This is a genomic window from Bifidobacterium imperatoris (genome assembly GCF_002860405.1).
Taxonomy (GTDB): Bacteria; Actinomycetota; Actinomycetes; order Actinomycetales; family Bifidobacteriaceae; genus Bifidobacterium; species Bifidobacterium imperatoris.
Genome location: NZ_NMWV01000005.1, coordinates 230,686 through 346,028, shown reverse-complemented (window position 1 = coordinate 346,028; position 115,343 = coordinate 230,686). Strand labels below are relative to the sequence as shown.

The 115,343-nt window shown below is 55.6% G+C and carries 96 protein-coding genes, 8 tRNA genes and 1 pseudogene (1 of these 105 running past the window's edge); 29 read left to right on the top strand and 76 right to left on the bottom strand.

What is annotated here, in order from left to right; all coding sequences use genetic code 11:
* The 4 genes in view from Tam1G_RS02650 to Tam1G_RS02635 are tightly spaced (at most 36 nt apart) and all read right to left on the bottom strand, a layout consistent with a single transcriptional unit that may run on beyond the window.
* Positions 1–65 carry the beginning of an ABC transporter permease gene (locus Tam1G_RS02650; RefSeq protein ID WP_101625352.1) on the bottom strand. The gene continues 1,072 nt to the left of window position 1, outside the view, so 65 of the gene's 1,137 nt are visible here — the first part of the coding sequence; it begins with the start codon at positions 63–65; the stop codon falls past the left edge of the window.
* Between the two features lie 22 nt (positions 66–87).
* Positions 88–759 carry an ATP-binding cassette domain-containing protein gene (locus Tam1G_RS02645; RefSeq protein ID WP_101625351.1) on the bottom strand — a complete coding sequence of 224 codons (672 nt, stop codon included), beginning with the start codon at positions 757–759 and terminating at the stop codon, positions 88–90.
* Position 760: 1 nt separating this feature from the next.
* A complete protein-coding gene (locus Tam1G_RS02640; RefSeq protein WP_101625350.1) occupies positions 761–1,948 on the bottom strand; it encodes a hypothetical protein in 1,188 nt (395 codons plus the stop codon).
* A gap of 36 nt (positions 1,949–1,984) precedes the next feature.
* Complete coding sequence (locus tag Tam1G_RS02635; RefSeq protein ID WP_165781873.1) at positions 1,985–2,665, bottom strand: hypothetical protein; 681 nt, start codon at positions 2,663–2,665, stop codon at positions 1,985–1,987.
* 270 nt (positions 2,666–2,935) lie between these two features.
* Here Tam1G_RS02635 and Tam1G_RS02630 point away from each other — a divergent pair, with 270 nt between their 5' ends.
* The gene (locus tag Tam1G_RS02630; RefSeq protein ID WP_101625348.1) at positions 2,936–3,613 is read left to right on the top strand and encodes a hypothetical protein; all 678 of its coding nucleotides are present in this window, start codon (positions 2,936–2,938) and stop codon (positions 3,611–3,613) included.
* 87 nt (positions 3,614–3,700) lie between these two features.
* Here Tam1G_RS02630 and Tam1G_RS02625 read toward each other — a convergent pair whose 3' ends face one another.
* The 5 genes from Tam1G_RS02625 to Tam1G_RS02610 are packed head-to-tail and all read right to left on the bottom strand — an operon-like array spanning position 3,701 to position 6,963.
* A complete protein-coding gene (locus tag Tam1G_RS02625; protein ID WP_101625347.1) occupies positions 3,701–4,375 on the bottom strand; it encodes a hypothetical protein in 675 nt (224 codons plus the stop codon).
* Positions 4,372–4,956, bottom strand: a complete 585-nt coding sequence (locus Tam1G_RS02620) for a hypothetical protein (RefSeq protein WP_101625346.1) — start codon at positions 4,954–4,956, stop codon at positions 4,372–4,374. The genes Tam1G_RS02625 and Tam1G_RS02620 overlap by 4 nt, the downstream gene beginning before the upstream one ends.
* A complete protein-coding gene (locus tag Tam1G_RS02615; protein ID WP_165781872.1) occupies positions 4,953–6,071 on the bottom strand; it encodes a sensor histidine kinase in 1,119 nt (372 codons plus the stop codon). Before Tam1G_RS02615 ends, Tam1G_RS02620 begins: the two co-directional genes overlap by 4 nt.
* 14 nt (positions 6,072–6,085) lie before the next feature.
* Positions 6,086–6,289 carry a hypothetical protein gene (locus Tam1G_RS11485; protein ID WP_133124964.1) on the bottom strand — a complete coding sequence of 68 codons (204 nt, stop codon included), beginning with the start codon at positions 6,287–6,289 and terminating at the stop codon, positions 6,086–6,088.
* Complete coding sequence (locus Tam1G_RS02610; protein ID WP_165781871.1) at positions 6,289–6,963, bottom strand: response regulator transcription factor; 675 nt, start codon at positions 6,961–6,963, stop codon at positions 6,289–6,291. The genes Tam1G_RS11485 and Tam1G_RS02610 overlap by 1 nt, the downstream gene beginning before the upstream one ends.
* 255 nt (positions 6,964–7,218) lie before the next feature.
* Here Tam1G_RS02610 and Tam1G_RS02605 point away from each other — a divergent pair, with 255 nt between their 5' ends.
* From Tam1G_RS02605 to Tam1G_RS02580, 6 genes are all read left to right on the top strand, one after another.
* On the top strand, positions 7,219–7,719 hold the full coding sequence (locus tag Tam1G_RS02605; protein WP_101625343.1) for a YraN family protein: 501 nt from the start codon (positions 7,219–7,221) through the stop codon (positions 7,717–7,719).
* Positions 7,720–7,731: 12 nt separating this feature from the next.
* The gene (locus tag Tam1G_RS02600) at positions 7,732–9,270 is read left to right on the top strand and encodes a YifB family Mg chelatase-like AAA ATPase (protein WP_101625342.1); all 1,539 of its coding nucleotides are present in this window, start codon (positions 7,732–7,734) and stop codon (positions 9,268–9,270) included.
* Entirely contained in the window at positions 9,267–10,790 is a 1,524-nt protein-coding gene (locus Tam1G_RS02595) for a DNA-processing protein DprA (protein WP_207553030.1), read from the top strand. Before Tam1G_RS02600 ends, Tam1G_RS02595 begins: the two co-directional genes overlap by 4 nt.
* A gap of 42 nt (positions 10,791–10,832) precedes the next feature.
* Positions 10,833–12,719: an FAD-binding protein gene (locus Tam1G_RS02590; protein WP_101625341.1), complete on the top strand. Its 1,887-nt coding sequence runs from the start codon at positions 10,833–10,835 to the stop codon at positions 12,717–12,719.
* A gap of 74 nt (positions 12,720–12,793) precedes the next feature.
* Complete coding sequence (locus tag Tam1G_RS02585; RefSeq protein ID WP_101625340.1) at positions 12,794–13,732, top strand: succinate dehydrogenase/fumarate reductase iron-sulfur subunit; 939 nt, start codon at positions 12,794–12,796, stop codon at positions 13,730–13,732.
* A gap of 51 nt (positions 13,733–13,783) precedes the next feature.
* Positions 13,784–14,449 carry an O-methyltransferase gene (locus tag Tam1G_RS02580; RefSeq protein WP_101625339.1) on the top strand — a complete coding sequence of 222 codons (666 nt, stop codon included), beginning with the start codon at positions 13,784–13,786 and terminating at the stop codon, positions 14,447–14,449.
* Between the two features lie 166 nt (positions 14,450–14,615).
* Here Tam1G_RS02580 and Tam1G_RS11590 read toward each other — a convergent pair whose 3' ends face one another.
* The 27 genes from Tam1G_RS11590 to Tam1G_RS02445 all read right to left on the bottom strand — a co-directional run bounded on the left by Tam1G_RS11590 (position 14,616) and on the right by Tam1G_RS02445 (position 43,935).
* On the bottom strand, positions 14,616–15,716 hold the full coding sequence (locus tag Tam1G_RS11590) for a restriction endonuclease subunit S (protein ID WP_243394837.1): 1,101 nt from the start codon (positions 15,714–15,716) through the stop codon (positions 14,616–14,618).
* Positions 15,709–17,664: an HsdM family class I SAM-dependent methyltransferase gene (locus Tam1G_RS02570; protein ID WP_101625338.1), complete on the bottom strand. Its 1,956-nt coding sequence runs from the start codon at positions 17,662–17,664 to the stop codon at positions 15,709–15,711. Before Tam1G_RS02570 ends, Tam1G_RS11590 begins: the two co-directional genes overlap by 8 nt.
* Before the next feature lie 108 nt (positions 17,665–17,772).
* A complete protein-coding gene (locus Tam1G_RS02565; protein WP_101625337.1) occupies positions 17,773–17,961 on the bottom strand; it encodes a type II toxin-antitoxin system RelB/DinJ family antitoxin in 189 nt (62 codons plus the stop codon).
* A 51-nt stretch (positions 17,962–18,012) separates the two neighbouring features.
* Positions 18,013–19,035, bottom strand: a complete 1,023-nt coding sequence (locus Tam1G_RS02560) for an IS1595 family transposase (protein WP_243394839.1) — start codon at positions 19,033–19,035, stop codon at positions 18,013–18,015.
* Between the two features lie 212 nt (positions 19,036–19,247).
* Positions 19,248–20,018, bottom strand: coding sequence for an LOG family protein (locus Tam1G_RS02555; protein WP_101625336.1), 771 nt, complete (start codon positions 20,016–20,018; stop codon positions 19,248–19,250).
* Positions 20,015–21,301 carry a Na+/H+ antiporter NhaA gene (locus tag Tam1G_RS02550; protein WP_101625335.1) on the bottom strand — a complete coding sequence of 429 codons (1,287 nt, stop codon included), beginning with the start codon at positions 21,299–21,301 and terminating at the stop codon, positions 20,015–20,017. Before Tam1G_RS02550 ends, Tam1G_RS02555 begins: the two co-directional genes overlap by 4 nt.
* Before the next feature lie 123 nt (positions 21,302–21,424).
* Positions 21,425–22,627: a MalY/PatB family protein gene (locus Tam1G_RS02545; RefSeq protein ID WP_101625334.1), complete on the bottom strand. Its 1,203-nt coding sequence runs from the start codon at positions 22,625–22,627 to the stop codon at positions 21,425–21,427.
* A gap of 62 nt (positions 22,628–22,689) precedes the next feature.
* Positions 22,690–22,763 (bottom strand) — tRNA-Arg (locus Tam1G_RS02540).
* A gap of 29 nt (positions 22,764–22,792) precedes the next feature.
* Positions 22,793–22,866, bottom strand: a tRNA-Arg gene (locus tag Tam1G_RS02535).
* A 130-nt stretch (positions 22,867–22,996) separates the two neighbouring features.
* Positions 22,997–24,388 carry an ATP-dependent Clp protease ATP-binding subunit ClpX gene (gene clpX / locus Tam1G_RS02530; protein WP_101625333.1) on the bottom strand — a complete coding sequence of 464 codons (1,392 nt, stop codon included), beginning with the start codon at positions 24,386–24,388 and terminating at the stop codon, positions 22,997–22,999.
* 85 nt (positions 24,389–24,473) lie between these two features.
* Positions 24,474–25,178 (bottom strand): ATP-dependent Clp protease proteolytic subunit, encoded by a 705-nt coding sequence (locus Tam1G_RS02525; RefSeq protein WP_101625332.1) that lies wholly within the window; start codon positions 25,176–25,178, stop codon positions 24,474–24,476.
* A gap of 5 nt (positions 25,179–25,183) precedes the next feature.
* Positions 25,184–25,801: an ATP-dependent Clp protease proteolytic subunit gene (locus Tam1G_RS02520; protein WP_101625331.1), complete on the bottom strand. Its 618-nt coding sequence runs from the start codon at positions 25,799–25,801 to the stop codon at positions 25,184–25,186.
* A 102-nt stretch (positions 25,802–25,903) separates the two neighbouring features.
* Positions 25,904–26,284 (bottom strand): transcriptional regulator, encoded by a 381-nt coding sequence (locus Tam1G_RS02515; protein WP_101625330.1) that lies wholly within the window; start codon positions 26,282–26,284, stop codon positions 25,904–25,906.
* Between the two features lie 37 nt (positions 26,285–26,321).
* A complete protein-coding gene (locus Tam1G_RS02510; RefSeq protein ID WP_101625329.1) occupies positions 26,322–27,704 on the bottom strand; it encodes a chloride channel protein in 1,383 nt (460 codons plus the stop codon).
* A 123-nt stretch (positions 27,705–27,827) separates the two neighbouring features.
* Positions 27,828–29,213 (bottom strand): trigger factor, encoded by a 1,386-nt coding sequence (gene tig, locus Tam1G_RS02505; RefSeq protein WP_101625328.1) that lies wholly within the window; start codon positions 29,211–29,213, stop codon positions 27,828–27,830.
* A 54-nt stretch (positions 29,214–29,267) separates the two neighbouring features.
* On the bottom strand, positions 29,268–30,572 hold the full coding sequence (locus tag Tam1G_RS02500) for an HRDC domain-containing protein (protein WP_101625327.1): 1,305 nt from the start codon (positions 30,570–30,572) through the stop codon (positions 29,268–29,270).
* A complete protein-coding gene (locus tag Tam1G_RS02495) occupies positions 30,569–31,198 on the bottom strand; it encodes a DUF3000 family protein (protein ID WP_101625326.1) in 630 nt (209 codons plus the stop codon). The genes Tam1G_RS02500 and Tam1G_RS02495 overlap by 4 nt, the downstream gene beginning before the upstream one ends.
* Positions 31,199–31,391: 193 nt before the next feature.
* Positions 31,392–32,273 (bottom strand): pyruvate formate-lyase-activating protein, encoded by an 882-nt coding sequence (gene pflA / locus Tam1G_RS02490; protein ID WP_101625325.1) that lies wholly within the window; start codon positions 32,271–32,273, stop codon positions 31,392–31,394.
* 190 nt (positions 32,274–32,463) lie between these two features.
* The gene (pflB, locus tag Tam1G_RS02485) at positions 32,464–34,839 is read right to left on the bottom strand and encodes a formate C-acetyltransferase (protein ID WP_101625324.1); all 2,376 of its coding nucleotides are present in this window, start codon (positions 34,837–34,839) and stop codon (positions 32,464–32,466) included.
* Positions 34,840–35,131: 292 nt separating this feature from the next.
* On the bottom strand, positions 35,132–35,332 hold the full coding sequence (locus Tam1G_RS02480) for a hypothetical protein (RefSeq protein WP_101625323.1): 201 nt from the start codon (positions 35,330–35,332) through the stop codon (positions 35,132–35,134).
* Positions 35,333–35,451: 119 nt separating this feature from the next.
* Entirely contained in the window at positions 35,452–36,702 is a 1,251-nt protein-coding gene (locus Tam1G_RS02475; RefSeq protein WP_101625322.1) for a M20 family metallopeptidase, read from the bottom strand.
* Between the two features lie 88 nt (positions 36,703–36,790).
* Entirely contained in the window at positions 36,791–37,756 is a 966-nt protein-coding gene (locus tag Tam1G_RS02470; protein WP_101625321.1) for a MetQ/NlpA family ABC transporter substrate-binding protein, read from the bottom strand.
* Between the two features lie 230 nt (positions 37,757–37,986).
* Positions 37,987–39,684: an NAD+ synthase gene (locus tag Tam1G_RS02465; protein WP_101625320.1), complete on the bottom strand. Its 1,698-nt coding sequence runs from the start codon at positions 39,682–39,684 to the stop codon at positions 37,987–37,989.
* 15 nt (positions 39,685–39,699) lie between these two features.
* Complete coding sequence (locus Tam1G_RS02460; protein WP_101625319.1) at positions 39,700–40,851, bottom strand: M20 metallopeptidase family protein; 1,152 nt, start codon at positions 40,849–40,851, stop codon at positions 39,700–39,702.
* 114 nt (positions 40,852–40,965) lie between these two features.
* Positions 40,966–41,652, bottom strand: coding sequence for a methionine ABC transporter permease (locus tag Tam1G_RS02455; RefSeq protein WP_101625318.1), 687 nt, complete (start codon positions 41,650–41,652; stop codon positions 40,966–40,968).
* Positions 41,652–42,818 (bottom strand): methionine ABC transporter ATP-binding protein, encoded by a 1,167-nt coding sequence (locus Tam1G_RS02450; protein WP_101625317.1) that lies wholly within the window; start codon positions 42,816–42,818, stop codon positions 41,652–41,654. The genes Tam1G_RS02455 and Tam1G_RS02450 overlap by 1 nt, the downstream gene beginning before the upstream one ends.
* Before the next feature lie 145 nt (positions 42,819–42,963).
* The gene (locus tag Tam1G_RS02445; RefSeq protein ID WP_101625316.1) at positions 42,964–43,935 is read right to left on the bottom strand and encodes a MetQ/NlpA family ABC transporter substrate-binding protein; all 972 of its coding nucleotides are present in this window, start codon (positions 43,933–43,935) and stop codon (positions 42,964–42,966) included.
* A 304-nt stretch (positions 43,936–44,239) separates the two neighbouring features.
* Between Tam1G_RS02445 and Tam1G_RS02440 the strand changes: the two genes are divergently transcribed.
* Positions 44,240–45,043 carry a Cof-type HAD-IIB family hydrolase gene (locus tag Tam1G_RS02440; protein ID WP_101625315.1) on the top strand — a complete coding sequence of 268 codons (804 nt, stop codon included), beginning with the start codon at positions 44,240–44,242 and terminating at the stop codon, positions 45,041–45,043.
* A gap of 107 nt (positions 45,044–45,150) precedes the next feature.
* Here the strand turns inward: Tam1G_RS02440 and Tam1G_RS02435 are convergent.
* The 9 genes from Tam1G_RS02435 to Tam1G_RS02395 all read right to left on the bottom strand — a co-directional run bounded on the left by Tam1G_RS02435 (position 45,151) and on the right by Tam1G_RS02395 (position 53,095).
* Positions 45,151–45,223: transfer RNA gene (locus Tam1G_RS02435), tRNA-Ala, on the bottom strand.
* Between the two features lie 66 nt (positions 45,224–45,289).
* Positions 45,290–45,362, bottom strand: a tRNA-Ala gene (locus Tam1G_RS02430).
* 143 nt (positions 45,363–45,505) lie between these two features.
* Positions 45,506–46,207: a histidine phosphatase family protein gene (locus Tam1G_RS02425; protein ID WP_101625314.1), complete on the bottom strand. Its 702-nt coding sequence runs from the start codon at positions 46,205–46,207 to the stop codon at positions 45,506–45,508.
* A gap of 96 nt (positions 46,208–46,303) precedes the next feature.
* A complete protein-coding gene (rsfS, locus tag Tam1G_RS02420; RefSeq protein ID WP_101625313.1) occupies positions 46,304–46,717 on the bottom strand; it encodes a ribosome silencing factor in 414 nt (137 codons plus the stop codon).
* A gap of 3 nt (positions 46,718–46,720) precedes the next feature.
* Positions 46,721–48,103 (bottom strand): bifunctional UDP-N-acetylglucosamine diphosphorylase/glucosamine-1-phosphate N-acetyltransferase GlmU, encoded by a 1,383-nt coding sequence (glmU, locus tag Tam1G_RS02415; protein WP_101625312.1) that lies wholly within the window; start codon positions 48,101–48,103, stop codon positions 46,721–46,723.
* 107 nt (positions 48,104–48,210) lie between these two features.
* A tRNA-Gln gene (locus Tam1G_RS02410) sits at positions 48,211–48,284 on the bottom strand.
* Positions 48,285–48,443: 159 nt separating this feature from the next.
* Complete coding sequence (locus tag Tam1G_RS02405; RefSeq protein WP_101625311.1) at positions 48,444–49,466, bottom strand: ribose-phosphate diphosphokinase; 1,023 nt, start codon at positions 49,464–49,466, stop codon at positions 48,444–48,446.
* A 126-nt stretch (positions 49,467–49,592) separates the two neighbouring features.
* Positions 49,593–51,476 carry an acyltransferase family protein gene (locus tag Tam1G_RS02400; RefSeq protein WP_101625310.1) on the bottom strand — a complete coding sequence of 628 codons (1,884 nt, stop codon included), beginning with the start codon at positions 51,474–51,476 and terminating at the stop codon, positions 49,593–49,595.
* 137 nt (positions 51,477–51,613) lie between these two features.
* Positions 51,614–53,095 carry a DUF1846 domain-containing protein gene (locus Tam1G_RS02395; RefSeq protein ID WP_101625309.1) on the bottom strand — a complete coding sequence of 494 codons (1,482 nt, stop codon included), beginning with the start codon at positions 53,093–53,095 and terminating at the stop codon, positions 51,614–51,616.
* Between the two features lie 1,058 nt (positions 53,096–54,153).
* On the opposite strand from Tam1G_RS02395, the pseudogene Tam1G_RS11865 reads away from it, so the two are divergent.
* Both Tam1G_RS11865 and Tam1G_RS11860 read left to right on the top strand, forming a co-directional pair.
* Positions 54,154–54,717, top strand: a pseudogene (locus Tam1G_RS11865) (DUF262 domain-containing protein); the annotation flags it as partial.
* A 9-nt stretch (positions 54,718–54,726) separates the two neighbouring features.
* Positions 54,727–56,118: an HNH endonuclease family protein gene (locus Tam1G_RS11860; protein WP_341352520.1), complete on the top strand. Its 1,392-nt coding sequence runs from the start codon at positions 54,727–54,729 to the stop codon at positions 56,116–56,118.
* 615 nt (positions 56,119–56,733) lie between these two features.
* Here the strand turns inward: Tam1G_RS11860 and guaA are convergent.
* Entirely contained in the window at positions 56,734–58,296 is a 1,563-nt protein-coding gene (gene guaA, locus Tam1G_RS02385; protein ID WP_101625307.1) for a glutamine-hydrolyzing GMP synthase, read from the bottom strand.
* A gap of 446 nt (positions 58,297–58,742) precedes the next feature.
* Between guaA and Tam1G_RS02380 the strand changes: the two genes are divergently transcribed.
* From Tam1G_RS02380 to Tam1G_RS02370, 3 genes are all read left to right on the top strand, one after another.
* The gene (locus tag Tam1G_RS02380; RefSeq protein WP_101625306.1) at positions 58,743–61,220 is read left to right on the top strand and encodes a phosphoketolase; all 2,478 of its coding nucleotides are present in this window, start codon (positions 58,743–58,745) and stop codon (positions 61,218–61,220) included.
* A gap of 217 nt (positions 61,221–61,437) precedes the next feature.
* The gene (pta, locus tag Tam1G_RS02375; RefSeq protein WP_101625305.1) at positions 61,438–63,108 is read left to right on the top strand and encodes a phosphate acetyltransferase; all 1,671 of its coding nucleotides are present in this window, start codon (positions 61,438–61,440) and stop codon (positions 63,106–63,108) included.
* Between the two features lie 125 nt (positions 63,109–63,233).
* A complete protein-coding gene (locus Tam1G_RS02370) occupies positions 63,234–64,463 on the top strand; it encodes an acetate/propionate family kinase (RefSeq protein ID WP_033890389.1) in 1,230 nt (409 codons plus the stop codon).
* Positions 64,464–64,593: 130 nt separating this feature from the next.
* Here Tam1G_RS02370 and aroA read toward each other — a convergent pair whose 3' ends face one another.
* From aroA to Tam1G_RS02355, 3 genes are all read right to left on the bottom strand, one after another.
* Positions 64,594–65,928, bottom strand: a complete 1,335-nt coding sequence (aroA, locus tag Tam1G_RS02365; protein WP_101625374.1) for a 3-phosphoshikimate 1-carboxyvinyltransferase — start codon at positions 65,926–65,928, stop codon at positions 64,594–64,596.
* Positions 65,929–66,022: 94 nt separating this feature from the next.
* On the bottom strand, positions 66,023–66,571 hold the full coding sequence (locus tag Tam1G_RS02360) for a type 1 glutamine amidotransferase domain-containing protein (protein WP_033890388.1): 549 nt from the start codon (positions 66,569–66,571) through the stop codon (positions 66,023–66,025).
* Between the two features lie 98 nt (positions 66,572–66,669).
* A complete protein-coding gene (locus Tam1G_RS02355; protein ID WP_101625304.1) occupies positions 66,670–67,842 on the bottom strand; it encodes an ABC transporter permease in 1,173 nt (390 codons plus the stop codon).
* Positions 67,843–68,065: 223 nt separating this feature from the next.
* Here Tam1G_RS02355 and Tam1G_RS02350 point away from each other — a divergent pair.
* From Tam1G_RS02350 to Tam1G_RS02340, 3 genes are all read left to right on the top strand, one after another.
* A tRNA-Pro gene (locus Tam1G_RS02350) sits at positions 68,066–68,139 on the top strand.
* Positions 68,140–68,316: 177 nt separating this feature from the next.
* Positions 68,317–68,721 (top strand): hypothetical protein, encoded by a 405-nt coding sequence (locus tag Tam1G_RS02345; protein WP_133124963.1) that lies wholly within the window; start codon positions 68,317–68,319, stop codon positions 68,719–68,721.
* A gap of 74 nt (positions 68,722–68,795) precedes the next feature.
* Positions 68,796–69,383, top strand: coding sequence for a hypothetical protein (locus tag Tam1G_RS02340; protein ID WP_242689606.1), 588 nt, complete (start codon positions 68,796–68,798; stop codon positions 69,381–69,383).
* A gap of 190 nt (positions 69,384–69,573) precedes the next feature.
* Here the strand turns inward: Tam1G_RS02340 and glgX are convergent, their stop codons facing one another.
* The 6 genes from glgX to Tam1G_RS02310 form a co-directional block, all read right to left on the bottom strand.
* Positions 69,574–71,697: a glycogen debranching protein GlgX gene (glgX, locus tag Tam1G_RS02335; protein ID WP_033890385.1), complete on the bottom strand. Its 2,124-nt coding sequence runs from the start codon at positions 71,695–71,697 to the stop codon at positions 69,574–69,576.
* 72 nt (positions 71,698–71,769) lie between these two features.
* The gene (locus Tam1G_RS02330; protein ID WP_101625300.1) at positions 71,770–72,447 is read right to left on the bottom strand and encodes an NUDIX hydrolase; all 678 of its coding nucleotides are present in this window, start codon (positions 72,445–72,447) and stop codon (positions 71,770–71,772) included.
* Positions 72,448–72,496: 49 nt separating this feature from the next.
* Positions 72,497–73,399, bottom strand: coding sequence for a Nif3-like dinuclear metal center hexameric protein (locus Tam1G_RS02325; protein ID WP_165781869.1), 903 nt, complete (start codon positions 73,397–73,399; stop codon positions 72,497–72,499).
* A 36-nt stretch (positions 73,400–73,435) separates the two neighbouring features.
* On the bottom strand, positions 73,436–76,318 hold the full coding sequence (polA, locus tag Tam1G_RS02320; RefSeq protein ID WP_101625298.1) for a DNA polymerase I: 2,883 nt from the start codon (positions 76,316–76,318) through the stop codon (positions 73,436–73,438).
* Entirely contained in the window at positions 76,308–77,096 is a 789-nt protein-coding gene (locus Tam1G_RS02315; protein WP_101625297.1) for an ANTAR domain-containing response regulator, read from the bottom strand. Before Tam1G_RS02315 ends, polA begins: the two co-directional genes overlap by 11 nt.
* A 73-nt stretch (positions 77,097–77,169) precedes the next feature.
* Positions 77,170–77,243: transfer RNA gene (locus tag Tam1G_RS02310), tRNA-Leu, on the bottom strand.
* 251 nt (positions 77,244–77,494) lie between these two features.
* Here Tam1G_RS02310 and Tam1G_RS02305 point away from each other — a divergent pair.
* The gene (locus Tam1G_RS02305; protein ID WP_101625296.1) at positions 77,495–78,091 is read left to right on the top strand and encodes an NUDIX domain-containing protein; all 597 of its coding nucleotides are present in this window, start codon (positions 77,495–77,497) and stop codon (positions 78,089–78,091) included.
* Positions 78,092–78,216: 125 nt separating this feature from the next.
* Here the strand turns inward: Tam1G_RS02305 and pyk are convergent, their stop codons facing one another.
* The 6 genes from pyk to Tam1G_RS02275 all read right to left on the bottom strand — a co-directional run bounded on the left by pyk (position 78,217) and on the right by Tam1G_RS02275 (position 86,354).
* Positions 78,217–79,659, bottom strand: coding sequence for a pyruvate kinase (gene pyk, locus Tam1G_RS02300; RefSeq protein ID WP_033890379.1), 1,443 nt, complete (start codon positions 79,657–79,659; stop codon positions 78,217–78,219).
* A gap of 166 nt (positions 79,660–79,825) precedes the next feature.
* A complete protein-coding gene (locus Tam1G_RS02295; RefSeq protein WP_033890378.1) occupies positions 79,826–80,812 on the bottom strand; it encodes a TerC family protein in 987 nt (328 codons plus the stop codon).
* Between the two features lie 39 nt (positions 80,813–80,851).
* Entirely contained in the window at positions 80,852–82,963 is a 2,112-nt protein-coding gene (uvrB, locus tag Tam1G_RS02290) for an excinuclease ABC subunit UvrB (protein ID WP_101625295.1), read from the bottom strand.
* A gap of 232 nt (positions 82,964–83,195) precedes the next feature.
* Entirely contained in the window at positions 83,196–83,855 is a 660-nt protein-coding gene (gene coaE, locus Tam1G_RS02285) for a dephospho-CoA kinase (protein WP_242689605.1), read from the bottom strand.
* A gap of 24 nt (positions 83,856–83,879) precedes the next feature.
* Positions 83,880–85,355: a 30S ribosomal protein S1 gene (rpsA, locus tag Tam1G_RS02280; protein WP_101625294.1), complete on the bottom strand. Its 1,476-nt coding sequence runs from the start codon at positions 85,353–85,355 to the stop codon at positions 83,880–83,882.
* Between the two features lie 114 nt (positions 85,356–85,469).
* Positions 85,470–86,354: a bifunctional methylenetetrahydrofolate dehydrogenase/methenyltetrahydrofolate cyclohydrolase gene (locus tag Tam1G_RS02275; RefSeq protein ID WP_101625293.1), complete on the bottom strand. Its 885-nt coding sequence runs from the start codon at positions 86,352–86,354 to the stop codon at positions 85,470–85,472.
* A 96-nt stretch (positions 86,355–86,450) separates the two neighbouring features.
* Here Tam1G_RS02275 and Tam1G_RS02270 point away from each other — a divergent pair, with 96 nt between their 5' ends.
* From Tam1G_RS02270 to Tam1G_RS02260, 3 genes are all read left to right on the top strand, one after another.
* Positions 86,451–87,746 carry a metal ABC transporter solute-binding protein, Zn/Mn family gene (locus Tam1G_RS02270; RefSeq protein WP_101625292.1) on the top strand — a complete coding sequence of 432 codons (1,296 nt, stop codon included), beginning with the start codon at positions 86,451–86,453 and terminating at the stop codon, positions 87,744–87,746.
* Positions 87,747–87,893: 147 nt separating this feature from the next.
* A complete protein-coding gene (locus Tam1G_RS02265) occupies positions 87,894–88,757 on the top strand; it encodes an ABC transporter ATP-binding protein (protein WP_101625372.1) in 864 nt (287 codons plus the stop codon).
* A gap of 29 nt (positions 88,758–88,786) precedes the next feature.
* Positions 88,787–89,623 (top strand): metal ABC transporter permease, encoded by an 837-nt coding sequence (locus tag Tam1G_RS02260; RefSeq protein WP_101625291.1) that lies wholly within the window; start codon positions 88,787–88,789, stop codon positions 89,621–89,623.
* 283 nt (positions 89,624–89,906) lie between these two features.
* On the opposite strand, the gene ispF is transcribed toward Tam1G_RS02260, so the two are convergent.
* Positions 89,907–90,419, bottom strand: a complete 513-nt coding sequence (gene ispF / locus Tam1G_RS02255; RefSeq protein ID WP_101625371.1) for a 2-C-methyl-D-erythritol 2,4-cyclodiphosphate synthase — start codon at positions 90,417–90,419, stop codon at positions 89,907–89,909.
* Between the two features lie 145 nt (positions 90,420–90,564).
* Entirely contained in the window at positions 90,565–91,158 is a 594-nt protein-coding gene (locus tag Tam1G_RS02250) for a CarD family transcriptional regulator (protein WP_033890369.1), read from the bottom strand.
* Positions 91,159–91,336: 178 nt separating this feature from the next.
* Between Tam1G_RS02250 and glgB the strand changes: the two genes are divergently transcribed.
* From glgB to Tam1G_RS02235, 3 genes are read left to right on the top strand one after another with little or no spacing between them, the layout of a single operon-like run.
* Complete coding sequence (gene glgB / locus Tam1G_RS02245; RefSeq protein WP_101625290.1) at positions 91,337–93,589, top strand: 1,4-alpha-glucan branching protein GlgB; 2,253 nt, start codon at positions 91,337–91,339, stop codon at positions 93,587–93,589.
* Between the two features lie 32 nt (positions 93,590–93,621).
* Positions 93,622–94,344 carry a response regulator transcription factor gene (locus Tam1G_RS02240; protein ID WP_101625289.1) on the top strand — a complete coding sequence of 241 codons (723 nt, stop codon included), beginning with the start codon at positions 93,622–93,624 and terminating at the stop codon, positions 94,342–94,344.
* Positions 94,344–95,414, top strand: coding sequence for a sensor histidine kinase (locus Tam1G_RS02235; RefSeq protein ID WP_101625288.1), 1,071 nt, complete (start codon positions 94,344–94,346; stop codon positions 95,412–95,414). The genes Tam1G_RS02240 and Tam1G_RS02235 overlap by 1 nt, the downstream gene beginning before the upstream one ends.
* Here the strand turns inward: Tam1G_RS02235 and Tam1G_RS02230 are convergent.
* Positions 95,396–96,136, bottom strand: a complete 741-nt coding sequence (locus Tam1G_RS02230) for a ComF family protein (RefSeq protein ID WP_242689726.1) — start codon at positions 96,134–96,136, stop codon at positions 95,396–95,398. The two genes, Tam1G_RS02235 and Tam1G_RS02230, sit on opposite strands and share 19 nt — an antisense overlap.
* A gap of 66 nt (positions 96,137–96,202) precedes the next feature.
* Complete coding sequence (locus Tam1G_RS02225; RefSeq protein ID WP_101625286.1) at positions 96,203–97,021, bottom strand: HAD-IIB family hydrolase; 819 nt, start codon at positions 97,019–97,021, stop codon at positions 96,203–96,205.
* A gap of 86 nt (positions 97,022–97,107) precedes the next feature.
* On the opposite strand from Tam1G_RS02225, the gene Tam1G_RS02220 reads away from it, so the two are divergent.
* Positions 97,108–97,536: a metallopeptidase family protein gene (locus Tam1G_RS02220; RefSeq protein ID WP_081890007.1), complete on the top strand. Its 429-nt coding sequence runs from the start codon at positions 97,108–97,110 to the stop codon at positions 97,534–97,536.
* Between the two features lie 24 nt (positions 97,537–97,560).
* On the opposite strand, the gene Tam1G_RS02215 is transcribed toward Tam1G_RS02220, so the two are convergent.
* The 3 genes from Tam1G_RS02215 to Tam1G_RS02205 all read right to left on the bottom strand — a co-directional run bounded on the left by Tam1G_RS02215 (position 97,561) and on the right by Tam1G_RS02205 (position 102,610).
* The gene (locus Tam1G_RS02215; RefSeq protein WP_033890363.1) at positions 97,561–99,102 is read right to left on the bottom strand and encodes a DUF5719 family protein; all 1,542 of its coding nucleotides are present in this window, start codon (positions 99,100–99,102) and stop codon (positions 97,561–97,563) included.
* Complete coding sequence (locus tag Tam1G_RS02210; protein WP_033890362.1) at positions 99,099–102,197, bottom strand: glycosyltransferase family 2 protein; 3,099 nt, start codon at positions 102,195–102,197, stop codon at positions 99,099–99,101. The genes Tam1G_RS02215 and Tam1G_RS02210 overlap by 4 nt, the downstream gene beginning before the upstream one ends.
* Before the next feature lie 113 nt (positions 102,198–102,310).
* The gene (locus Tam1G_RS02205; protein ID WP_033890464.1) at positions 102,311–102,610 is read right to left on the bottom strand and encodes a WhiB family transcriptional regulator; all 300 of its coding nucleotides are present in this window, start codon (positions 102,608–102,610) and stop codon (positions 102,311–102,313) included.
* Positions 102,611–102,881: 271 nt separating this feature from the next.
* Between Tam1G_RS02205 and Tam1G_RS02200 the strand changes: the two genes are divergently transcribed.
* From Tam1G_RS02200 to Tam1G_RS02190, 3 genes are all read left to right on the top strand, one after another.
* Positions 102,882–104,279 (top strand): LCP family protein, encoded by a 1,398-nt coding sequence (locus Tam1G_RS02200; RefSeq protein WP_081889996.1) that lies wholly within the window; start codon positions 102,882–102,884, stop codon positions 104,277–104,279.
* Between the two features lie 270 nt (positions 104,280–104,549).
* On the top strand, positions 104,550–106,328 hold the full coding sequence (locus tag Tam1G_RS02195; protein WP_033890359.1) for an FtsK/SpoIIIE domain-containing protein: 1,779 nt from the start codon (positions 104,550–104,552) through the stop codon (positions 106,326–106,328).
* Between the two features lie 113 nt (positions 106,329–106,441).
* Entirely contained in the window at positions 106,442–106,720 is a 279-nt protein-coding gene (locus Tam1G_RS02190; RefSeq protein WP_003835265.1) for a WhiB family transcriptional regulator, read from the top strand.
* Positions 106,721–106,852: 132 nt separating this feature from the next.
* On the opposite strand, the gene Tam1G_RS02185 is transcribed toward Tam1G_RS02190, so the two are convergent.
* Positions 106,853–108,340 carry a sensor histidine kinase gene (locus Tam1G_RS02185; protein WP_033890358.1) on the bottom strand — a complete coding sequence of 496 codons (1,488 nt, stop codon included), beginning with the start codon at positions 108,338–108,340 and terminating at the stop codon, positions 106,853–106,855.
* A 249-nt stretch (positions 108,341–108,589) separates the two neighbouring features.
* Here Tam1G_RS02185 and trhA point away from each other — a divergent pair, with 249 nt between their 5' ends.
* Positions 108,590–109,504, top strand: coding sequence for a PAQR family membrane homeostasis protein TrhA (trhA, locus tag Tam1G_RS02180; protein ID WP_101625284.1), 915 nt, complete (start codon positions 108,590–108,592; stop codon positions 109,502–109,504).
* Positions 109,505–109,600: 96 nt separating this feature from the next.
* On the opposite strand, the gene Tam1G_RS02175 is transcribed toward trhA, so the two are convergent.
* From Tam1G_RS02175 to Tam1G_RS02160, 4 genes are all read right to left on the bottom strand, one after another.
* Complete coding sequence (locus Tam1G_RS02175; protein WP_033890357.1) at positions 109,601–110,080, bottom strand: GreA/GreB family elongation factor; 480 nt, start codon at positions 110,078–110,080, stop codon at positions 109,601–109,603.
* Between the two features lie 86 nt (positions 110,081–110,166).
* Complete coding sequence (locus Tam1G_RS02170; RefSeq protein ID WP_101625283.1) at positions 110,167–110,574, bottom strand: FKBP-type peptidyl-prolyl cis-trans isomerase; 408 nt, start codon at positions 110,572–110,574, stop codon at positions 110,167–110,169.
* A gap of 83 nt (positions 110,575–110,657) precedes the next feature.
* Complete coding sequence (locus tag Tam1G_RS02165) at positions 110,658–112,118, bottom strand: L-serine ammonia-lyase (RefSeq protein WP_101625282.1); 1,461 nt, start codon at positions 112,116–112,118, stop codon at positions 110,658–110,660.
* 102 nt (positions 112,119–112,220) lie between these two features.
* Positions 112,221–112,814, bottom strand: a complete 594-nt coding sequence (locus Tam1G_RS02160; RefSeq protein ID WP_101625281.1) for a cadmium transporter — start codon at positions 112,812–112,814, stop codon at positions 112,221–112,223.
* A 267-nt stretch (positions 112,815–113,081) separates the two neighbouring features.
* Here Tam1G_RS02160 and Tam1G_RS02155 point away from each other — a divergent pair.
* A tRNA-Leu gene (locus tag Tam1G_RS02155) sits at positions 113,082–113,160 on the top strand.
* Positions 113,161–113,170: 10 nt separating this feature from the next.
* Here Tam1G_RS02155 and Tam1G_RS02150 read toward each other — a convergent pair.
* From Tam1G_RS02150 to Tam1G_RS02140, 3 genes are read right to left on the bottom strand one after another with little or no spacing between them, the layout of a single operon-like run.
* Entirely contained in the window at positions 113,171–114,172 is a 1,002-nt protein-coding gene (locus Tam1G_RS02150) for a Ppx/GppA phosphatase family protein (protein ID WP_101625280.1), read from the bottom strand.
* Between the two features lie 17 nt (positions 114,173–114,189).
* Positions 114,190–114,753: a DUF501 domain-containing protein gene (locus tag Tam1G_RS02145; RefSeq protein ID WP_101625279.1), complete on the bottom strand. Its 564-nt coding sequence runs from the start codon at positions 114,751–114,753 to the stop codon at positions 114,190–114,192.
* Positions 114,750–115,304 carry an FtsB family cell division protein gene (locus Tam1G_RS02140; RefSeq protein WP_101625278.1) on the bottom strand — a complete coding sequence of 185 codons (555 nt, stop codon included), beginning with the start codon at positions 115,302–115,304 and terminating at the stop codon, positions 114,750–114,752. The genes Tam1G_RS02145 and Tam1G_RS02140 overlap by 4 nt, the downstream gene beginning before the upstream one ends.
* Between the last annotated feature and the right edge of the window lie 39 nt (positions 115,305–115,343).

Below are 115,343 nucleotides of genomic sequence, written 5' to 3'. Positions count from 1 at the left end.
CACGCGTGACTGGTGCCGGTAATGAGATCACGCCATGCCTCCCCTAGCATCCCGGTCAATCGCATATGAGGTCGGTGATTATTTGCTTCATTCATGATGCTCACCGCCTCGCTCAATCGAATGGGCATGCGCGGGCTCGTCGCTTTGCCAGTCGCGCAAATCAATCAGATCGGTGCAGGCATCACGAGTGCGTGGATCGTGCGTGGCCACCACCACGATGGCACCGCTCATTGAAAGATTGTGCAGGTGTTCGTTGACAGTGGCGGCGGTATTGAGATCCAATTGCGCGGTCGGCTCGTCAACCAACAACAGGCCCGCATGTGAGGCGACCCCTCGGGCCAGCATCAGTCGTTGCGCCTCACCACCTGATAAATCACGAAATGGCTTGCGAGCCAAGGCTGACAGACCGAATGCCTTAAGCAGTTCCATCGCATGGGTTTCGGCGTCCTTCCGCCGCCCTCCTCGTGCGATGAACGGCAAGGCCACATGGTCGATGGCCGAGCGGCGCGCTACGCCATACGGATTCTGCAGCACCCAGCACACGCGCCCGCAATCAATACGCTCCACCGAACCGGTGACCGGCGTGACCCATCCGGCGATGATGGACAGCAACGTGGACTTGCCGGAACCCGATGGTCCGGTCAACGCATAGACATGTTTGGGCAGCAGCGTCATCGTCAAGTGTCGGAACAGCATGTCTTCGCCGGTACGGTCGAAACTGTGCCCCACATCGGTCAATATCACTTTGTAATCGACCATGTCATACACCGCCTTGGGCTGTGCAGTGTTCGCTGGTCTGCGGGGTCACATCCACATGGTCGAATGATGCCCCATCGCCGACACTGACCATCGTCTTGCCGAGCTGTGAGGCGATGATTGACACTTGCACCGGCTTCGCATCGACGCTGACACAACCCGAGCCGGCAGCCGCATCATATACGGCGGAAGGCGGCACACTGAGCGCGGTCAACGGCTGCTTCAATTTCCAGTCATAGGAGACGCTTAGGGTTCCGCCGGCGGAGGCATCTGAAGTACTTCCAGCCGCAGCCCCGCCCGCATTCATTACACCGCCAGAGTCCGAACCAAGCGAAGCCATGCGGAACGCCACGGAATTATTAATTGCAGCCAGCATCGCCGCATCCGTAAGTTCCGTGGCATCGGCCGGCACATCAAATGTCTGATCGCCGATGGTTATCACACGCTCCCCTGCCACTAGGTCCGCGGCGGTAGCCGGCAATGTGGCTTTGAGCGGGATGGCGGCCGTAGTGAATAAATCCTGCCCAGCCGTGACTTGCCGGCCGACAGCGATGGAGATTTGTTTGACGGTTGCCGAATCGGCGGGCAGCCATACGAACCAACTGGGGTCGATGGCCCAGCCGTTCTCGCGGCTCAATTGCCGTGCGCCCACGGATTGCGCGAGCGCATTGTAGGCGGTAATGGTATCCCAAGTCATCAAGTCTGAGTCTGGAGCACCATAGCCCAACCTACGCAATGCAGCATTGAGTCCGGCGGCATCCGAGCCTCGCATACCGCTTTTGAGTTCCCGATACAGCGGCACATCGGTATGCAACGCCATGACCGGCGTGGCATCGACATTGAATACCACCTGCCCGGAAGCTACTGGAGAGCCAGCTCCCACAGCAATGCCGGTGACAGTACCGGTAGTCGGCGAAGCGACCACCGAAGATTCCCCTAAGCTCACGATCAGAGCAACCGAACGCGAGTCGTCGAATTGGGTTGCCGATACCTTCACCGTGCCAGCTTCGGTACTAGAGACCAGCGAGGGTGGGATTTTGGAGCGGGTCAAAAGGAACCCTGCACTCACGCCGATGGCAAGCATCACCAGCGCCAGCAGTATCACGATGGAAATCGCCACGCCATTGCGCGCGGCCCTGCGTTCTTTACGGGATGCCCTGGTCTTGGCTGCCACCTTGCTTCCCTGAGTCATGGCACTTGATCCCTTCCTCTTCGCTTGAGGTCACTATTATTGATGCAGTGGATCGGACTGGCATTGCCAGAACTGCTGTGCCTTATCGGCGTTGTAGTCAGGGTTCCTGCTGCCGTCTCCGTTGTATTCCATATACATGCTGTAGAACTCGTTCCATGTGCGGGTCTTCTCCTCTATCTGCGTCTCGCCATCCGCACTGCTGATTTCCATCGCCAGGTATTCCTGCTCACTCAACGGCTTCGGTAGCAGGTCACGTTGTTTGAGGCATTGATATGACGCCTTGTGAAGCGCCTCGGTGTCGAGGTTGCTTGGATTGCCCTGCATTTCGTCATAGAGTGCTTCGACGGTCCACAGGTCGGTCTTTCCGGCACATTCCGTGTTCTTTTGATTCATTTCGTCATCGGTCAAAGCACTCTCCCGCAAGCGGGCGAGCTGGCCTTTCGTAACAACCAATCCGTATGGTGCCAGGCATGCGTTCTGAGCGTCCAACATCTCATTAAGCTCCGCATCGGTGATCTGACAGTCCGCTACAATTCGTTTGGCCAAGTCGGTTTTGGACTGCTCGTAGGCACTCTTGAACTCGTTGGCGTAGGAGCCGGTGAAATCCGGAGCTTTGCAGGTAGCTGCAGTGGATCGCGCAGCATTGCCGTTTGATGCGGCACCTGACGGCAAACCACAGGCTGCGCACGTCGCGAGCAAGGATGCGGATATCAGCACTGCAAGCGCATATCGAACATCGTGTTGTATATGACCTTTGCTTGTTCCCCAACCAACCATGACGACCTCCCTGTCTCAATTCAGCATAGACACGATTAGTCGGAAATCATCAGACCGATGTAGTCGCGGAGATTACAGGCAGCAATGCGCAAACGACTCACTGAACATACCGTGGAATCATCGGCAGACAATGATGCTCGTCGGATTTGAGAACCGCTGACCGGCAACGGTTCTCAAAGCCACACACAGTGGAGATAGAAGGTGTTCCCCATGAAGCACATACTGGCACATCGTATAACCGTGTTGGCACTGACTGCCGCTGTAATGTGCTCAGCTGCCGCATGCAGCGGGCCATCCTTAGGCGCTACAGAACAGCCACAAGGCGAGCCCACGTTTTCAGGCCCTTGGGCTGAGGATTTCCAGTTAAGCTACGATCAGGCCCGCGAAAACGACAACACATTCGCACAGGATGTACTGCGCGATGAGCAGATCACTGAAGCGGAGGCCACGGAAGTGGCGAGCAGGTATCAGTCCTGCATGGCGGATGCCGGGTTCGTGTATGACTATGTGAACCCGGATGGTTCAGCCCAAATGCCAACAGACAATATGAGCGACGCCGAACAGCAGCGGCTCAATGAACAGGACATCATCTGTTCCAAGCAATCAGGCCAGTATTTCATCACGGCTCTCTACAACGCACTGGTTCAGGATCCGAATGGCGAACTGCGCAACCGCACTGCCGAGGAGATACGGCAGGATTTGACGGAGTGCTTGAAACGCAAGGGTGCGGTCGGCCCGGAATTCACCGCGGAGGATATTCCAATAGTCGATGCGGATGGCGAAGAGTACACCCAGTTCAATCAACAGTTCACCAACCCCGGTGGCAAGTATTACAGCGAGCAGAATTACGAAAGTTGGATCCAATGCAATGACGATCCGCGCAAGTAGATTGCGAGGAGGCAGACGCGTTTCTTTTAGCTTCCCTTAGTGCGGGTAGGCTTTTCTACGTCAATACGTCAATCGCTTCCCCATGATTTACTCGCAAACCTCAAGCTTCTGTTGGAATCCTGCATCCGCGCGTTGCGCTTCATCGAACGGACCGGTGCCGTTTCTGCTGTCTCGTTCATAATCATCAATCGAATATGATGCGCCAACTATCCCCTGCTTGATATAGCAATCGATGATGGTCTGCCTCGCATCCTTGCCATCGTTGCTCGGATTCAATTGCGCGGCGCTGGCCAGCTGCCAGATGACATTCGCCCCATTGCGTTCGGTGCAGGTTTGCGTATCCTGATTCACGGAAGCACCCCATGATGCCGATTCCTCGTGCGTCGCCCCGCTCGGTGGATGGACACTCATCTCACCCAACTCCCCCATGCTGATGGAATCCTTGCTATAGCCGAAGTCGCTCAAACACTGTACAACGCGATGGTTCAGCTCGGCCAGTTCGCTGTCCGCAATGATGCCATCCTTTAGGATGTTTGCCGCGAAATCATTGCCGTTCTGCTCCAACTGCTCGCGGGCCTGTTTCAGCTCCGTCGAATAGTGAGTATTGAGGTTGATGCCCTCGCTGGTGTGCGGCTGGGTTTGCGCAGTGTTATCGCCGTGCAGCGGTTCGGTGCAGGCTGAGGCCGAGCATAGGATGCAGCTTGCGGCGACGACGGCAATGATGGTTTTCATGAGTCGAGATCGACGGTAGTGCTGGTTCATTGCGACTCCTTTGTCGACTGTTCGGTGGATTGAGCATTGGCCAATGATTCCAGCCACTGGTAATCGGATTCGGCTCTGCATTGGTCGATGACAGCCGATCGTTGTTGGCTATTCATCGATCCGCGAATCGGTACGACGCTCTCGCCTATGGCTTCGCCGTTGCCATCCGTGATTGTTTTAGCCTGTAGTCCATAGACGGACAGGCATTCGTTATAGGTCTTGCGTACTTTGGCAAGCTCGACTGGTGTTACCACGCCATCTTCGAGTATGCTGCGCCCGAGTTCGGTGTGTAGGTTGTTCCAGGCGGTCAGCGCTTCGTATTTGTGCGGACCGGTAAATTCGGGATGTTCGCTGGTGGTAGGCAGTGTGCGGCTGGAATCGTTGCTTGCGTTGGATGCCACGTCGCTCCACGGCTGCGGGAGCAGCGATACCAGCAGTACGGCGATGATAATGCCTATGGCAAGGATGATGGCAACCGTCAGGTTTCGGCGATGCCACTGGCTGAAGCTGGAGGCGATGCGATGCCATGCATGATGATGGCGTTGTTCATATGATTGGTTGCTGCCGCGAATCCTGGTCATGATGCACGCCTCTCAAGCTCCGACGAACCGGGATGTGCGGGGATGCGGGCATAGAGTATCCAATCACCGTCTTCTGCAGTGGTATTGAGTTCTCCGCCAAGGCTGCTGATTATGCGCCGGTGCATGGCGAGTCCGCTGCCGTGCGGCTTGAGCGCGCCGGTCGGACTGCTGTCATTGTTCTGTACGTCATTGCTTGGTATGGCCACCGGATTGGTTTCCATGATTTCGATGGCAGCTTTGCTCACAGTGATTACGCAGCAGTATTCACCGGTATCCGGGCTCATGTGGCGGGTGATATTGGCGGCGATTTCACCGATGAGATTGGCGGCCTCTGCGATTGTTTCGTCTGCGCAATCATCCGGGAGACTGCCGCGCGTTTCAATGGTTCCTGAGAACCCCAGATGCGTGAGTTTGGTGTTCGCTTCCCGCATTGCCGATTGCAAGGTATTCCATCGCCGCGATGTTGCGCTGCTAGAGGATGAGGGTTCCGGCACAGTGCTTTCAACACGCTTCACCACGAGATTGGCGTGGGTTTTCCGGGCTTTGAAATTCTCAGGATCATCCGGCTGCGATGAGTCAGATGCTTGCGGCTGTTCAAGCAGATCGATAACGTGATGGATCTCATCGAGCACGGATAATGCCTGATCATTGACAAACTGCCAATCCTGACGTTCGGCGCTGTGCGCCTCACCGTCATCGATGCGTCGCAGCTCGCGTTGTGCAGTCAGGGCGATGTATGAGAGTCCGCCGCTGGCGGAGTCGTGGATACGTGAGGCCAGGCGTGTATTGCGTTGCAGCGTATCCAACTGCCATTGTTTGCGTTCCAGAACCAGAGCCTGTTCACGAATCTCGTCGCGCTGTTTGCGCCACCGGAATGACATGCCCGCCATCGTGGCGAGCGTGAACATGCCGATGTAGTTGACCATGCCGATCCATGTTGCTGAAAGCGCGTTAAAGGTGTTCAAGGCCACCGGCACGCATTCGGCAATCGTGACTGTGAGCAACGCGGCAATCGCCACGGGGATCGCACTGTCATAGCCGATAATCGCGAGCGCCAAATATGCCGCCCAGAGCGGGTTCGGGCCGGATAGGTCAAGCACGAACAGTCTGGCCACCACAGTGACGATGATCAGCCATCGGAGATTCTGGGAATGAATGGCGAGAGCACGATGGCGATAACCGATAGTCCTGAAAACAGGAAATTCAGCGGATAGATCGGCGGTATCACCGACCATTCCACCAAAGTGGCGGTGAGCGTGAAGGCCGCAATGGCGATGCGGAACCAGTGCGTCCGAATCCAGTGGGCCGCATTCGCAGTGGGCTTGCCGTTCATTACTCCCCCTCCGATGCGCCAGTCCACAAGGCTACGGCCGCACCGCGAGAGGTAACGCCGAGCTTATGGATGGCACGGGTGAGATAGGTTTTGGCGGTGGAGGCATTGACTTGCATTTCGGCGGCGATCTGTTCGGTGGACAGCCCTCTGGAGCATAGGTTCATGGCTTCGGCTTCACGGTCGGAAAGCAGGAATTGACGGGGCATACGCTGCCCGCTCAATCGGGTGTGCGCTTGGGCTGCGGTTTCGAAGCCTTCGCCCCATGTGCCGCCGGCGGCGATGGTGCGAATCGCTTCGATGATGGGCGTCTCCACCGATTTGGGCACAATGCCTTGTGCTCCGGCTGCGGCGGCTTTGTTGGAATATACGGCGAGTGAGAATGAGGTGACCGCCAGAATCTTGACGCGTGCGGTTTTGATGCGAATGGTCTTGCACACCACGAGTCCGGAGAGTTCATCCATCGACATGTCAGTCAGGAGCACATTGGGGCTTTGGCGCGTATCGAGGCAACGGGCGACCGCATCCCTGCCTGAGGTAGTTTTCCAAATGATGCGGGCCTCAGGCATAAGTTCGCTGATGGAACGTTCGAGGAAGGCGAGCGAAAACGCGTCATTGTCCACGAGGCCGATGGTGACGATGGGTCGTACGGTCTGCCGTTGATTGTCGCCGCTCATGATGCTCATGTCCTTCCGCGGCTTCAGTGCCGCCCCTTCTACGGCTACCGTAGCATCAGCAAGTCTGATGGGTTAAGGCGTGTTGTCATCCCGCGGATTACAACTGTGCCTCTATAATTTGCGTACCGTCTTAACAATCGGTGGATAACCCGGTTTCCATCCACACGTTATCCACAACACGCCAAACCCCGTCATAGTATCCACATTTGCCGGTTGCGCTTGTGCGGCGAACCGGTCTAACCGCACAGTGGATACATGAGCACTTCCACGTCACCGCAGACTTTCGAAGCCGGCAGCCAAGCCGCACCTCATTACCAGCAGCCTATGCTGGACTCTCCCACTCATGTGGATCTTCAACCAGCGCATCAGCTGGCCATAGCCCTAGCCGACCCAACAATCACACCCAAGCAATTCGGTGCCATCGGCGAACAGTATGCCGCCATGTGGCTTGAACAGCAAGGGTGGATCACGTTGAGCCGCAACTGGCATACCCGCTATGGCGAATTGGACATTGTCATGATGACACCGGAACGCATCATCGTGTTCGTCGAGGTTAAATCACGCCGCACTACGCATTACGGCGCTCCTCAGGAAGCCGTGACACGCACCAAGCAAACGAATCTTCGACGAGCCGCATGCGAATGGCTCATTGACCAACGCAACCGTATACCGCATACGGCAATCCGCTTCGACGTGGTGACGATTGTGATGCACATGGGTTCTCCAGTGGTGCATCACATACCAGGAGCTTTCTGAGAGGAACACGTCATGCCTATAGGAAGCACTCTTTCAGTAGGACTTATCGGTTTGAAGGCCTTCATCATCCAAGTCCAGGCGTTCATCAGCCCCGGATTGCCATATTTCTCCATCATCGGTCTGCCGGACACCTCACTGTCCGAGGCTCGAGAACGGGTGAAATCAGCATGCCAAGCCAGCGGATTTTCCTGGCCTCAGACACGGGTCACCGTGAACATGAGCCCGGCTTCGGTACCCAAACGGGGATCCTCACATGACTTATCGATAGCCGCAAGCGTATTATGCGCTTCGAACGCTATTCGGCATGATTGCCTGGAAAACACGATTGTGCTTGGCGAAGTCAATCTCGATGGCTCAGTGCTACCAATTCATGGCTTACTGCCTATCATGTTGCACGCCAAAGAGCGCGGCATTCACAAACTCATCGTCCCATACCGAAATCTTGACGAAGCCGCAATGGTAGAAGGACTGGATGTCATCGGCGTGCAACATGTAGGCGAGCTCATCGAAATCATGGGAGGCAACGCCACCTATCGAATACCGGATTTGCCACACAACAGCGATGATGCCACCGTGGATTCCTCACAGACTCCGGATCCACAATCATGCGGTGACATGAGTGAGGTTTTAGGCCAGGAATACGCCAAATGGGCCTTACAAGTGGCAGCCGCCGGCGGCCATAATCTCATTATGACCGGCCCTCCCGGTGCCGGTAAAACCATGCTCGCCTCCCGACTGCCCGGCATCATGTGCCCGTTAAACGAATCCGAACAACTGGAAGTGGCTTCCATCCGATCATTGTGCGGCACTCTGCCCCATTACGGCATTACCGATGTGCCGCCGTTCGAAGCCCCGCATCATACCGCCACCACGGCGGCACTCGTGGGAGGAGGCAGTGGCATAGCCACTCCCGGCGCCATTACACGCGCCCACCGCGGCATCCTGTTTCTTGATGAAGCGCCCGAATTCAGCGCCCGCGCATTGCAAACTATGCGCGAACCTTTGGAATCCGGGTATGTGGCCCTTTCTCGTTCAAAAGGCAGCACCTATTATCCCGCCACATTCCAACTCATCATGGCTGCCAACCCATGCCCCTGCGGCTACTACTACGGCACCGGAGAACGCTGCACTTGCAAAGAGAAGGAACGCATGCGGTATTTCTCCAGATTATCCGGGCCGATTCTGGACCGTGTTGATATTCAAATATCCGTGCCACCGGTCTCTCGTATAGCCCAACAGCACGAAACTCAGGGAGAGACGAGCCAAATCATCCGCGAACGAGTGATTCAGGCTCGCCATACAGCGATGAATCGGTTCAAACAGTTTGGATGGACTTGCAATGCACAAGCATCCGGCAAATGGCTCCATGCGAACACATCGCTCAAAGCTATGGAGCTGGTGAACAAAGCGCTGTCCAATCATCAGCTCACCTTACGCGGCGCAGACCGAGCCATGCGTCTCGCGTGGACGCTTGCCGACCTAGATGGAAGAACCAGCCCCACCGAACAAGATGTCCATCAAGGCATCGAACTGAGAACGAGGATGTCATGAACGAACACAACACCATCGCAATGCCGGTACTATCACGCGACGCCCTATTCCGAGCGGCACTCACATTCTGCCTTGACGGAGCCGACGCCTCCATGTATGCCCTGCTTAAAGGCTCTCCCAACGCAGAAACCGTATGGCGAGTACTCGTTGAATCTCATCCCGCCAAACCATCCAATATCTGCGCTCCCGCATGTAACGAACTTGAACGTATGTTCGCCAATGGGCTTGTCACATGGGGGCGTAAACCCACTGCCGACAGTATGAAAGCATTCCGTCTTGCTGTAACGAATTGGCATAATCGCATGCAGGATTTGCCGGATCTTAACCCGTTAGCGCTCGCAGACTGGTTCACTGCAGATGGAACGCAATGGATCATTGCACCAGGCAATCCATGCTGGCCCAATCAGCTGGAAGATCTGGCCATTCGCTCTGATTGGGCGCCACCGTTATGCTTATGGGGCAAAGGCGATCCAAGAGCGTTAACCAGCTGCCCCAAACCGTTGGGAATCGTCGGCTCTCGCGATGTTACGGAGTATGGCAGATATGTTGCCCATACGCTTGCAGAACAGGCAGCGACTTCGGGGCATCTTGTGGTTTCAGGCGGCGCTATGGGCACTGATGCGGCGGCTCATTGGGGAGCACTGAACGCATCACATGGGTGCAATCAGCTCACTGTAGGCAAGACGGTTGCCGTATTCGCCGGAGGCCTCAATCACATGGGGCCATTACGCAATCGCACATTATTCGAACGAATCGAAGGGCAGTCCGGCGCGTTGATCAGCGAGCTCTGCCCGAACGTGGTTCCTGAAGCCAGACGGTTTCTGTTGCGCAATCGGATTATCGCCGCGCTCTCCTCTACATTGGTAGTCGCCCAGGCTCGTCTGCGATCAGGAGCATTAAACACCGCCGGCTGGGCATGTGAATTGATGCGAGAAGTGTATGCGGCTCCAGGAGATATCAATCAGCCGGTCAATGCCGGCTGCAACAAGATCATCAGTGAGCAGAAAGCCGTGCTCCTTTGCGCAGCCACATCTACCGAAGACATATGCCACGAAGCTCATCAGCCTTTCATCGTTGACGACATGCCTGAGCCGCGCACAATCAAATCAGCAGCACCCACACAAACCAGCGTGCCACACAGCACTGCAACGCATGCTGTACAACATGCGTCATCGCCCATTTCAACCGTAGAGCAAGCATCTCAAACAGCAGAACATGAGAGGAAACGAAAAACACCGGATTTACGGACCTCATCACAGGAGGAATATCATGCCAAACGCGCATGTATACGAGTAGGAGAGCTGCCGGAAACTCAACGCATGATGGTTGCATTGATCCGCGAATGCAACAAACGGCATCTCATTGCCACGCCCGACACGCTCCTGCAAGTGGCACGAACCAGCGCCCCTGATGATATTCCGGATATCGCAACCGTATTGGAACTTCTCGGCATCATGGAGCTCAACGGTATCATCGAAAGAAAGGCGGATGCTCTGGTCTTAAGCGAATATGTCACCTGACCTATGCGGCGGCTGTTCGGCGGGTGTGCGAGAATCAAACCCATGAGTCCGAAACGTTTGGAAGATATGTATGATGCAGTCATCGTCGGCGCCGGAGCAGCCGGCCTGTCTGCAGTCCTAGGGTTGCTGCGCTCCCCCGAAATCACGGAGTTGAAAGAACAAGGCATCGAGCCGAAGATTCTTGTGGTTTCCAAATTGCAGCCATTGCGTTCGCACACCGGTTCCGCGGAAGGCGGCATTGCAGCCAGCCTCGGTAACGTGGAATCCGATGATTGGCACTGGCATTACTTCGACACCATTAAAGGCGGCGATTGGCTTGTGGATCAGGACGCCGCGAAACTGCTTGCCGAATATGCGCCGGAAACCGTGATCAATCTGGAACGTCAAGGCGTGGCCTTCTCTCGCACCGAAGATGGGCATATCGCGCAGCGTCGCTTTGGCGGCCATACCCGTGATTTCGGCGGTGAGCCGGTTAAGCGCGCCGCCTATGCGGCCGACCGTATTGGTCATCAGATCTTGCATACGCTTTGGCAGCAGTGCGTGGCCCAAGGTGTGGAGTTCGCCGAAGAATGGTATGTGACCGATTTGGCGCTCACTGAGGATGGCAGCCAAGCAGCCGGCATCGTGGCATTGGATACTCATAGCGGCAAAATCCAAGCCATTCATGCGCGCAATGTACTGATTGCCACCGGCGGTGCCGGCCGTTTGTTCCACACCACGTCGAACTCCTGGGATTTGACCGGCGACGGTATGGCCCTGGCACTTGCCGCGGGCTTGCAGCTTGAGGATATCGAATTCGTGCAGTTCCACCCTACTGGGCTTGCACATACCGGTATTCTGCTATCTGAGGCGGCTCGTGCGGAGGGCGGTATTTTGAGGAATGCGAATGGCGAGGCGTTCATGGAGCGTTATGCGCCTGAGCATAAGGATCTTGCCGCGCGTGATGTGGTGTCACGTTCCATCATGGCGGAGATTGATGCAGGCCGCGGTGTGGCTGATCCGAAGGACCCAGAAGGCCCCAAGGATTGCGTCTGGCTGGATATGACCGGCATTGATCCTGAGCATATGAAGCAGGTACTCCCTCAGGTGGTGGAAACCATCGAGCAGTATGCAAATCTTAATCCGGCCAAGGATTTGGTGCCGATTAAGCCCACCGCCCACTACACGATGGGCGGTCTGCCCATCACCACGAATGGTGAAGTGTACCGTTGGGATGGCGCTCATCGCACTGTGATTGATGGCCTATTTGCCGCGGGTGAATGCTCGTGCGTTTCCGTACATGGCGCGAACCGTTTGGGCGGCAATTCACTGCTTGACGCATGCTTGTTCGGCACCCGCTCCGGTCATGCTTTGGCCGCACGCATTGCCGAAAATCCGGTTGAGTCCCCCATGAGTGACGACGAAGCGGACGAACGCATCACCCTTGCGGTCGATCAGGCCGCCGGCCAACGCACTGAGGACCTTGAAGCACTGCTTCAAGGTGCCAACGCTGCGGAACAGTCCGAATCCGATGAGGAATCCAATGAGGAATCCAATGAAAACGCTTACGGGCTCATGGCCCGACTTGGCTCAATTATGGAGCGTGCTTTGGCTGTGCGCTGCAGCGCAGACACCATCAAAGTCGCTTTCGAGCAATTGAACAACACCGTCAAACCTGCTGCCGAAGCGTTGTACGCGCATGATAAGACGGCGGCATTTAACCAGGAAGTGACGGCCATCTGGGAAGTCCGCCATCTTACGGAATTGGCTCAAGCCGTATTGCAGGCATCCGATGCACGCCATGAGTCTCGTGGATCCATGCGCAGGCTTGATTTCCCCGAGCGCGACGATGAGCATTTCCTCGCTCATTCTATGGTGGACGCACACGGAACGGTAACGTTCAAGCCGGTGGTCATTACTGATTATCCGCCGAAGAAGCGCGAATACTGAACCGCCTAGGGCTTGTGGCACAATAGGTTGGCTGATTAGTCACATAATGACGCACTGTTTCATGGAGGCAAAGCATGGTTGAGGCGAGCAAAACAACGGTTACCTTGAAAGTGCATCGTTTTACGCCGCGCCCTGAGCGCGCGGAACGTGCACGCGGAGGTAGCCCGTTCGCCCGTAAAAGCTCTCCGTTCGGCGGCGGCTCCGATTCGGCGGCACGCCGCCGCCCGCGCGGTAAGCAATGGGTGCAGGAATACACGATTGCTGCACGTCCGGAAGATACCGTGCTTGACTGCTTGTTGACGATCAAACGCACCGTTGACCCCACGCTTGCGTTCCGTTATTCCTGTGGACATGGCATGTGCGGCTCTGACGCCGTCTCCATTAATGGCACGCCGACACTGCTGTGTACTGCTTCCATTCGCGACTGGGCTCAGCAGCCGGTCGCATTGCCGCAAGTGGATGATGAGGGATTCCGTCATATTGGCGATGATGAAGCCACTGGCAATGCCGAAGCAACATCTACGGCAGAGGATAATTCGCTTGGTGTTATTGAGCTGGCTCCCCTGCCAGGCTTCCCTCCTCAGCGTGATCTCATTGCGGATATTGATCCGATGCTCAACCAGATTCGCAAACTGACTCCGTATCTTGAGGCCGATGGCGTACTGGCCACAACCGCGGAAGGCAAAGTGAACGCGTTTGAATATCTACAGCATCCTGAACAGCTGGCCAAGTATGAGATGTTGAGCAACTGCATAGCGTGTGGCGTGTGCGAAGGCTCCTGCCCTGTGTTTGCCGGCGGCGACGCGTTCATCGGCCCGGCCGCGCTTATTTGGTCTTCGCGATTCATCAATGATTCTCGCGACACCAAGGCCTTGGAGCGTATGGATGCCATTGATACCACTGACGGCGTGGCCGCTTGCCAGTCCGTGCGTGCATGCTCCCGTCACTGTCCGCGAGGCATCGACGTTGGTGAAGAAATGTGGCAAATCGTCGCTAAAGTCCGCGAACGCTAAACTTCACATCAAGAATGCTCACAGTACGAGCACGAATATAGAGGGACGATTATGGATAAAGCGCAATATACGAACCTTGCTAAAGCGTGGGAGTTCACTGAAGAGCATGCCCGCGAAAAGGAATCCGCTCTGATTGCGGCGGCTCGAGAGAGTGCCGAGCAGTCCGGCCAGCCGCAAGGATCAGCTGCGCAGGCTCAGCTCTTAAGCATGTTGGTTCATATCACCGGCGCGTCGTCGGTGATTGCCGTGGGCACTGGCTCTCTTGTGGAAACCATTCAACTGGTTCAGGCACTGCATGGTAGCGGGCAGTTGACCGCTGTGGATTCCACGGCACAAGGTATTGCCATGATTCGCAAGGTATTCGCCGAACTGCAGGATACTACAGACACTTCTTTGCGTGCGGTGAACGCCCCAGCAAACGTATTTCTGCCCCGACTGAACGCCAATGACTATGATTTGATTGTGGTGGCCGGTGATGCCGCGAATTATGCCGCTACATTCGCTCAGGCTTCTCGCCTGCTGCGTTCTCATGGCATTATCGCGTTCACCGATGTGCTTGCGCTGAGCTCCCAACAGGGTGGCGTGCTTGATGCCGCTGATCGCAGCGGCAAAGCAACCGCGATGCGTGAGCTTCTCACCACTGTGGAAGAGGATGAAACCTTTGAATCCACGCTCACCCCAGATGGCACCGGCTTGTTGCTCGCGGTAAAGAAATAGGCTCTGTTAAACCAGAATTGACATAGGAGAATCGAAGTATTGTTCAGTCTGTTAGGTCAGGGCGTTGGGGTCTTATCCTGTGGGCCTGTTAGACCAAAGTGCGCATTCCATTCCAAGCACACGAAGGCCCGATCGCCAACTGGAGTCAACGATCGGGCCTTCGTGCTCAACGGTCTGCTATTCGCTGCCGTGGATTATCACTGGGCGGCGTCTCGGCTATGTCCGTAGTGTATTTCAGGAGCCTTTTGTAATGTTTTAGCGTCACACCACGCATGTAGTTTTCCATAAGCTCGTAATCCGGTTCGCCGGTTTCCGAAGCTGGAAGCATGACCTTGAGTTGTTTCAATCTTGCCGTGCCGAGCTTGCGACTGTAACTGAACGCGTTTCGTTGGGATGCGATGCATTGCGTGAGAAACAGACTCACATATGGTGAGTCGTTCCCTTTGACTGTGAGACGTCGACAATCATTACCGTACAGGGCTTCATACGGGTGGTAGAAGGCGCGGCCCACGTTGGCGCCGTTACGGCTGACGGATATGGCTCCGGTGGTTTTGGTCTCATTGTCGTTGCCGACAAAATAGCCGATGCCGTTATTGACAGTACCCGCCGTCACATAGGGCATGTTCCCGACTATCCTTTCGGCCGCATATATGTCACGGCCGGAGTCCACGTCGCAGATATCTCCGACGACGAATGCGTCCCACTTGGCTTCCGAGACGTCAACATGCTCAGCGGTTACTCTCTCGATTCCCGCGATCCGCTTGTTCAGGAATGCTTGCAGACACCGCAACTGGATGGCATCACGCTCCCGCATGTAATCCTCCATGAATTGCCAGTCAGGATCGCCGGAATCATTGACGGGAAGCATAATCTTCTGACGAAGCATACGCTCGGCGTTGAATTTGTAACCGTAGCTGTACTTCTCACGCTGTTGAGCAAAGATAGCAACGAAGAAGAGAAGAACCTTCTCGTTATCCGGGTAATTCTTCAAATGCAATCGCTTCACGTCGTCAGTAAACAGGCACTCGTATGGATGATAAAAAGCGACGCATGGTGCTCCGTTGTAACTCACACCGAGAACGTTGCGGTCACGAGACACGTTATCATTGCCAACAAACCCCGTAATGCCGTTACCGTTGAAACTCGCCCCGACAAACGGCCTGTTACCGTCAACCTTGTTGCGAGTCTCCAATCGCTTGCCTGAAGACACTTTGAAGATATCCTCGACGGTGAACGTCTTCCACTCTCTATCGTTCAAACTAAGCATCCTCGTTCTCCGCATCATCGAATAAGTATCCGCGTCCGTGGCTCACCATGTCCAGCTGGAAGGTGATGTAGTCCGCGATGGCCTTGTCGAAGTCAGCGTCCGATGGTATTTCGTCGTTGAAGTAGAAGTACGAGTGTAGCCATTCGTCCTCTGCGGTGACGGTGGATTCCACGCAGAATGCGCTTGGTGCCTGTTCCCTTCCCCGCCAGACCTTGAGCAGATGCGCGCGCTTGTCTTTCGCGGTGCTGCCTTCCTCCAGTCCCACGTGTGCGTGCGTGAAGTATCCGTCATCGCGGAAATCAATGAACTTGGCCTTATGCTCGGGGCTGTTCGGCCGGTGCGCCGTGAAGACCGCGATCACGGGATTGGTGCCGACACCGTAGAAGGTTTCGGTATTGCAGGTGATGACACCTTCCAATGTATGGTGCTTGAGAATGCCGGCCTTGTAGTCCTTTTCGTACTTGGTCTTGCCGGTCATGGCCGACTGCGGGACGATGACGGCGACTCGGGCGTCTTCGGTCATGGAATCAAGCAATCGTTCCACGAACGACAGCTCGCATAGGGTGGGTGACTTCTTTCCCTGCGAGTACGGTGGATTCATCATGCCGACAGTGGGGGCAATCTGTGTCTGCAATTTGGCGGGGTCATTGCTATCGTTGAAGAAATCCTCGCATTTGAGATTCGATTTACCGTCACCGCGTACGATCATGTTCGTAGTCGCCACCGTGAACATGTAGTCCTGGATTTCAATGCCGTGAAGGCGGTCTCGTCTGATAGCGGTCCGTTCCGCATCTGTTGACGCCTGTGCGAGCATATGCTTCATCGCGGCGATAAGAAACCCGCCGGTACCACAGCATGGATCGAACACGATGTCGTCGGGTTTTACGTCAAGCAGGTCACAAAACAGGTCGCAAATATGCTTCGGGGTGAGGATAATGCCGAGCGTCTGCCCATCGCCGCCCGAATAGCTCATAAATTCACCATAGAATCGTCCCAGATAGTCTTCGCTGCTCTGCGCCGCCGTGATGGTCTGATACAGCCTTTGGTATAGCTGCTCCGTGAAATACCGTAACGGTGTGTTGCCGCCGAGCTCGCCTACGGGTTCATTGAGCTTCGCGGAGTTCTTGATGATGTCGAACTGGGAGAGGATCTTGTCGCGTTTGACTTCCGGACGAACATTGGAGCGCTTGAGGTTATCTCTGATAGCTTCCCAGATTTTTTCGCCGTCAGACTTCAATGGATCGTGGTTGAGTTTTTCGATATCGAAATTACCGTGTTCCTTTTCACGCAACGCGAGAAGTATGCCGGAAACCACGATGGGCTTGTCCCTGTCGCCAAGAGTGCCGTAGTTTCGCAGGTACTCGTGCAGTTCTTCGGCGTCCTTGAGGATCTGCTGAGTGGTTTTCTGCTCGTCGGTCTGCTCTCCCAGTATCGCGCTCTGGTAATACTCGTCGATGTTGTCGTCGTTGAAGGAGATGAACTCCTCGATCTCAGGCAGTATCTTATAGTCAAGTCCGCCGCCGTCCTGATAGTGCAGCGGCTGGATGATATGGTGCTTCTCGTCACCGCTTACACCAATGGCGATGGCGTGTTTATAACTGGTATTGTCGATGATATGGCGTGCGTACCACCATGCGCCGTTCATTGCGTAATCGGTGATGGCCTTCACGTCATCCGATAGCAGACCGGTGTTGGTATCCGTCAATTGTTGGTTGGCCGTGTCCACCTTGTCTTCGATAACGAGGACGAAATCGCCATATTGCTTGGAATGGGATACCGCGACGAACTCGGGTTTTCCTACTTTTCCTGTTCCTCTTTTGGATCCTGTTTTCAGGGCCTCGTCAATCTCCTTGATTCCGGTGATTCCCTGTGGGTGACGCTCAATGCCCGCATCTCGCAGCTTGTCAGATACCCACTGGTCAGTAGCAGCTTCATTGGTGCTTTTCATCGTTCGCCTCCCTTCATGGCGAACGATGCATGGTCGATCTGGGTCAGCAGGCCGTTAGCGTCTGCCCCCCCCCCGATGCAAATCAGCATAACGGTGAATCTCCTTTTATCAGTTGCTCTCGTCGGTCTTGTCCGGCTTGACGTTCATGTCGATGGGCAGCCCCTGCTCGCGGATGACGGCCTTGAGGAAGATGGTGACGGCTCCGGTCATGTTCAATCCCAGTGGTTCCAGCACCCTCATGGCCTTATCCTTGAGTTCGGGGTCGAGGCGCATGGTCGTGGTCGGTGTGCTCGCCATGCCGCTCCTCCTTTCCTTGCAAATATCGGATATGTACAGTGTACTTGCAATCTACGCGGCCATACCCCAATACTCCATATATGGCGGCGTGACGCCGTTCCAGTCGCGGGTCACGCCCGGACATGGCTGCGCGTCGACCTGACGGATGATGCTGTCGTTCCTGTCGTCGCGGAACGAGCGCCGCCACAGGAACCACGTCAGATAGCTTTGCAGATGCTTCGTGGATACACCCCTGAACCCGGCGAGGAATCCGGCGAGGTTCGAGTGGAGCGTGTTGATCCGGTTGACGCGATGCGACCTCGCATCCACCCGCTCGAACACGGCACCCAGCATCTCCATCGCTCCGGGGTAGGCGGCGGCCTCGTCCGCCATGACATGAGCGCCACGGCCGATACGTCCGGCAAGCGATTCGATGGCGCGCCGCTTGGAGATGACGCCTCGACCGCTCAACACGGCGAACGCCGTGCCTGAGTCGGCGACGCCCGTCATCACGCATATCTGTTCTCTGGATAGTCCGCGCTTGTGCAGGGAGTCGCCACGATGGCGGGCGGGACGCGGCAACACGAACTTCCCCTTCCTGTGGTTGCCTTTGAAGCTCTCGCGCAGATACGTCTCGTCCAACTGGACGGACACGCCCGCGCCGGCCGCGAACTTCGGCAGATACCGTTCGAGACATTTCAGCAGACGGCGGCGCATGAGCCATGCGGTGCGCAACGACACCCCACAACGAGCGGCGCACTCACGCAGCGCGAGACAGTCCACGAAGCACTCCACATACATCATCCACTTGGCGACCGGCAGCTTCGACCGGCCGATCAACGTATCCCGCATCTGGGAGAACGTACGTTTGCAATCCCGGCACTGCCATCGTTGGGAGCCGTTCGGATTGCGGCCCTTCTTCACGATGCCGATAGAACCGCACAGCGGACAAGCCAGAGCGTCGTCGTGGTCGGTGATGGTCTCGTAGGCGTCCTCGTAGACGACCTCACGCAGCTCGCGCACCGCGTTCTCACGCTCGATGGGATTCATGCCCTTGAGCCGGTTGCGTACTTCGTCGGCGAGCCTCATCGTCATCACCTCCAATATTGTAACCTCAGTGTAGCTACAGTATTGGACATGAACGCCTCTATGTCAAAGCTGGTTTAACAGAGCCAAGAAATAAGCCAGCATATCGCCGCCAGTGCGCGGCAAGATACTACAAATACACAATGGCCGAGGGACGGTACATATCCCTCGGCCATTACTTTACATACAACTGAATATCAGCAATCATCTTGCGACTCACATCAGTGAATCGCACTTGTCGCAATATCTACAGCCTCATCCGGATCATCAGTGACCGTGAACAAATGTGGGTCGATGGAGGAAATCATGCCGTGTTCCTTGACCGGCCCCTCCAACCAGTCGAACAGCCCTTGCCAGTAGGCCTTATCGAACAATACGACCGGCATGTCCGCCACTTTGTGGGTCTGCACCAATGTCAATAATTCGAACATCTCATCCAAGGTGCCGAAGCCTCCCGGACAGACGATGACGCCGGAGCTGTACTTGACAAACATGGTCTTCCTGACAAAGAAATACCGGAAGCTCATGCCCAAGTTCACCCATTGGTTCAGACCCTGCTCATGCGGCAGTTCGATGCCAAGACCCACGGATTTGCCACCGGCAAGCGCCGCTCCCCTATTGGCAGCCTCCATAATGCCCGGACCGCCGCCAGTAATCACCGCAATGTTCTTTTTGGCAATAAGACTGCCCATGCGTCGGGCAGCCTTATACGCCGGCTCAGTGCGCGGTGTGCGCGCCGAACCGAAAATCGCCACAGCTGGCCCGAGCTCAGCAAGCGCGCCAAAGCCATCCACGAATTCCGACTGGATTCTGAGCACTCGCCACGGATCCATGTGGAGCCAATCGGTATCCTGATCAGGCTTCAACAGGTTGGCGGTGGTGTTATCCGAAGGAATCATCTGCCCGCGGAGAATCACCGGACCGCGATGGTAGGTGTCCCCCAATGGCGAGAATTCGTCATCCGACGCCGGATTGTGCTGGTCCTGAGTCATTTGTTATCTCCTTCAAGTGCCATCGCTTGCTCATACCGTTTGGATTGCCGGCTTAATAATATGCCGGAAATCAATGCGGACACTAAAGATCCAACAAGCACGCCGAATCTGGCTTCAGCGGAAAGCTCCGCATTGCTATATGCCAAGGATGCGATGAGGAAGGACACCGTGAAGCCAATGCCGCAAGCGCACGCCGTAGGAATCATGTCTCTTACGCGCAGTCCTTTCGCCATCTTTAGTCCGCCAAGATGAGTGGCCAGCCACGCTGTAGTAATAATGCCCAATGGTTTGCCAGCGGCGAGCGCTACCACCAAAGCAATAACCAGAGGAGACAGCATCAATGCCGGGCTGAGCTCTTCGAAGTGCACACCTGTGGCGAACAGGGCGAAAATCGGCAAAGCCAGAAGCGCGGAGAACGGCTGGAGTTTTTCGGCATAACGGGCGGCACGCGGCGTGGTTTCGCCATATACTTCACGGGCTGGCGTAGACAGGCCTACCACCACGCCGGCAAGTGTTGGATGCACGCCGGCTTCGAACATCATAATCCATGCAAGAATGCCAACTATGGCAACGGCAATCCACGGAACGTGGCGCATGCGTACCAGCATGGACCAGACCACTGCGCATACGGCGATGCCAATAAACCAGTACCATGCGTTCACGGAGGAGAAGAATACTGCAATCAGAATGATTGCCAGCAGATCATCCACCGTGGCAAGCGTCATCAGAAATGCGCGAATCGAACCGGGTAAGGCTTTGGCGAACAGTGCGAGCACAGCTAGAGAGAACGCGATATCCGTAGCTGTGGGCACAGCCCAACCATGTGCCATTTCGCTAAACGGTATACTGCTGCCCGTAGTGGTGAGAATCAGGCTGCCGGTCTCTCCCGGGCCGTACTGGGAGAATACGGCGATGGTTGCCAGAAACAGGATTGGCGGGGCCAGCATGCCTCCTACTGCGCACAGCATTGGTACGGCAGCGGCCTTGGGATTGGAGAGAGAGCCTGTGGTCAGTTCCTGTTTCAGTTCAAGTCCTACAGTCAGGAAAAAGATGGTGAGCAGGCCATCCTGAGCCCAGTGACCTATCGGCAAATCAATATTGGTGTACGGAATGCCAATATGTGTTTCCGCAATGGTTTCAAACAGATGATAGGTCCACGGCAGATTGGCGCATATTAAACCGAGTAATGCGAAGCTGAGCATAATCAAACCGGAAATACGATCGGATGCGGCAATTCGTTTGATGACATCCCATGCACTCCGTTTGGCGTCCGTCCCAGCCATTATTACTCCTCGTCTTACGGCCGATGCTGACACGGCCAAACCGATTACTCATATTACGGTAAAGCCCGGGAACGATTCCGCCCCGGGCTTAGGTAATGACATTGCCTTTATTGCTGTCAGTGTTTACTGACGCTCAGCCAATGCCTGTTCGATATTATTCAGTACGCGTTCGAGCAGCACTGTGGGGCAAGCGAGGTTGACGCGCTCGAAGAAGTCACCGGAATGGCCGAACAGGGAGCCTTCATCGAACCAGACACGTGCTTTGCCACGCAGGAACGCGCATTGTGCCTCCGGAGTTGCAAAACCGAGACCACGGCAGTCCAGCCATGCCAGATATGTGCCTTCCGGTTCAATCAATCGCACGCCATCCACACGGTCAGCAAATTCGCGCACTAGGGCAACGTTACGGTCGAGGACCTTCAGCAACTCGTCCAGCCACGCTTCAGCATGGTTATAGGCCGCCTGGCATGCCACAAGACCGAAATGACTGACGGTGAGCCCGCCAATGTTTTCCGCTGCGATATCAAATCGGCGCTTCAGATCAGGATTAGTAATGATGGCGTTCGAGCACAGCAAACCAGCAAGATTGAAGGTCTTGGTAGGCGCGGTGAACTCAAAAAGAATATCCGAGTACGCATCGCCCAATGTGCCGAACATCGTAACCGTATGGCCCGAGTGAGCGAAATCAGCATGAATTTCATCGCAGAGCAGGTAAACGCCATGCTCTAGGCAGATGTCTCCAATGCAAGTCAATTCGTCAACGGTCCACACGCGGCCGACCGGATTGTGAGGATTGCAAAGCAGCATGGCCGTACAGCGCGGGTCAGAAGCCTTGGCTTCGAGATCATCGAAATCAATCTCGTAACGGCCTTCGGCCTCATTCAATACCAGTTCGTTATCGAGAATGGTCAAGCCATTGCGCTCGGCCGCGAACGTGAACGGATAGTAGACGGGACGTTGAATGATGACCTTATCTCCCGGATGGGTTACGGCACGCAACGCGGTGTTGACGGCCGGCATCACGCCATCGGACAGGCTCACCCATGCCGGATCCACCGTAAAGTTGTGACGGCGCTTCATCCAGCCAACCAGCGCAGCAAAATAATCATCCGTGGCATAGTCGTAACCGAACACGTCATTGGATGCTGCGGCAGCCAGAGCCTCGACAATTTCGGGAGCCGGCTTGAATTCCATATCCGCCACAGACAGTGGAATCACGTCCTTGGAATCCGGTCCCATTTCCTCTTCAATCATGTGCCATTTGACTGACGTGGAACCATGTCGTTCGAGAACGGTATCGAAATCGTACTGAGACTGCTGCGTCACTGCCTGTCCTTTCTGCAGAATTGGAAAAGCCTCGGAAGCATTTCGCTTTCGAGGCTTTATCGTGCGCCAGACAGGATTCGAACCTGCGACCTGCTGATCCGTAGTCAGCTGCTCTAATCCGCTGGGCTACTGGCGCATACCACTGTTGTCCCCGTGGTTCGGGAGTGCGCCAGACAGGATTCGAACCTGCGACCTGCTGATCCGTAGTCAGCTGCTCTAATCCGCTGGGCTACTGGCGCATGTTGTCGTTCAAACAACTCGATTTATAATACACACTCTATTGAGCTTCGCAACTCGGCGTGTCGCACTGTTCTACATGTTTAAAAACCGCGGAACACAGCCTTTTCTGGACCTTTTCACATCGTGTCACTACGCTTCACGCAGTTGACGAATTTTCTCTGTTTTTACGGCTGCGCGCAGCAATTTCGGACTGCTTTGCCCCAGTACACTGGCTTGGTCCACGATGACCTGATGCACGTCTTCCAAGCTTGGAATCTGGAACATCGTGTCCTGCAGCGTCTTCTCGATAATGGAGCGAAGGCCTCGTGCGCCAATCCCCTGCCCTATAGCGGTCTGAGCTATGGCTCGTATGGCTTTGTCGGTGAATTCCAAATCCACACCGTCAACGGCGAACAATTTGCGATATTGCTTGACCAACGCGTTAGCCGGCACGGTGAGTATCGCTACCAGATCTTCCACATCCAGTTCGTTAAGCACACTCGTTACCGGCAGACGGCCGATGAATTCCGGTAGCAATCCGAATTCAGCCAGATCGTCCGCATTGACTTGTTCGAGCAGCTGCGCGTCATTGAGGTCCGCATCATGCCAGTTCGTACCGAATCCTGTTTCACGGCGCCCCAAACGCTTGCGGATAATATCAGTAAGCCCCACAAAAGCGCCACCACAGATGAACAGGATGCCCCGCGTATCCATTTGTACGGTGTCCTGATCTTTGTGCTTACGTGTGCCTTCCAATGGCACAGAGGCTATGGTGCCTTCAAGAATCTTCAGCAGCGCCTGCTGCACACCCTCGCCGGATACGTCCCGGGTAATGGATGTGTTTTCACCCGACTTGCGGGCAATCTTATCGATCTCATCAATGTAGATGATGCCGTGCTGCGCGCGGCTTACATCGCCATCAGCGGCTTCAAGCAACCGCTGCAATACGGTTTCCACATCATCGCCCACATAGCCAGCCTCAGTAAGCGTGGTGGCATCGGTGATGACGAATGGCACATTCATCACTCGAGCCAAGGACTGCGCCAAATATGTTTTGCCCACGCCAGTGGGCCCTAGCAGCAGAATATTGGATTTTGCCACTTCAACATCAGACAAAGCATCAAGTCGACTCTTCCCTCGCCGTGGCGATGGCCGGCCTGCAGTGTTGTTATTTGGAATGGAATCCAAATCCGAAGCATTGTTTCGCTCGCTACCGTCCAACTGTTCCGCAGCTTCGCGCAGTTCCATATTGACACGCTTGTAATGGTTGTATACGGCAACAGATAGCGTGCGTTTGGCGTTATCCTGCCCGACCACGTACCGGTTCAGATATTCGAAGATCTGCGTTGGCTTGGGCAAGCTCAGCGAGTTGATTTCAGCGTCTTTGACTCGCTCTTCGGAAATAATGTCCACACACAGCGCGATGCACTCATCGCAAATGGAGGCATTCGGCCCGGCAACCAGCTTCTTGACTTGACGTTCGGTTTTGCCGCAAAACGTGCAACGTGGTATGTCATCGTTGTAGCTCACCACACGTCCCATGAATGCCCCTTTGCGTTGTTATCAATGGCTTAATATGCATATGACTCCCCTCATTGAGGGGAGTCATTGCTAGTGGAATAACCGATTACTGTCGGTGCTCCAGCACCTCATCTACGATGCCGTATTCCTTGGCTTCAGAAGCGGTGAGGAAGGTGTCCACCTCGATATCGCGGCGAATCTTCTCCACGTCCTGACCAGTGTGCTTAGCCAGCGTGTTCTCCAGCCATTCGCGCATGCGCAGCATTTCCTTGGCCTGAATCTCAATTTCGGTAGCCTTGCCGAAACCTTGATCGATGGCCGGCTGGTGGATGAGCACGCGAGCGTTCGGCAGCATCAGACGCTTGCCCTTGGTGCCGGAGGCCAGCAGAATGGCGGCTGCGGAAGCTGCCTGGCCAAGGCACACGGTCTGCACGTCGGGCTTGATGTACTGCATGGTGTCGTAGATGGCGGTCATGGCCGTCATGGAACCACCCGGAGAGTTGATGTACATCATCACGTCACGGTTCGGATCCTGGGATTCCAGGACCAGCAGCTGCGCCATCACATCGTCGGCGGAAGCGTCATCCACCTGTACGCCAAGGAAGATGATGCGATCCTCGAACAGACGGGAGTAAGCATCCTGAGTCTTCATGCCGTACGGGGTCTTTTCCACGAACTGCGGCATGATGTAGCGGTTCGTCGGCATCTGGGCAGCCTGAGTGCGAGCGGCTGCAGGCATGAAACCAACGACGCCCTGACGACCGGCCAGACGGTCGGCGCGGGCTGCGAACTTTGCTTCTTCACTTGCCATCAGTCTCACTCCCCCTTGTTTCCAATAGTGTCTGGCGTGGTCACGAGCTTATCCACGAAGCCGTATTCCAACGCTTCCTGAGCGGTGAACCAGTGGTCATACTCGTTATCACGGTAGATTTCCTCAACCGTGTGGCCAGTCTGCTCTGCGGTCAGCTCACTCATGGTCTTCTTCATGTCCATAATGAGTTCGGCGTTGATGCGCACGTCGGTTGCGGTACCGCCGATGCCACCGGACGGCTGGTGCATCAGCACACGGGCATGCGAAGTCAGGTAACGCTTGCCCTTGGTACCGGAGCTCAGTAGGAACTGGCCCATCGAAGCGCACATGCCCAGACCCACGGTGGCCACATCCGGTTCGATGAGCTGCATGGTGTCATAGATGGCCATGCCAGCGGTAATGGAACCACCCGGAGAGTTGATGTACAGCCAGATATCCTTCTTGGGATCCTCGGCGGCCAACATCAGCAGCTGGGCGCAGATGCGATTGGCCATATCATCCTTGACCTCTTCGCCCATCCAAATGATGCGGTCCTTCAGCAGACGGTTGAAAATCGGGTCGACAGGGCCGGCCGGTACGTCTCCGCCCGCCATAACCGGCAAGGTCGCAAAGGTATTGCTCACCTTGAAACTCCTTCTAATAACTCGAACATTGTTCAGACTACCGCCTTGAAGCGACTGAAAGTGAATATTCGCCTGTATTTTGGCGGCTAGCGTAGGAGATCTTCAATCCTCCATCGCGTCAAGCACATCATCAATCAGCAGCCGCTCATGCGAACCTTCACCCTTCAGCCTGGGGAAACGCCGTTCGGCATTCGCGGGGCTTGCTCCTGCGGCACGAGCCACATTCGATTTGCTGGTTCCGTGGGCCACCGCTTTTTCCGCAAGCCGATCAACCAGGGAATCCGAAACCCGCCGCATTTGCTCCGCAACCCACAACTGAGCCACATCCTGCGGTAAATCATAATCTTCGGAGACATCGCTGGCAGCCTCTTGAATGGCTGCCCATAACACCATAAACGGCTTGCGATAATACATGATCTGCTCATCTAACGGCTCTGCCGCCAGTGACTCAAGCGCAGCCCTGATTTCCGTATTCTCAGACATGAGTGCTTCTCTTTTCCGATTCGCCAACAGTTATGGCTCAATGGTTATGGCTTAGCACCCACTTGGAGACGATGGAGGATACGGCGACCGCCAATCCGACCGGCACGAAGAAGGTTATCGGCGCTTCAGTAAGTTCCATGACCAGGCACATAGCCATCAGCGGAGCTTGCTGCGAAGCGGCCAGCAAAGCCGCAGCCCCAATCAGGGCACAAGCGGTCACCGAATCAGCGGGGAAACCAAGAATCCACACCAAACCAAGCAATGCGCCTAATGTAGCTCCCAAGGCGATCCCAGGCTGCAGTACACCGCCTGAAGCGCCGGAGCGAATGGTCAGCAACGTTGTCGCCACTTTTGCGGCAAAGGTTACAGCCAACACACCTACTGCCATCCATAGTTGGGTAAGCGTAAGCGTCGGTTCGGTATGAATAATCGGCCCGGCTCCATTGGCCAATAACGTCCACGGAGAAGCGGCAGCAGCCGCCTGCGACTGTATGGCACCGGAAGCTTTGGCCGTATCTGGAACGAACGTGCTGAATCCCAATTGTGCGGCAGCACGGCCATTGCCCATAATCTGCGGTATTGCCGTCGCCACCAGCCCGGTAAACACACCGGCAAGCGGCATTTGCCACAGTATGGCCTTGCCGGCTGGCTTATGCGATTCAGCCCATGAGGAGCCTTTGCGGAACAATGCGCCGGCAACGCCGCAAGCCACACCACAAAGAAGGGCAAACAGCATCAGACTTGGCGTTGACTCGGGCTGCATGGCGGTGATGTCATAGAACGTGTGATGCCCTTTGATGGAACTGGCCACAAATGCCGCCACAGCGGACATGCCCAATCCAAAGGCCACTTTCTCAAGCGTCACATCAACAAGCAGAATTTCCACAGCAAAGAACATACCGGCAAGCGGCGCGTTATAGACGCCGCCCAAACCAGCTCCGGCCGCCACGGCCACTACCATGCGCCGGTCAATACCGTGGTCGCCTTCGATGTGGAACAGGTCGCAGAATCGTTGTGCCAGCATGGCGCCGAGTTCACGCGGCGCTACTTCTCGGCCAATGGATGCGCCGGAGCCCACGATGAAAATCTGCAGCACTACATGCAGTACGGTCTGCCACGCTGGCATCCGCTCCCCTGCTACAGCTTTTTTCACTGAAGGAACCTTGGTGGTCTTATTGCGCAGTAAATACCAGATAACGCCGGCAATGGTCAGGCCAAACGTCACGGAGATTCCGCGACGCACAGCAGGTACAGCAAAAGGTCCAGGCTGTTGTGGCCCTTCAATATAGCCAAGCATTACATGTTCCACACCGTACAGCAGCAATGTCAACAGACCTGCACCTGCGCCGATCAACGCACCTAATACGATGGTCGCCGCAGCGAGCCAACCTACGCGTTTGACATTCATGGTTTGCGGCATGGTAGTTCCTTCCACAATGTATTGCTTGGTATGTGCTCAGTATGTACCAGCACAAGTAAGGCCCGAAACCATGAACGGTTCCGGGCCTTATCAAAAAGTTACGCTAGCGCGTGAACACTATGCTCACTCAGCGTCAGCAGCCTTGTCTTCATCAGACTGAGACAGCTCGTCAGCCACAGCGGCGGCAGCGGAAGCAGCCTCAACGGACTCAGCTTCCTCGTCCTCAGCGGCATCGCCCAGGAAGCCGGAGAGGTCGACGACTTCGCCGTCAGCGGTGAACTTGACGGCGCGCATGCCGGCGAGCAGACCCTTGGAGCGGCCGACTTCCTGCACAGCGGAGCCAAGCTGGCCGTTCTTGATGATGGCCTGAATGAAGGCGTTCGGATCCATGCCGTACTGCTGAGCGATGGAAGCGAGGAAGTTGAAGACGTCGGACTGGGAGACCTTGACATCCAGCTTCTCAGCCAGAGCGTCGAGCACCATCTGATCGCGCAGATCCTTCTCGACGGTCTTCTCGGCTTCGTCCTTCTGCTCCTTGGTGGCCTTCTCCGGATCCGGGGTCATGCCCTTGAGCTGCTCTTCGACCATGTTGGCCTTGACGCCCTTCGGCACCGGAATCTCGAGGCCTTCCTGCAGCTTGGCGATGAAGGCATCGCGAGCTTCGGTGGCCTGACGGCCTTCGGCATCCTGACCGGCGGCCTTGCGGATATCAGCCTTGAGCTCTTCCAGGGTGTCGAACTCGGAAGCCTCGGAAGCGAACTCGTCGTTCAGCTCAGGCAGTTCCTCAGCCTTGACGGAGTTGACCTTAACCTTGACCTGAGCCTTCTGGCCTTCGTGCTCGCCAGCTTCCAGCGTGCCTTCGAAGGTGGTCTCCTCGCCGGCGGACAGGCCGTCGAGAGCCTCATCCAGGCCGTCGAGCATGGTGTTGGAGCCGAGCTCGTAGCTCACGCCTTCCTGGGAATCAACGACTTCGCCGTCGATTTCAGCGGACAGGTCGATGTTGGCGAAGTCACCCTTGGTGGCCGGGCGATCAACGCCGACCAGGGTGCCGAAGCGCTGGCGTAGAGCCTCGAGGCGCTTGTCGACATCCTCATCCTTGACTTCCGGCTTGGAGATGGCGATTTCCATGCCATCGATTTCCGGCAGTTCGATGACCGGGCGACGCTCAACGGTGGCCACGAACTTCAGCTTGGTCTCGTCCTTAGCGGACTGCGGGACTTCCTGCACATCGAACTCAGGCTGGGCCATCGGGCGAATGTTCTTCTCCTCGAGAGCCTTGGAGTACAGCTCCGGCACTGCGTTGTTCACGGCTTCGCCGGCAACAGCGGCAAAACCGATGCGCTGATCGATGATCTTGCCGGGAACGTGGCCCTTACGGAAGCCGGGGACGTTCACCTGCTTAGCGATTTCCTTACGGGCCTCATCCAGGAACGGGTCGAGCTCTTCCGGTTCAACAGTGACGGTGAGCTTCACCTTGGTGGGCTCGAGGTTACGAACGCTGATCTTCACGCTAATGACTCCTCAAAAAGTCGTTAATTCTTACAATCTGCCGTTAGGCAACCTCTACATAATAACGCCACTCACGGACGGTGCAATAAGATTCACCTGCCATGTTCGTGCACCCTGCTCTTTGAGGAACTCAGCAACGTCTATGGTTTCCGGTTCTTCCACCCAGCACAGGTTGCGTACGATTTGCGGTTTGATGATAATCTCAGCCGGAGTGCGAGTGTCCTCGGCTATCTGGTTGATGAGCTTACGGACACGCTGCAGTCGTTCATATCGGTCCGGATGACGCTGCTGCCATAGTCGCATCGATCGTGGCGCATTCGTGATTCCATTTTCATCCGGTTGTTCGGGCGCGGGCATGGACGGCCATTGCGACGGCTTCAGCGCGAGAGCCCTATCGATGGCAATCTTCCAGGTCTTAGGCTTTACCATGCGCTGAATCGGCGCATAGCGCTCGAACATTTTGTCTTGTTCCGTTCCCGTATGCATGCGCACTCGCTCATTCAACGAACGCACCATGCGGAATTGCGCAGCATTGTGGGGCTTGCGCTGTGCTGCTTCGATAATTGAAGCATCCGAAAGTAGCAGACTGGCAGAAATATCGTATTGCTTAGCCAGACGGTCGCGTTCCTCCCATAGTGATTTGGCTATGGCCAGCCCCTGCGGGTCGCGTCCAAGTTCGGTAATGCGGGAGATGCGCAGCCACGGTACCGGATGAGGTTTTCTTGGCGCCAATCCTTTTTGCAGCGCGTAATCGAATTCCTCCTGGGCCCATTCGTCTTTGCCGCTTGCCTTCAAATCGCGGCGCATCGCCTGTTCCAGCTCAATTAGAACTTCCACATCGAGCGCTGCATAATTGCGCCAATCCCGGGGAAGCGGACGATACGACCAATCAGCTGCGGAATGCTCCTTGGCCAAGGTGATACCCAGATAATGTTCAGTAACGGAAGCCAGACCAAATCGATGCAGACCAAGTAACCGTGCCGCGATTTCCGTGTCAAACAGGTTTTTTGGCCGCAAACCGATATCCGCGAATCCCGGCAAATCCATTAATGAATCATGCAGAATCCACGTTGCATCGCCAACCGCTTCATTGAACTCGTTCCAGTCCGCTCCGGCTTCCGTCAACGCGATGGGGTCGAGCAATGCGATGCCGGCACCTTCACGCTTGAATTGAATCAGCCAGTCCTCATGCCCGTAGCGGAATCCGGATGCTCGTTCCGCATCAGCTGCCAAAGAACCGGTTGCATTGGCCAGTGCTTCGCACACGCGATGGTAGTCATCAAGCGTCGCGGTGACATTGGGCACTCCTCCACGAGGTTCCTTTAATAGCCGTGGTTGAGTGTCGCGGGCGTCGCTCACCTGTCGTCAGCCTCCTCAAAGCGAACAGTGGATGTTATGAATGCGGCCCACGAGTTCACTTGTGCGCCGGCGTCCATAGTACCGTCCAGTCCAGAACCGTCAAGCGGAGTCCAAGACACACGAATTTCACACCCTGCACTGGCGGTGCCGGCAAGACCCCCAAATGACGTATTCTGATTCACTGTCACCGTGCCAGATACCGAATCCGGTTCCACGCATTCAAGGTAATCACACATCTCATCCCAGTACATGCTGGGAGTCAGTGAATCATTTTCGGCGGCTTCCAAAGGCAGTCGAGCGAATGCCACGCATCGCCATCTCGACCCCCAGTCGACTCGGGGCTTTCTGCAGTACAGCAGCATCACCCATCCGGTAGCGGATCGAAGCAAACCATTGCTTGTTTCCGAGATGGCCTGTTCAGGAGGGTATTCCGATTCAAGTTCCACACCGATGCCATAATCGGCCAGCGTGGAGGGCACAGGAATCTCCCGATATCGAACGCCGGCGATTCTGGTGATGGAGCTTACTGATTTGACCGCAGCCCACAGCTCATCCGGCACACCTTGAGGGCGCAAGGGCTGCCCTTCATTGGGCACACCCACAGGAAATGCGTAGATGTCAGCCATATCTCTAGGCTACGAGCGATTTATTGGAATCGCGGTATTTACGCCTACGCCACGCGTAAATTACCACACTATTGCGCGGTTTGCTTTGCAGCTTCCGGCTCGCGCGCATTGAGTGGAGCCGGAAGCTGCACATACAATCATCCGCTGATCATTCATTGTTTTGGCTCCGATGCTTATAGAGCCAAATGAATGTTTAATACACGGTGAAGCCGTGGTCTTTGAACTGGTTGACCACACGTTCGCGCGTAGCTGCATTCGGACCTTTCTGGTTTTCCAGCGGATACGGAATGCGCAGCTCATGCCACTTCGGGCGGCCAAGCTGGTGGAAGCCGAGCACATCGATATGTTCCACAGCATCGCCAAAGGTTTCGCAGATCTTGGCTACGTTCTCCACGTTTTCCTCGGAGTCCGTAAGTCCTGGAACCAGCACAAATCGCACCCAAATCTTCTTGCCGGCCTTGGCGAGGCGCTGGCCGAAATCAATGGTGGGCTGCAACAGGCCTCCAGTCACCTTATGGTAGGTGGCTTCATCACCGGATTTCACATCGAGCAGGCACAGATCGATATCTTCGAGCATTTCGTCGGTGTAGTTGGTATTCAAGAATCCAGAGGTGTCCAAACAGGTGTGCACGCCCATTTCCTTGGCAGCATGAAATACTCGGGAAACGAATGCCGGCTGCATCATCGATTCTCCGCCCGAGAAGGTGATGCCACCGTGGGTTGCCTTGAATAGATCCTTGTATCGATCGACCTTCTTAATCATGGCGTCCAGATACACCGGCTTGCCATCGCGCATCTTCCACGTATCAGGATTCTGGCAATACTGGCAGCGCAATGGGCAGCCTGACATGAACACGGTCATACGAGTGCCCGGACCGTCCACGGAAGTGTTGATATCCCATGAATGCACAAAGCCGATATCGCCGGATTTCAGTGCAGCGATACGATCACGGCGGTCGAGTCCAATAGGTGATTCAAAACCGGAAAGTCCGCCCATTAATGTTTGGGAAGCATAAGTCTTTGATTCACGCAGCATATGGCGCGTGGTGGTGCGGAACTGGTCGTCGGGCATCATTGTCCTCCTGTTCCTGAAAGTGATGCTAGTGACTCTGTGAATTACTGGCCGGAGTCAGCCTCTCCCCTCAATCACATCATGGCGGTCTTCTTTCTGAGGGGATTCAAGAAAGACTGTCATAAGGAAGGGGTGGGACTTAAGCCCACCCCTTCATCGTCTACCGTTTCACACGGTTGATGTCAGCGGCTGATCAGTCGGTGACAGCACCCTGGTGGAAGGTACGGGAGATGACGTCGAGCTGCTGCTCCTTGGTGAGCTTGACGAAGTTCACCGCGTAGCCGGAGACGCGCACGGTCAGGTGCGGGTACTTCTCCGGGTGCTCGACTGCATCCTCCATAGTCTCCTTGCGCAGCACGTTGATGTTGGCGTGGTAGAGACCGTGGCCGTTGCCGGCATCGAGGATGCCAACCAGGTTGCCGATACGCTCTTCCTCATCGCGGCCAAGGCCATCAGGAGTGATGGTGTTGGTCAGCGAGATGCCGTCGAGAGCATCGTTGTAGTCGATCTTGCCAACGGAGAACATGGACGGCAGCATGCCGTGGGAGTCCATGCCGTTCTCCGGGTTGGCGCCCGGAGCGTACGGGGTGCCCTTCTTGTGGCCGGACGGGAAGGAACCGGTGTTCTTGCCGTACTCCACGTTGGAGGTGATGGTCAGGATGGACTGGGTCGGGACTGCACCGCGGTAGACCGGCAGGCGCTTGACCTGGCCCATAACCGTGGAGACAACCCACTTGGCGATGTCGTCGGCGCGATCATCATCGTTGCCGTAGATCGGGAACTCACCGTCGGTGCGGTAGCCGACGACCAGATCGTCGTCAGCGCCCTCGACGTACTCGTACTCGTGGCCTTCGAGGGTCTTGGCCTCAGCGTTGGTAATCGGGTACACCTTGGCGTACTTGATGGCGGCCAGGGAGTCGGCTGCGATGGACAGGCCGGACATACCGCAACCGAGGGTGCGGTACACTTCCTTGTCGTGCAGAGCCATCTCGATGGACTCGTAGGCGTACTTATCGTGCATGTAGTGGATGATGTTCAGGGCCATGACGTAGGTCTCGGACAGCCACTCGAGAGCCTTCTCGTAGTTGTTCTTGACCTTCTCGTAGTCCAGAGTGCCATCGGCTTCCGGCTTGATCGGATCGATAACGCCCTTGTCGATGACCTGCATGCCGGTCATCTCATCGCGGCCGCCGTTGATAGCGTACAGCAGAGCCTTGGCGGAGTTCACACGAGCAGCGAAGAACTGCATCTGCTTGCCCACGCGCATCGGGGAGACGCAGCATGCGATGGCGGCGTCGTCGCCCCAGTGAGAACGAATTTCCTTATCGGACTCGTACTGGATGGCGGAGGTGTCGATGGAAATCTTGGCGCAGAAGCGCTTGTAGCCTTCCGGCAGCTTCGGATCCCAGAAGATGGTGATGTTCGGCTCAGGGCCAGGTCCAAGGTGTTCCAGGGTCAGGGTGTTGAGCAGACGGAAGGAGGTCTTGGTGACCAGCGGGCGGCCGTCGTCGCCGAAGCCAGCGTCGGACCAGGTTGCCCAGTACGGATCGCCGGAGAAGATGGCGTCGTAATCCTTGGTACGCAGGAAGCGCACGATACGCAGCTTCATGACGATGTTGTCGATGAGCTCCTGGGCGTCGGTCTCGGTGATCTTGCCGGCCTTGAGGTCACGCTCGATGAAGCAGTCGAGGAAGGCGGAGTTACGGCCGAAGGACATTGCGGCGCCGTCCTGAGACTTGATGGAGGCCAGGTAGCCCATGTAGGTCCACTGCACGGCTTCCTGAGCGGTCTGTGCCGGGCGGGTCAGGTCGAGGCCGTACTCGTTGCCGAGGTTGATGAGCTGCTTCAGAGCCTTGATCTGCTCGTCGTGCTCCTCACGGAAGCGGATCCAGTGCTCGATCTCCGGCTCGGTGAAGTCGTTGCGGTACGGCACGGAGTCCTTGTCGCGCTTCTTGAAGGCGATCAGCTTGTTGACACCGTACAGAGCCACACGGCGGTAATCGCCGATGATGCGGCCACGGCCGTAGGCATCCGGCAGACCGGTGAGGATCTTGTTGTGGCGAGCGATCTTGATCTGCTTGGTGTAGACGCCGAAGACGCCATCGTTGTGGGTCTTGCGGTACTTGGTGAAGATCTTCTTAATCTCCGGATCCGGCTCCTTGCCGGCCTCACGGATGGCCTGCTCGACCATACGCCAGCCGCCGTTCGGCATCATAGCGCGCTTGCAAGGCACGTCAGTCTGAAGACCGACAACCACGTTGTCGACTTCCGGGGAATCAATGTAACCAGCCGGGAAGGCGTCGATGCCAGCCGGGGTGTGGGTGTCCACGTCGTAGACGCGCTGCTTGCGCTCTACTGCCAGATAGTTGTCGTCGAGGTACTTCCACAGGTGCTTCGTCTTTTCAGTGGCAGGTGCCAGGAAGGACTCATCGCCGGTGTACGGGGTGTAGTTCTTCTGGATGAAGTCACGGACGTCAATATCCTTCTGCCAATTACCCTCGGTGAAGCCTGCCCACGCCTTTGCGTCGAGCTCCTCCTGGGAGACAGCTGCATTCTCTACTGCGGTCATGTCACTCCTTTAATGGGGTTGTAGGTTTCGCATCTTCACGGAACCATTGCCACTAAGTGTAGTTTGCACATGCTTGGGAAAAGCTGAAATTGCAAGTGAGCTATCTCACATTCGTGTAGTTTGCACGTATTTGCAACGCTTTTCAGCCCCTTATAGCCCTTGTTTATGACCTATTTCACAAGAAAACCGCTCATCTACATGTGTAGATTTGAGCGGTTTTTCACCATATGAAAAATACCGTGACGTTCACGAGTGTTCACATCAACTGCAGCAGCCAAACTGCCAGTGCCGGTCAGTGGCGGTATCCTTCACCGTTCCACCGACGATTCTGTTCTTCCCATTTGGCGTTGCGATCGGCGACGATATCCCAAGCGTGCTCGGCATCTTCCTTGGTTTTGTACGGGCCCATGCGCTGTTCTATTGGAGAGATAGGGCCAAGTTCGGCCCGCCCCTTGACCATGTTGAAATACCACTGCTTATCGTTGCTGCTCATGCCGGCCCTCCCCCGTTATTCAAATTAGAAATGCCTTCTAGTGCGCATGGTGACTCACGGGTGAGACAGATGCGCCGTAGAAGGCATAATCATTGATATTGCGCGATGTGCTGAATCAATCAGATGATTCGAGCGACATCGGCTTCCTGGGTCTTAACGCGGGCCGCATGCTGCTCCTTGATTCGCGCCAGCAAATCAGGATCCACAATCACATCGAGCGCGGTGTAGGCCAAGGCCTTGGATGACCAGCGAATCGATTCCAATCCGAACGGGCTGGCCGCTGCGGCAGCGACCTTCTCGTTATGGCCGCCGAGCTTCTCGGGGGAAATGGAGAACATCGGCTGGATGGTCGGCACCACTTGGGAAACGTTGCCGACGTCGCTGGAGCCGAAGCTCACCTTGTCCTGTTCGGTAGGTTCGACCACCTGGCCCAGTGCTTCGGCGTTGCGCTGCCATACTTCATCGAACAATGGTGTCGGAATCATGTTGTCGACTTGATTCTGGTAGGGCTTCAGTGTGCCGGTAGCACCAGTGGCGAGTGCGGCGCCAGCCACGATATTCTCTACTTTCTTGCGCAGGGAGAGCAGTCCCGGCACGGATGCGGAACGCAGGTAGAACTTGGCCTTGGCGTAATCGGGCACCACGTTTGGCTGCAGGCCACCGTCGGTGATGATGCCGTGAACGCGCACGTCCTTGGGCAAGTGTTGGCGCAATGCGTTAATGGAATTGAAGGTTTGAATTACGCCATCGAGCGCGTTGATGCCCTGTTCGGGCGTGGCTGCGGCATGGGAGGCCTTGCCGTGGAATTCAATATCGATCGGCTGGCATGCGAGATTACGCGAGGAGAGGAAGTTGCCTCCAGCATGCGGGTGGGCGCATAGGGCGATGTCCACGTCGTCGAAGAAACCATCTTTGACGAAGCTTCCCTTGGCGCTACCGTTCTCGCCACCTTCTTCACCGGGGGTGCCGTAGACGCGCAGTTCGCCGCCGAATTCGTCAATGACTTGTTTCAGCGAAGCTGCGGCCAGTGAGGAGTTGGGGCCGAAGACACTGTGGCCACAACCGTGGCCGACGCCGGGCAGAGCGTCATATTCGGCGAGGAACACCACCACTGGGCCGGGCTTGCCGGTACGGTAGACAGCTTCGAATCCGGTGCGATGATCGGCCACGCCAAGGGTAACGTCGAAGCCTTCTTCCTTGAGCTTGTTCGACAAAGTTTCGGAAGCGAAGAATTCGTAGTTGCTGTATTCAGGCTTGTCGTGGATGGCCAGTGAAATACGCTGGTAGTCGGCCAGTGCGGAATCTGCATAATCGCTGATGCGCTGCTTGGCGTTGGCTACGCGGGTTTCGAGGGATTCTTGCTCGCTCATGGGTGCTCTCCTCATGATGATGGCGGCTCGTATACTGCCGAGCCGCCAGTTGACTATGTATTGATTATTGATTGCAGTGGAATGTTGGTTACTTGGACAGATCAGATTCGATCTGTGCGAGGTATCCCTGTAGTTCCTTGGCGCTGTAATCGGTTACCAGAACCGAGGTGCCCTTGGAGTCTTCCTGCACTGCATCGGTGACAGCCTTGGTCTTGTAGATTTCAACGATCTTCTTGTAGACCGGGTTGTTCACGTCTGCCTTGCGGGCAACGAACGCGTTGATGTACGGCTTGGCGGAATCCGCGCTTGGATCGTCCTGGAAGATGGCGTCCTTCGGGTTCAGGCCGGCATCCTTGATGTAGCTGTTGTTGATGATGCCTGCGGTCAGCTGCGGATCGTTGAGCGAGTTGGCAACCTTCTCGGCACCCAGCGGCACGACCTTCACCTTGGAGGCGGACTCGTCGATATCGGTTGGCGCGGTGACTGCGGTCCACTTGTGCTTCAGAGTCACAAGGCCAGCCTTCTGCAGCACGCCAATAGCACGAGCCTGGTTGGTTTCGTCGTTCGGAATGGCGATGGTGTCTCCCTGCTTGATCTCGTCAACACTCTTGACCTTGCTGGAATAGAGGCCGAGCGGCACGATCACGGTACCGCCGATGGGCTGCAGATCCTTGTTGTTCTTCACGTTGTAGTTGGCGAGGTAGAGCAGGTGCTGGAATTCGTTCAGGTCAAGATCACCGGAATCAAGCGCCGGGTTTTCGGAGGTGTAATCCTGGAAGTCGACGATGTCGACGTGGATGCCCTGCTTCAAAGCTTCCTGCTTGAATACCTGCCACGGTTTATCGGATGCGCCGACCACGCCAATCTTGACCGGGTTGGCTTCGGATCCCTTTTCGGCATTCGCATTGTTGGCGAAGGCACGGTAGCCGAAGAAGCCACCTGCCAGAACCAGCACCACAACCACGGCTGCGATGATGATGTTGCGTAGGGTATGGTTCACGCGCACCGGCTCCTGCGGGTTGGTGGGCGTCTGAGTTTGTGTTGCTGCGGACATGTTGTTTCTTCCCCTCTGTTTGGCGCCATGTCAATTCCTTGTTGGCATGACTTAACAATAAAGGCGGAAACCAGCCGGATAGCCTGTTTTGCCATACGCCCTGCTTATAGCCCGCTACGAGGCACTATGCTTTTTGTGCTTGATAACAGGCTATAAGCAGGCGATCGTCTCAAAATATGAGAAAAGCACCTCATATCGAGGTGCTTTTCCAAACAACAACGCCCGTCGAATTACTCGCGGAATGCGTTGGTCACCGGCAAGCGACGGTCACGTCCAAATGCCAGTGCCGTGACCTTGGGGCCCAGCGGGTACTGGCGACGCTTCCATTCGGCACGATCCACCAAACGCATCACCGTATCCACCGTGGCTGCATCGAAACCATCGGCGAGCAGATCGGCGCGGCCATGCGCATGTTCGATGTATGCGGCCAGCACCTTGTCCAGTAGAGCGTACTCGGGCAGGGAATCCGAATCCTTCTGACCAGGGCGAAGTTCTGCGGAAGGTGCCTTTTCAATGGATGCAACCGGAATCATCACACCATCCGGCAGCGGTTTGCCGGGATTGCCTTCCTCATTGCCGACGATCTTCAATCCGCCGATGCCAACGCCTGCAGCTGCGGCCTTGTTGCGCCAACGGCTGATTTCCCACACGCGGGTTTTCAGCAGATCCTTGATTGGAGCATATCCGCCAACGGCATCGCCGTAGATTGTGGAATATCCGCATGCGAGTTCGGATTTGTTGCCGGTGGCCACGGCGAGCAGGCCACGCGAATTGGAGCTGGCCATCACAATCACGCCACGGATACGGGCCTGCAGGTTCTCAGCAGCCACACCATCGAGGTTCAGCTGCTGCTGGTAGGCGTTGAACAGCGGTTCGATAGGCTGTACTTCATAATGGGCGCCAATGTTCTTAGCCAGATCGGCGGCATCATCTTTGGAACCATCCGAGGAATACATGGATGGCATGGAGATGCCCCAGACGTTCTCGCCACCGCAGGCATCAGCGGCCATCGCGGCCACCAATGCGGAATCGATGCCGCCGGAAAGGCCCAGGGTCACGCCGGTGAAGTGGTTCTTGGCCATGTAATCCTTCAAGCCAAGAACACAGGCGGTATAGACTTCCTCGTCCTTGTCGAGTTCGGGCACGATTTCGGCCGTGCCTTGATGCTCGGCAGATGAATCGAAGTCCCAGAAGGTGAGGTTTTCCATGAACATCGGGCTGCGTTCCAACAGCGTGCCATCGGCATCCACCACGAAGCTGCCGCCGTCGAAGACCAGATCATCCTGGCCTCCCACCTGATTGAGATAAATGACCGGAGCGTTCACTTCGGCAGCACGCTTCTGAGCGAGTTCGAAACGCGTGTGGGTTTTGCCTTCCTCATAGGGAGAGCCATTGATGGTAAGCAGCAGGTCGATATTCTTAGTGGCAAGGTCGGCCACCGGACCGCCATCCTGCCAGATATCTTCGCAGATGGCCACACCGATGCGTGCACCGTCTACATCCAGCGTCACCGAACGGTCACCGGCGGAGAAGATACGGAATTCATCGAATACGCCATAGTTGGGCAGGAAGTGCTTGTCGTAGCCGGCCCACACCACGCCTTCGTGCAATACCACGAGACGGTTGCGCGGTTTGCTGGTGGCGCGGTCGGTGCCCACGGTTCCCACGACGACGAACAGACCACCAAAGCCTTCGGCATTGAGCTGGGATGCCAACTCATTGGCCTTGTCCCAAGCCGCTTGACGGAATGTACGGCGCAATGCCAAGTCCTCAATGGGATATCCGGTAAGCGTCATCTCCGGGAACACCACTATCTGGGCGTTGCCTTGAGCAGCCTTGCGGGAGTAATCAAGCACTTTGGCTGCGTTGGCGTCAAGTGCGCCAACGCAGGTATCGATCTGGGCGAGTGCAAAACGTAGCTGTGTCATGGTTTCTTAGTGTACTCAGCTCAGCTCGTTGAGCACACGCAGTGCAGCGTTGACGTAGAAGTTCACGAACGTTGGAATCGATTCGTCAAGACCAACGAAATGCGGGCTGTGCCAGTCCGCGCAGCCTTCCTGACCGTTGGAGCCCACGAAGGCGAAGACCGGCAGCGTCACCTTGGAGAATTCGCAGAAGTCCTCCCCCGCCATCGACGGACGAATCGGCTCAAGTTGCGCGTAATCATGCACGTCTGCGGCCACGGCTTTGGCAAGTCCCGAATCGGAAACCAACGGATCCTGGAAGTCATCCCACATCACGTCGGCGCTAATACCGTATGCCTTGGCGGTATGCTCAACGATTTCTTTGAATCGGCGGCCCACAAGGATGCCGTCCTCCTTATGGAAGTAGCGCACCGTCCCTTGGAAGCCGGCCTCAGCCGGCACCACGTTCCACACATCGCCGCCATGCACTTCGGTTACCGAAAGCACCAGCGGATGGAATGGCGTCACATTGCGGCTCACAATGGTCTGCAAACTCATAATCATGCTGGCCAATGCTTCAATCGGACTAGTTCCCTTATACGGGTAGCCAGCGTGAGAGCCGGAGGCGTGAATGTTCACGCGGAACTTCACGCACCCGGCCATCATCGGCTCCACGCCGATCGCCAATTGACCGGGAGCATAGTTCGGATTGTTGTGAGTGCCGATGATCGCATCCACATCGTCCACCAATCCGGCATCGATCATCGCGCGAGCACCTTGGCCGGTTTCCTCGCTGGGCTGGAACAGAATCTTGATGGAACCGGCGAACTTGTCGCGATGCTCGGCGAGCCAGAACGCCGCTCCAAGCAGGCCGGTCATATGCAGATCATGGCCGCAGCCATGCATCACACCATGATTGACCGAAGCGAATTCCAAGCCGGTGTCTTCCACAATTGGCAGCCCATCAATGTCGGCACGCAATCCGATGCGAGGACCGGGGCCGGCTTGCCCTTCAATAAGACCTACCACGCCGGTTTCCATCGGGTTCGGCAACAGTTCGATACCGTGTGCTTTGAGCTGGTCGGCAAGATAGATGCTGGTATCGAATTCCTTGAAACTGCGCTCAGGATGGGCGTGCAGGTAATGGCGAATGGAGATAAGTTCAGGATCGAAATCGATATGTTCACTCATGGTTGACGATTCTAGTAATGTGATTGGTTCTCTTATGCGAAAATCTCTCACCAGCACTGCTGAGTGAGAGATTTTCGAGACCATAGGCAATGCCCGTGGATGATTGCCGGACAACTACTGCTGTCGCTTCAGCAGTTTCTTGGCGATGGCGTTGGCGATGCCCTGCACCACCTGCACGAGCACGATCATGATGATCACGGCAGTCCAGGTGACGGTCTGATCAAACTTCTGGTAGCCGTAGGCGATGGCGAAGTTACCAAGACCGCCGCCACCGATGTAGCCGGCCATAGCGGACATGTCGAGTACACCGATGAACAGGAAGGCGTAGGCGAGAATCAGCGGGGCCAGGGCCTCCGGAATCAGCACCGTGCGAATAATCGTCAGCTTGCTGGCGCCCATAGAGCGAGCAGCTTCAATCATGCCTGGGTCAACCGGTACCAGATTCTGTTCCACCAGTCGAGAGGTGGCGAAGGTGCACATCACGACCATTGGGAAGATGGCGGCAACGGTACCGATGGAGGTGCCGACCACCACGATGGTGAGAGGCTGCATAGCAGCCAGGAAGATGATGAACGGGATAGGGCGCACGATATTGACGATGATATCGAGCACACGGTAGACGACGGCGTTCTCGAACAGATTGCCTGGGCGAGTGCCGTAGAGAACCACACCGAGGATAAGGCCCAGCAGGCCGCCGACCACGAGAGTGATCAGCACCATCGTCAGGGTTTGGCCGATGGACTCAAACAGCAGCGGGCGGAGCACGGTCCAATCACTATGAGAGCTGGCGAGCGTAATCATCATTCTGCTCCTTCGTTGGTTGCGGCGGACGCGTTCTCGGCAACGGTTTCATGCGTGTTCGGCGAATATGCGGAGACTGCCTGCGCATAGTCCACCGGCTGATCGGCCGTGCCGAAGTCAACCACATCGCTGTCCTGGGCGAGTTCCTTCAAGAACGGTTCCACGTTTGGACCGCGGAATTCATAGGTGATGGCGCCAATGGCGGTGCCACGAACAGTGTCGATGCCGCCGTACAGCAAACTGGATTCCACACCATGCTTGGCGATCAGTCCGGAGATGTTCTGGCCGGAAGCGCCAAGCGCACGCCCATGCGAGCCTGAAACATCCTTCTGGCGAATAAGCACCGTGACGATACGGCCGGACCAATCCTGATGCAGGCGCTCGACGCGTTCCTCTTCGGGCAGACCGGAGAGCGCGGTTGCGATGAATCGCTTGGTGACCGGCTGCTGGGGAGCTGCGAATACGTCGTAGACATCGCCAGCTTCGACTACGCGTCCGGCGCTCATTACCGCTACGCGTCCGGCGATCTGCTGAACGACGTTCATCTGGTGGGTAATCAGCACAATGGTGATGCCAAATTCCTCGTTCACACGCTTGAGCAGATTCAGCACTTCGGTAGTGGTTTCTGGATCAAGTGCGCTCGTTGCTTCGTCAGCCAGCAGAATCTCCGGGTTGGTGGCGAGCGCACGGGCGATGCCAACGCGCTGCTTCTGGCCGCCGGACAGCTGTGAAGGATACTTATCCGCATGCTCGGATAGACCCACGAACTCCAGCAACTCGGCTACGCGGCGGTCCTGATAGTCCTTGCGCCAATGGTCCAGCTGCAGCGGGTAGGCGATGTTCTGGGCCACGGTTTTGGTGGAGAACAGGTTGAACTGCTGGAAGATCATGCCGATTTTCTGACGAATCGGACGCAGCTTGGCTTCGCTCAGCTTGGTGATATCCGTGCCAAGCACCGTGACACTGCCCGCAGTCGGACGCTCGAGCGCGTTGATCAATCGCACGAGCGTGGATTTACCGGCACCGGAATAGCCAATGATGCCGAAGATATCGCCACGATTGATGGTCAGGCTCACGTCGTCCACAGCGCGTGTAGCAGACGCGCCATGTCCACGCGTTTTGAATTCTTTAACCACATGGTCAAAGGTGATGATTGGCTCGCTCATGGTCCTCCCCTGATTGTGCCGGTGTTGCCATACGTAATCGGTTATGCCGAGTGAGGTTACTACCACGGCTAGTCGTGGTGATTAGTCCTCACTCGGCATGGTCGATCACGTTATGGATGCTGTTGGTATATGGCTGGCGTATGGCTCACTGAGCCTTGGCGTCCTTTTCGATGTCTGCCAGGTAGCCCTGTAGGTCCTGGGCGCTGAACTTGTCGGCGAAGACCGCGGTACCGCCGGACTTCTCCTGGAGTGCGTCGAGCACATCCTTTTCCTGGAAGATCTTGACGAGCTTCTTGTAGGTTTCGTTGTTCACGTCGTCCTTGCGGGCAACCCACACGTTGATGTACGGGCGAGCTTCCTCGGATTCGGCATCATCCTGGTAGATGGCGTCCTTCGGGTCGAGGCCGGCATCGGCAACGTAGTCGTTGTTGATGACGCCTGCGGCGATGGTCGGGTCCTTCAGGGTGGTGGCGACCTGCTCGGCCTTCAACGGGGTGACCTTGACCTTGCTCTTGGCTTCGTCAATGTCGGCCGGAGTGGAGAATGCGGTCCAATCGCCCTTGAGGGTCACGAGGCCTGCGGCCTTGAGCACGCCGATGGCGCGAGCCTGGTTGGTTTCATCGTTCGGGATGGTGACGGTGGAACCGGCTGCAATATCCTTGATGTCCTTGACCTTGGTGGAGTAGACGCCAAGCGGGTAGATGGCGGTGCCGCCGATGGGCTGCAAATCCTTGTTGTTGCTCACGTTGTAGTTGGCGAGGTACAGCAGGTGCTGGAACTCGTTCAGGTCCAGCTCACCGGAATCGAGAGCCGGGTTCTCGGAGGTGTAGTCCTGGAAGTCCACGATGTCGACGTAGATGCCGGCCTTCTCGGCCTTCTGCTTGAACAGTACCCATTCAGGGTCGGTGGCACCCACCACACCAATCTTGACCGGATTGTCCTTGGAACCCTTGGCGGCTTCCTGATTGGCGTTGTTGTATGCACGGAAACCGAAGAATGCGGCCACGGCGATAATGGCCACCACGACGATGGCGATGATGATGTTGCGCGGCGTGTTGTTGACGCGCACCGGCTCGTTATTGTTGGCCGGAGTTGCCGGCTGGTTTGCTGAAGTCATGAATCTTTCCTCTTCTTCATCATGTTGTTTACGTCAAGAACCATACATTGCAGCAGATGGTCTTATTGACGGACGTGTTACACAATAGCTGGCTCAGAGCGCGTAAAGCCCAGAAATCCGCGAATTGGCGTATAGGCGTTGGTTATGGCAAGCATATAAACGGCTGGAATTATGCGATTTTTGGCCTTGCCGTAAAACCGGTTCGAGGCGGCCGCGAGCATGAATTAATCACTATGTGGACTACTTTTGCGAACACTGCTCCATATACGGCGCGGCGCGGGTAGGCAGCGCAGACAATGAGAGCATGACCAACACTGATATCAAAGCCGTATTTTTCGACATTGACGGTACGCTCACCAGTTTCACTACGCATACGGTTCCGGATTCCACTGTGCACGCCATTCGCTGTTTGCAGGCTGCTGGCATCAAAGTGCTTATTTGCACAGGTCGTGCTCCTTCGCAAATGAAGGTGGTGCTGGATACCATGCCAGTGACATTCGATGGCATTGTGGCATTCAACGGGCAGTATTGCTGTGATGACACTGGCTTCTTCGCTTCACAGTCCATTGATCGAGCGGATATTAAGATTATTCTTGATTGGCTCAATAGTCACCCGCAAGTGGTGTGCAATTTCGGTGAGCGCGATTACGTGTATTTCAATCAGGATGATGATGCGTTGCGCGCCACATGGGCGCAATTAGGCAAGACTGCGCCTATCCGATATTTCGATGATCCACATGTGCGCGCTTTGGCTCATGAGACGTTCCAGATCAGCCCGTTTATCGGAGTTCGCGAAGAGGCCGAGCTGGTTGGATTGTGTCATAACGTTCGCGGAGTCAGATGGCATCCCGATTTCACTGATTTGATTCCCGCAGATGGCGGCAAGCCTCGTGGCATTCAACGGTTTATGGAGCATTACGGCATCACGCGTGAACAGACGATGGCTTTTGGCGACGGCGGCAACGACACTTCCATGCTCGCCTACGCCGGCATCGGTATTGCGATGGGTAACGCCACCGACGAGCCGAAAGCCGCAGCTGATTTCATAACCGATGATGTCGATCATGATGGCGTGCTCAACGCCTTACGGCATTTCGGGATTCTTTAATGTGATTCGAGCTGCAGCCTGTGCCATGCCGCCTGAGATAGGACGGGCTGCGGTTCACAGCTCGCACATACGCAAAAGGCCGGCACTTTAAGCGCCGGCCTTAGTTGTGGAGCTAAGGGGATTCGAACCCCTGACCCTCTCCATGCCATGGAGATGCGCTACCAGCTGCGCTATAGCCCCAAATGGGTTGATTCATAATCATGAATCTTGAGAAATCATTAGCACTGGCTGCCAGTGATTTCCTCGTGGAGCTAAGGGGATTCGAACCCCTGACCCTCTCCATGCCATGGAGATGCGCTACCAGCTGCGCTATAGCCCCGTTTTCAGTTGTTGGCCCGTTGTTCGAACCTCGTATACATTACGACAGAATGAACTATCCGGCAAATCGGCGTGTCGCGGGATGACACTGATGTAGTTTACGTGCGCTTCGCCGGATAGTTATCCCTTTGTTTTCAACGCTTTTTAGCGTTCCCGCTCCCATTCATCCGTATCCGCAATGGCTGGGCCGTGGTTGTAATCCAGCAGTCGCCAACGAGTTGGCTGACCTTCAATATCCATCGGCACAAGGCGCACCCAGTGGGCATTACGCATGGAGAGCAGGGAGGCGAATGTGGGATCGATTTGGCTTAAACCAAGCAGTGTCTGCAATGTTTGAGAAATCCACGCACCGTGGGAGAACACGAACAGATCGGTATCCATGCCGGCGCGCGTAGACCAATCGCGCAACGCTTCCACGCCACGCTCCCCCACATGCTCCTTGGCTTCGGCGTGATACTTCATCTCTCCGCCACGGTGTTCCATCCATGAGCGGAAATCCTCAGGGTAGCGTTCGGCCAGTTCGCTGACCGCGTGGCCATCCCAATCTCCGAAGCTGCGCTCACGCACGCGAACATCATCATGTACTGGAGCTCCTCCCAATGCATCAGCGAACGCTTGGGCTGTAGCGTGAGCACGTACCAGGTCGGAGCACACGATGATGCGATGGTCGGTTTCCGGCCTGCGATCCACATACAAGTCCTTGAGTGCAGCAGCGGTTTGCTTCACCTGCCATTGCCCTACTGCATCCAGAGGAATATCCACTTGCCCCTGAAGCTTGTGCGCGGCGTTATACGACGTGCGGCCGTGGCGCACGAGGAAGATAGAACGAACATGTTGAGTTGTCATGGAATACATCCTTACGCTTGGATAAAGCTCTATATGCGGTTCTGTGCCAATGCAAACGCGGTGGGGTGAAGTTCACCGCCACCGCGTCAGTGTTGCTTAATCAGCCAAATCGTCTGCAGCGCGATCATGCACTGCAGTTTCAGGGTGCTCAAGTTGCAAATCAATGGATTCGCAATCCTTCCACAGTCGTTCCAGACCATAGAATTCACGAGCCTCATCGTGCATCACATGGATGACGAAATCACCATAGTCGAGCAATACCCACTGGCCTTCGGTAAGGCCTTCGCGCGATCGAGGCTGGCGACCGTCACATTTAAGATACAGATCCTTTTCGATCTCCTCGGCCACAGCAAGCACCTGGCGTTCATTGGAAGCGCCGGCGATCATCATAATGTCGGTAATACCGAGCAGGTCAGCAACGTCAAACGCCACGATATCGGTGGCTTTGATGCGGTCGGCCGCTTGTGCGGCAATGCGCACGGCATTGATGGAATCTTCGAGTGCCGGCATCGATCAGCGCTCCCAGGCGGGCTTCCAGCCCTCAACGTTGTGCTGCGTGTTCTCAGAGTAGACCATCGTGTCATCCGGCACTGCGTGACGGACCACGGAGCCAGCACCGGTGGTGACGTTGTCTCCCACCTGAACCGGGGCCACGAAGAGGTTGCCTGCGCCGACATGGCAGCCGGAACCGATGACCGTACGGTTCTTGTGCACGCCATCATAGTTGGCGGTGATGGTACCGCCGCCGATGTTGGTGTGATCGCCGAGCTGGGCGTCACCCACGTAGCTCAAGTGCGGCACCTTGGTGCCGTTACCGATATGAGCCTTCTTCATTTCCACGAATGCGCCGGCCTTGGCATCTTCACCGAACTCGTTGCCCGGGCGCAGATAGGTCCACGGACCAATGTTCGTACGCGCGCCGATATGGGATTCCTGCACGCGGGAACGCTCCACCACGGCCTCGGCATCCACTGTTGCATCGATCAGTGTGGTATAGGGGCCCACTACAGCGTCCTCGCCAATCACCGTGTGGCCTTGAAGGAAGGAGCCAGGCAGAATGGTGGCGTCGCGCCCAATTTCCACATCGTCTTCGATCCAAGTGGTTTCCGGATCGAGAATGGTCACGCCCTCGCGCATCCAGCGTTCGCAGACGCGGCGGTTGTAGGTCTTGGACAAAGCAGCCAACTGTACGCGATCGTTCACACCTTCCACGGTCAACGGATCCGGAGCGGCGAATGCGCCGACCTTACCTGCGGCCTTGGCGGTTTCCAGAGCGTCGGTCAGGTAGAACTCGCCCTGAGCATTATTGGACTTCAAACCGGCGATGGCTTCGGACAGCACGGATGCCTCGAACACGTACACGGAGGTGTTCACTTCCTGTACTGCCAGTTCGCTGCGGTTGGCGTCCTTCTGTTCGACGATGCGCAACACATTGCCTTCGCGGTCGCGAATGATACGGCCGTAACCGGTCGGATCGTCCAAAATCGTGGTGAGCACGGTGGCACCATTGCCTGATGCGTTATGGAATTCCACCAGCTCGCGCAGCGTCTCGCTGTCCAGCAACGGCATATCGGATGCGGCAATCAGCACCGGACCGTTCAGCTCGCCGGCTTCGGCCAACTGAGCCATAGCGCACTGCACTGCACGGCCGGTACCGGGGATATCGTCCTGATTGACGATAGTGACGTGCTCATCGTAGGAGCGGGCGGCTGCGGCCACACGCTCGGCCTGGAAGTGCACAACCACGGCAAGCGTATCGGGATTCAATGCGGACACAGAGTTCATAACCCTGTTCAGGAATGTCTTACCAGCGAAAGTATGCAGAACCTTCGGCTTGTTGGAACGCATACGGGTACCCTCGCCTGCAGCGAGGATGATGGCTGCGGATAATGCCATAAGTGACGTATTCCCTTCAATCTGGAATAACTTATTCTCTTGCAAACAATCTAAAACAATAGACGGAAAAACAAATAACGGCCACTCGAATGTCGAGTGGCCGTATTTGGCTCCCCCACCTGGACTCGAACCAAGACAAAGGGTTCCAAAGACCCGTGTGCTGCCATTACACCATGGGGGATCGCGGGTTTTCAACCCACAAGTGTTCATTTATACCACATGTTCGGCATTTGTCGAATAGCACCGCCATGTCGCGCCGTGTGCACCGCACAATTGTGCGCTATTGCGCGGTGCACACGGCGGCTTCGCAGTCATTCATGCAACGTCGATAACCGGCGTGTCACGCAAACAGGAAGCCCTGTCCGTGATGTTCCGGATACGTGTCGAACAGTTCGGCAACGGAACCATCCTCAAAGACCGCGCGAATGGCGCTGGCCAGCAACGGAGCGATGGAAAGCACCGTCAGACCATCCCAGCGCTTTTCATCCGGGATCGGCACGGTGTCGGTCAGTACGACCTCGCGTGCGCCGCAGTTCTTCAGACGTTCCACAGCCGGACCGGAAAGCACGCCGTGGGTCGCGACCACAGTCACCGACTTGGCACCGGCCTCCTGCAGCACATGGCATGCACCGGCAATCGTGCCCGCGGTATCGATCAAATCATCAACCAGCACGCAATCCTTGCCCTGCACGTCGCCCACTACACGATTCGCCACGGCCTGATTCGGGCGCGTAATGTCACGAGTCTTGTGCACGAAGGCGAGCGGGCCGCCGCCGAGACGCTGCGCCCACTGCTCAGCCACGCGAATACGGCCGGCATCCGGAGACACAACGGCAACGTTGTCAAGCTGGCCTTGGAAGCGATCGCGAATGTAGTCCACCAGTACCGGCATGGCGATCAGATGATCCACTGGACCATCGAAGAAGCCCTGAGACTGTGCCGCGTGCAGATCAACCGACATAATACGATCGGCACCTGCGGTCTTCAGCAAATCGAAAATCAGACGGCAGGAAATAGGTTCGCGGCCGCGATGCTTCTTATCCTGACGAGAATAACCAACCAGCGGGCATACGGCGGTAATGGAGCGAGCGGAAGCACGCTTCAGCGCATCAATCATGATGAGCTGTTCCATGATGGCCTTGTTAATCGGCTGGTAGTGGCTTTGCAGGACGAAAACATCCGCACCACGGACCGATTCGGTGTAACGCACGTACATCTCGCCATTGGCGAAATCATATGCCGTGGTTTCCAACAAATCGATGCCGAGCTGCTGTGCAACATCTTCGGCCAATTTCGGATGGATTCTTCCCGTAACGAGAATCAGGTTCTTATCAGGCTTTCCTTCAAGGATTGCGCTCACCATTACTCCCAACGTGTGGTCTCGCTGATGCAAATTCCAAGCATAGCCGCTCTTGGCGACTGAGGTACACATCGGCGTCGCCTATCGTTTACCAAGCACGTGCACGCGAAATCATCCGTGATGTATTCATCAGTGGTTCGCTGCAATCCAATCGGATATGGTCTGTTTAATGGTCTGTGCATACAGGTCGCTACCGGCCTTTGGATGTATCCCATCAGACCCTAATACCTGCGGATTGGCGGCAGCCGCAGCATCCCAATCCACCAATATCACATTGTTTTTATGACTATTGGCATAGTCGGCCAGTACCTGATTGGTAGGAGCTATCCATGAGCGATCGCCGTGCGCGTTGATCAGCACCATGATGCGATCAGAGCCTATCTGGTTGTAAATGGTATCCAACTGCCCTGTGTTAGCGGCGGTATTGGTGCCCAAACCGACGAACACCCATTGGCGTAATGCTCCGGACGCGGCATCATCGCGTATGATGCTGGCACCGGCAATTAGCGAGCGAGATACGGAAGCGTCAACCTGAATGCCCGGAAATACATCCGATAATCCTTGCGAAGAAGCCAGCATCACTGAATCGCCAACAGCCGTAATCTGGTCTCCCGTAGGCATAGTGAACTTTGGCGTGGGCGGCTGCGGAGGTTCCGGCACTCCCCCACGTAGCAAATCACCGGTACGTTGCTGCTCTGCTTCCAATCGTTGCGCCTGGGCTTCAAGTTCCTGCTGCATAGCCGTCTTCGTCGGAGCATGCGTAACGCCTTGCACGCACCCGAACAACGAGGCCACCAGAAGCAAGTCCACAATCACAGCGCGAACAATATGCCCAACTGTCGTATTGCGAATGGGCAGAATCACAAACAATGCGGAACGGACACCGGCCGGGCGTTCCACCAATATCCATGATGCCGTTACAGCGATCGCTGTCAGCACCGCAGTCATAATCAATGGCCAAGGTCCGCGAGATGGCATCAAGTGCGGAGCTACAGCAAGCGACACAATCCACAGCGGCCAATGCCAAAGGTAAATGCCATACGAATATTTGCCAAGGCCGGCGAGCGGTCGGAACACCATGAGATCCTGCATCCAGGAATCCTCGCAAATCGTTCCGGCGATCAGCACAACGGCAAGCATACTGGCGATGACAATGCCGCCGCGGAAAGCAAAATCATTTTGTTTGCCGGCAATAGTGAAGGCAAACAGCAGAATCAGACTGACAAAAGCCAGCACTGGTGCGATGGCTCGCCATATGCGTATGCGCAATGGCTGCGGTACCTTGGGCAAAGCAACCGGTACTGATGTGCCATCCGGATAAGGTACAGTGCGAATGATTCGTGGCAGTCTTGGATGCCGTTGCTCGTAGCGAACAACCATCCAAGCCAATGCGACTCCCAGCATCAGCCCGACACTGTGAGTGTCCGTACCGAAATACACGCGAGTGGGATCAGCACCAGGCTTATACAGTGCCCACATAAGCGTGCCGCTTATAGCGGCGAGCGCTAACGGCACGGCGATGGATACGGCTCGTTGTATTCGCCACATCAGCCATACGATAAGCGGCACGATAACGTAGAACTGCATGAGTACGCCGATGAACCATAGATGGCGGAATATCTGCGGGTTCATCTGGTCGAAGTAGCTTTGGCCGCCTGCGATGGCGTACCAGTTATAGCAGCCGAGTAATACGGTGATGACCTGGTTGCGTATCGATACCAATATATCGTGGTCCCAGAGCCATCCGACGCTCACCATGATGGGAATCATGAAGAAGAGTGCCGGGTAAAGGCGTGCGGCACGTTTGGTGATGTATCGTTCAAGATGCAATGAGCCGGTGTCGAACAATGATCTTAGGAGACTGATGCCGATGAGGAATCCTGACACCGTGAAGAATACGTCTACTCCATAGAATCCACCTGGCAGTAATTGCTGTTGGGTGTGGTAGAGCACGATGGCGATAATCGCCAGACCTTTGATACCGTTTAAACCAACGTAACGTCCGTGTACCACTGTTGACACTGGCTTGTTCTCTGTTTCTTCTCTTTTAACCGCTCTTTCTCGGTAGGTATTACACCAATAGCCACAGACACTTCAGGCCGTGCGAGAAGCGGAGTAATCCTGCTTTTCGCACGGCCGGTTGGCGTGGGTTATTTGTGGTACAGGCTCACGCGCTCGTACTTCGGCTCGCAGCATACGTTGATGCCGAGTTTGCGGTAGAGGGCTTCGTCTGTTGAAGAGATGATGACGGAGAAGAACGCATCGCAGCCTCGCAATTGTTCGAGTCCGGCGATGACGCGTGCGGCCACTGGGCTGCTGGCGCTGGTGATGGAAAGCGCGATCAGTGTTTCATCCGAGTGCAGGCGTCGGTTGGCGCTCTTGAGGTGTTCGGTTTTGAGCTGGCAAATCGGCTCGATGGCGGCATCATCGATGACTTGTTCGGCATCGTCCACGCCGGTGACTGCTTTCAGTGCATGCATGAGCAGGGCGCTAGCGGCTCCGAGCAGGTCGCCGGTTTTGCCGGTGATAACGCGACCGTCCGGCAGTACCATTGCGCCAGCCGGTGCGCCTGTGGCGGCTTCCTTTTCAAGTGCTGCAGCTCGCGCTGGCGATAGGTCGGGCGTTACTGACGCCTTGTTCATGATTGAGCGCAGACGTTCCACTTGTTCTTCGCCGGTGCCAGTGCGCTTGACGCGTTCCGCTGCGGCGAAGTATCGGCGGACGATTTCCAAACGTGCGGCGTCTCGGCAGGCATCATCGTCCACTATGGCGTAACCGGCCATGTTGACGCCCATGTCTGTGGGGCTTTGGTATGGGCTCTTGCCCATGATGCGTTCCATCATGGCTTTGAGTACCGGGAAGGCTTCAACGTCACGGTTGTAGTTGACCGTGGTTTTGCCATATGCCTCAAGGTGGAACGAGTCGATGATGTTCGCATCGTCCAAGTCCGCGGTGGCGGCTTCGTATGCGATATTGACTGGATGATTGAGCGGCAGGTTCCAGATGGGGAACGTCTCGAATTTCGCGTATCCGGCTTCGATGCCGCGCTGGTGCTCGTGGTACAGCTGGGATAGGCAGGTGGCGAGCTTGCCGGAACCGGGGCCCGGAGCGGTGACCACGACGAGCGGGCGGCTGGTTTCCACGTAATCGTTCTTGCCGTAGCCTTCTTCTGAAACAATATGTTCGATATCGTGCGGATATCCGGCAATGGGGTAATGCAGGTAGCAGGTGACGCCCAATTGTGCGAGACGATGACGATAGGCGTCGGCAGCCGGCTGGCCTGCATATTGGGTGATTACCACTGATCCCACATACAGACCGTGGGAGCGGAAGACGTCGATAAGGCGCAGCACGTCTTCGTCGTAAGGAATGCCGAGGTCGCCGCGCATTTTGGCTTTTTCAATATGGTTGGCGTTGATGGCGATGACGACTTCCACGTCGTTTGCCATGCTTTTGAGCATTTGGAACTTCACGTCCGGCTCGAAGCCTGGCAGTACGCGCGACGCATGGTAGTCATCGAATAGCTTGCCACCGAATTCCAGATACAGTTTGCCACCGAACTGCGCAATGCGCTTGCGGATATTGTCGGACTGCAGCTCAATATACTTCTCGTTGTCAAAGCCCTGACGCATAAGGCGGTATTCCTTCCCGAACATCGTCATAAACGGAAAGATTATACCGGAAAATCTAGGATCATTTTTTCGCATGTAATAAGATGCCATATCCCACCAAGAACAACGATTTTGCAATGTTGCGGCACGACACACTATCGCAAACGCTCCACTAATATATCGAGATTATGGCTCATTGCATTAAAACGTTGGAATTAAGCCATTCGATACTTATTAAGCACTGCGCGCTATTTGCCATAATTTGAAATCAACGACTTCGCCGCATCACGAAAACTATGCAGCCCCTATATGCATAATCAGTATCCCCGACCAGCGGCCCCTCGAACACACTTTCGCAAAGGCAGAATTCCAATTATTGCCCCGTTAGCTTCACTACAGGCGGTCATCGAGGTCGACGAGCCGGCTTATGGCCCGTTAACCTCGATGAGGAGTTTTCATCGAAGTCGCGAACCGCGGCATGCCCGAACAGCTTCACTGAGAGCTCGCAGAGAAGGCAAAATGCCAAGTCTACCTCTCATACCATCGCTCAGATATCTACAGCAATACTTAGTGAAGTCGCGTGACCAGAATTTGGGCCCATCACATCAAAATGCCCCGGAGATGTTTTTATTCCCGTCCTAACACCGTCACGGGAATCTCTCAACGAAGGCGAACGGACAGGTCCTGCCCAGGTTCCATTTCACCACTGACAGGCACCGCATGCCCAATGTAGTCGGACGGCCATGCTGCACACAGCCCCATCTTGATATGTTCAGCATCATCTTTCTCCCCACACGTCTCACAGCCGGCAATCAAAACAAATCACGCTTTCCGAGACATCCCACTTTCATCCCGCGTATTGCGGGAAATTAAAAACGGACGACGCCGATCCTATGATGAATCAAAGGTTATAGAGTTATCTACTACATGAGTGGTTATGCATGGATCAACTCGGTCATCGCGTAGATGTCGATGTGAAGGAGCGCTTCAACATGCGTGGAGAACAGAGCCAACTTACCCGAATGCTTCAGGGCGCGCAGACGCGTTTCATCATTCCCGTATATTAACGTAATTACGACTGGAATCGCGAGCAATGCGAACGGCTATTTGACGATCTCGAAGATGTAGCACGCCAGCATCGCGAGTCCCATTTCTTTGGCAGTATCGTGTCTCAAGCGGATTCTCAAGCCCGCCGAATTCTCATCGACGGTCAGCAACGTATTACCACGGTGTACCTGCTGTTGGCGGCGTTGCTGACGCAACTTCGATGCGGTGCCGTCGATGACGGAGGAAACGCCAATCTTGAACTTTTCATCAAAGATGAGTATCTCGTTGATCGTTTCAGGGACGACGACAGCAAACTCAAGCTCAAGTTGGTAAAAGGCGATCAGAATGCCCTCATCAGAGTCATCGACGTCGCCAGTACCGGCAATGGCGAGCTTGACGAGAGCTCAAATGTCACATCAAATTACCGATATTTCATGAATCGAATCATCAAAAGCGGGCTTGACGCATATTCCATCGAACAGGCAATAGAAAAACTCGAAGTCATCGATATCAAGCTCGAATCCGGAGACGATGCGCAACTCATCTTTGAAAGCCTCAACTCAACCGGTCTGGATTTGAATGAAGGCGACAAGATACGCAATTATATGCTCATGAATCTTCCACTGGACGAGCAGGAAGAATGCTACGAACAGTTCTGGAACGTCATGGAACATAACACCAATTATGACGTAAGCGGATTCATTCGAGACTATCTCACCATGAAAACCCGCAGAACACCTGTCATCAGCCGTGTTTACCCCACTTTCCAGCAGTTTTCCAAGGAAATCGAACATCGGTCCTTGATGAATGATCTGCTCCGTTTCTCTCGCTACTACGCTCGCATAACCGGAGTCACGCCCGGAGGCACACGCATTGACGATGCGCTGAAACATCTCCGTCTACTCGAAATGAGCGTTATCAACCCATTTCTTCTGTCACTTCTCGAATACTCCGATGATGGAAATATCTCCGATGATGAGCTGGTGAACGTTCTGGACATCATCGAGGATTATCTATTCCGTCGATGGCTATGCAATGTCGCGACGAACGCACTGAACAAAATATTCGCCGGCCTTCATCATGAGGTACTGCGTGGTGTAAACGAGGGTGCTTCGTATTGCGATTCACTCACCTATGCACTGCTCCGCAGAGAAGATAGCGGCAGATTCCCCCGCGACGACGAATTCCGACGCTCCTATGACGAACGCAATCTGTACAAAATCAGGCGCATGCGTTTCTATCTGTATGACCGTTTGGAGAACGGCGATAACGTCGAACGCGTGAACATTGTGGACATGATGGAAAACGGGACACTATCAGTGGAGCACATCATGCCACAGTCGCTGTCCCGCCAGTGGAAACAGTCTCTCGGCGACGATGCAGACGAAATTCATAATCAGTGGCTTAACCGTATGGGTAATCTGACGCTGACCGGATACAATTCACAATATTCAAACAGCGAATTCACATTCAAACGTGATTGCAAACACGGGTTCAAAGACAGCGGCCTTAAAATCAACAGATTTGTCGCGGAATGCACCGAATGGGATGAAGCACAAATGGCCGAACGAAATGAACGACTCTGGCACCGTTTTCTTGAGCTTTGGCCTTCACTCGACACGTCCTACAAGCCCGCAGTCGAAGAGCACGAAAGCCACGGACTTGACGACGACTTCGACTTCACAAACAGAAAGATCGCTGCATATACGTTCCAAGGAGCACGCCATACCGTCAAAAACTGGGTTGACATGATGAAAGGCGTTCTGTCAAGCCTGGTCGAAATTGATTTTGCGGGTTTCCGCTCAGTAGCATTCTCAGACAAGTTCCCATCCCGGTACTTCTCCGACTCACCGCTTGAATACGGGTTTGAAGTAGCCCCAGGCATCTGGTTCAACCCTGGATCCGCAACGGTCACCAAGCTCGAAACACTGAGCAGAATCATCGATAAAATCAACGGAGTAGAGCCGTCTGACTTGTCGTTTGAACTATACGATTAAGAGATTTCCTGGAATCCTATCCTCAATAGTATTTCTACATGGTTCTGATAAGGAGGCATCATCGTCATAGGGAACCCCAGTCCATCAGTATTTTTCTCAAAACGTTTAAAACACTATGGAACAGTCCATTTACTCCCTGAACTTAGTACCTTCGCCGGGGTGACCGTGATTATGAGTGGGACAGTAATGCAAAAATGGCGTTATTGCAGTTGCGTGACACAAAGAAAACGCTTTCTCCACGCGCTGCGGCAAAGGCAGACTCGCATAAACCTTGGAAACCTTGGAATTAAGCCATTCTTGCAAAAAGAAAATTATTATACATGATGCGTAATTTGCCACACTGCTTCATAATTGCTGTTTTTGCAGTTGCGTGGCACAAAGCACAGGCACGATTGCCCATTCACAGTCAAAAGTATGAGCTGGATTCTGAACAATATTAAAAAACCGTCGTTTGCGAGAATATATTCCCGCAAACGACGGTAGCTAACGCTCCATCAGAGTATCTTGCCGCAGAATAAATTGAAATGACGTGTACGACTTCAAGGCGCAGCAGGCGAAGGCGTACAACAGTACGTCGAGCCAGCTGCAACGCAGAAGGCGCTCCGTCATTTCAATTTATTCCCATTCGATGGTTGCCGGGGGCTTGGAAGTGCAGTCCAGCACCACACGGTTGATCTGGCGGCATTCGTTGGTGATGCGCGTGGAGATGGTGGCGAGTACGTCGTATGGAACGCGAGCCCAATCGGCGGTCATGGCGTCTTCGGAGGAAACCGGGCGCAGGACGATTGGGGAACCGTAGGTACGTTCGTCACCTTGAACGCCAACGGAGTGGACGTCCGCGAGCAGGACGACGGGGCACTGCCAGATGTCGCGGTCGAGGCCGGCCTTGGTGAGTTCTTCACGGGCGATGGCGTCGGCTTCACGCAGGAGGTCAAGTCGCTCCTTGGTGATCTCGCCAATGATGCGGATGCCGAGGCCCGGGCCCGGGAACGGCTGGCGCCAGACGATTTCGTCCGGCAGGCCGAGCTCGGTACCGATGGCACGCACCTCATCCTTGAAGAGGGTGCGCAGCGGCTCGATGAGCTGGAACTTGATGTCCTTGGGCAGGCCACCGACATTGTGGTGGGACTTGATGTTGGCTGCGCCGTCGCCGCCACCGGATTCAACAACATCCGGGTAGAGGGTGCCTTGAACGAGGAACTTGACTTCCTTGCCGCGGGCGCCGGCCTCTTCCAGAACCTGCTGCTGGGCCTTTTCGAAGGTGCGGATGAACTTCTCACCGATGATCTTGCGCTTGCGCTCCGGCTCGGAAACACCCTTCAAAGCGGTGAGGAAGTCGTCTGCTGCATCAACAGTGATCAAACGAATGCCGGTTGCCTTGACGAAGTCATGCTTGACCTGCTCCACTTCGCCCTTACGCAGCAGACCGTGATCGACGAATACGCAGGTGAGCTGGTCTCCGATGGCCTTGTGCACGAGGGCTGCCGCCACGGCGGAATCCACGCCACCGGACAGGCCGCAGATCACTTCGGCATCGCCAACCTTTTCGCGAATCTTCTTGACCTGGTCCTCAATAATAGAGGATGCATCCCAATCGTTAGGCAGACCTGCGCAACGATGCAGGAAGTTTTCGATAAGCTTCTGTCCCAGCGGGGAGTGCTTGACTTCGGGATGCCACTGCACGCCGTACAGCTTACGGGATTCGTCTGCCATAGCGGCGACCGGCGCACCCTCGGTGTGGGCCAGCACTTCGAAGCCTTCCGGAGCCTGTTCGACGGCCACACCGTGGCTCATCCATGTGGTCTGCTCGGCCGGAGAGTCAGCGAGAATGCCTTCCGCATTATCAATGGTGGCGCTGGTCTTGCCGTACTCGCCAAGAGCAGCCTTGTCCACCTTACCGCCAAGCTCGTAGGCCATCACCTGGAAGCCGTAGCAGATACCGAGCACCGGAACACCAGCGTTGAATACCTTAGTATCTATAGAGGGAGCGCCGGGCTCGAATACGGAAGCCGGGCCGCCGGACAGAATGATTGCCTTAGGATCCTTAGCCAGAATCTCGTCGGCCGGCATGGAATGCGGCACAAGTTCAGAATAAACACCGGCCTCACGGACACGGCGAGCGATGAGCTGGGCGTACTGGGCGCCGAAATCGACGACGAGCACAGGACCATTTGCCATTGATATTCCCCTAACGTTCATTGGGACTTTACGTGGGTTGAACATGCACGATTATCACCGGTCAATACGACAACCCCGACACGCATGCAGAATGTGCGAAAAGTAAACAAAATACACGCCTTCACAATGCCAACACGCCGGTTTAGAACATCGGAAAACGAACGCGAGAACGTATGCAAAAACACCGGTTTTTGGCTCTATTATGCGGTTTTATGCAAGTACTATCAAAAAATAAATGTTGACAAAGTTAAGGCTTAAACGCACAAATACTGAAATTTCCGCAACAATTTCGAACACACCCGCAAGAAATCGTTCAAAAGTCGTGTTGTCCTCGTACCATGACGATTGATTGGGAACGGAAAACCTAGGAACCGCAAGGAACTAGGCCCGCGACCGAACAGAAATAATCAATCGCACGTCTACCGTGCAGGAGTACAGGAGTACACATGACGAGTCCTGTTATTGGCACCCCTTGGAAGAAGCTCAACGCTCCGGTTTCCGAGGAAGCCCTCGAAGGTGTTGACAAGTACTGGCGCGTTGCCAACTACCTTTCCATCGGCCAGATTTATCTGCGTTCCAACCCGCTGATGAAGGAGCCCTTCACCCGCGAAGATGTGAAGCACCGTCTGGTTGGCCACTGGGGCACTACCCCTGGCCTGAACTTCCTCATCGGCCACATCAACCGCTTCATCGCTGACCACGGCCAGAACACCGTGATCATCATGGGCCCGGGCCACGGTGGCCCGGCTGGTACCTCCCAGTCTTACCTGGACGGTACCTACACTGAGACCTTCCCGAAGATCACCAAGGATGAGGCTGGTCTGCAGAAGTTCTTCCGTCAGTTCTCCTACCCGGGCGGCATTCCGTCCCACTTCGCTCCGGAGACCCCGGGCTCCATCCACGAGGGTGGCGAGCTGGGTTACGCTCTGTCCCACGCTTACGGCGCCATCATGGACAACCCGAGCCTGTTCGTCCCGGCCATCGTCGGCGACGGCGAAGCTGAGACCGGCCCGCTGGCTACCGGCTGGCAGTCCAACAAGCTCGTGAACCCGCGCACCGATGGTATCGTGCTGCCGATCCTGCACCTCAACGGCTACAAGATCGCCAACCCGACCATCCTGTCCCGTATTTCCGACGAAGAGCTGCACGAGTTCTTCCACGGCATGGGCTACGAGCCGTACGAGTTCGTCGCTGGCTTCGACGATGAGGATCACATGTCCATCCACCGCCGCTTCGCCGAGCTGTGGGAGACCATCTGGGACGAGATCTGCGACATCAAGGCAACCGCCCAGACCGACAACGTGCATCGTCCGTTCTACCCGATGCTGATCTTCCGCACCCCGAAGGGCTGGACCTGCCCGAAGTACATCGATGGTAAGAAGACCGAGGGCTCCTGGCGTTCTCACCAGGTGCCGCTGGCTTCCGCCCGCGATACCGAGGCTCACTTCGAAGTTCTGAAGAACTGGCTGGAGTCCTACAAGCCGGAAGAGCTGTTCGACGAGAACGGCGCCGTCAAGGACGACGTCCTGGCCTTCATGCCGAAGGGCGAGCTGCGCATCGGTGCTAACCCGAACGCTAACGGTGGCGTGATTCGCAAGGATCTGGACCTGCCGGAGCTCGAGAACTACGAGGTCAAGGAAGTCAAGAAGTACGGCCACGGCTGGGGCCAGCTCGAAGCCACCCGTACTCTGGGCGCTTACACCCGCGACATCATCGCTCGCAACATGCACGACTTCCGTATCTTCGGACCGGATGAGACTGCTTCCAACCGTCTGCAGGCTTCCTACGAGGTCACCAACAAGCAGTGGGATGCCGGCTACATCTCCGACGAGGTCGACGAGCACATGCACGTCTCCGGCCAGGTTGTCGAGCAGCTGTCCGAGCACCAGATGGAAGGCTTCCTCGAGGCTTACCTGCTGACTGGTCGTCACGGCATCTGGAGCTCCTACGAGTCCTTCGTCCACGTGATCGACTCCATGCTGAACCAGCACGCCAAGTGGCTTGAGGCTACCGTCCGCGAGATTCCGTGGCGTAAGCCGATCGCCTCCATGAACCTGCTCGTCTCCTCTCACGTGTGGCGTCAGGATCACAACGGCTTCTCCCACCAGGATCCGGGTGTCACCTCCGTGCTCCTGAACAAGTGCTTCCACAACGATCACGTCATCGGCATCTACTTCGCCACCGATGCGAACATGCTGCTGGCTATCGCTGAGAAGTGCTACAAGTCCACCAACAAGATCAACGCCATCATCGCTGGCAAGCAGCCGGCTGCCACTTGGCTGACCCTGGACGAGGCTCGTGCTGAGCTCGAGAAGGGTGCTGCCGCTTGGGATTGGGCTTCCACCGCTAAGTCCAACGATGAGGCTGAGATCGTGCTTGCCGCTGCCGGCGATGTTCCGACTCAGGAAATCATGGCTGCTTCCGACAAGCTGAAGGCTATGGGCATCAAGTTCAAGGTCGTCAACGTCGCTGATCTGCTCTCCCTGCAGTCTGCTAAGGAGAACGACGAGGCTCTGACCGACGAGGAGTTCGCTGACATCTTCACCGCTGACAAGCCGGTGCTGTTCGCTTACCACTCCTACGCTCACGACGTGCGCGGCCTGATCTACGATCGCCCGAACCACGACAACTTCAACGTCCACGGCTACGAGGAAGAGGGCTCCACCACTACCCCGTACGACATGGTTCGCGTCAACCGCATCGATCGTTACGAGCTGACCGCTGAGGCTCTGCGCATGATCGACGCTGACAAGTACGCCGACAAGATTGCTGAGCTCGAGGCCTTCCGTCAGGAAGCCTTCCAGTTCGCAGTCGACAACGGCTACGATCACCCGGATTACACCGACTGGATCTACTCCGGCGTGAACACCGAGGAGAAGGGTGCTGTCACCGCTACCGCCGCAACCGCTGGCGACAACGAGTGATTTCCTCCACTCTGAGGTTTAGCCTAACGGCATAGAAAAAAGGCTTGGGAATTATCCCAAGCCTTTTTTCTATGCCGTTTAATGCCCCGTTCCCCTTCGGTTGCACTTTCAGGATTCTTCCCGCAATTACTCCGCGTCTTAAGCGTGAACGGTAACAATGGTCAGTACAATGATGTGTGGTCCTAATTATGTTGATCATCAAAGGAGACAGACCAAAGTGACCGTTACCCGTGTATATATCGCAAGCCCTGAAGGCGCTAATGGCCGCAACGTGGTGGCCTACGGCGTGCTTAATGCGCTGACTTCAAAGTACAAGACCATTGTGTTCCGACCGGCCGTATCCAATCATGACGATTTCACGCCGGTGTTGCTGTCCGCATCCAACGCAGGCCTTGGCGTTGCTCTTTCCACCGGCCTTGACGTGCATAAGGTGCGCGCTGATAAGGAAACCGCCCGCGGCGACATCATCGGCGCCTTCAACGACGCTATGGATGTTGCCCGCGCGGATGCCGCATTGATTGTCGGTACCGATAAGTCCCATGTCAATGACCCGACCAGCTATGAGTTCAACGCTAATGTGGCCGCCGATCTCAAGGCCGGCGTATTCCTGGCCGTCTGCACCATCGATCGTTGGCCGCACGAACTGGATGAAACCGTCAAGCTCTCCATCGAAGGCATGGAAGCTGCCGGTAACCGCGTGCTCGGCATTTTTGTGACCGGCTGCGAAACCCGCCACTCTGTTTCCGTGAAGGACACACTGGCCAAGTACGGCCTGCCGGTGTGGACCCTGCCTCAGGTCTCCTTCACCGACGAATCCGGCAAGGCACTGGCACTGGAGACCTTCCGCAAATACGCTCCTACCGAGGAAGTGCTCGCTGCGCTCGATGTGGACTTCAACCCACCGACCACCCCGTATTCCTTCCAGTTCGGCCTGCTCGGCAAAGCCAAGAGCAACAAGAAGACCATTGTGCTGCCGGAAGGCGAAGAAGACCGTATTATCAAGGCGGCCGACTACCTGCTCGAACGAGAAATCGTCAACCTGATCATCGTGGGCAACAAGGAAACCATTCTGGCTCGCGGCAAGGAACTTGGTTTGAACTACCTTGAGCGCGCTCGCTTCCAGGCAATGGATGATGAGAACATCTTGAAGCCCATGATTGCGAAGCTGTGCGAGTTGCGCGCCAAGAAGGGCATGACTGAAGAGCAGGCTCGTAAGCAGCTGACCGATGCCAGCTACTTCGGCACGATGCTGGTGGTGCTCGGCTATGCGGATGGTCTAGTCTCCGGTTCCGTGAACTCCACTGCCAACACTGTGCGCCCGGCTCTGCAGGTCATCAAGACCAAGCCTGGTCAGAAGCTCGTCTCCGGCGCATTCCTCATGTGCTTCAAGGATCATGTGGCTGTGTTCGCCGACTGCGCCATCAACCTGAACCCGGATGCCGAACAGCTTTCCGAAATCGCGCTGCAGTCCGCTGAGACCGCTCGCGCATTCGGCCTCGACCCGAAGGTCGGCATGCTCTCTTACTCCACGCTCGGCTCCGGCAAGGGCCCGGATGTGGATGTAGTGGAGGAAGCCACCAAACTGCTCAAGGACAAGGCTCCGGATCTGCCGGTGGTCGGCTCCATCCAGTTCGATGCCGCCTGGTCCCCCACTGTCGCCGCAACCAAGGCCAAGGGCAATGATGTGGCTGGTCACGTCAACGTGTTCGTGTTCCCTGACTTGTGCGCGGGCAACATCGCATACAAGGCAGTACAGCGCTCTTCCGGCGCTCTGGCCATCGGTCCGGTGCTGCAGGGCCTGAACAAGCCGGTCAACGATCTGTCCCGTGGTGCCCTCGTGCAGGACATCATCAACACCATCGCCCTGACCGCCATCGAAGCCCAGTAACCGGTAACCAAAATGCGGCTCTTCTTTCCATGAAGAGCCGCATTTTGTAGCAAGTAGCGAGTAATCTAATCAACGGTAACCCGTGTCTCACGGGAACATTCAATTCACAATGGAGGATGCCCACAATGGCGAAAACCGTCCTTGTCATCAATTCCGGTTCCAGCTCTATCAAGTACCAGCTGGTTGATCTCGAATCCGGCGAAGGCCTGGCTTCCGGTCTGGTCGAGAAGATCGGCGAACCGGTCGACGGCCACTACAAGCACGAGTACAACGGCGAGAAGCACGAGCTCGAAGAGCCGATTCACGACCACGAGCAGGGTCTGAAGCGCGTTCTCGGCTTCTTCGAAGAGTACGGCCCGAAGCTGTCCGACGCGGGCATCGTCGCTGTCGGTCACCGCGTGGTGCAGGGCGGCTCCATCTTCCCGAAGCCGGCTCTGGTCACCGACAAGACCATCAACCAGGTCAAGGATCTGGCTGTGCTCGCTCCGCTGCACAACGGCCCGGAGGCTAAGGGCGCTGAAGTCATGCGCGCTCTGCTGCCGGATGTTCCGCAGATCTTCGTCTTCGATTCCTCCTTCTTCTTCCAGCTGCCGAAGGCTGCCAGCACCTACGCTCTGAACAAGGAAATCGCCGACCAGTACCACATCCGCCGTTACGGCGCTCACGGCACCTCCCACGAGTTCATCTCCTCCGTGGTTCCGGAAGTCATTGGCAAGCCGGCTGAAGGCCTCAAGCAGATCGTTCTGCACATCGGCAACGGTGCTTCCGCTTCCGCTGAAATCTCCGGCAAGCCGGTCGAGACCTCTATGGGTCTGACCCCGCTCGAGGGCCTGATGATGGGTGGCCGTACCGGTGACATCGACCCGGCTGTGGTCTTCCACCTGATTCGTAACGCTCACATGAACGTGGATGAGCTGGATGCCCTGTTCAACAAGCGTTCCGGCATGATGGGCATGACCGGCTTTGGCGATCTGCGTGAGGTTCACCGTCTGGTGGCCGAGGGCAACGAGGATGCCAAGCTGGCTCTGGATGTCTACGTGCACCGTATCGTCAGCTACATCGGCAACTACACCTACCAGATGGGTGGCTGCGATGTAATCACCTTCACCGCTGGTGTTGGCGAGAACGATGACATCGTGCGCAAGATGGTGTGCGACAAGCTCGCTCCGTTCGGCGTCAAGCTGGACGAGGAGAAGAACGCTACCCGTTCCAAGGAACCGCGTATCATCTCCACTCCGGACTCCTCCGTGATCATCGCTGTGATCCCGACCAACGAGGAGCTGGCTATCGCCCGCAAGTCCGCTGCCATCGCAGAGGCCGGCGAAGACACCTACGGCAACCAGTTCACCAAGTGATTGATGAATTTCTGATCGCCTAAGTCAAGAGCCCTGATGATTCGAAAGAAATCATCAGGGCTCTTGCATAACCAACATAAAAAAGCTCTCCTCAGGGAGGAGAGCCAAACAACCGGACAAGAAGCAGCGACTACTCCCCCAGCATGCCGTTCCACATGCCAACGAAATCCGGCAACGTCTTACGCGTGGTAGCAACATTCTTCACATTGATACCAGTAATACGCAAGCCAAGCATTGCCGCAAACGTGGCCATACGATGATCGGCATACGTTTCCATATCCGCACCATGCAGCTGTTCAGAAGCCACCGGTTCGATACGCAAACCATCCGGCAGCTCTTCCGCCTTGCCGCCCACGCGTGTAATTTCAGCCACCAGTGCAGCCAAACGATTCGTCTCGTGCCCACGCAGATGACCAATGCCAACCATATCCGTGGGAGCGTCCGCGAACACCAAAATCGCAGCCAAGGATGGCGCGATTTCGCCGGCAGCAGTCAAATCAAAGGTCCCAAGACCATGCACGGTACCGTTACCAGTGACTTCGCAGTATCGGACATCGTCAATCACTGGGAAGGACACCGCAGCGCCCATCTGCTCCAGATATCCAGGCAACAAACCACCAGGCTGCGTAGTACTCTGCGGCCAATGTGGCACGCGCACAGTGCCGCCCGCAATCAATGCTGCACCTAGGAATGGCGCCGCGTTCGACAAATCAGGCTCAACCGTGACCTTATCAGGCAGCTGCAATGCGCGCGGTTCCACTGTCCAAGTACGTGCGGTCTCGTCAGCATTCACTTCGCCGCCAGCTCCGGTCACATCGGCAACCGTCATGCGAATATGCGGCAGGCTCGGCGTCTTCTCCCCCGTATGCTGCAACGTCAACCCGCCTGGCAGTCGGGAGCCAATCAGCAGCAATCCGGAAATGAACTGCGAGGAACCGGAAGAATCAATGCTTACCTGCGCACGATTTTGCGGCAGTGCTGTGGGCGGAGTAATCGTAAACGGCAATTTGCCGATTTCACCGTGGTATTCCACCGTGGCACCGAGCTGTTCCAAACCATCAAGCACAGGCTTCATCGGGCGGGCATATGCCTGTTCATCGCCATCGAAATGCGCAGGACCGTCAGCGAACAAAGCAAGCCCTGGTACGAAGCGCATCACCGTGCCTGCAAGACCACAGAACAGGTTGACATTGCCACGGAAACGACCACCAGCAGGAGGAGTCACCGTCACCGTGGTATCAGTGTCGGCATCAACCTCGCAACGCACGCCAAGGGCTTCCAAAGCATCCATCATCAGGTCGGTATCTCGCGAGCGCAGCAGACCGACCAAGCGCACCGGCTCAGTGCCCAGTGCCGCAAGAATCAGGTAGCGATTCGACAATGATTTGCTGCCTGGCACGGTTACTGTGGCGTTCAACGGTTGTGGTGCAAGCGGTGCAGGCCAAAGATTCATGTTTTCTGTCATAGAAGTCAATCTATCAAGCTTCATGTATTGAAGAACGGCTGTGTCCAGCATTGGTGCCGGGCACAGCCGTTCTTACTGACTGCTCAGGAGTTGATCAGGCGAGTGCTTCCTTGATAGCGGCAACGAAGTAGTCCAAATCGTCGGGCTTGCGGGAGGTGATGAGCTTCCAGCCGTTTGCGTCATCAACGGTCAGCTGCTTGTCGACATAGTGGCCGCCTGCGTTTTCGATGTCGGCTGCGATATAGCGGCATGGAGATGCGGTCTTACCTTCAATCAGGTCGGCGTTGACCAGCAGCCATGCACCGTGGCAGATGGCGGCGATCGGCTTGCCTTCGTGAGCGAATTCCTGTGCTAGGGTGATGGCATCTTCGTTCACGCGGATGCGGTCGACGTTGCAGGTGCCGCCGGGGACTACCAGCAGGTCGTAATCGGCGGCCTGCACGTCGGCGAGGCGTGCATCCGGGGTCAGGGTCTCGCCTTCGTAACGGTCGTGCTGCACGGTTTCGCATGGGTCGAGTGTGGTGGCGGCGAGCGTCACCTGGGCGCCGGCTGCTTTCAGGTCGCGCAGCGGGCGGGTCAGCTCGGTTTCCTCGATACCCCAGTTGTTGACGATGATCAATACCTTGGCATTCTCAACAGCCATAGTTCCTCCTTGATTGCAGTGGCTTGTTTTCCGCAATCTATTATGCGTCATTGCTGGTGGTTGAGCCAGTAAAGAACATAACAGTAATGCATCGGTGATCAGCGGTCCGAAGCGATGCGGGACTCGATTTCCGTTTCTTGTGCCGCATCATGCTGTTCCATGCCGTTTTCCATCATTTGCGCGTGCAGGAGCTGTGCTTCCACACGGTCCGCCTCGATGGCGGCGATTTGGCGGGAGAATACGATGAACCAGCCGAGGAACATGAGGCCGGCGAGCGCTTCCACGTTGGTGAGTGTGTTGTGTCCCATCATCATGTTGGCCCAGAATGCGGCGCACACCAGTGCTGCCAGGTCGGAAGCTACCATTACGGCTTTGGAGATGCGTGGAGCGAGCCACGGCAAGAGTACGAATAGGAGCAGCATGACGAATGGCAGGCCTTTGGCGCAAATGTTGTGCATGAGGTTATGTGGCGTGTAGCGGAATGCTCCGATGCCGATGAAGGCGAGGCCGGAGATGGTGAGCAGTACGGAGAGCACGCCGATGCGGGCCATAAAATGCGGGATCATATAGCCGCGGTTTGGGTCGGTTTTTGTGCGGTCGTGCCAGAGGCGTTGCAGTCGTTCGGTGGTTACCAGCTCGGAGATGGCGAAGTAGCTGACGATGATGATGCAGGTACCAGCCAGCATCAGTGTGGAGTTGAACATGCGTGCCGCGAACGTGGTGCGGTCGCCCAACTGGGAGAAATTATTGTGATACCAGTACGGGTCATCGGTGGTGACGCCTGCGGTGACCACGCCGGAGATGACGAAGAATGGCAGCAGGCTGGCGATGGTTTTAGCGTTCATCATTTCCGCTTGCACGAAGGTCATGTATCCCACTACTCCGGCGAATCCTGCGCATACGCTGGAAATGTAGCCGGCGAAAATGGCGTTGCCCATCATGTCGTTCGCGGCGCCGATGAGCGCGAATGAGGAAAGGAATATGGTGGAGCCGTATACCACGGAGAGTGCCACGATTTCCACAACGCGTCGGATGGGAGCCAGCCAGCCGTTTTTGAGGTTCAATGACTTTGATTTGCGGGAGTAACCAACGATGAAGGAAATCACGCCACAGGCCGCAACAATGCCGGCGCATACCATGAAACGGCGTTGCGTCAACTGCCAGATGGCTGGCGCGTATTCCATGTAGAAGTTCATGGCGACGGCACCCACTGCAGCGCAGATGACGAAGGAAATCAGTCCGGATGTTTCCGAACGCTGATGACGGCCCATGATTCCCTCCGTACCTCCGATGATTCAATATCCGCCTATGTCTATCGCTCTCCGCCAAGGCATGCAATGGCTGTATCAGCCAACGTTGCCGGCGTTTCAACATCATTTGCCCCATTATGTGAGCAATTCATGTCCAACATGACATTGTATCCCGTGTCCCGGTCCACCCATAATGTACAATGTTGGTTTGTGCCGTGAAACTGATTCAAGGTTTTACAGCATACGGGCTATAGCGCAGTTTGGTAGCGCGCCTGCTTTGGGAGCAGGATGTCGTGGGTTCAAATCCCGCTAGCCCGACCGAAAGCCCCTACTCCCTCTGGGAAGTAGGGGATTTTCTTTTTATCCGCCGCAAGGCGATTTGTCCGATCTTATCCGATGACTGCACGGTATCGTTTTGCGCAGTCCCTCGGACCTCGTGCGGCTCTCGACACCAGTGATTCCAATGCTTCCAAAGGTTTTCAGTATGATTGGGGCATGTCCACCACGATTGACGTGTATCCGACGACGGATTACCTGCCCTTGGTCGAAGAGACGAGAAGCCGCACCCAAGAGCTCTATCAGCAGCTGTTCGACCGGTACGGAATTCGCAGCACCGTGGAGGTGAAAGCGTTCTATCCCCGTAAGCCCGGCGAAGAGCTGCGGTACGTGGATCCGTCCACGCGCTGGAAGGTGGAGATGTACCTCGGCTTCGCGTATCTGATCAATGGCGAGTGGCGGGCGAGTTCCTGGCCTTCTACGGCAAAGAGCCGTTCCAGTAATAACTGGGAAGCCAGTCAGATTGGCCGGATAAAAGAGAACCCCCAGTGCATCACGGCTGAGTCAAAGACCGTCCGGAGAGGCCCTTTGGGGGAATTCATGGAATATGGTAGTGGGCTATGAGCCGACAGTCAAATCCAACAGCCGATTGCTTTCTTTCTCGCACACCCCGTAAGGGAAGCCCGCAGGAAAGAGCGTTGCGCGCGTGCATCACCGATGAACGACTCGAATCCTACGATTCCGAAGCTCGGCGACGCTCATGCCCTGCATTGGAACTGTATCTGTGGGATCATGACATGGCCAGCGCCTGCATGGGAGACATCGCCATCCTCGAAGTCGCCCTGCGCAACCACATGGATCGGCGGCTGTCACTCATTTCCTTGGAACAGTCCGGCACTGAGGACTGGTATATGGCGGGACTCAACTTCGATGACCGCACCCAATACCAAATCCGTGAGGCATGGAACCATCTCACCCCGCAACAGCGCAATAGCCATACGCACGGCCATCTCGTCGCGTCATTGACGTTCGGATTCTGGCGCAACCTTCTGGAGGATGGCGGCACGGTCCATACGAAATGGCCAGATCAGAGCCGTGCCGACTATGAGAACGATCTATGGCGCAAGGGGCTTGACAAGACGTTCTACAATGGACGTCAGTACGCGCGTGCGACGGGAGAACGGTGGACGAGACGCTACGCACTGGACATCGTCAAAACCGTTCACGCCCTGCGTAACAGGGTCGCACATCACGAGCCGCAGCCCAAAGCAACATTGCTGAAGTAAGACAAACTCATTAGGACAAGCCAAACCACGAATCCTAACAATATGTCGTGGGTTCAAATCCCGCTAGCCCGACCGAAAGCCCCTACTCCCTCTGGGAAGTAGGGGCTTCTTGCTATGCACGTGTCGTTGCATCATCGCAAAGGACCCGCTACCGAAGTAACGGGTCCTCACATCTGCCTATAAACCGTATTTACAGGCCGAGCGACGGCTTTTCGGGCTTCTTGGCGCTCATCAGCATCATGAAGCTACGCGATTGGGCGGTAATCATGAAGCCGGCCTCATAGCTTAGCTCCGGGCCGTCCGGATTATGCGTATCCACAATCAGCTGCCATTTGCGGCCGTAGCGTTCATCCGGCAGGGTGAACATGATTGGCTCATAATGGGCGTTGAAGATCAGGATGAAGTCATTGTCAACCATACGGTTGCCATACCAGTCGACTTCAGGAATATCCGAACCATTGAGGTAGATCATCATGGAGAAGGCGTGCGTGTTCTGCCAATCTTCCATATCCATGATGGAACCGGTATGGTCGAACCACTCCACCTGTGGAATCTTGTTTGAATCATCGCCGGGTTCGCGGCCAGTGAAGAAACGACGACGATGCAGCACCGGATGATTCAAGCGCAGGTGAATGAGCTTGGAGACGAACTTCAACATGTTCTTCTGATCTTTGTTGAGGTTCCAGTCCGTCCAGGAAATCTCATTATCCTGGCAATAGGCGTTGTTATTGCCCTGCTGCGTGCGGCAGACTTCATCACCACCGCAAATCATCGGAATACCCTGGCTCAACAGCAACGTGGAAAACATGTTGCGCATCTGACGTTGACGCAAATCATTCACGTCCGGAATATTCGTGGCACCTTCCACACCACAGTTCCAGGAACGGTTGTTGGATTCGCCATCCCGGTTGCCTTCGCCATTGGCCTCGTTGTGCTTCTCGTTGTAGCTCACCAAATCGTTCATGGTGAAACCATCGTGAGCGGTGATGAAGTTCACGGAAGCCACCGGTCGGCGGCCATTGACCTGATATAGGTCAGAGCTACCCATCAAACGGGATGCGAACTCCGGCAAGGTTGAAGGCTGCGAGCGCCAGAAGTCGCGCACGGTATCGCGGAAGCGGCCATTCCATTCAGACCAGCTGGACGGGAAGCCGCCAACCTGGTAACCGCCAGAGCCCAAATCCCACGGTTCGGCGATGAGCTTGACGCGGGAGATAACCGGATCCTGTTCCACGATGTCGAAGAATGCGGAAAGCTTGTCGACCTCTTGGAACTGGCGTGCCAGAGTGGCTGCCAGATCGAAGCGGAAGCCATCCACATGCATTTCAGTAACCCAGTAGCGCAGCGAGTCGGTGATGAGCTGCAAGGCGTGCGGCGAGCGCATAAGCAGCGAGTTACCGGTACCGGTGGTATCGAAGTAGTGCATCGGGTCGCCGTCCACCAGTCGGTAGTAGGAGGCGTTGTCAATGCCTTTGAAGCTCAGGGTGGGGCCCATGTGGTTGCCTTCGGCGGTGTGGTTGTACACCACGTCGAGAATCACTTCCATGCCGGCGCGATGGTAGGCCTTGACCATCGATTTGAATTCGTTGACCTGTTCGCCGCGTTCTCCAGAGCTGGAGTATGCGTTGTGCGGGGCGAAGAAGCCGATGGTGTTGTAACCCCAGTAGTTCGACAGGCCCTTCTCTTGTAAGAAGGAGTCGTTGACGAACTGGTGAATCGGCATGAGCTCGATGGCGGTGACGCCCAGCTTCTTCAGGTATTCGATGACGCTCGGGTATGCAAGGCCCGCATAGGTGCCGCGGATATCCGGCGGCACATCCATGTTGAGGTTGGTCATGCCGCGCACATGAGCCTCGTAGATCACGGAATCATGGTAGGGAATGTAGGGATGCTGATCGTTGCCCCAGTCGAAGTAGGGGTTGATGACGGCGGATTTCATGGTATGTTCCGCCGAATCCAAGGTGTTCATTGACGAATTGTCATCAGGGCTTTTGAACCAGTATGAGAAGAGGCTTTCATCACCGTCGATGTTGCCTTCAATGGCCTTGGCGTATGGGTCGAGCAGCAGTTTGTTCGGATTGCATCGCAGGCCATGTACTGGGTCGTACGGGCCGTATACGCGGTAGCCGTATCGTTGGCCAGGCTGCAGGCCTGGAATGTAGTTATGCCATACGTATGAGTTTTGTTCGGTCATCTCGACGCGAGTCTCGTTATCATCGTCGTCGAAGAGACACAGTTCTACTTTTTGCGCAACCTGCGAGTACAGCGCGAAATTCACACCGGCACCGTCATAGCTGGCCCCGAGCGGGTACATTGATCCAGGTCTGATCTGCATATTTCTAGTATCCCACTTTCTTGTGTTACTAAAGTCTGTTGGAGTTGAACGTCAGGAGAACAAGGATGGCTTGTTCTCATCGTCAGCGTGTTTGGCAATCAAACGACGCAATGCTTCATGTTGGATGGCAATCATTGAATTCGATGCGGTGATTCGCGTGGCTGCCAAATCGCTCCAAGGAATCCAAGCGGATTCCACATGCTCATCCGGGTCGAAATGCCGTTCCTCGTGCTTAAACGGGCCTAAATGCAGCACCATGATGTGTGCCAGTTCGTCGGTCATGCCTTCCGAGGAGTAGAAATCACCCACGTAATCCACGCCCATCGCATTGCGGTCCGGAACCACACCGGTTTCCTCGGCCAGTTCTCTCAAGGCGGCATCGAGAATGTCTTCGCCCTCATCCATCAGGCCTGCCGGAAGACCGTAGGCGAACATGTCCGATCCTGCACGGTATTCACGTTCGATTAAGTAACGGTCAGTGGACATGTCGTGCACCAGCATCACCACGCACGGCGCATGGCGCAATACCTGACGGCTGATCTCATGCTTGTTGCCTTGCTTATCCGTCAATGCGAGAGTCATATCATCAACGTGGAAGATACGCCCGGTGTATACGGTGGCGGTGTTCAACACTTCGGCTGGCACATCCATGTCGATGCCGTCCGAACTGGCGTTAAGCTTTCGATCCAGCCTATGTTCCAGCTGCTCCTGCTTGCTATGGCCGAACATGTTCCTCCTTGATGAGTGCTCGACATACTACTGTAGCTGCTCAAATCGGTTATTCGGTGATACTCAGCGCCCACGGATCGGTTGTGTCATGGAACCATTCAACACTTATCTGCTCGCCGGTGGCCTTCTCAATAGCCTGCGGAATATCGTCCAGCGCATAGTTGAACCACATGGATTCAATGGCGGCATGTGGCGTGTTAATAAGATATGGCCTGGTCTGTGTGCTCCCCTGCCCCAGTTGAATGCCTTGGGCGCGCATTCTGGCTTCGTAGCGAGCCTGTTCGATGGCATCCGTGGTCGGATGATGTCTCAAATCACTGGTGACATACACATCCGCTCCCGATGCGCGTACCTCATCGAACAATGAGTCTCCCGATCCTGGCAGGATTGCCACACTGCGAACTTCCGCTTCCAAATCTCCGCACACCTGAACGCCCAGCTTGGTTGCCATGCCATGTTCGGATACTTCGGTGAATACGCGCTGAGCGAAATCCCGCAACGTCATCGGTTCCGGTAACACACCGATTCGCCCCAATCCAACCGCATGCTCCGATTGATCGTCCTGGACAGGCACCAACGGACGCTGCTGTTCGAGTCCGAAATAATCGGCTGCGGCTTGGCCCACACCGCGCCATGCCGAATCCGCATTCGTATGACCTACCCATAATCCGCAACCGTGATTGTAGAGTCTGCGGACAATATCACCGCGGAATCCGAGTCCGCCCACTTCGTGCACTGAACGGAAGAACAGTGGATGATGGGTAATGAGCAAGTCAGCACCGGCTGCAATGGCCTTGTCCACAATGGCTGAAGTTGGATCCGCGGCAAACACAATGCGTTGTACATCATGGCTGAGATCGCCAACGATCAGTCCGGGTTCATCCCATTGTTCGGCGTAGCGAAGCGGATACAGTGTTTCAAGAATGTCAACGACTTGCTTGAGATTCGGCATACCGATTATTGTAACCGACCGATTATCATCCGCCTGTCAGTGCGCGGCAAGCTGCCAATCTGCACCAATACCACAAGACACATCCAGCGGCACGGCAAAATTCACAGCATGCTCCATAGCGTTCTTCACCAGTTCGGTAACCTGCTCAGCCTCTCCCGGTGCGATTTCCACCACAAGTTCATCATGAATCTGCAGAATGATGCGGCTGCGTACATGCGCATCCTTCAGTGCCTGATCGGCGCGAATCATCGCGATCTTCATAATGTCTGCGGCGGAGCCTTGAATCGGTGCATTCAATGCAGCTCGCTCGGCGGCGTCACGGGCCACCCTGTTCGTCGAGCGCAACGCCGGGAAGTAGCGGCGCCTGCCGAACATCGTTTCGGTATAGCCTTGCTCACGAGCCGAGGAAACCAGTGATTCAAGGTAATCATGCACTTTGCCGAATGTATCGAAATATCGATTCTTCAGTGCTTCAGCTTCACGCGGAGCAATCTTGAGCTGCTGGGCCAAACCAAACGTGCTCAAACCATAGGCCAAGCCGTAGCTCATTGCCTTCACATGGGAACGCTGGTCACTGGTGATCTGCTCAACAGGCAGCTTATAGACCATCGAAGCCACATACTTATGGAAATCAGCTCCGGAGCGGAAAGCCTCAATCAGTGCCTCATCTCCAGACAAATCAGCCATGATGCGCAGCTCAACCTGTGAATAATCACAGCTCATCAACGCTTCATAGCCCTCGCCTGGCACGAATACGCCACGGATTTCACGGCCTGCGGCATTGCGATTGGGAATGTTCTGCAGGTTGGGATCCACCGAGCTCAAACGACCGGTAGCGGCAACCGTCTGTTCGAACGTGGTATGGATGCGCACGTCGATCGGATTGACCGAGTCAATCAGCGTCTGCACAATCTGCTTGAGCTTATTGGTTTCACGGTGGCGCAGCAGCGCTCCGAGGAAACCATTGGCTCGCTCATTATCCACGGATTTGATATACAAATCCTGCAACGCGGAAGCATTCGTGGTGTACGAGCCCGATTTGGTGCGCTTGGTGGGCTTCAGACCCATGTCTTCAAACAGTACTTTTTGCAACTGCTTGGGGCTTTGCAGATTGATTTCGGAACCAGCGTGCTTCCACGCTTCCTCTTGGGCGAAACGGGCATCCGCAGCGAATTGGTCTCTCATGTCCGTCAAACGTGAAAGATCAACCTTGGCGCCAAGATGCTCCATGCCATACAGTACCTGTGAAACCGGCAATTCGATGGCACGCATCAGCCAATACTGCTTACGGGAATCCAGCACAGGGCTTAAGGTCAACGCGAGCGAACGAATCACGGCAAGATCGCGCATGCGCTGCTCATCAGGATGCTCTTCCGGCTGTTCCTCATCAAAGTCAAGCGTGCCCTGGGTCGGCTGTTCCGCCTGATCGAAATGAAGATCCAGGAAGTGTTCAGCCGCCTGCTGCAAATCATCGGCATGGAAATCCGGCTGGCTGATGTATCCGGCCAGTTTGGTGTCGAACATGGGCAAATCCATGTTGAGACCAAGCTGATTGAGGATGTGCAGCAGTTCCTTGTATCCATGAACGATGATGCGCCCATGCTGCGAATCCAAGAATTCCTGTAATTCCTGAACCAGTTGCGAATTCAGTTCGATGTTAGCCGTGTTGACGATAGCGGCTGAATCACCGGCGGCAATAGCCACCGCCTGGCTGGTCGCTCGCCCCGGACGAGCGCTCCCCCATGCATGAAGCGTCCATGCATGTGCTACGGCAGCACCGCATGTAATACTGCGATCAGCTGATTCCGAGTAATCCGAAGCCTTGAAATCAGCGATATTGTCAGGCACATTGACTGATGTCTGATGTGTTGCAATCCAATCATGGAACTGCTGAGCTGATTCGATGACCACCGCATCCGGAATCTGCAATGCGGCATCATCGGACTCAGTACCCGTATCATCGGCGGATGTGGAGGTAGTAGTTGACGCGGCTACCGTACTGCCGGCGTTAAAGGTCTTCAGCACACGGCTTTTGGTGCGCACACCAAATTCAAGTTCCTTGAACAGCTCATCGACTTGTTTGGTATCAACGGCGCCAAAGCCCAAATCATCAAGGCTGATGCCCAGGTCAACATCTCTCACCAACGCGTTGACCTTGCGGTTGAGCTTCACCTGGTCGATATTGGCGCGCAGAGCCTCGCCCTTCTTGCCACCGATCTCATCAGCGTGTTCGCAAATACCTTCCAGTGAACCGTACTGATTAATCCACTTGGCGGCGAATCCATCGCCCACGCCCGGCACTCCGGGAATATTATCCGCGGTTTCGCCGCGCAAAGCCGCCAGATCAGGGTATTGAGCTGGAGTGACCTTGTATTTATCCACGATGGATTGTGGGGTCATATGCTTCAAATCTTTGAAGTGATGCCCCGGGTACAGTACCGTGACATTGTCATCCACCAGCTGGAACGCGTCGCGATCGCCGGACAGCACCAGCGTATGATAGCCGGCTTTGTCTCCCATAGTGGCAAGCGTGGCGATAATATCATCGCCCTCAAAACCGGGCTTTTCAATATAGGTGACACCCAAAGCCTTCAGCATACGCTGAATCAGCGGCAGCTGGGTAAGCAGCTCCTCAGGAGCGGCCTCACGCGTACCTTTATACTGCGGCAGCATCGTGTTGCGGAAGGTACCGCCCTTAACATCGAACGCAACGCCAAGACGAGTTGGTTGTTCCGCGGTGATGACCTGCGACAGCATGGAGGCGAATCCCCATACCGCGTTGGTGGCCTGACCCTCAGAAGTGCTGAAATTCTCTACTGGAAGCGCAAAAAAAGCGCGGAAAGCCAGCGAATGACCATCTACTACAAGCAGTGTATCGTTGGCTGCCGCGCTTACAGGCGCTTGAGCGTCAGCGCTCATCAGCGTTCGAAGGCTTCGGATCGCCGTACTTGGCGATGATAGCCAGGGCCAGACGCTTCTTCGGAATGCGCTGATCCATAGAGGTCTTCTGAATCCAGCGGAAGGCTCCCTGCTCGGAGAAGTCCGCCTTATCCATCAGCAGGCCCTTGGCGCGATCGACCAACTTACGCTCTTCCAGCGTATCCTCGGCCTTCTTGAGCTTCTCTTCGGTTTCCTTCAGCTGATCAGTGGTTTCACGCAGCTTCTGCTCGCTACGCTCCACATTGTCCAGCAGGTCGTTGATTTCAGCGAAACGGCCCATAGCCACTTCAAGCGTCGGCAGCAGCTTGGATTCCTCGTACGGCTTGGTGACATACGCCATAGCGCCGGCACCGGTTGCCTTCTTCACCAGATCAGTCTGGGAGAAAGCAGTAAGCATTACCACTGGAGCGATGTTTTCATCGCAGATAATGCCGGCTGCGGCGATGCCATCCATGCGCGGCATCTTAACGTCCATGCACACAACATCTGGGCGGAACTTACGAGTCAGCTCAACAGCTTCCTCACCATTTGCAGCCTGACCCACTACTTCATAGCCGTTATCTTCCAACATGGCGACCAAATCCATGCGGTTCACGGCTTCATCTTCGGCCACGACTACGGTACGAGGAGCGTCAGCAGGCTTTTCCTTACGTTCTGCAGGAGCTTCATCGCCAGCGGCTGCAGCCCTCAGTTCCTCATCGGTAAGCACCTCATCCATATCGATGCTTGGTTCTTCAGACCTCTTCCTTGCAGCCATGCCAACCTCTTTTCTGTGAGATTTACTTGCTAGGGAAATATGAATTACTTCTCAGTAATAACCATATTAAGGGTGCCCTCGGTGGGACTCGAACCCACACTGCGCAGATTTTGAGGCTGCTTCCTCTACCAATTGGGATACGAGGGCGTGCTCAAAGCACTCTTCGAGAGATTAGCATACCAATTCGACCTATGCGGCCAAGACACGCATATTTCTTGATATTTTCTTTCCTTCAACCTTCGGCAACAGCCTCTAAACCTTTGGAAAATCAGGCATGATGGCTGGTGGAAAAACTTTGCATGACATGTTATTGCTTGCGTGTGTTGCCCCAAACAATCTGAAATCTCTCGGCATACAATAAGCGTAGTTTCGATGTACTACCTTGGTGAGGAGGGGTTATGAGCAACGAAACATATCGTCAATTTGACCCGTGGCGCACGGCTCCAGTGAAGGAAACGGGACGTCAGCAAATCGTTGAGACGCATTATTTCAATATCGATCATGTGTCTTATGAGTCAGCCAATGGTAAGACGTTCGACCGTTACTGCATTCAAGACAACAGCGGAGATACAGTTGCCGTACTTGCCTTGACCGATGACGGCAAAATTCCGCTCGTGGAACAGTACCGTGTGGCCAACCACCGTTGGACTTTGGAGATTCCCGGCGGTCATGCCGCTGATTCTGAGCGCCCGCTTGAGGCTGCTCAGCGCAAGCTTGCCGAGGAAGGCGGCTATGAGGCGGCTAAGTTCACGCAATTCGCGCGATTCCTGAATACGCCGAGCTATTCCACCCAACACACATCGTTGTTCTTTGCCACTGGTCTGTCTCCTGCTTCTCACCAGTCAATCGGCCCTGAGACTCCGCGTTCGCAGGTTCGTCTGGTGAGCGTTGACGAAGCGTATGAAATGATTCTCAACGGAACGATTGTGGATGCCAAGACGATTATTGCTGTGCTGCGTCTGAAGTGCGGCAACTTTGATCATCTGAATGATTGATATGTGATTGATTGCGATGGATTGCCTCTAATCACAAAAGATCTGAAGTACAGAAAAGCCCCATCCATACGGATGGGGCTTTTGCTATCTACAACGCGTTATGCGTAGCTTGGCTGACGGAAAAATCAGTCGCAAGCGCCAACGGTGTGGACGTAGATGGAGTCGGTGCGGCCCGGCTGGTGATCGCCCTGAGCGGAGCTCAGGATGACGATCTTGTCGCCGTCAACAACCTTGCCGGCATCCTTGAGGACCTTGTCGGTGAAGATCATGAGGTCCTTGCGGGACTTGTCGTGGTAGTCTTCCTCGGTCAGGAAGGCTTCGGTACCCCAAGACAGAGCCAGCCAGTGGTAGGTGTGCTCGTTGTTGGTGATGCCGTAGATCGGGGCGGCCGGACGCTCGCGGGAAACGCGGTGCACGGTGGAACCGGTCTGGGTGTAGGCAACGATGGCCTTGGCGTTGAGCTTGTCAGCCAGGTCAACGGCAGCGGAGGAAACAGCGCCAGTGGAGGACATATCCAGGTTCTTGAGCTCCGGGATACGATCGAAGCCGTGATCGGTGGCGTAGCCGGAGATGCGGGACATGGTGTCCACGGTGACTGCCGGGTACTTACCAACGGCGGTCTCGTTGGAGGTCATGGTGGCGTCAGCACCGTCGAGAACAGCGTTGGCGCAGTCGGAAGCCTCTGCACGGGTCGGGACCGGGTTGTTCACCATAGAGCCGAGAACCTCGGTAGCCACGATGACCGGCTTGGCGTACTGGCGAGCCAGCTCGATGATGCGCTTGGTGGCCAGCGGGACCTCTTCCAGCGGGCACTCAACGGCCATATCACCACGAGCAGCCATCACGCCGTCGAAGGTCTTGACGATGTCTTCGAGGTTCTCCAGAGCCTGCGGCTTCTCGATCTTGGCGACGATCGGGATGCGACGGCCTTCTTCGTCCATGATCTCGTGAGCGCGATCGATATCGGTGGCGAAGCGCACGAAGGACATAGCGATGATGTCAGCACCAGTGCGGATGGCCCAACGCAGGTCGGCCTCATCCTTCTCGGTCAGAGCCGGCAGGGAGACGGCAACGCCCGGCAGGTTGATGCCCTTGTGGGAGGACACGGGGCCAGCCACAACAACCTTGGTGTGCACGTTGTTGCCTTCGACCTTGGTGACCTCGAGACGGACCTTGCCGTCGTCGATCAGGATCGGATCGCCCGGGTGGCAATCGCCCGGCAGACCCTTGAAGGTGGTGGAGGTGATGTGCTCGTCACCCTCGATGTCGTCGGTGGTGATGATGAATTCCTGGCCGAGCTGGAGCTGAACCTTGTCCTCGCCCTCAGCGTTCTTCTTGAACCAACCGCAGCGAATCTTCGGGCCCTGCAGATCAACGAGAGCGGCGACGTTGCGACCGGTTTCCTTGCTGGCCTTGCGGACGTTGTTGTAGACGCGGAGGTGATCCTCAGGAGTGCCGTGGGAGCGGTTCAGACGAGCAACGTCCATACCAGCTTCAACGAGCTTGAGGAGGTTGTCGTAATCCTCGGTAGCGGGACCGATGGTGTCTACGATCTTGGCTTTACGCATGAATGCCTGCCTATCTTTTCTTTGTTGGTTCGAGGCTTGAAGCCTCACTTGCCGTGCAATAGTCTACTAGCGCTCACCGACGCATGACAAGTTTTTTACTCGGTGTGTTGTGAGCGCTCACATTGTTCTGCCCATTGGGTTTCGTGGAGATAAATTCCTCGTGAAATCAGGCCTTTTCAACCTTTTCCATACTCTTCATCTTGATAATGGAGGCAATGGCTGCGCCACCAATTGCCACCACAATCACAGCCAAGGACAGCCATGTCGGAATTTCCGGAACCCAGTGCACGCCTTCGCCACCATTGATGAACGGCAGCGTATTGCCATGCAGGGCTTCCATCACAAGCTTGATGCCAATGAAGCCCAAGACAATGGAAAGACCAGCCGGCAGGTATACAAGCTTGTCCAGCAAAGCACCCAGCAGGAAATACAGCTGCTGCAAACCAAGCAGAGCGAACACATTAGAGGTAAAGACCAGGAACGGATCCTTGGTCAAACCGAAGATGGCCGGAATGGAATCGAAAGCAAACATCACATCAGTGGTGCCAATGGTCAGGAACACGATAAGCATCGGGGTCCAGTAGCGCACGCCGTTACGCGTGGTACGCAATTTCTCACCATCATATTCATCGGTGATTTTGATGACCTTACGCAGCGTGCGAATCAAACCATTTTCGTGATATTCCTCGTCTTCATCGCCGCCGACAACCAGCTTGATGGCCGTGTAAATCAGGAATGCACCAAAGATGAAGAACACCCACGTAAAGCGGGAAATCAAAGCGGCACCAATCAGAATAAACAGGCCGCGGAAAATCAGCGCGATAGTAATGCCGACGGACAGCACATACTTCTGAATCTTTTTCGGCACTGCGAAATTCGACATGATGATGACGAACACAAACAGGTTGTCAATCGACAGTGAATACTCAGTCAGCCATCCGGAATAGAACTCGATGGCGGGCTTAGATCCGGCGAAATACCAGATGCAGCCGCCGAAGATCAGTGCCATGACCACAAAGAACGCGATATGCTGCACGCATTCCTTGGTGGACGGCACATGCGGTCGTCGGCCGATAATGAACAGGTCGACGATGAAGAACAGCGCGAGCACCACAAACGTGGCGATTTCAAATGCAAGAGGGGTTTCTGCCATGATTCCCTACCCTAACTTATGTAGTTGACGGCTGGACGTTCACTTATTCGCTTCCGTTATTTGACGAAGTTCCTTTTTGAGGTCGCGGATTTCGTCGCGTAGACGGGCTGCGAGTTCGAACTGGAGTTGTTCGGCGGCGGTATGCATTTGCTCGGAAAGCTGGCGGATGAGATCAGCGAGATCCTGGGCCGGCAATCCAGCCTTGAGGATTTCCTCATGACGCTTGTCGGCTTCCTCGGCATTCATGGTGGGTACACCAAGATGAGTATTGCCTGCCTTGCCGGCGTTACGGTAACCGCCTTCAAGCAGAGTCTGGGTATCCACATCCTCTTTGGCGAGCATGTCGTTGACGTCGCTGATCTTTTTAATCAGCGGCTTCGGATCGATGCCATGCTCCTTGTTGTAGGCCATCTGCTTGGCACGTCTACGATCGGTCTCATCAATGGCCTTGCGCATAGCCTCCGTGGTTTCATCGGCGTACATAATCACAGTACCGGACACATTTCGGGCGGCACGGCCGATGGTCTGAATCAGCGAACGATACGAGCGCAGGAAGCCTTCCTTATCAGCGTCCAGGATGGCCACCAGCGAGACTTCCGGCAAATCAAGGCCTTCTCGCAGCAGGTTGATGCCAACAATCACATCGATCTTGCCTTCGCGCAGCATGCGCAGCAGCTCCACGCGGCGCAGCGTATCCACATCAGAATGCAGATACTCAACCTTGATACCGCGTTCCAGCAGATAATCAGTGAGGTCTTCAGCCATTTTCTTGGTGAGCGTGGTGACCAGCGCACGCTCGTTCTTGGCCACGCGAGCCTTAATCTCGCCAAGCAGATCATCAATCTGTCCTTCCACCGGTCGCACATCAATCTGTGGATCGAGCAGACCGGTCGGGCGGATAATCTGTTCCACTACCCCATCGGAAAGACCCAGTTCATAGTCACCCGGAGTTGCGGAGAGGTATACGGTTTGGCCGACTCGTTGCAGGAATTCCGGCCATTTGAGCGGACGGTTATCCATTGCGGACGGCAAACGGAATCCGTGTTCCACCAGCGTGCGCTTACGCGACGCGTCGCCTTCATACATTGCGCCGATCTGCGGAACCGTCACATGAGACTCATCAATAACCAGCAGAAAGTCATCAGGGAAGAAATCCAGTAACGTATGCGGCGGGGTGCCCGGCGCACGACCGTCGAAATGCCTTGAATAATTCTCGACTCCAGAACACACGCCCACCTGAGTGAGCATTTCCAAATCATAGGTGGTGCGCATGTTGAGGCGCTGTGCCTCCAGCTCCTTGCCTTGCTTATGCAGTTCGGCCAACCGTTCGTCAAGTTCCTCGCGAATGGTTTTCAGCGCACGTTCCATGCGGGCGGGCCCTGCAACATAATGGGATGCCGGGAAAATGTGAACTTCGTTTTCCTCCGCGATCTCATCGCCTGTCAATGGGTGCAGAGTGGAGATACGATCAATCTCATCGCCGAAGAATTCAATACGAACTGCCAGCTCCTCATAGACCGGAATGATTTCCACGGTATCGCCGCGCACACGGAACGTACCACGGGTGAAGGCAATATCGTTGCGTTTGTATTGCATAGCGACGAATTGGCGCAATAAATCATCTCGGTTGATCTCCTGCCCCACTTTGAGTAACAGCATGCGGCCGGCGTATTCTTCCGGCGTACCCAAGCCGTAGATGCAGGAAACTGTGGCCACCACCACGCAGTCACGGCGGGTCAGCAGGTTTGCGGTTGCCTGATGGCGCAGACGTTCCACGTCGTCGTTGATGTTGGAGTCTTTTTCAATATAGGTGTCAGTTTGTGGAATATAGGCTTCCGGTTGGTAGTAGTCGTAATAGGAAACGAAGTAACTGACGGCGTTATCCGGCATCAGCTCACGGAACTCAGCACACAATTGCGCGGCGAGCGTTTTATTGGGTTCGATAATCAGCGTCGGGCGTTGGAGGCGCTCGATGAGCCATGCGGTGGTGGCGGTTTTACCGGTACCGGTGGCGCCCATCAACACCACATCGTTTTCACCGTTTTCGATGCGTTCGGCCAGTTCTTCGATGGCCTGAGGCTGATCGCCGGCCGGCTTGTACGGTGATTTGACGACGAAAGGCTTATTGGCGCGCTCAATATTGAATCCCATGCGGCCATCATAAGCACTGTAGGTTTTTGAACACTGACTGTAGGAGTTTCAACAACGACTGTAGGTTTCTGAACGAATTCTGTTCAAAAACTTACAGTCAACGTCCAAAAACCTACAGTCATAACAGTCATAGGTAGGGAAACCATCTTATAGAGGTTCCAGAGGTTCCCCTTATCGGAGGTTCATCTCCTTGTTGAGGAACACATCTCCTTTATCGAGTTTGTCTTATGAATTACCGGATTTGCCCTAGCAGGCGTTGGTATATTCCATCCACTTGCACCATCATCTTGGCCATCGGCTGAGCTGAGTCGATGACTATGTCCGCAATTGCCCGGCGTTCGGACTCACTGGACTGATGACGGATACGACCCTCTGCTTGTTCGAGGCTCATGCCGCGCTCCTCGATCATACGATCGAGTCGCATGCATACCGGTGCTTCCACAGTAATGATGTGGTCGAAGCTGAAGGGAATGCTATCAATGACTTCGGCAAGCAGCGGCACATCATGAATGATAATGTCCGAAGAGGTGCAGGTTTGTTCTTGTTGAGCGGCAAGTCGATATATGAGTGGATGTTCGATGGCATCCAACCGTTCCCGTGCGCCTGGCCTGGCATGAGCGCCGAAAACATGGTCGGCCATCCAAGCACGATTCAACGTACCGTCAACCAGCAGTGCTTCCGGCCCAAAAACCTCGGCGATTTCGGTAAGAGCCTCTCCCCCGGGCTCAACAATCCGATGCGCCAGTGCATCATAGTCAATGATTACCGCCCCCAGTTCGGCAAAACGCGCTGAAACCGTGCTTTTGCCGGCTGCAATGCCGCCTGTTAGTCCAATTCTCATAATGGCTATGCTAATACGAGAAAACCCGGCCCATATGGACCGGGTTTTCATTACGCACTAAGCGTCAGCAGTAGCTCACTTGCCGAGCAGCTGGTCGCGCAGGGCGGCGAGCTGGTCGGAGTCGGCGAGGGTACCGGTAGCCGGAGCGGCGGAAGAGTAGTTGGAGGTCTCCTCGACCGGCTTCTCTTCCTTCTGGCCCTGGCCGTCGGCAGCAGCGGACTCGGCTGCGTTGGCCAGTTCCTTGGCGACGAACTCCTTGTGCTCCTCCCACAGTTCGTGAGCGGCAGCATACTGGGATTCCCATTCCTCGCGCTGCTTCTCGTAACCAGCAATCCACTCGTTGGTGTTCGGGTCGAAGCCTTCAGGGTACTTGTAGTTGCCCTGCTCGTCGTACTCGGCCGGCATGCCGTAGATAGCCGGATCGAAGTCCTCGGAAGCCGGGTCAACGGAGTCGTTGGCCTGCTTGAGGGACAGGGAGATGCGGCGACGATCGAGATCGACGTCGATCACCTTGACGAACACGGTCTCGCCCGGCTTGACAACGGTCTCCGGGTTCTCGACGTGACGGTTGGCGAGCTCGGAGATGTGCACCAGGCCCTCGATGCCGTCTTCGACGGAGATGAAGACACCGAACTGAACGATCTTGGTGACCTTGCCCTTGACAATCTGGCCAGGAACGTGGGTGCGAGCGAAGCGCTGCCACGGATCTTCCTGGGTTGCCTTGAGGGACAGGGAGATGCGCTCGCGATCGAGATCGACGTCGAGCACCTCAACGGTGACCTTGTCGCCGACCCTGACAACCTCGGACGGGTGATCGATGTGCTTCCAAGACAGCTCGGAAACGTGGATCAGGCCGTCAACACCACCCAGGTCAACGAAGGCGCCGAAGTTGACGATGGAGGACACAACGCCCTCACGGATCTGGCCCTTCTTGAGCTGGGAGAGGAAGGTCTCACGGACTTCGGACTGGGTCTCCTCGAGGTACTGGCGACGGGAGAGGACCACGTTGTTGCGGTTCTTGTCGAGCTCGAGGATCTTGGCCTTGATCTTCTGACCGATGTACGGGGAGAGATCGCGGACGCGACGCATTTCGACGAGGGAAGCCGGCAGGAAGCCACGCAGACCGATGTCGACGATGAGGCCGCCCTTGACAGCTTCGATGACGGTGCCCTCAACAACGCCGTCAGCTTCCTTGATCTTCTCGATGTCGCCCCAAGCACGCTCGTACTGAGCACGCTTCTTGGAGAGAATCAGTCGGCCTTCCTTGTCTTCCTTGGTGACGACAAGGGCTTCAATCTGGTCGCCGACCTCGACGACTTCGTCAGGATCAACGTCCTTCTTGATGGAAAGTTCGCGGGAAGGAATCACACCTTCGGTCTTGTAGCCGATGTCCAGGAGAACTTCGTCGTGATCGATCTTAACGACGGTGCCCTCAACCAGATCACCATCGTCGAAGTTCTTGATGGTGGAATCGACTGCCTTGATGAAGTCCTCTTCGGTGCCGATGTCGTTGATGGCAACCTTGGTGACTTCAGTGTTGTTCTCTGCCATGTAAATATATGGTTTCTAATAGTGGATGGATAATTACTCGATATTCAGTTATGCTTGTACGCCCTTTCAGGCATACAAGCATTCAGAATACATAGAGCTATAGCCAAGAAACCCCTACTTATTCATAGCGTGTCGTTCTGCCATTTCCACTACGTTGGCGAGCAGCATGGCGCGGGTCATCGGCCCAACGCCTCCGGGGTTGGGCGTGTAGGCAGAAGCCTTGTCATAGCAGGCTTTGTCAACGTCGCCCTTGATGCGGTAGCGGCCGGCCTCTTCGTCGAAGACGCGGCTGACACCGACATCGACCAGCACCGCACCCTCCTTGATCTTGTCCGGGGTGACGAATCCGGCCGAGCCCATAGCAGCCACAATCACATCAGCGCGACGCATGTGATCTGCTACATCTTTGGTGCCGGTATGGCACAGGGTTACGGTAGCGTTGACAGCATTGCGAGTCAGCATCAGGCCGATGGTACGGCCGATGGTGATGCCGCGGCCAAGCACGCAGACTTCCTTGCCGTTCAAATCAATGTCGTAAGCCTTGAGCAATTCGATGACACCGCGCGGCGTGCAGGGCAGTGGCGTAGAGATATCCCCACGCACATGCAACACCAGTTCGCCAAGATTGTACGGATGCATGCCGTCAGCGTCCTTGGCGGGGTCAATGAGATCAATGATGGCGTTCTGATCAATGCCCTTGGGCAACGGCAGCTGAACAATGAAACCATTGCAGGCCGGATCTTCATTGAGGTCCTTAACCGCTGCAGCAATATCTTCAAAGGTAGCGGTGGCAGGAAGTTCCTTCTTGACTGAATTAATGCCGATTTCCTGGCAGTCGGCATGTTTGCCGGCTACGTATTTCACTGATCCCGGGTCCTCCCCTACCAGCAGCGTGCCTAAACCCGGCACTACACCCTGCGCCTTGAGACGCTCAACGCGTTCAGCGAGATCAGCCTTGATGTCGGCAGCGACCTTCTTGCCGTCGATTCTTGTAGCCATCGAAGCCCTTCCTTGCATGTTTCGGGAACAGTATCGAAACTGTAGACTATCGTTGAAATAAGTCAGGTATGTATCTCACGATGAAGAAGGCTTGCCATGAGGACTCGATTTGCACGACTTACGCGTTTCGCCGCTGCTTCGATTAGTGCAATGATGCTGCTTGCAACGGCCGCCTGCGGGTCCCAAACATCTCCGGAACAGCCTTCTACCAATACCGATAACACCGCCAAGCAGCAAACAGGTCCGATTACCGTTGTTTCTTCCTTAAATCAGTGGGGTTCGCTGGCTGCGGAATTGGGCGGTGACGATGTGAAAGTCACTTCCATTGTGAATTCCACGAATGTGGATGCGCATGACTTCGAGCCGAAGACGTCGGACGTGGCCAAACTCGCCAAAGCGCAAATCGTGGTGGCCAATGGTGCCGGCTATGATTCCTGGGCCACCAAGTCTTTAGGTAAAACCTCGAATCTGGTGTCTGCAGCATCAGTGGTCGGTGCTATGGAGGGCGACAATCCTCATCTGTGGTTCTCCAAGGATGCTCGCTCCGGCATGGCGGAAGCGATTACCGAAGCATATATAAAGGCACTGCCCAATAAAAAGAAGGATTTTCAGGAACGACTGAAAACATGGCAGCAGGGCGAAAAATCCTTGGAAAAGTGGACCGGCGACTTCACCAAGAATCATTCCAAGCTCACTTATGCTGCTACCGAGCCGGTTGCCTATTATTTGATGGCCGATCTCGGTTTTGACGACTCTACCCCTAAGGGCTATTCGCAGTCCGTGGCTTCCGGAGGCGAAGTAGCCCCCGCCGATTTGCAGTCGTTCCAGGAACTCATTGAAGATCGCGATGTGAATGTGCTGGTCAACAATACGCAGGAAGCCAGTGACGCCACGAATATGATTACCGGCACTGCGGGCCGCTCCGATGTGCCTGTGGTGGATGTTTCCGAGCAGATGCCATCGGATGCCACTTCGCTGAACTCGTGGATCAATCAGCTGGTCAACACGATTATCGACGCCGTCGATCCCACATATGGATGCGATACCAGCGCTGACGATGATGCGGATGCCACTGATACTGATAGCGACAGTTCCAATACTGACGGCGACAGCGACGCCGACTCGAACGATGACAACACGACTGACGGAACAAACACCGACGGCACTTCCAACAGCGGGGCTACCGGCGGCGAGCAGTCGAGCCAGTCGGATAATTCTTCGGCGCAAAGCTCCACCGAGGAGAACAAAACCCCGAACTTCATTCGCGAATGCAAGGCCTCTACCAAGAGCAATTCGGCTAATACCAATGGCCAGACCTCATCCGACAGTTCGACCAGCACCGAGGACGATTCCGCGCCGTCTAATGCCGGCCAAACCGACCCTGGTAAGTGATATCCAGCAGAAGAACGCTAGCGTTATAGCCTCTTAGCAGCCGCCACACTGCTGGATTATCGTCTTATTTCAGCCTTACGCAATCTGTCTCATACTCACACCCGCTATTGAGAACGATTGTCAGCATCATTTGCCACAATCGAAATCATGAACAGCAATTCCGAGTGCATCGCGTTCAACGATGCGGCCATCAAGCGTGGCGACCACATCATCTGGCAGCATGGCACGTTCACCATCCCCTACGGGTCAGTCACAGCCATCGTGGGCACCAATGGCGCGGGCAAAACCACGATGATGAAAGCCGAGCTCGGTTTGCTACCGCTAGCACACGGCACCGTGCACGTACTAGGCAAACCAGCAGGTCAATCAAACCAGCGTATTGGCTACGTGCCACAAAGTTATGTGGCGAATGTGGATTCCAATCTCACCGCCGAGCAATCCGTGCTGCTGGGACTCACCGGAACCCGCTTCGGCATTCATCCCGTCACTAAAGCCCAACGAGCCAAAGTGCATGAGGCTATGGAGTTCACCGGCATTGCCGATAAAGCAAAGTACCGGCTTTCCGAACTTTCCGGCGGTTTGCGTCAACGAGTGGCCATCGCACAGGCGCTCGTCTGCGATCCCAAGCTGCTCATGCTCGATGAACCGCTCGCCAACCTTGATTTGGCCAGCCAACGTGCCGCCGTGCATGTGCTGGCTCGACTCAACCAGGAACTGGGCATGACCATTCAAGTGGTGGCGCATGATCTCAATATGCTGCTTCCCATTCTTACCGGCGCAGTATATCTGCTGGACGGTCACCCTCATTACGCGGATATGGGCAAAGTGTTGGATTCCGACCTGCTCACACATCTGTATGGCACACAGGTTCAAGTAGTCACCACTCCGCAGGGCGACATGTTTGTGACCCCGACTCCGGATGAGCCCCGTGATCAAGAACAAGACATGCATTCCGCCCGTGAAGTGGCACAAATGCATCACCATAATCACAACGTCAAGCATACGAATTGAATTGATACAGGCAACGGTTGGAATAAGCAATGACTTCTATTGATTTCTCGTTTGACCCAGAGTGGATGAGCACGCTCACCGCCCCATTCATGATGAACGCCTTCATAGCCGGACTGTGCATCGCTCTGGCAGCCGGCGTTATGGGATACTTCACCATCGCCAGGCATTCCACGTTCGCCGCACATGCTTTGGCCCATATCGGATTGCCTGGTGCGACCGGCGCGGTTCTGCTTGGACTGCCGGTCTCACTGGGCATGGGAGTGTTCGCTCTTGGTGGCGCACTAGTGATCGGTGCGCTGGGCAAGAGAGTATCCGAACGCGAAATAGCCACAGGCACTGTTTTGGCTTTCGCCACCGGATTGGGCCTGTTCTTCGCCAGACTTTCCAGCTCCGCATCGCAGCAGATGCAGTCCATTCTGTTCGGCTCGATTCTGACCATTACTACCGGCCAAATCATCGGTTTCGCCATTTTTGATGTTCTGCTGCTGGCATTGCTTGCCATTATTTATCGTCCGCTGCTGTTCAGCTCGCTGGATGAGCAGGTTGCCCAAGCCAAAGGTGTGCCGATTGGATTGATGAATGTGGCATTCATGGCGATTATGGCTGGCGTTATTACCATCGCTGTGCCGGCAGTAGGTACGTTGCTGATTTTCGCACTGGTCATTACACCGGCTGCAGCCGCCAATATTCTTGCAGGCTCGCCATTGAAAGCCATGATTATCGCCAGTGTGCTGTGCTTGGTTTCCATTTGGGCAGGTTTGGTACTTTCCGCTATGTTCCCTGCTCCCCCAAGCTTCATCATCGTGACGATTTCCACGCTGTTCTGGGCTATCGCCAAAGGTATGGCAGCGCTGAAAACCCGTTAGCCCACACCACTCGTCAGCTCGATACAATCAAGCATCTCCTAGCGCAAGGATTTTGGGAAGAGAACCTATACTTCCCGAATTTCTTGCGCTGAGTCATTCTCAGTACAAGAAATTTGGGAGGATTTGCTACATCTCCCGAAATCCTTGCACTGAGATACCGTCAGTACAAGGATTTTGGGAAGTATGGACTCTTTTCCGGAATTTCTTGCGCCGACTCGTGCACACACGCCAATAACGGTTGCGACTTGGTAATAACGGCAAGACTTGGCCCCAGCCGTATGAATCAGTCCGTATATGTAACGAGGGTATTGGCAATGGCAGCAATGCCCTCACCTCGGCCGGTGAACCCCATATGATCCGTTGTGGTGGCTGTGACGGAGACACGACACCCTATCGCTTCGGATAAAACGGCTTCGGCTTCGGTACGGCGCATACCGATTTTCGGGCGATTGCCCACAATCGCCACCGATGCTGAAGTGGGCGCATATCCGTGCCGCGCTAGATATCCCACGGTTTCGCGGAGCATATCGACGCCATGCATACCGGCACCATGAGCATCGGCGCCCACACCGAATAATGAACCGATATCTCCCAACCCTGCAGCGGAGAGCAACGCATCGATAAGCGCGTGAGCGGCTACGTCTCCATCGGAATCGCCTTCGATGCCCTCATACTGGGCCGCCACGGTCGAATCAGCATTTTCCGGCACTGGCCAATGGAGACCCGCGACCCACAACGGGCGACCGGTACCAGCCGGAGCGAAACGGTGAGCATCGAATCCTTGACCAATCATCATGTTGCCGCGAGTCACGAATCCTCCAATATTCCGCACTACCTAGAGCATACGCATGCGCTTGAGCTCATGAGTCCGAGCACTATACGTGTGGTAAAGACAGATACAAAAAATCCCGGCTCATCGTTCCAGATGGCCGGGATGATGCTCACTTCTTCTTGGACTTCTTTTCAGCAGCCACGCGAGCAAGCGTATCTGCCGCGGCTTCTTCCGGCTCCTCGGTGTGATGCTTCTCATCACCCGGCTGAGCAGGTTCGTAGCCAAGGTTCACGTCAAGCAAACGCTGTGCTTCCGGTTCGTCAATCTTCTCAGACAGAGCGATCTCGGATGTGAGAATCGCACGGGCCTTGGTCAGCATGCGCTTTTCGCCAGCGGAAAGACCGTGCTCATCCACATCACGCTGGGCGAGGTCTCGAACCACTTCGGCAATCTTGTTCACATCGCCGGTGGCAATCTTTTCCACGTTAAGCTTATAGCGACGAGACCAGTTCATCTCTTTTTCGATAATCGGTGTACGCAAAATCTCGAACACCTTGGCCACTTCGGAACCGGAAACGATGTCTCGCACACCAACCTTCTTGGCGTTATCGACCGGCACGTTAATGACCAGACCATCTGAAGACAGCACGGACAGCTGAAGATATTCGCGCGTCACACCTTTGACCGTCCGTTCGGTGATGGCCTCCACCTTTGCTGCACCATGACGTGGATAGACGACCATATCGCCGACTTGATAAGACATGTATCCTCCGAGAACTGACGGCTCACACACAAAAACTCGAATAATTGTGCCACTTGGCATGGACCGGCCCCAATGAGAACGCTCACACTGCCTGAGGCAAGACAAATTTGACAGAAATTCGATATATTTACCGCGTTAATACGGCGTTTTCAACTTCCACACACGTAGACTTTGGGGCATGGATACTGAAAAGCAGATCAAAGAAGATACCATCACCGTGCCTGTTGCTCAGGGCGATCTCGACGCTGTGAGCAACGCCGAATTCTACAACCCCCACGAGGTTCTCGGCGGCCATCTTGGCATCGGCAAGCATGCCGACACCGTGACTATTCGTGTCCTGCGTCCACTCGCCAAAGCCGTTACCGTCATCACTCAGGATGGCGAATACCCGATGCGCCATGAGCACAATGGTGTGTTCGTGACCACCGTGCCGGCAGCGGGCGACGCCAAGAATCCCGCCGTTCCGGATTACCGCGTGCGTACCGAGTGGGAAAGCGGCGAGGTCATTGTTGAGGATGACCCGTACCGTTACCTGCCCACCCTTGGCGAAATGGATACCTACCTGTTCGGCGAAGGCCGTCACGAGAAGCTGTGGGAAGCCCTTGGCGCCCATGTGCTGCGTTACGACGACCCGATGGGCAGCGCCAACGGCACCGAAGGCGAGCAGCTGGTTGGCACCGCGTTCTCCGTCTGGGCACCGAACGCTCATGCCGTGCGTGTTGTCGGCGATTTCAACGGTTGGGATGGCCGCCGTCACGCCATGCGTGAACTCGGCTCCTCCGGTGTGTGGGAGATCTTCATTCCGGGCGTCGAGGCCGGCGAACATTACAAGTTCCACATCTTGAATGCCAACTATCAGTGGGAAATGAAGGCTGACCCGATGGAACGTCAGCACGAGGTGCCGCCGAACACCGCTTCCATCGTGACCGACTCCCACTACGAGTGGCAGGACGATGCATGGATGGCTCATCGCCGCGCCACCAATCCGGCCAATGGCCCCGTCGCAATCTATGAAGTGCACGCAGGCAGCTGGAAGCAGGGCCTGACCTACCGTGATCTGGCCAAGCAGCTCGTGGACTACGTCAAGGAAGAGGGCTACACCCACGTCGAGTTCATGCCGCTCGCCCAGCATCCTTTCTCTGGTTCCTGGGGCTATCAGGTCACCGGCTACTACGCGGTCGACTCCCGCCTCGGCTCCCCCGACGATTTCCGCTACCTTGTAGACCAGCTCCATCAGGCCGGCATCGGCGTAATCATGGACTGGGTGCCCGCCCACTTCCCGAAGGATGCCTTCGCGCTCGGTCGCTTCGACGGCACCCCGCTGTACGAGGATCCCGACCCGCTGCGCGGCGAGCACCCGGACTGGGGCACCTACGTGTTCAACTTCGGACGCCGTGAGGTGCGCAACTTCCTCGTAGCCAACGCTCTGTTCTGGCTTGAGGATCTGCACATCGACGCCCTGCGTGTGGATGCTGTCAGCTCGATGTTGTACCTCGACTACAGCCGCGAACCTGGCCAGTGGAGGCCAAACATCTACGGAGGCCGCGAGAACCTGGAAGCCATCGACTTCCTCAAGGAAGCCACGGCAACCGCATACAAGAACAACCCCGGCATCATGATGATCGCCGAAGAGTCCACCGCATGGCCGGGCATCACCGCACCGACTTCCGCAGGCGGCATCGGCTTCGGCCTGAAGTGGAACATGGGCTGGATGCACGATACCCTCGAATACCTGCACGAGGAGCCCATCAACCGCAAGTGGCATCACGGTGAGATTACCTTCTCTATGGTGTACGCCTACTCCGAGCATTATGTGCTGCCCATCAGCCATGATGAGGTGGTCTATGGCAAGGGTTCCGTCTACGGCAAGATGCCTGGCGACGGCTGGCAGAAGATGGCTGGCGTGCGTTCCCTGTTCGGCTACCAGTGGGCTCACCCGGGCAAGAAGCTCTCCTTCATGGGCAACGAACTGGCGCAGTGGGGCGAATGGAACCACGACGCTTCCATTGATTGGGATTGCCTGAATTGGGAGGAGCATCGCCAGATTCAGAAGTATGTGGCGGATCTCAACGCCTTCTACAAGGCCAACCCTGCTCTGTGGAGCCAGGATTTCGATCCGGCCGGCTTCCAGTGGCTCACCAGCGATGATGCAGATCACAACACGCTGAGCTTCCTGCGTATCGGCTCCAAGGGCGAGACTCTGGCCGTCGTGGTCAACTTCTCCGGTGAGGCTTGGCCCGACTATCAGGTGGCTCTTCCGACCGGCGGCAAGTGGACCGAAGTGTTCACCAGCGACGACGCCAAGTACGGCGGCTCCGATATCCACAACGGTACGGTTGAAGCCGAGGAAGGCGAATACCATTCGCGTCCGTTCTCGGCAAAGATCACTGTTCCGGCTCTTGGAGTTGTATTCTTGAAGCCAGAAGACTGAACTAGTCAACAGGCTGAAAGGTAACTGTTTTTATGCTCAATACCACAGCGCGTCAGAACACTGCGGTGCGTACGGTGTTGGTGGTGGAGGACGAACCTACGCTCGCCACCGCCATCGCCCAGCGCATCACTGCCGAAGGTTGGAGCGCACGCGTATGCGGAGACGGCGCATCGGCCGTGCAGGCGGCTTCTCAGCTCAGGCCTGATCTGGTCATCATGGATATCATGCTGCCGGTGATGGATGGGCTTGAGGCCACCAAGCGCATCGTTGCCGAGCGCCCTGTGCCGGTGCTGATTCTTACCGCCCGAGATGATGAGGCTGATAAGGTCATCGGATTGGGCGCAGGCGCAGACGATTACATGACCAAGCCGTTCTCCATGCGCGAGCTTATCGCTCGTTGCAAGGCGTTGCTGCGCCGTGTGGAACGTGCCAAGGTCATTGCCAAGAACTCCGAGAACGAGAAGATTCTCGATTTCGGTTCTATGGTTATTGACCCGGCTCAGCGTATTGTCACGCTTGACGGTAAACAGGTGCATCTGACTCCTACTGAATTCGATTTGCTGGCCACTTTGGCGCGCAGGCCGAAATCAGTGCTCACGCGAGAGAAACTGCTTGAAGAGGTATGGGACTGGGTTGATGCTTCCGGCACCCGTACCGTGGATAGCCATGTCAAGGCGCTGCGCCATAAGCTCGGTGCGGATATGATTCGCACCGTGCATGGCGTCGGCTATGCATTCGAGCCTCCTACTGAGTAATGGCTGCAGCAAAGAAACCTACGAAATCCCGGCTTGGCGTTATCGGCGTCAAGCCGGTTGATTTATTCTCCTCCCTCAAGCTGGAACTTAGCGCACTCATTGTGTGCGCCACAGCCATTGCTTTTGCTATGTGCTGGTTCTTGCTTAAATTCGGCTGGTCCGGCTGGATTGCCATGCCGCTGACCTTAGTTGTGGCACTGGGCATCACTTATGTGTTCTCCCGAGGCATTACCGCTCCCCTACGCCAGATGCGCGATGTGGCCGAGGCGATGGCGGACGGCGATTACACCGTGCGCGTCACCATCGACCCGACCCGCCATGATGAAGTGGGGCAGTTGGCCCGTTCCTTTAACGAGATGGCGGAAGAGCTCGAGCATGCGGATAAAATGCGGCTCGATATGATTGCCAACGTCAGCCATGAGCTTCGCACGCCTGTTTCAGCATTGCAGGCTATGGTGGAGAACATGGCGGATGGTGTTACGGAACCGACGCCAGCCAATTTGGAAAGCATCCTCACCCAGACTCAGCGTCTTTCCGATCTCATCGCCTTCCTGCTTGATTTGAGCCGTATGGAGGCGGGAGCGGCAAGCCTGAATATCGAACAGTTCAATATGGCTGAGTTCCTTGACGAAACCGTAGAGCCATTGGAGATTACCGATGGCGGCCATGCTCATGATATTCAGATGCATGTGCCCGGCGATATCACAATGGAAGGTGATCAGGACCGACTCAGGCAACTGTTCACCAATATCATTGCCAATGCGCTCAAGCACTCCCCTGATGGCACTACGGTGCTTATCGAGACTCACGAAGACACGAATAACGGCACTATTGTGACCAACGTGGTGAACTTCGGTTCACAAATCGCCGCAGCGGACCGTTCTGCCATATTCCGTCGCTTCGTCAAGGGAAAGCCCGGCCCCGGCACCGAATCCGGAGGTACTGGTCTGGGATTGTCCATCGCTCGATGGGCTGCCCAACTTCATGGAGGCAATGTTAAAGTCGTTGACGACGAACGCGGCGCCGACTTTGAAATCACACTGCCCAAATATCATATTTCAGCACTCTGAAGCATGTTGGAATGCTGACCAGCTACATCGGCAAGCGCCAATGCGCCAAGCACCTGAGCTCCTGACTGCCTCAATGCTTGCGCGCATTGGCGCAATGTAGATCCTGTTGTGACAATGTCATCAACCAGCACCACCGCTGCACCACGATATGCGGATGGTGCAGTCACATGAATATTTCCACCTATGCGTTGTGCTCGCTGCGCCGATGATATCTGCTGCACGGATCGTCCACCCGATGCACGGCTTTCCAATGCCTGAGTCATCATTGCGGCAATGGATTGCGATTGAAGAGCATGCACTACCGCTTGGGCTAACGGCAACGTATGCCATCGCCCTCGTCTGCGCATGGACGCGCGTGACGATGGTGCGGGAACCACCAATACCGACTTGCATCCGGCAGCAGCACAACGTTGAACAATGCCGCAGCGCAGAGTCAGCGCCTCCATAATCTGGGAGAATACGGCATCAAGTTCCACATCATCGTGATCTTTCCACTCCAAAATCGCATGACGGGCCACTCCCTGATAAATCGCGGCGGACCATACAGGCAAGCCGGCTCCCGCGGTGGCGGATTCTACCTCTAAATCACGCAACCTGCACTGGGCAAATAATCCTAGGCAATCCGCGCATAATATGTCATCAGGAGCATCGCAGCCTGCACATCCGCGCGGCAACAGTACGTTGAAAGCGGCACGTGCAACTGAGCTCAATGCCGTATGCACCGGAATGGACTGCGGTGCATCACAGTGAAGCGTTGCTCTTGAGGCTCGTGCTCGTGGCATAAGGCATCAGACTACATGCGAGCCAGACACCGCTGGTATGCGTTCTAATACCGCGTCCAGAAGCCCTAATGCGTCCTGAGGATTGCGCACAGCCACTCCCCTGGCTCCAGCCATCACCGCTGGATAATCATTGCCTCCGGGGCTCATGCGATCGCCTACGAACACAATGCGGTCAACGTTGATGGACATCACACTGGCGAGTTTACGCACGGCATAAGCCTTATCAATGCCATGCTTGCTCACATCCACGCTGGAATAGCCACCGGTGCGGACTCGCAGATCAGGGAAATCCTGACTGACCAATGCGCATAGCGCCTGCTTTTTGCTGTCGTCAGGATCCCAATGCTGCTTAACTTCCACCGGCGCATACTGGCCCAATGCCGAGAAGGTGATTTGGCTGCCACGGTTCTCGATGCGCGCCCCCCAGACCTGTTCCTCCCACAGTCCGAGCTCTCGGGCGTGCCGCTCCAAACTGGATTCAATGGCTGCAACCGTAGGTTGGTCCAAATCATGCGCGTATATCAAAGTCCATTGATTATCGAGCCAACGGTAGTATCGGGAGCCGGACGTGGGCATTACATGTAGATTGCTTTTCACGGCGTGCTCATTAAGTACATCAAGCACCTGCATGGTGACCACAGCCATGCTGCCACCGGAAATCAACGCCACTGGTATACGCGCCGTCAGTTCGCTGAACCGCGCGATCATCTCCGGTTTCATAGGCTGTTTGGAGCTCGCCAAAGTATTGTCAAGGTCGAATCCGAAGACGCTGGCGTTGGCGCATAGTTCGTCCAAATCAAGTTCACTCCACGACTGCACTGGCATTCGCCGGGTCCTCCTCGCTGACGAGATTGCAACCAATGAACCAATCCTAGCGCATAATGCCTTCGCCTTGGCCTATGGTGGAAATCATGCTTCAGCCACCTTGGAACGCCAGAATCTATCGAAACCGTCATGGCAGGGGTATGCGCACCCCCATGTTCGGCATTCGCATGCCTCGCTATCGCACCCGCACCGGTATGTTCGACGATATGGTGGCGGCGCAAATACGCAGGTTGAATACCGCTTGGCCTGAATTGATCAGGCCGCTGCAGTTCGCCGTGGAAGATGTGCCACCCTCCGATCCCGTGCCGTGGCAATCTGAACCGAATATGACGTCGCAATGTTTCCCCGCCTCGCACGGCATTCCCGCACGCGTGGTGCTGTACCGTCTGCCGATGCAGACCGAAGCACCTACAAAGCTGGAGCTTCAGCTGGCGATACGCGACGAAGTGGTGTCGCGCGTGGCTGAATTGTATGGCCGCAGACCCGAGGAAATCGATCCTGATTGGGGAATGTGAGGCATTCCCCAATCAGCAGGCGCATCAGCGAACGATGGCCTCGTTGCTTCGCGCCCATACATGAGAGGTGACGGGCATCAATGAGGTTGCTGAGATGGCGGACAGCCCAGCGATTTTGCCGTCGCCAAGATTGTCATGCTCAAGCCGTGCTCCCCAGCCCACCGTCTGTGAATCATCTTCCATCGTGAAAATCGTTGCCGCGGTATCACCATCGTTGAAATCCTTGGCGGCGATGGTCTGGGCAGCGTTCGCTCCCAAGGTTATTTCCTTGCTGTTTACCGTCTTGCCATCCGCATCATACGCATTGATTGTCACCGTATGCTCGCTGTTAGACGTGTTCACCACGGAGAGAACAGCCGTAACATCATCCGGCACCACCAGAGCCGAAAGCTTGGTGGGCGATGCCGCATTCATCAGCGCGAAATCAGCCTGATCGGACTCACCGGAACGCGTGGCTTTGACACTGAAGGACAACTTGTCTTCAGAAGTGGACATAACGCCCAAGGCTTCCTTCGGAGCCTTGCCCAAATCAACGACTTCCACTTGTTCGGCGGACACATCAACATCCTTGGCATGAACCAAACCATGTTCGGTAATCCAAGACAGTTCAGTATTGGTATCAGTACGAGAGAACAGGTAAGCGCTGACGGTATCGGAATCGTTGACCGAAGGAACCACGGCAGCATTCGATGCCGAGGAAAGCGGCAGCGCGAAATCCGATCCCTTGGAGGTCAAACCATCCATCACAACCGTGCGCACCACGGCGGCAATCGGGGTCTCCTTGCTGGAAACCACGACATACAAGCCATTCTGATCGGATACCGAAGCTGAAAGATCAATCGAAGATTCGCCTTGTGCCGGCACGGATAGCGAGGATTGCGTAGACAAGGCCAGTTTGCCGCTGCTCGCCGTGCCCCAAATCGACAGATCCACCGCAGTTGGCTTAGTGGAAGGGTTAGCCACAATAAGCTGCTGCGTTGTGCCGGTGGAGGAACCAGAAAGCAAGAAGGACTGCGACAGGGCCGTAGCGATGCATGATGCGGCGGAAACACCCTTCAGATCGCCTTCATCAGCCCATGATGCGATAGCGCCTGCGGTACCTGTGCCCTCGGTTGCCTGCAGCATGCGCGTATCCATCAGTCGTGAACTGTCAAGATCCTGCGAGCCGGTTTTCACATCGGAATCATCGGTGACATCGCTATCCTGCAGGGTTACATCATCGGAACTCGTACCATCCACGAATGCCGAAACCGTGGACGTGTACACGGAGCCGAACGCCGCATACCGCGCTTTGGTACTCAGATTACCCACCGTGGCTTGGAAAGCGCTATCGCCGTAGGTACCGGTATCGGCCAGCTGCATTGGCGCAGGGCAATACATTTCGGATTGCGTCGGGCTCACGGTCTGATCAATGGCATCATCGGTCGCGGCAACGGAATCCACCCAAGATTTCGGCCCCGGCAGGATAAATAATGCAGCCAATGCCGCAATAAGGATGATGGTGGTGATAGTGCCCAGCACAATGTTGGTCACTCGTCTCGAACCAGATGTGATGTGCTTGCTCATGCTTCCTCCTCCAGTCCGGCCGACAGCTTCCTACGCGGTACCGCCACCAGGCAGTAGAAGACCATGATGACCGCAAGACAGGTCAGCCATGCGTATCGCCATCCGCTGCGCTGAGTGCGCTGCTGCCATGAAGTATCCACGTTCTGATCGTTGACGTTCTGCAAAGTCAAGCGGAAATAGCTACCGTCATCCGTAGCCACCAAAGATTGCGTGCCATTGGAAGCCGCGATATTGGCGCTCAACTGCTCATAAGGTGAAGAGGCTTCGCTTGCCTGACCATTGGCAACCACATAGATGCCGCCGAATCCAAGCTCGCTGATAGTGGCGATGGCTTGCTCATCCGGATTGGACAGCAGCGTCGCGCAGGCTTCAGCAAGTTTCATATCGACATCATCATGCTTGCCATCCAGCAGACGAGCGCGCGCAATCGGCGAACTATCGATCAAATCGCCTCGGGAAGTGCGCATCACCGAATAATCGACTGCCGTGCGAGTTTCAGCACTGATGGCAAGTACGCGATGGTCAGCGCCGGATTGCAGATAATCAGTGGTCACCATCGGCAGACCGGCATTGGAAACACCCAGTCCCTCATCCTGGTAACGAACAACGCCATACCAGCATTGCACAGCCACGCATGCGGACAACACCACCGCAAGCGCCACACGGCCCACGGAAATCATGCGCTGATTGCCAGCCGCCTGCGCATCGGATTCAACATCCGATGCCGAAACATGCAATGGATTGAATCGCTTGACCGCACCACCGGCAACCAGACAGGTGCAGGAGAGGAATCCAAGAATCATCAGGAGATTGCCCGGCTGGGCGGAACCTGCGATAACACCATCGGAGTCCACGGCGATAGCCACACGACTGGAGACTAAGGACAGTGCGCCGCCGCATACAATGAGCACCCACATCAGTCGAGAAGCTCGCAAAGCAAACGGCAACACCAATGAGACAATGGCCAGCAGCGTAATCAACGCGAACAATACCGCCAACGCCACATCAACAGCATGACCGGACATGGGGTCCCAGCCCAATGCGCGTTGAGCGGCATCAAACAGGCTCAGCGCCGCAGGAGATCCATTCATCGCGCTGGAAGGTTGCATGATATCGCCGAAGATCTGGCGCCATGCCCCTTCTTGTGCATATCGAATCGAATTGACGAGCGTTGGGGCTACGGCGAAAGCGGCCGGTACAGGAATCAACAGCAATGCCGAACGCTTGCGCTTCACGAACATCAGGAATGCGAGGAATGCCACGATCAGCGCCAATAACAATTGGGGCTCGGAGGCCACAACCGGCACGAAGCACAATGAGGCGATGGCGGCAGCCTGCACCGAGGGACGAGGCTTCAGCGGATCCTCCGTATGGTACATGCCCACGGCGCGGAATACGAAGGCAAAAGCGGCCGGCAGGAACACCAGCACCGTCAGCATGGGCAGATCGGCCTGCGCATACCATCCGAACATCACGCCGGTGGAAGCCCACAGCAGACCGCCTAGAATGCGCACCGCATTGGAACGGGTAAAAATACCAGCCAAAGCCCAGAAAGACAGCGCGCTCAATGGCGCGGATGCAAACAACATGAGCGCCAATGCCGCACTGACATGACCGAAAGTCACCACGCTGGCCAGCAACAGTACAAGCAGCCACGGCGTAGGCGGTGCCGGAACACCGGTACCGGAGCCGAATACCCATAACGTTGTGGCGGATTGCGCCAGCTGTTTGAAGCTTGCACCGGTCGGCAGCAATCGATTCGAGTACAGGGAACCGCCCGAGAATACGTCTTTGAACACTGACCAGTACATCAGCATCACTGCAAGGAAACAGAACAATGCCATGCAGCAGGCGGCAATCCAACGGCGTACCAGGCGTGCGCGTAGATGCGCGCGCTCCAGAGGGCTCAGCAATACAAGGTTCCGCTGAGCTTGGAATGCATCACGCCGATCATGGAACTGTTTGATTTGGCGACGATCCGCAGTGAGCACCTGCAATGAGGACATGCCGACTTTGCTTTGGCGAGCCACCAGTCGCCTTGAACGAATAGCTCCCGGTATTGATGTCAGCGCGAGCCACGGCAAGCACAATTGCACCAGCGCCTGATACGGCTGTTTGCGGAAGAGCAAGGCGATGGTCACGCCAAAGCTACGAACCAAACGCCATAGCCATACCAGAATCCATGTGGACATATGCACATCAGTGTAGAAGTAACGCTGCTGAGTCCGGGCAACGGTCATTGCCGCGGATTTGGTGTGCTCATGGTCCAGAGGCTCGCCGTTGCGATTGCGCACGCCCTCGTAACGGGCGCGGCGGTGCGAAATCTCCGCCTTCGGCACCACCACCACTCGGCCACCGCTCAAGCACACACGACGGCAGAAATCCACGGATTCGCTATATGTGGTGAACCATGAATTGATCTTCAGCCGTTTGAATTCATCAAACGAAACGAGTGCGCCAGCCAAGGAAACCGCGAATACATCCTGACGGCCATCATATTGTTCCTGATCGGGTTCGCCATCCACCACCAGCGAGTGCACGGCATGAGAACCGGCATACATGCCGACGTCATGAAGCTGGGTGCCTTCCCAATCGCATTGCTTGCAGCCCAGCACACTGGCACCGGGCGCGTTGCGCCATGCTTCAAGCAGGTGCTCCAGACAGTATGCATCGGATGGGCGTGAATCATCGTGCAGCAACCACAAGGCACGAGTTGAACCGTTAAGATCGGCTTTGGTCAAGGCTTTCGCTACTGCGTCGCCGAACGAGCGGGCTCCCTTGGCGCGCACGATCTGGATGCTGACTTGTTTGGCCTGTGGCATTTGCAATACCGGGCCGGACGGTGAGGGAATGACCTCGAATGATGTCTTTAATGATTGAGTGGTGCTGCCAGTAGCATCGGCAATAACGATGACACCCGGTAGCACACTTTGCGTCAACAACGAGTGCAACGTGGCTTCAAGGAACCGGGTATCGTCTTCAACGGTCACCACGGCCACAATTCCGGCATCCACGTCCTGCCTGTGCGTGTACGGACGCGCAGCCATTGCATTGGCCAAAGCATTATGGATATCGTTATTCGCTGTTGAACTCATAAACTCCCAGTGTACGCATGAACCTTGAAAGGGCTGTGCATGCGCGCATACTTCACGCAGACTGTTTGCTTAGCGAGCCATGTCACTCATTCGGCAAGCGCACCATGCCTGCATCATGCCTGCTCGCGGTGCTCTTTCTTATAGCGGCGGCGTTCACGCTCGCTCATACCGCCCCATATGCCGAATCGTTCATCGTGATCGATGGCCCACTTCAAGCATTGTTCACGCACCTCGCATTTGGCGCATACCCGCTTTGCGTCGCGGGTAGAGCCGCCTTTTTCCGGGAAAAAGGCTTCGGGGTCGGTCTGCGCGCACAATGCCTTGTGCTGCCATGACACATCGCCATCCGGCTTGAACAGTCCCCATAATTCATTCAATGGCTCTTCGGCGGAATCGTCGATCACACCCCACATGCGATCCTCCTTGCCTTTGAGCTTTTTCATAACGCCTAAATTACACACATGCTACTTCGAGTTTGTCAAATTACTTCTCGTGTCAATACATATGTTTATTGAAGTTTGTGCTATAAGAGCATCTGGTTTGTCTGACAAACCGCTGTGCGGCAAGAGTCAATTATGGCGCGTATGTGCCGTTCCTGCGTAGGAACAAGGCACCCCAGCTATCGCAGGCGAACGCTGTGCCAAAGTGTCATTCAGACAAGCGACGACATTGGGAGGGTTTTGCATGACGCAGGAATCAGGTGAAGCGGATCAGTACATTAATCCGCCAAGCTTCACTCCTCCTGCCGGCCGCCGTACCAGGCCATCCGGTCAGGTCCCTCGATCCTCCAGCGCGGCAGCACCTTCCTCTGTGCCGTCCTATCAGCCGCAACGTTCAATTGGCAATGCAGGGCAAAGTGCTCCGGCATCTTTTGCTCCCCCCGCTTCCCGACGCACATCATCGGGGCGTTCAGCCGCACCGAGTTTCTCTCCCTCGAGTACTCGCCGGCAGATCAGCGAATCAGCCCATCATAATGATGCACCGCAAAGCATTCCACCCGCTCGCGCCAGACGTTCTACCGGTTCATCGCGCAACGCGAGTCGTTCAACCGCCATTCGTTCCAATCAAATTCAGCCGACCGCGAAATCATCGGCTGCGACTTTTGCCCGCAGCGCTGGGACCACATCAGCCGTGCATGCAATGAAACCTCATCGGGCAAGGCATATCATCATAGGCGCTCTTGCTCTTGTGCTGGCCATTCTGGCCATTAGTGTCTTCAGCGCTTGGAATTGGGTGGACGGACAGCTGAACAAAACCGCTTGGCTGACCAACACCGCCGATACGCCGGCATCCACATGGCTGATTCTCGGTTCAGATGAACGCGATGACCCAAACAGTGACATCTCCGGCTTCCGTACCGACACGATTCTGGTATTGACCAAGCCCAAGAGCGGCCCGAGCTCACTGATCTCCATTCCGCGCGACTCCTTAATGGAAGTCGACGGACAATACATGAAAATCAATGCCGTGGCTCAGGCCGTGGGCAAGAAAGCCCTAGTACAGCAGGTCGAAGATATTACCGGCCAAAAAATCGATCATGTGGCTCAGATTAAATTTGGCGGCCTGGAACAGGTCGTGGACGCTTTGGGCGGCGTGCAGCTGTGCTATGACGAGGATGTTGAAGATGCCTATTCCGGTTTGACCTGGCAGGCCGGTTGCCATAACGCGGACGGCGGCGTGGCACTCGCATTCTCCCGTATGAGGTATTCCGACGCCAATGGTGATTTCGGCCGCAACGCCCGCCAGCGTCAGGTGATTGCCGCCGTTATTCAAAAGGCCTCCAGCAAGGAAACGTTGACGAACCCCAAGAAGGTCATGGCCGTAGCCAAAGCCGGATTGGGAGCACTGACCGTAGATGAAGACGCCTCCACGATGAGCCTGATTAACATGGCGCTCGCGTTTAAGGACGCCACTGGCTCCAAGGGCGTTTCCGGCAGCGTGTATTGGACCGACCCTGATTATTACGTGGATGGCGTTGGCTCATCGGTATTGTTGAACGATGAGAAAAACACTGAATTGTTCGCTCAGCTTGCTGCCGGCACTCATGCCGCGGGCACTGTGGGCACGCTGGCTGAAGGCTGACCTGCATGCAATCGGCTTATGGCCGGTGTATGACGTGTGGCCATAAGTGCGCTATCGGTCAATTCATCAGACAATGTGGATAACTCGGCAAGCTAGAACCACATACCCCGTTTCAGCTTGCGCATCAGCGGCAGTGTCCTTCACGCTGGAGGTATGAGCAAACCATCAGCATCAAACGGCCAGATTGCACAGCGACCGCACACGGCTCGAACAAGGCAGAGCCGATCCCGCCATCGTGGTCTGTCGCATCATCGTTGGCGTGCGAGGCTTATGGCATTCGCGATGGCAGCTCCACTTCTGGCGCAAATCACAATGGTCGCAATCATGATTGTGCAGGGACACTGGCTGTATGCGCTCATGATCGTGCCCGGAGCTGTTGGCTGCCTGGCTTCCATACTGGTTTCCTTGCCTGCTCCCCCACTTGATACGCCATCGGATAGTACGCGCAATCATTCCGCTCGCGCCGGTAAGTCATCTGATGCCGCGTTGTTTAGCACACCTGCGGCAGCACGTCACACCCAATATTCGTATGATTTCACAGTCATTCAGGCAGCCGAACTAGAGCAATTACTGGAATTCGACTCCCTTCCTTGGAGAACAATGGTGCGTTATTGGCTTGGCTCACCTCAGTGGGACACTCCGCTGGGCATGGCGGAGAATGGGCCCTGCATCGTCAACCTGCGCAGGCAGGGGCCACATGCTCTTGTGGCAGGGACCACCGGCTCCGGCAAATCCGTGCTGCTGCAAAGCTGGTGTTTGGCTTTGGCCGCGCGCAACGGGCCTGACCGTCTGAATTTTGTATTCCTTGATTTCAAAGGTGGTTCGGCGTTCAGAGAGCTCGAACAACTGCCGCACTGCATCGGCAGCGTGTGCGATTTAGACCTTGCCCATGCCACCCGAGCATTGCGCGCCTTGGAACGAGAACTCACACGTCGAGAGCGGCTTACCGCCGAATACCGCACGTCATATATCGACGATCTGCCCGACCCGCCAGCACGATTATTCGTGGTTATCGATGAATTCCACGCATTGAAGGACCAGTTACCGGATTACATCAACCGTCTCGTACGAATCGCTTCCCTCGGACGATCATTAGGCATGCATCTTATCGCATGTACGCAAAACCCAATGGGTCAGATAAGTGCCGATATGAAGGCCAATATGGCCATGAATATCTGTCTTCGAGTTCGCGATGAACTTCAATCAGCCGAATTGTTAGGAGATGGCAGAGCGTCACGCATCAGTCCCACCATGCCAGGAGCCGCCTACTGCAATGATTCCGAGCATGTTGTAGCCCTGCGTTGCGCGAGCGCCGCCAATATGGGAAGCATTATCGGCAATATCGCGCTGACTGCACGATTCATGGGAAAGCAGACGGCTCCTCAGCTATTCTCCGCTCCTCTGCCTGTTGCTGTTCGCGCTCGTCCGCAAGCGCTCGCCGCACAACAACATGCCAATCAGCGCCTCATCTGGTTCGGCCTGTGTGATGACGGCATCACGGTGGGTGATGCCATGTTGAATCCGTTTCGCGGCAATATCGGTATTATTGGCGGTCACGGTCGTGGCAAAAGCACGGTTTTGGAGACTATTGCCGAACAGGTAGAGCATATTGAGGGGCTTGTGGCACGCATCAGTAGACCTGTGCATGGTATTTGGCGGACGCAAACCATTCATCAGTCCTCACGTAGCTTTCCCTGCAGAGAAGCTATATCTGCACCGCCTGAGCCACCGAGATTATTGTGGCTGGTCGATGATGCCGATGGCTTGTTTGACCCGTTTCTCACCGATGAGCATGCGTTGCATTTCAGGCAGGCTTTGGCGAATCCGTCCATCACCGTGGTTTTTACCGCTTCTTCCTTACGCCATATACGAATCCCTGAACACTGCATCACCAGAATCGTGTTTCCCAGTGGCGAGAAAACGGCTGATGTTATGGCTGGTATTCCTTCCTCATTACTTACATCACTCGGTCATCATGATTACGAAACCCCGGGCAGGGCCGTGCTCATTACCGGCTCATCGGCACAACTAGTGCAGTGCGCTTCATAAAATACCTGATATTTTCTCAGTGAAACCTCTTGAAAATGGACACAGTTCGTGGTTTCCTAGTGTAGGAATCAAGGAATAACAATCAGCCACGTGGCTTTTAAGGGAGGCAAGCAATGAGCAGCGCTTTTGATTGGCGAGCCAAGGCCGCATGTCGCGATAAGGATCCGGAACTGTTCTTCCCGGTGGGCAACACCGGTGCCGCATACCAGCAGATTGAGGAAGCCAAGGCCGTGTGCCGTACCTGCAAGGTGATTGACGCTTGCCTGAAGTGCGCGTTGGACACCAATCAGGATTACGGCGTGTGGGGCGGCTTGAGCGAGGATGAGCGTCGTGCGCTGAAGCGTCGCGCCATGCGCGCCCGCCGTTCGCAGGCCATGCAGATGCAAATCTGATATTCGCGTAGCATATCGCCGTCGTATACGAAGAGACCCTCCCATTCGGGAGGGTCTCTCTTTTTGTGGGGCTAACTCCCCTCAGGCAGCTCCGCTGACGGCTCCCTCTCAACAAGGGGAGTCGGGAACAGACTATTCTTCCTGAGCGGCGCGCAGCTTCATATCGAGCACTACGCGGGTGCCTCCTTCACGCCTCGGCTCCCAGTGCACGGAACCGCCAAAATCGTTGGTAACGAAGGTGTTGATGATTTGCGTACCCAAGCCGGATCCGGAGGATCGTGCCATACCGCCCTGTTCTTCGGAGCCAAGACCGGTACCATCGTCCTCGACCACCACGTTGAGGTTGGAGCCGGAACGTCCAACGGAAATCGTGATGTTGCCTTCCTTGCGCCCTTCGAATCCATGTTCAACGGAGTTCGTGATGAGCTCGGTCAACACCAAGGAAAGCGGCGTGGCATCCTGAGCCGGCATCATGCCGAACTTGCCCATGAAGTTCACGCTGATGTGTTGATCCTTCATTGTGGCCAGATCCACCGCCATGCGCAGCAGGTTGGAAATAACCTTGTCGAAATCCACGATCTCATCAGCGGTCTGGCTCAAACCTTCATGCACCATTGCAATGGTTTGTACGCGACGCTGAGCCTCCTGTAGCTCCTTCTTGACTTCCTCGGACTTGGTCTTACGAGCTTGCAGCCTCAGCAGGGCGGACACAGCCTGCAGGTTGTTCTTCACACGGTGGTGAATTTCGGAAATCGTGGCGTTCTTGGTCTGCAGTTCCTTTTCACGGCGTCGCAGTTCGGTCACATCACGGCACAGGATGATAGCGCCCACACGGCCGTTGTTGTCGTACAGCGGCAGCGAGCGCATGGAGACTGCGGAACGGTTCGCGTTGATTTCGGAATCGACGGCCGCCTTGCCGGAAAGCACCAGCGGCAGTGTTTCGGGAACCGGATCGTTTTCCTTCAGCAACTGGGTTCCCAGCTCGCTCAGGTATTGGCCGGGCATGGTGTTCAGCAATCCCAGACGTCTGAAGCAGCTGATGGCATTGGGAGCCGCGTAGCGTACCACACCGTCGATGGTCAGAATGATGAAACCGTCTGCCACGCGAGCAATATGACGCTGGCTCATCACGGAATCCTGATATGGGAATTGGCCGCGCGGAATCATCTCATAGAGCTGTTTGCCGGCGTTGATGCTTTCCGACTCATAACGACCGTTGGACTCTCGTGTGGCCATGTTGGTTTCACGCACCACCAGACCAAGCGTTTTGCCGTTATGCCGCACCGGAGCGTACACGTTGCACACCGTGGCCTTGCCTACGGAGCGCAGCACGGTGGAACGGAATACCACGCTGGACTGCATTGCGGCATCCAATTCACCGGTCATGTCGTCGGGCATGACATCGCCGACTACATCCTCGCCGCGAAGAGTCATCACTGTGGAGGGGCGGCATTGTTCGGCAACCACATACTTGCCGTCACCGTTCTGTACCAGCAGCAATAAATCAGCGAAACTCAGGTCGGCAATCACCTGCCAATCAGCTACCAGGTGATGCAGCCATTCACGGTCCTCATCGTCGAAATCCGGGCGGGTCGCAAGAATATGTGAAAAATCAGCCATGTCTTACATCATACGCAATGGCTTCGCGAAATGAGCGTTACCGGTAGCCATTGTTATGCTCTTAGCTCGAAGCGGAAAAGCATGTAAGGCCATAGGCGAGGACACCTGTCAACTGACTCATGCTGGCAACCTGCTTTGGTGTCATAATGTGAATGGAAATGGCGGGTTGCCATTGACAATCCAGCTACTTACGTTAACGTAGGTTACGGTAACGTAAGCAATGTTCGCACTGCGGCAGGAGGGGCAATCATGGCAGAGGAACACAGCGGCGGCAACGCCACAAGCAAGCTGGATTCCACCATCGAAGCGAAACGCGCCATCGCCATCAAGGCACGCGAACAAGCACTGCAGGCCAAGGCGGACGCCGTACGTGCCAAGGCCCAGTTCAAAGCCGAAGCTATACGAGCCAAAGCCGAAGAGAAAGCACGTAAGAAGCTTGCCAAAGCCGAGAACCGCGCGCTGAAAATCGAAGGCATCGCTCCAGCCGAGATGGCCCGTAAGATCCGCCTGGATGTGCATGGGCGCCCAAAGCCCGCCATGCGCGGATGGATTCATGCCGTGGCCTCTCCCCTATCGCTGGCCGCAGGCATCGTGCTGATCTGTTTGGCGCAGGGTGTCGGACTCAAATGGGCGTGCGCCGTGTTCATGACTGCCTCGTTGACTCTATTCACGAACTCCGCGTGCTATCACTTGGGTGATTGGAGCCCACATGTTACCGATGTGCTTCGCCGCATCGATCATGTCAACATCTTCCTGCTGATAGCAGGCACCTATACGCCGGTTTCGTTCGCCTTGGAACCGTTCTGGCGCAACTTCATTATTATTTCCATGTGGTCGTGCACACTGATCGCGCTGATTATTCATGTGATTTGGATCAACGCTCCACGCTGGCTGTACACCGTGGTGTACATCGTGTTCGGCATCTACGGTCTGGCATTCATGATGCTGTTCTGGAATTCACCATATGCGGGTCCTGCCGTGGTGATTCTGCTGTGCGCTGGCGGAGCCTGCTACATTCTGGGTGCCATCGTCTACGCATTGCGCAAACCGGATCCTTGGCCGCGTATCTTCGGCTTCCATGAGATTTTCCACTGCGGTACCGTCGCCGGATACGCCTGCCATATGGTGGCCATCTATATGGTAATCGTGGCGTTGTGGAATTAATCCCTCATCGGTCTATGAAAATCTCTTAATAACGTGAATGGGCTTCTCCTCATATAAGGAAAAGCCCATTCACGTTATGGATACAAGTTGGGAAACTCAGGCGAGCGGCTTGGAAGCCTTGACCACCACAGACAGCTCACGACCGTTCGGAGCGGTGTAGGTCACGGTGTCGCCCACCTTGGCGCCTTCGATGGCCTTACCAATCGGGGAATCCGGGGTCATGATGTCGTAATCGGTGCCGGCCACGATGTCGCGGCTGCCGAGCACGTAGGTCATCTCATTGCCGTTGAGCTCGATGGTAACCACGGAACCGTTGCCCACGGTACCTTCCGGAGCGTTTTCGATGATCTTGGAATCGCGGAGCTTCACGGTGAGCTCGGTGATACGGCCCTCGTTCTTGCTCTGGGCCTCGCGAGCGGCCTGGTAGCCGCCGTTCTCGGAAAGGTCGCCTTCAGCACGGGCTACGGCAATCTTGTGAGCAATCTCCTCACGCAGCTCGCTCTCACGGTAGGCGAGCTCTTCCTTCATCTTGTTGTATGCTTCCTGCGTCAGCAGGTAGACCTTATCTTCAGCCATAATGTCCTCCTGAACTTACGATCAATGCTGAATGTATAGCAAAAACGCCGGCTATGACACCGGCGTTCCGTCATACTGAATATGTCTCAGCGAGTGGAAATGATGTCGATGACGAACACCAGGGTATCGTCGCCACCGATGCCGGCCTGCGGGACGCCACGAGAACCGTAACCGTACTCCGGCGGGATGGAAACCACCAGACGGGAGCCCACGTTGTGGCCCGGCACAGTCTGATCCCAGCCCTTGATGACCTGGCCCACGCCAATGCCGAAGCTGGCCGGCTGATGACGATTGAAGCTGGAATCGAACGGGGTTTCCTTGCCCCACACCACACCGTGATAGTTCACGGTGACGGTATCGCCACGACGAACCATCGGGCCGTCGCCCTCGGTCAGTTCAATAGCCTTGAGACCCTTGGGAGCCTCGTCGGTCGGGAACTCGATAACGGGCGTGGTGCCGAATTCTGCGTTCACCTTGGGCATCTGTTCTGCCATACGTCCTCCTTGTCAGACACAATGCGCCCTACATTATCACCATTGGCGGAGCGGCGAAAGTCATTCTTCCCAGTGCGATACATCTAGCATTCGACGACGTTGACAGCGAGACCGCCTTTGGAGGTTTCCTTGTATTTAGCCATCATATCTTCGCCGGTCTGCTTCATCGTGGCAATTGCCTGATCGAGGGTTACGATATGCGAGCCGTCGCCGAGCATGGCCATACGCACGGCATTGATGGCGGTGTTCGCGGCCATCGCATTGCGCTCGATGCAAGGAATCTGCACCAGGCCGCCGACCGGGTCGCAAGTCAAACCCAGATTGTGTTCGATGCCGATTTCCGCAGCATTTTCCACTTGTTCAGGAGTGCCTCCCATCACTGCAGCCAGACCTGCCGCAGCCATCGAACAAGCCGAGCCAACCTCGCCTTGGCACCCCACCTCGGCACCGGAAATCGAAGCATTGCGTTTGAACAGGTAACCGATGGCTCCAGCCGTGAGCAGGAAAGTCACAATACCCTGCTCATTGGCATCGTCCACAAAATGCCAGTAATAATGCAGCACTGCAGGAATAATGCCCGCCGAACCATTGGTAGGAGCGGTGACGATGCGCCCTCCCCCAGCGTTCTCCTCAGAGACAGCGAGCGCAAACAGGTCCACCCATGCAGCATCGGAGGATTCCAATACCGCATCCTTGCGGCGGCGGTCGCGGCGCAGCAGATCAGAGTTCGAGGATAGTCGCTGATACATTTTCGGTGCTCGGCGAGGCACGTCAAGGCCGCCGGGCAGTGTGGTTTCGTTCGAGGTGCAGCCGTTGTTGACGCATTCGCGCATCACGCGCCAGACATTGTCAATGACTGTGCGCACCTGTACACCTGAGCGAGTGGCCGTTTCATTGGCCCACACGAGTTCGGCGATGCTCATATGGTGCTCGCGGCATAATGCGACAAGTTCCGCGCACGATGAGAACGGGTATGGGATTTCAGGTCCGAAGTCGGTGGAGGATGATTCATCCTCATCGGCGAAGGAGGTGCCTGCCGGCGGCTTGTCATGAATGCCGATCATCAAATCGTCTGGATTGCCTTGGCGAATGAATCCACCGCCAATGGAATACCAGACTTGTTCGAGCACCAGTGAGCCTGCTGCGTCAAACGCTTGAAATCTCATGCCATTGGGATGTGCGGCCATGCGCTTCCAGAGTTCGAAGACCACATCGCGTGCGTAGTCGAAATGGATGCGCTTGACGCCGGCCAGGTTCAACGTGTCGTCGAGTGCGCAGGTTTCGCGGATATGCAGCATATGTTCCGTATCCACGCTGGCAGGCATGTTGCCTTCCAAGCCTGCCATTGCCGCACGATCGGTACCATGCCCCATACCAGTCAAGGCCAGAGAACCGTATAGCGTGACTTTGACACGTTCGGTTCTCTCAATGAGACCGTCTTGCGTGAGCGATGCTGCAAAGGCGTGCGCGGCTGCCATCGGTCCTACGGTATGCGAGGAGGAAGGTCCCACTCCGATGGTGAACATATCGAGCACGCTGAACATGATTGCTCCTTTTGGCTGTGTTGCTTATCGCGCTACACCATCCTATGACAGATGCTCATGGTGTGGATGCGGCAGCGCAACAGATCCGAATAGGGCGTTTGTTTACTTCGAGGAAGGCAGCTGGCCGAAAATCATCACCATCACGATGATGCCAAGTACCGCCAACACCACTTGCACTGCCAGCAATGCGAATGCGACCGGCTTCTTGGTTGCCAGTTTAGTGCCATAGGCTTGAGCCAGCAGGAATGCGATGAAGCCGAAGACTGCATAGTTGACGGTCAGTGCGGCAATATCCGAGTTGGCGAGCACAACGCCGTTGAGTGATTGATTGAGCGAGTTCATGGTGGAGCTCATCACGAACATGCCCCAAATGCCATAGCCGATAAGTCCGATGACGGCATACGCCCACGGCTTGAATTTATCCTTCATACGGTTGGTGAATGCTTCAGCGCACCACAAGAGCGCAAAACCAACGACATACGTGAAAATGGCGGCGATAAGCACGGTCACGGTCATCCACGGCACTAAAGCCACCACCGGAGCATTGGTGGTGGGGTCGGCAATCATGGTCAGATAGAATCCTGAGCAGGCGATGGCTCCAACAGTGAGCGCAGTGCCAACAATCACGGCTTGGGCGAACATTGTGGACAAAGCACCTTGTTCGACTCGATCAACTGCGGTCCAACGTGAGGCCATAGGAATCCCTCGTTTCATCAAACGTCCGATACAACGAAGAACAGGGTAACGAGGGAATGTTTCGAGAAGGTGCCTCTATCCAAGAGAAGGCCTGTTAGGGAATACCAGTTGGGTGTCTCCGATGTGCTAAACCGTGAAGCGGACAGCCCAGTGGGCTGTCCGTAGGCGAAGGGAGCGACTATGTCGCGACGGCTGAGCAAAGCTCAGCGACCCGCAAGCCATATCCGTCTCGGGGTGACGTACAATAGTACGGTTGGTTTACCCAACGCCTCCGTGGCGAAATGGTATACGCAGTCGACTTAAAATCGATCGCTTCGGCTTGTGGGTTCGAGTCCCATCGGAGGCACCTTGGCACCTTATTGTGCGAGCAGTCGGCGACCGTAATCGAGGACGATGCCGTCCAAGAGACCATGTTCACTAGCCACATAGGAGTTGATAGGCGTGCCATGATCTTGTTCGGCTGCTTCGCTGACTTTGGCAAGTACGCGATTCCATACCACAGCGCCACCGCCGACCACATCGATACGGCCGGGATGAATGGTCTTGTACTCGCGGCGTTCGGCGCGCGTCATCTTCAGGAACTTGTCATCAATCGCATAAGCCTCTTCAAGTCCCAAACGGTATCCGTCGACCACGCTGTGGTCGTATTCCTTCAGTCCGATGGCTAGTGCGGTCATCGTGGTTACGGTACCGGACACGCCGATGATGGTGCGAGCTTTGCCAGCATCCACATGCTGGAATGCTTCATCGATATGTTCATCGATGTCGGCAATGGCTTGAGCAATCTCTTCATCGGTAGGCGGATCGTTCTTCAAATGACGTTCGGTCATTCGCACTGAACCGATATTCATTGAGAATGCGCCCTGCACCTGGGTGGTTGGTGCGGTGATGCCATCGCCGCCGATAACCAGCTCGGTCGAGCCGCCGCCCAGATCCACCACCAAATAGGGGGCTTCCAAATCATCACGGTTCACTACCGAGGTGGCGCCAAGGAAACTCAGATCAGCCTCCTCTGTGCCGGGAATTACTTCAGGACGTACACCGAGAATCTTCTCGATGCCATCTTCGAATTCCTCACGGTTCTCCGCGTCTCGAGTGGCGGAGGTGGCCACAAAACGCAGGCCGTCCACCGGATGCTCGGCAAGCACGTCGGCGAATTCACGTGCGGCCACGTAAGCGCGTTCCAGTGCCTCATCGGCGAAGCGATGGGTCTTGTCCACGTCTTGTCCGAGGCGAATCACCCTGAGAATACGCGGCACCACCTCATGCATGCCATTGGCATCCACGCGCGCTACCTTCAGACGAATGGAATTCGTGCCGCAATCAATGCCGGCAACGGTTACGGAATCCTTGCTCATGTTCTTCTCCTCGTATCTCACAACACGGTGCAACGGCAAACAGCAGGGTCGAATTCGTCTTTGACACGCTCCAGTACCAAATCACCAATCGGATTGGCACCCTGCCCCATAATCAGACTTTGCGCCAGAAGCGCATGCAGACACTTAACGCGCACAGGCATGCCGCCAGCGGATGTACCTTCGATATGCTCTTCGCTATCGCCCAAACGAGTGGCCAGTTCATGACGGAATGCCAGATATAGCTGATGCGCCTGTTCATAGGCGGCCTTCAATTCCTCATCTTCACCGAGCATCTCGTTGTACTGCTGCATCACACCAGCCGCTTCTACATGAGATGCGGCTTTTACCGCTTCCGGACCAGTCAAATAGCAGGTAGTAGGGAAAGGAATGCCACCGGGCAGCACCGGGCGGGTCACCACTGCAAGCGGGCGACCGCATACGCAGCGTGCTCCCACCGCCACCATGCCTCGCGGATAACGACCAAGCTGCTGCTGCACCAGCTCAATATCCTGCTCGGTAGCCGGCTGCGCTAATACGGTGTCAACTAGAGACAATGCCTTGGCGTTGATGTCGTTGGTCACTGTTGGGTTCCCTCCCCTGTGGTGTTCTGTCCGTTATTTTGTGAATCCTGTTGATTCTTTTGCGAAGACGAGTCCGCGGAATCATTTTTGGATGATGATTTGTCAGTCACCGGCTCATCGGCTTTTTTGAAGGAATAGGCGAGCTCGCTATACCAAGGCAACACCTTTTTGGTAGTGCTCTGGTTGGTGGATGAATCCTCCTCCTGCGCATCCGTACCGGTTACCGCTTCAGGATGAAGCACCTGCACGGCTTGTTCATCCGGGAATACGAATCCAAGTCGTTCGCGAGCTTGAGCAGTGACGTAAGCCTTGTCATTCCACCGTTTGATGTTATTTTCAAGCTCCTGCTTCTTTGCCACCAATGATGCTTCCTCACGCTTCAAACCATTCAGCTCTGCGAGATTCAGCGCATATGTATGGAACGTTGAGACCAGTTGGATAGTACCCAACGCCACAATAAACAGCGAAAGAAAGAATGCGATAGGCCCCGCGGCACTCTTTCGTTTCGATTTCTTATTACCGTTCGATTCGGTGCGGGACGACTTACTCATGTTTCACGAAAATACCCGCCACATTCGACTTGACGAATG

Excerpts from the sequence above, each read along its gene's own strand:
- Tam1G_RS02220 (WP_081890007.1), top strand. The coding sequence starts at position 97,108 with ATGCTTCAGCCACCTTGGAACGCCAGAATCTATCGAAACCGTCATGGC.
- Tam1G_RS02425 (WP_101625314.1), bottom strand. The coding sequence starts at position 46,207 with ATGACAACTCAACATGTTCGTTCTATCTTCCTCGTGCGCCACGGCCGC.
- Tam1G_RS02330 (WP_101625300.1), bottom strand. The coding sequence starts at position 72,447 with ATGTTCGGCCATAGCAAGCAGGAGCAGCTGGAACATAGGCTGGATCGA.
- Tam1G_RS02560 (WP_243394839.1), bottom strand. The coding sequence starts at position 19,035 with ATGACGATGAGGCTCGCCGACGAAGTACGCAACCGGCTCAAGGGCATG.
- Tam1G_RS02315 (WP_101625297.1), bottom strand. The coding sequence starts at position 77,096 with ATGGCTGCAAGGAAGAGGTCTGAAGAACCAAGCATCGATATGGATGAG.
- Tam1G_RS02295 (WP_033890378.1), bottom strand. The coding sequence starts at position 80,812 with ATGGCAGAAACCCCTCTTGCATTTGAAATCGCCACGTTTGTGGTGCTC.
- glgX (WP_033890385.1), bottom strand. The coding sequence starts at position 71,697 with ATGTACCCGCTCGGGGCCAGCTATGACGGTGCCGGTGTGAATTTCGCG.
- Tam1G_RS02590 (WP_101625341.1), top strand. The coding sequence starts at position 10,833 with ATGAGTCCGAAACGTTTGGAAGATATGTATGATGCAGTCATCGTCGGC.
- Tam1G_RS02205 (WP_033890464.1), bottom strand. The coding sequence starts at position 102,610 with ATGTGGGGTGTGATCGACGATTCCGCCGAAGAGCCATTGAATGAATTA.
- Tam1G_RS02150 (WP_101625280.1), bottom strand. The coding sequence starts at position 114,172 with ATGAGCAAGGATTCCGTAACCGTTGCCGGCATTGATTGCGGCACGAAT.
- uvrB (WP_101625295.1), bottom strand. The coding sequence starts at position 82,963 with ATGGGATTCAATATTGAGCGCGCCAATAAGCCTTTCGTCGTCAAATCA.
- Tam1G_RS02600 (WP_101625342.1), top strand. The coding sequence starts at position 7,732 with ATGCCTATAGGAAGCACTCTTTCAGTAGGACTTATCGGTTTGAAGGCC.
- Tam1G_RS11590 (WP_243394837.1), bottom strand. The coding sequence starts at position 15,716 with ATGCTTAGTTTGAACGATAGAGAGTGGAAGACGTTCACCGTCGAGGAT.
- coaE (WP_242689605.1), bottom strand. The coding sequence starts at position 83,855 with ATGAAAACCCGGTCCATATGGGCCGGGTTTTCTCGTATTAGCATAGCC.
- Tam1G_RS02645 (WP_101625351.1), bottom strand. The coding sequence starts at position 759 with ATGGTCGATTACAAAGTGATATTGACCGATGTGGGGCACAGTTTCGAC.
- Tam1G_RS02305 (WP_101625296.1), top strand. The coding sequence starts at position 77,495 with ATGAGCAACGAAACATATCGTCAATTTGACCCGTGGCGCACGGCTCCA.
- Tam1G_RS02165 (WP_101625282.1), bottom strand. The coding sequence starts at position 112,118 with ATGTTCAGCGTGCTCGATATGTTCACCATCGGAGTGGGACCTTCCTCC.
- Tam1G_RS02185 (WP_033890358.1), bottom strand. The coding sequence starts at position 108,340 with ATGGCTGATTTTTCACATATTCTTGCGACCCGCCCGGATTTCGACGAT.
- Tam1G_RS11860 (WP_341352520.1), top strand. The coding sequence starts at position 54,727 with ATGCTCATGAATCTTCCACTGGACGAGCAGGAAGAATGCTACGAACAG.
- Tam1G_RS02215 (WP_033890363.1), bottom strand. The coding sequence starts at position 99,102 with ATGAGCAAGCACATCACATCTGGTTCGAGACGAGTGACCAACATTGTG.
- Tam1G_RS02595 (WP_207553030.1), top strand. The coding sequence starts at position 9,267 with ATGAACGAACACAACACCATCGCAATGCCGGTACTATCACGCGACGCC.
- Tam1G_RS02370 (WP_033890389.1), top strand. The coding sequence starts at position 63,234 with ATGGCGAAAACCGTCCTTGTCATCAATTCCGGTTCCAGCTCTATCAAG.
- Tam1G_RS02395 (WP_101625309.1), bottom strand. The coding sequence starts at position 53,095 with ATGCGTCAGGGCTTTGACAACGAGAAGTATATTGAGCTGCAGTCCGAC.
- Tam1G_RS02275 (WP_101625293.1), bottom strand. The coding sequence starts at position 86,354 with ATGGCTACAAGAATCGACGGCAAGAAGGTCGCTGCCGACATCAAGGCT.
- Tam1G_RS02265 (WP_101625372.1), top strand. The coding sequence starts at position 87,894 with ATGAACAGCAATTCCGAGTGCATCGCGTTCAACGATGCGGCCATCAAG.
- Tam1G_RS02235 (WP_101625288.1), top strand. The coding sequence starts at position 94,344 with ATGGCTGCAGCAAAGAAACCTACGAAATCCCGGCTTGGCGTTATCGGC.
- glgB (WP_101625290.1), top strand. The coding sequence starts at position 91,337 with ATGGATACTGAAAAGCAGATCAAAGAAGATACCATCACCGTGCCTGTT.
- pflB (WP_101625324.1), bottom strand. The coding sequence starts at position 34,839 with ATGACCGCAGTAGAGAATGCAGCTGTCTCCCAGGAGGAGCTCGACGCA.
- Tam1G_RS02195 (WP_033890359.1), top strand. The coding sequence starts at position 104,550 with ATGGCATTCGCGATGGCAGCTCCACTTCTGGCGCAAATCACAATGGTC.
- Tam1G_RS02225 (WP_101625286.1), bottom strand. The coding sequence starts at position 97,021 with ATGCCAGTGCAGTCGTGGAGTGAACTTGATTTGGACGAACTATGCGCC.
- Tam1G_RS11485 (WP_133124964.1), bottom strand. The coding sequence starts at position 6,289 with ATGAACGGCAAGCCCACTGCGAATGCGGCCCACTGGATTCGGACGCAC.
- guaA (WP_101625307.1), bottom strand. The coding sequence starts at position 58,296 with ATGGCAAATGGTCCTGTGCTCGTCGTCGATTTCGGCGCCCAGTACGCC.
- Tam1G_RS02440 (WP_101625315.1), top strand. The coding sequence starts at position 44,240 with ATGACCAACACTGATATCAAAGCCGTATTTTTCGACATTGACGGTACG.
- Tam1G_RS02610 (WP_165781871.1), bottom strand. The coding sequence starts at position 6,963 with ATGAGCGGCGACAATCAACGGCAGACCGTACGACCCATCGTCACCATC.
- ispF (WP_101625371.1), bottom strand. The coding sequence starts at position 90,419 with ATGATGATTGGTCAAGGATTCGATGCTCACCGTTTCGCTCCGGCTGGT.
- polA (WP_101625298.1), bottom strand. The coding sequence starts at position 76,318 with ATGAGCGCTGACGCTCAAGCGCCTGTAAGCGCGGCAGCCAACGATACA.
- Tam1G_RS02175 (WP_033890357.1), bottom strand. The coding sequence starts at position 110,080 with ATGGCTGAAGATAAGGTCTACCTGCTGACGCAGGAAGCATACAACAAG.
- pflA (WP_101625325.1), bottom strand. The coding sequence starts at position 32,273 with ATGATGCCCGACGACCAGTTCCGCACCACCACGCGCCATATGCTGCGT.
- Tam1G_RS02260 (WP_101625291.1), top strand. The coding sequence starts at position 88,787 with ATGACTTCTATTGATTTCTCGTTTGACCCAGAGTGGATGAGCACGCTC.
- Tam1G_RS02640 (WP_101625350.1), bottom strand. The coding sequence starts at position 1,948 with ATGACTCAGGGAAGCAAGGTGGCAGCCAAGACCAGGGCATCCCGTAAA.
- Tam1G_RS02270 (WP_101625292.1), top strand. The coding sequence starts at position 86,451 with ATGAGGACTCGATTTGCACGACTTACGCGTTTCGCCGCTGCTTCGATT.
- Tam1G_RS02445 (WP_101625316.1), bottom strand. The coding sequence starts at position 43,935 with ATGACTTCAGCAAACCAGCCGGCAACTCCGGCCAACAATAACGAGCCG.
- Tam1G_RS02605 (WP_101625343.1), top strand. The coding sequence starts at position 7,219 with ATGAGCACTTCCACGTCACCGCAGACTTTCGAAGCCGGCAGCCAAGCC.
- Tam1G_RS02160 (WP_101625281.1), bottom strand. The coding sequence starts at position 112,814 with ATGGCCTCACGTTGGACCGCAGTTGATCGAGTCGAACAAGGTGCTTTG.
- Tam1G_RS02140 (WP_101625278.1), bottom strand. The coding sequence starts at position 115,304 with ATGAGTAAGTCGTCCCGCACCGAATCGAACGGTAATAAGAAATCGAAA.
- Tam1G_RS02495 (WP_101625326.1), bottom strand. The coding sequence starts at position 31,198 with ATGGCTGACATCTACGCATTTCCTGTGGGTGTGCCCAATGAAGGGCAG.
- Tam1G_RS02565 (WP_101625337.1), bottom strand. The coding sequence starts at position 17,961 with ATGGCGAGCACACCGACCACGACCATGCGCCTCGACCCCGAACTCAAG.
- Tam1G_RS02475 (WP_101625322.1), bottom strand. The coding sequence starts at position 36,702 with ATGAGCGAGCAAGAATCCCTCGAAACCCGCGTAGCCAACGCCAAGCAG.
- Tam1G_RS02620 (WP_101625346.1), bottom strand. The coding sequence starts at position 4,956 with ATGACCAGGATTCGCGGCAGCAACCAATCATATGAACAACGCCATCAT.
- Tam1G_RS02470 (WP_101625321.1), bottom strand. The coding sequence starts at position 37,756 with ATGTCCGCAGCAACACAAACTCAGACGCCCACCAACCCGCAGGAGCCG.
- Tam1G_RS02570 (WP_101625338.1), bottom strand. The coding sequence starts at position 17,664 with ATGAAAAGCACCAATGAAGCTGCTACTGACCAGTGGGTATCTGACAAG.
- Tam1G_RS02460 (WP_101625319.1), bottom strand. The coding sequence starts at position 40,851 with ATGAGTGAACATATCGATTTCGATCCTGAACTTATCTCCATTCGCCAT.
- Tam1G_RS02190 (WP_003835265.1), top strand. The coding sequence starts at position 106,442 with ATGAGCAGCGCTTTTGATTGGCGAGCCAAGGCCGCATGTCGCGATAAG.
- Tam1G_RS02345 (WP_133124963.1), top strand. The coding sequence starts at position 68,317 with ATGTCCACCACGATTGACGTGTATCCGACGACGGATTACCTGCCCTTG.
- Tam1G_RS02405 (WP_101625311.1), bottom strand. The coding sequence starts at position 49,466 with ATGGTGAGCGCAATCCTTGAAGGAAAGCCTGATAAGAACCTGATTCTC.
- trhA (WP_101625284.1), top strand. The coding sequence starts at position 108,590 with ATGGCAGAGGAACACAGCGGCGGCAACGCCACAAGCAAGCTGGATTCC.
- clpX (WP_101625333.1), bottom strand. The coding sequence starts at position 24,388 with ATGGGACGTGTGGTGAGCTACAACGATGACATACCACGTTGCACGTTT.
- Tam1G_RS02480 (WP_101625323.1), bottom strand. The coding sequence starts at position 35,332 with ATGAGCAGCAACGATAAGCAGTGGTATTTCAACATGGTCAAGGGGCGG.
- Tam1G_RS02170 (WP_101625283.1), bottom strand. The coding sequence starts at position 110,574 with ATGGCAGAACAGATGCCCAAGGTGAACGCAGAATTCGGCACCACGCCC.
- Tam1G_RS02360 (WP_033890388.1), bottom strand. The coding sequence starts at position 66,571 with ATGGCTGTTGAGAATGCCAAGGTATTGATCATCGTCAACAACTGGGGT.
- Tam1G_RS02450 (WP_101625317.1), bottom strand. The coding sequence starts at position 42,818 with ATGAGCGAGCCAATCATCACCTTTGACCATGTGGTTAAAGAATTCAAA.
- Tam1G_RS02355 (WP_101625304.1), bottom strand. The coding sequence starts at position 67,842 with ATGGGCCGTCATCAGCGTTCGGAAACATCCGGACTGATTTCCTTCGTC.
- Tam1G_RS02465 (WP_101625320.1), bottom strand. The coding sequence starts at position 39,684 with ATGACACAGCTACGTTTTGCACTCGCCCAGATCGATACCTGCGTTGGC.
- Tam1G_RS02630 (WP_101625348.1), top strand. The coding sequence starts at position 2,936 with ATGAAGCACATACTGGCACATCGTATAACCGTGTTGGCACTGACTGCC.
- rpsA (WP_101625294.1), bottom strand. The coding sequence starts at position 85,355 with ATGGCAGAGAACAACACTGAAGTCACCAAGGTTGCCATCAACGACATC.
- pyk (WP_033890379.1), bottom strand. The coding sequence starts at position 79,659 with ATGCGTAAAGCCAAGATCGTAGACACCATCGGTCCCGCTACCGAGGAT.
- Tam1G_RS02525 (WP_101625332.1), bottom strand. The coding sequence starts at position 25,178 with ATGGCAAGTGAAGAAGCAAAGTTCGCAGCCCGCGCCGACCGTCTGGCC.
- Tam1G_RS02585 (WP_101625340.1), top strand. The coding sequence starts at position 12,794 with ATGGTTGAGGCGAGCAAAACAACGGTTACCTTGAAAGTGCATCGTTTT.
- Tam1G_RS02210 (WP_033890362.1), bottom strand. The coding sequence starts at position 102,197 with ATGAGTTCAACAGCGAATAACGATATCCATAATGCTTTGGCCAATGCA.
- Tam1G_RS02380 (WP_101625306.1), top strand. The coding sequence starts at position 58,743 with ATGACGAGTCCTGTTATTGGCACCCCTTGGAAGAAGCTCAACGCTCCG.
- aroA (WP_101625374.1), bottom strand. The coding sequence starts at position 65,928 with ATGACAGAAAACATGAATCTTTGGCCTGCACCGCTTGCACCACAACCG.
- Tam1G_RS02240 (WP_101625289.1), top strand. The coding sequence starts at position 93,622 with ATGCTCAATACCACAGCGCGTCAGAACACTGCGGTGCGTACGGTGTTG.
- Tam1G_RS02550 (WP_101625335.1), bottom strand. The coding sequence starts at position 21,301 with ATGGCTGGGACGGACGCCAAACGGAGTGCATGGGATGTCATCAAACGA.
- Tam1G_RS02555 (WP_101625336.1), bottom strand. The coding sequence starts at position 20,018 with ATGACTCAGGACCAGCACAATCCGGCGTCGGATGACGAATTCTCGCCA.
- Tam1G_RS02250 (WP_033890369.1), bottom strand. The coding sequence starts at position 91,158 with ATGTCTTATCAAGTCGGCGATATGGTCGTCTATCCACGTCATGGTGCA.
- glmU (WP_101625312.1), bottom strand. The coding sequence starts at position 48,103 with ATGGCATTATCCGCAGCCATCATCCTCGCTGCAGGCGAGGGTACCCGT.
- Tam1G_RS02325 (WP_165781869.1), bottom strand. The coding sequence starts at position 73,399 with ATGCCGAATCTCAAGCAAGTCGTTGACATTCTTGAAACACTGTATCCG.
- Tam1G_RS02455 (WP_101625318.1), bottom strand. The coding sequence starts at position 41,652 with ATGATTACGCTCGCCAGCTCTCATAGTGATTGGACCGTGCTCCGCCCG.
- Tam1G_RS02510 (WP_101625329.1), bottom strand. The coding sequence starts at position 27,704 with ATGCCGCAAACCATGAATGTCAAACGCGTAGGTTGGCTCGCTGCGGCG.
- Tam1G_RS02200 (WP_081889996.1), top strand. The coding sequence starts at position 102,882 with ATGACGCAGGAATCAGGTGAAGCGGATCAGTACATTAATCCGCCAAGC.
- Tam1G_RS02625 (WP_101625347.1), bottom strand. The coding sequence starts at position 4,375 with ATGAACCAGCACTACCGTCGATCTCGACTCATGAAAACCATCATTGCC.
- rsfS (WP_101625313.1), bottom strand. The coding sequence starts at position 46,717 with ATGCCGGCACTCGAAGATTCCATCAATGCCGTGCGCATTGCCGCACAA.
- Tam1G_RS02580 (WP_101625339.1), top strand. The coding sequence starts at position 13,784 with ATGGATAAAGCGCAATATACGAACCTTGCTAAAGCGTGGGAGTTCACT.
- Tam1G_RS02515 (WP_101625330.1), bottom strand. The coding sequence starts at position 26,284 with ATGTCTGAGAATACGGAAATCAGGGCTGCGCTTGAGTCACTGGCGGCA.